Source organism: Fuscovulum blasticum DSM 2131, assembly GCF_003034965.1.
GTDB classification, from domain to species: domain Bacteria; phylum Pseudomonadota; class Alphaproteobacteria; order Rhodobacterales; family Rhodobacteraceae; genus Pseudogemmobacter; species Pseudogemmobacter blasticus.
In genome coordinates, this window is sequence record NZ_PZKE01000003.1 from 168,482 (window position 1) to 279,806 (window position 111,325).

Annotated in this window: 108 protein-coding genes, 1 tRNA gene and 2 riboswitches (2 of these 111 cut by a window edge); of the genes, 65 read left to right on the forward strand and 44 right to left on the reverse strand. The window is 66.6% G+C overall.

Annotated features, from left to right (window positions below):
• From C5F44_RS04560 to C5F44_RS04630, 15 genes are all read left to right on the forward strand, one after another.
• On the forward strand, positions 1-434 hold the 3' portion of the coding sequence (locus C5F44_RS04560; protein WP_107672322.1) for an acyl-CoA dehydrogenase C-terminal domain-containing protein. 1,342 nt of this gene lie to the left of the window's left edge; only the last 434 of its 1,776 coding nucleotides appear in the window; its start codon lies beyond the left edge, outside the window; its stop codon occupies positions 432-434.
• A 62-nt stretch (positions 435-496) separates the two neighbouring features.
• On the forward strand, positions 497-709 hold the full coding sequence (locus tag C5F44_RS04565; RefSeq protein ID WP_107672323.1) for a hypothetical protein: 213 nt from the start codon (positions 497-499) through the stop codon (positions 707-709).
• 269 nt (positions 710-978) lie between these two features.
• Positions 979-1,617 (forward strand): glutathione S-transferase family protein, encoded by a 639-nt coding sequence (locus tag C5F44_RS04570; protein ID WP_107672324.1) that lies wholly within the window; start codon positions 979-981, stop codon positions 1,615-1,617.
• A gap of 10 nt (positions 1,618-1,627) precedes the next feature.
• Positions 1,628-2,839, forward strand: a complete 1,212-nt coding sequence (locus tag C5F44_RS04575) for an acetyl-CoA C-acetyltransferase (protein ID WP_107672444.1) — start codon at positions 1,628-1,630, stop codon at positions 2,837-2,839.
• Positions 2,839-3,312 (forward strand): cupin domain-containing protein, encoded by a 474-nt coding sequence (locus C5F44_RS04580; protein WP_107672325.1) that lies wholly within the window; start codon positions 2,839-2,841, stop codon positions 3,310-3,312. The genes C5F44_RS04575 and C5F44_RS04580 overlap by 1 nt, the downstream gene beginning before the upstream one ends.
• Entirely contained in the window at positions 3,312-3,779 is a 468-nt protein-coding gene (locus C5F44_RS04585; RefSeq protein WP_219908661.1) for a cupin domain-containing protein, read from the forward strand. Before C5F44_RS04580 ends, C5F44_RS04585 begins: the two co-directional genes overlap by 1 nt.
• Entirely contained in the window at positions 3,776-5,965 is a 2,190-nt protein-coding gene (locus C5F44_RS04590; RefSeq protein ID WP_107672326.1) for a 3-hydroxyacyl-CoA dehydrogenase NAD-binding domain-containing protein, read from the forward strand. Before C5F44_RS04585 ends, C5F44_RS04590 begins: the two co-directional genes overlap by 4 nt.
• A 103-nt stretch (positions 5,966-6,068) precedes the next feature.
• Entirely contained in the window at positions 6,069-6,737 is a 669-nt protein-coding gene (locus tag C5F44_RS04595) for an HAD family hydrolase (RefSeq protein ID WP_107672327.1), read from the forward strand.
• Positions 6,734-7,699 carry a sugar-binding transcriptional regulator gene (locus tag C5F44_RS04600; RefSeq protein ID WP_107672328.1) on the forward strand — a complete coding sequence of 322 codons (966 nt, stop codon included), beginning with the start codon at positions 6,734-6,736 and terminating at the stop codon, positions 7,697-7,699. Before C5F44_RS04595 ends, C5F44_RS04600 begins: the two co-directional genes overlap by 4 nt.
• Positions 7,700-7,864: 165 nt before the next feature.
• On the forward strand, positions 7,865-9,178 hold the full coding sequence (locus C5F44_RS04605; RefSeq protein WP_107672329.1) for an ABC transporter substrate-binding protein: 1,314 nt from the start codon (positions 7,865-7,867) through the stop codon (positions 9,176-9,178).
• Between the two features lie 96 nt (positions 9,179-9,274).
• A complete protein-coding gene (locus tag C5F44_RS04610) occupies positions 9,275-10,147 on the forward strand; it encodes a carbohydrate ABC transporter permease (RefSeq protein WP_107672330.1) in 873 nt (290 codons plus the stop codon).
• Between the two features lie 15 nt (positions 10,148-10,162).
• The gene (locus C5F44_RS04615) at positions 10,163-10,993 is read left to right on the forward strand and encodes a carbohydrate ABC transporter permease (protein ID WP_107672331.1); all 831 of its coding nucleotides are present in this window, start codon (positions 10,163-10,165) and stop codon (positions 10,991-10,993) included.
• A gap of 7 nt (positions 10,994-11,000) precedes the next feature.
• On the forward strand, positions 11,001-11,996 hold the full coding sequence (locus C5F44_RS04620) for an ABC transporter ATP-binding protein (RefSeq protein ID WP_107672332.1): 996 nt from the start codon (positions 11,001-11,003) through the stop codon (positions 11,994-11,996).
• Positions 11,993-12,763 carry an L-iditol 2-dehydrogenase gene (locus tag C5F44_RS04625; protein WP_107672333.1) on the forward strand — a complete coding sequence of 257 codons (771 nt, stop codon included), beginning with the start codon at positions 11,993-11,995 and terminating at the stop codon, positions 12,761-12,763. The genes C5F44_RS04620 and C5F44_RS04625 overlap by 4 nt, the downstream gene beginning before the upstream one ends.
• A gap of 3 nt (positions 12,764-12,766) precedes the next feature.
• The gene (locus C5F44_RS04630; protein WP_107672334.1) at positions 12,767-14,194 is read left to right on the forward strand and encodes a mannitol dehydrogenase family protein; all 1,428 of its coding nucleotides are present in this window, start codon (positions 12,767-12,769) and stop codon (positions 14,192-14,194) included.
• Positions 14,195-14,197: 3 nt separating this feature from the next.
• Here the strand turns inward: C5F44_RS04630 and C5F44_RS04635 are convergent, their stop codons facing one another.
• The 6 genes from C5F44_RS04635 to trpS all read right to left on the reverse strand — a co-directional run bounded on the left by C5F44_RS04635 (position 14,198) and on the right by trpS (position 18,875).
• On the reverse strand, positions 14,198-14,848 hold the full coding sequence (locus tag C5F44_RS04635) for a sulfotransferase family 2 domain-containing protein (protein ID WP_107672335.1): 651 nt from the start codon (positions 14,846-14,848) through the stop codon (positions 14,198-14,200).
• Positions 14,845-15,798, reverse strand: a complete 954-nt coding sequence (locus C5F44_RS04640; RefSeq protein ID WP_107672336.1) for a 2-hydroxyacid dehydrogenase — start codon at positions 15,796-15,798, stop codon at positions 14,845-14,847. The genes C5F44_RS04635 and C5F44_RS04640 overlap by 4 nt, the downstream gene beginning before the upstream one ends.
• Positions 15,798-16,130 (reverse strand): tRNA-binding protein, encoded by a 333-nt coding sequence (locus C5F44_RS04645; protein ID WP_107672337.1) that lies wholly within the window; start codon positions 16,128-16,130, stop codon positions 15,798-15,800. The genes C5F44_RS04640 and C5F44_RS04645 overlap by 1 nt, the downstream gene beginning before the upstream one ends.
• Positions 16,127-16,939, reverse strand: a complete 813-nt coding sequence (gene proC, locus C5F44_RS04650) for a pyrroline-5-carboxylate reductase (RefSeq protein ID WP_107672338.1) — start codon at positions 16,937-16,939, stop codon at positions 16,127-16,129. Before proC ends, C5F44_RS04645 begins: the two co-directional genes overlap by 4 nt.
• A gap of 29 nt (positions 16,940-16,968) precedes the next feature.
• Complete coding sequence (locus C5F44_RS04655) at positions 16,969-17,472, reverse strand: type III secretion system chaperone family protein (RefSeq protein WP_107672339.1); 504 nt, start codon at positions 17,470-17,472, stop codon at positions 16,969-16,971.
• 368 nt (positions 17,473-17,840) lie between these two features.
• Positions 17,841-18,875, reverse strand: coding sequence for a tryptophan--tRNA ligase (gene trpS / locus C5F44_RS04660; protein WP_107672340.1), 1,035 nt, complete (start codon positions 18,873-18,875; stop codon positions 17,841-17,843).
• A 95-nt stretch (positions 18,876-18,970) separates the two neighbouring features.
• Between trpS and C5F44_RS04665 the strand changes: the two genes are divergently transcribed.
• The gene (locus C5F44_RS04665; RefSeq protein WP_107672341.1) at positions 18,971-19,663 is read left to right on the forward strand and encodes a rhomboid family intramembrane serine protease; all 693 of its coding nucleotides are present in this window, start codon (positions 18,971-18,973) and stop codon (positions 19,661-19,663) included.
• Positions 19,664-19,717: 54 nt separating this feature from the next.
• On the opposite strand, the gene murJ is transcribed toward C5F44_RS04665, so the two are convergent.
• Genes murJ through C5F44_RS04680 form a run of 3 tightly spaced genes read right to left on the reverse strand, consistent with a single transcriptional unit; the run spans position 19,718 to position 25,332 of the window.
• Entirely contained in the window at positions 19,718-21,310 is a 1,593-nt protein-coding gene (gene murJ, locus C5F44_RS04670; RefSeq protein WP_107672342.1) for a murein biosynthesis integral membrane protein MurJ, read from the reverse strand.
• Between the two features lie 58 nt (positions 21,311-21,368).
• Positions 21,369-24,200: a [protein-PII] uridylyltransferase gene (locus tag C5F44_RS04675; RefSeq protein ID WP_107672343.1), complete on the reverse strand. Its 2,832-nt coding sequence runs from the start codon at positions 24,198-24,200 to the stop codon at positions 21,369-21,371.
• Entirely contained in the window at positions 24,160-25,332 is a 1,173-nt protein-coding gene (locus C5F44_RS04680) for a penicillin-binding protein activator (RefSeq protein ID WP_107672344.1), read from the reverse strand. The genes C5F44_RS04675 and C5F44_RS04680 overlap by 41 nt, the downstream gene beginning before the upstream one ends.
• Positions 25,333-25,419: 87 nt before the next feature.
• Between C5F44_RS04680 and rsmI the strand changes: the two genes are divergently transcribed.
• The 4 genes from rsmI to C5F44_RS04700 all read left to right on the forward strand — a co-directional run bounded on the left by rsmI (position 25,420) and on the right by C5F44_RS04700 (position 28,677).
• Positions 25,420-26,295, forward strand: a complete 876-nt coding sequence (gene rsmI / locus C5F44_RS04685) for a 16S rRNA (cytidine(1402)-2'-O)-methyltransferase (RefSeq protein WP_107672345.1) — start codon at positions 25,420-25,422, stop codon at positions 26,293-26,295.
• A 125-nt stretch (positions 26,296-26,420) separates the two neighbouring features.
• Positions 26,421-26,762 carry a YraN family protein gene (locus tag C5F44_RS04690; RefSeq protein ID WP_235822506.1) on the forward strand — a complete coding sequence of 114 codons (342 nt, stop codon included), beginning with the start codon at positions 26,421-26,423 and terminating at the stop codon, positions 26,760-26,762.
• An 86-nt stretch (positions 26,763-26,848) separates the two neighbouring features.
• Positions 26,849-27,793, forward strand: coding sequence for a glutathione synthase (gene gshB, locus C5F44_RS04695; RefSeq protein WP_107672347.1), 945 nt, complete (start codon positions 26,849-26,851; stop codon positions 27,791-27,793).
• The gene (locus tag C5F44_RS04700) at positions 27,790-28,677 is read left to right on the forward strand and encodes an alpha/beta hydrolase fold domain-containing protein (protein WP_107672348.1); all 888 of its coding nucleotides are present in this window, start codon (positions 27,790-27,792) and stop codon (positions 28,675-28,677) included. The genes gshB and C5F44_RS04700 overlap by 4 nt, the downstream gene beginning before the upstream one ends.
• 6 nt (positions 28,678-28,683) lie before the next feature.
• Here the strand turns inward: C5F44_RS04700 and C5F44_RS04705 are convergent, their stop codons facing one another.
• From C5F44_RS04705 to cobU, 4 genes are all read right to left on the reverse strand, one after another.
• Positions 28,684-30,195 (reverse strand): YifB family Mg chelatase-like AAA ATPase, encoded by a 1,512-nt coding sequence (locus C5F44_RS04705; protein ID WP_107672349.1) that lies wholly within the window; start codon positions 30,193-30,195, stop codon positions 28,684-28,686.
• A gap of 85 nt (positions 30,196-30,280) precedes the next feature.
• Positions 30,281-31,165, reverse strand: a complete 885-nt coding sequence (locus C5F44_RS04710) for a glutathione S-transferase (protein ID WP_107672350.1) — start codon at positions 31,163-31,165, stop codon at positions 30,281-30,283.
• A gap of 79 nt (positions 31,166-31,244) precedes the next feature.
• Positions 31,245-31,802, reverse strand: a complete 558-nt coding sequence (locus C5F44_RS04715; RefSeq protein WP_107672351.1) for a histidine phosphatase family protein — start codon at positions 31,800-31,802, stop codon at positions 31,245-31,247.
• Positions 31,799-32,350 (reverse strand): bifunctional adenosylcobinamide kinase/adenosylcobinamide-phosphate guanylyltransferase, encoded by a 552-nt coding sequence (cobU, locus tag C5F44_RS04720; RefSeq protein WP_107672352.1) that lies wholly within the window; start codon positions 32,348-32,350, stop codon positions 31,799-31,801. Before cobU ends, C5F44_RS04715 begins: the two co-directional genes overlap by 4 nt.
• Positions 32,351-32,418: 68 nt before the next feature.
• Here cobU and C5F44_RS04725 point away from each other — a divergent pair, with 68 nt between their 5' ends.
• The 5 genes from C5F44_RS04725 to C5F44_RS04745 all read left to right on the forward strand — a co-directional run bounded on the left by C5F44_RS04725 (position 32,419) and on the right by C5F44_RS04745 (position 36,922).
• The gene (locus tag C5F44_RS04725) at positions 32,419-33,297 is read left to right on the forward strand and encodes an RNA polymerase factor sigma-32 (protein ID WP_107672353.1); all 879 of its coding nucleotides are present in this window, start codon (positions 32,419-32,421) and stop codon (positions 33,295-33,297) included.
• Positions 33,294-34,097, forward strand: coding sequence for a ChaN family lipoprotein (locus C5F44_RS04730; RefSeq protein WP_235822508.1), 804 nt, complete (start codon positions 33,294-33,296; stop codon positions 34,095-34,097). Before C5F44_RS04725 ends, C5F44_RS04730 begins: the two co-directional genes overlap by 4 nt.
• 50 nt (positions 34,098-34,147) lie before the next feature.
• A complete protein-coding gene (gene coaBC, locus C5F44_RS04735) occupies positions 34,148-35,341 on the forward strand; it encodes a bifunctional phosphopantothenoylcysteine decarboxylase/phosphopantothenate--cysteine ligase CoaBC (protein WP_107672354.1) in 1,194 nt (397 codons plus the stop codon).
• Between the two features lie 61 nt (positions 35,342-35,402).
• Entirely contained in the window at positions 35,403-35,885 is a 483-nt protein-coding gene (gene dut / locus C5F44_RS04740) for a dUTP diphosphatase (RefSeq protein WP_107672355.1), read from the forward strand.
• Complete coding sequence (locus C5F44_RS04745) at positions 35,882-36,922, forward strand: HesA/MoeB/ThiF family protein (protein WP_107672356.1); 1,041 nt, start codon at positions 35,882-35,884, stop codon at positions 36,920-36,922. Before dut ends, C5F44_RS04745 begins: the two co-directional genes overlap by 4 nt.
• 16 nt (positions 36,923-36,938) lie before the next feature.
• On the opposite strand, the gene C5F44_RS04750 is transcribed toward C5F44_RS04745, so the two are convergent.
• Positions 36,939-37,736: a DODA-type extradiol aromatic ring-opening family dioxygenase gene (locus tag C5F44_RS04750; RefSeq protein ID WP_235822509.1), complete on the reverse strand. Its 798-nt coding sequence runs from the start codon at positions 37,734-37,736 to the stop codon at positions 36,939-36,941.
• 168 nt (positions 37,737-37,904) lie between these two features.
• Between C5F44_RS04750 and C5F44_RS04755 the strand changes: the two genes are divergently transcribed.
• From C5F44_RS04755 to C5F44_RS04765, 3 genes are all read left to right on the forward strand, one after another.
• A complete protein-coding gene (locus C5F44_RS04755) occupies positions 37,905-38,693 on the forward strand; it encodes a transporter substrate-binding domain-containing protein (protein WP_107672358.1) in 789 nt (262 codons plus the stop codon).
• Between the two features lie 42 nt (positions 38,694-38,735).
• On the forward strand, positions 38,736-39,542 hold the full coding sequence (locus tag C5F44_RS04760; protein WP_107672359.1) for an amino acid ABC transporter permease: 807 nt from the start codon (positions 38,736-38,738) through the stop codon (positions 39,540-39,542).
• A 118-nt stretch (positions 39,543-39,660) separates the two neighbouring features.
• Positions 39,661-41,670, forward strand: coding sequence for a M3 family metallopeptidase (locus C5F44_RS04765; protein ID WP_412917526.1), 2,010 nt, complete (start codon positions 39,661-39,663; stop codon positions 41,668-41,670).
• Positions 41,671-41,821: 151 nt separating this feature from the next.
• Here C5F44_RS04765 and C5F44_RS04770 read toward each other — a convergent pair whose 3' ends face one another.
• A complete protein-coding gene (locus C5F44_RS04770) occupies positions 41,822-42,793 on the reverse strand; it encodes a GlxA family transcriptional regulator (protein ID WP_107672360.1) in 972 nt (323 codons plus the stop codon).
• 73 nt (positions 42,794-42,866) lie between these two features.
• On the opposite strand from C5F44_RS04770, the gene bcoG reads away from it, so the two are divergent.
• The 5 genes from bcoG to C5F44_RS04795 all read left to right on the forward strand — a co-directional run bounded on the left by bcoG (position 42,867) and on the right by C5F44_RS04795 (position 49,555).
• Complete coding sequence (gene bcoG / locus C5F44_RS04775; protein WP_107672361.1) at positions 42,867-43,781, forward strand: 3-dehydrocarnitine:acetyl-CoA trimethylamine transferase BcoG; 915 nt, start codon at positions 42,867-42,869, stop codon at positions 43,779-43,781.
• A gap of 83 nt (positions 43,782-43,864) precedes the next feature.
• A complete protein-coding gene (locus tag C5F44_RS04780) occupies positions 43,865-45,322 on the forward strand; it encodes a carnitine 3-dehydrogenase (protein ID WP_107672362.1) in 1,458 nt (485 codons plus the stop codon).
• A gap of 5 nt (positions 45,323-45,327) precedes the next feature.
• On the forward strand, positions 45,328-46,491 hold the full coding sequence (locus C5F44_RS04785; protein ID WP_107672363.1) for an acyl-CoA dehydrogenase family protein: 1,164 nt from the start codon (positions 45,328-45,330) through the stop codon (positions 46,489-46,491).
• Between the two features lie 266 nt (positions 46,492-46,757).
• Positions 46,758-48,749, forward strand: coding sequence for an acetate--CoA ligase family protein (locus tag C5F44_RS04790; protein WP_107672364.1), 1,992 nt, complete (start codon positions 46,758-46,760; stop codon positions 48,747-48,749).
• Positions 48,750-48,751: 2 nt separating this feature from the next.
• On the forward strand, positions 48,752-49,555 hold the full coding sequence (locus C5F44_RS04795; protein ID WP_235822511.1) for a carnitinyl-CoA dehydratase: 804 nt from the start codon (positions 48,752-48,754) through the stop codon (positions 49,553-49,555).
• Positions 49,556-49,561: 6 nt separating this feature from the next.
• Here the strand turns inward: C5F44_RS04795 and C5F44_RS04800 are convergent, their stop codons facing one another.
• On the reverse strand, positions 49,562-50,620 hold the full coding sequence (locus C5F44_RS04800; protein WP_235822512.1) for a sulfotransferase: 1,059 nt from the start codon (positions 50,618-50,620) through the stop codon (positions 49,562-49,564).
• A gap of 164 nt (positions 50,621-50,784) precedes the next feature.
• On the opposite strand from C5F44_RS04800, the gene C5F44_RS04805 reads away from it, so the two are divergent.
• Positions 50,785-52,404, forward strand: coding sequence for a GMC family oxidoreductase (locus C5F44_RS04805; RefSeq protein WP_107672366.1), 1,620 nt, complete (start codon positions 50,785-50,787; stop codon positions 52,402-52,404).
• Between the two features lie 20 nt (positions 52,405-52,424).
• On the opposite strand, the gene C5F44_RS04810 is transcribed toward C5F44_RS04805, so the two are convergent.
• Positions 52,425-52,919, reverse strand: a complete 495-nt coding sequence (locus tag C5F44_RS04810; protein ID WP_107672367.1) for a copper chaperone PCu(A)C — start codon at positions 52,917-52,919, stop codon at positions 52,425-52,427.
• Between the two features lie 365 nt (positions 52,920-53,284).
• Positions 53,285-53,626: a hypothetical protein gene (locus C5F44_RS04815; protein WP_107672368.1), complete on the reverse strand. Its 342-nt coding sequence runs from the start codon at positions 53,624-53,626 to the stop codon at positions 53,285-53,287.
• A 127-nt stretch (positions 53,627-53,753) separates the two neighbouring features.
• On the opposite strand from C5F44_RS04815, the gene trmB reads away from it, so the two are divergent.
• A complete protein-coding gene (gene trmB / locus C5F44_RS04820) occupies positions 53,754-54,455 on the forward strand; it encodes a tRNA (guanine(46)-N(7))-methyltransferase TrmB (RefSeq protein ID WP_107672369.1) in 702 nt (233 codons plus the stop codon).
• 64 nt (positions 54,456-54,519) lie between these two features.
• A complete protein-coding gene (gene aroA, locus C5F44_RS04825; protein ID WP_107672370.1) occupies positions 54,520-55,866 on the forward strand; it encodes a 3-phosphoshikimate 1-carboxyvinyltransferase in 1,347 nt (448 codons plus the stop codon).
• Positions 55,867-56,023: 157 nt separating this feature from the next.
• On the opposite strand, the gene C5F44_RS04830 is transcribed toward aroA, so the two are convergent.
• The 6 genes from C5F44_RS04830 to C5F44_RS04855 form a co-directional block, all read right to left on the reverse strand.
• On the reverse strand, positions 56,024-56,692 hold the full coding sequence (locus C5F44_RS04830; RefSeq protein ID WP_107672449.1) for a phosphoribosylanthranilate isomerase: 669 nt from the start codon (positions 56,690-56,692) through the stop codon (positions 56,024-56,026).
• On the reverse strand, positions 56,692-57,054 hold the full coding sequence (locus C5F44_RS04835) for a LapA family protein (RefSeq protein ID WP_107672371.1): 363 nt from the start codon (positions 57,052-57,054) through the stop codon (positions 56,692-56,694). The genes C5F44_RS04830 and C5F44_RS04835 overlap by 1 nt, the downstream gene beginning before the upstream one ends.
• Positions 57,055-57,149: 95 nt before the next feature.
• Positions 57,150-57,431: an integration host factor subunit beta gene (ihfB, locus tag C5F44_RS04840; protein ID WP_107672372.1), complete on the reverse strand. Its 282-nt coding sequence runs from the start codon at positions 57,429-57,431 to the stop codon at positions 57,150-57,152.
• A 331-nt stretch (positions 57,432-57,762) separates the two neighbouring features.
• The gene (rpsA, locus tag C5F44_RS04845) at positions 57,763-59,511 is read right to left on the reverse strand and encodes a 30S ribosomal protein S1 (RefSeq protein ID WP_228156848.1); all 1,749 of its coding nucleotides are present in this window, start codon (positions 59,509-59,511) and stop codon (positions 57,763-57,765) included.
• A gap of 148 nt (positions 59,512-59,659) precedes the next feature.
• Entirely contained in the window at positions 59,660-60,292 is a 633-nt protein-coding gene (locus C5F44_RS04850) for an NAD(P)H-dependent oxidoreductase (protein ID WP_107672374.1), read from the reverse strand.
• A gap of 135 nt (positions 60,293-60,427) precedes the next feature.
• The gene (locus C5F44_RS04855) at positions 60,428-61,027 is read right to left on the reverse strand and encodes a (d)CMP kinase (protein ID WP_107672375.1); all 600 of its coding nucleotides are present in this window, start codon (positions 61,025-61,027) and stop codon (positions 60,428-60,430) included.
• A gap of 235 nt (positions 61,028-61,262) precedes the next feature.
• Here C5F44_RS04855 and trpB point away from each other — a divergent pair, with 235 nt between their 5' ends.
• The 4 genes from trpB to C5F44_RS04875 all read left to right on the forward strand — a co-directional run bounded on the left by trpB (position 61,263) and on the right by C5F44_RS04875 (position 64,291).
• A complete protein-coding gene (gene trpB / locus C5F44_RS04860) occupies positions 61,263-62,495 on the forward strand; it encodes a tryptophan synthase subunit beta (RefSeq protein WP_107672376.1) in 1,233 nt (410 codons plus the stop codon).
• Between the two features lie 251 nt (positions 62,496-62,746).
• Positions 62,747-63,229: a PepSY domain-containing protein gene (locus tag C5F44_RS17940; RefSeq protein ID WP_181318183.1), complete on the forward strand. Its 483-nt coding sequence runs from the start codon at positions 62,747-62,749 to the stop codon at positions 63,227-63,229.
• A gap of 96 nt (positions 63,230-63,325) precedes the next feature.
• Positions 63,326-63,742, forward strand: a complete 417-nt coding sequence (locus C5F44_RS04870; protein ID WP_228156823.1) for a twin-arginine translocation signal domain-containing protein — start codon at positions 63,326-63,328, stop codon at positions 63,740-63,742.
• Between the two features lie 21 nt (positions 63,743-63,763).
• Complete coding sequence (locus C5F44_RS04875) at positions 63,764-64,291, forward strand: helix-turn-helix transcriptional regulator (RefSeq protein ID WP_228156822.1); 528 nt, start codon at positions 63,764-63,766, stop codon at positions 64,289-64,291.
• Here C5F44_RS04875 and C5F44_RS04880 read toward each other — a convergent pair.
• Genes C5F44_RS04880 through C5F44_RS04890 form a run of 3 tightly spaced genes read right to left on the reverse strand, consistent with a single transcriptional unit; the run spans position 64,280 to position 65,963 of the window.
• Complete coding sequence (locus tag C5F44_RS04880; protein WP_107672377.1) at positions 64,280-64,672, reverse strand: group III truncated hemoglobin; 393 nt, start codon at positions 64,670-64,672, stop codon at positions 64,280-64,282. The genes C5F44_RS04875 and C5F44_RS04880 overlap by 12 nt on opposite strands.
• Positions 64,673-64,683: 11 nt before the next feature.
• A complete protein-coding gene (locus tag C5F44_RS04885; RefSeq protein WP_107672452.1) occupies positions 64,684-65,052 on the reverse strand; it encodes a DUF2237 family protein in 369 nt (122 codons plus the stop codon).
• A 47-nt stretch (positions 65,053-65,099) separates the two neighbouring features.
• On the reverse strand, positions 65,100-65,963 hold the full coding sequence (locus C5F44_RS04890; RefSeq protein ID WP_107672378.1) for a hypothetical protein: 864 nt from the start codon (positions 65,961-65,963) through the stop codon (positions 65,100-65,102).
• Between the two features lie 230 nt (positions 65,964-66,193).
• Here C5F44_RS04890 and ileS point away from each other — a divergent pair, with 230 nt between their 5' ends.
• Positions 66,194-69,112 carry an isoleucine--tRNA ligase gene (gene ileS / locus C5F44_RS04895; RefSeq protein ID WP_107672379.1) on the forward strand — a complete coding sequence of 973 codons (2,919 nt, stop codon included), beginning with the start codon at positions 66,194-66,196 and terminating at the stop codon, positions 69,110-69,112.
• Positions 69,113-69,175: 63 nt separating this feature from the next.
• On the opposite strand, the gene C5F44_RS04900 is transcribed toward ileS, so the two are convergent.
• The gene (locus tag C5F44_RS04900; protein ID WP_107672380.1) at positions 69,176-69,379 is read right to left on the reverse strand and encodes a DUF1127 domain-containing protein; all 204 of its coding nucleotides are present in this window, start codon (positions 69,377-69,379) and stop codon (positions 69,176-69,178) included.
• 99 nt (positions 69,380-69,478) lie between these two features.
• Here C5F44_RS04900 and C5F44_RS04905 point away from each other — a divergent pair, with 99 nt between their 5' ends.
• From C5F44_RS04905 to C5F44_RS04925, 5 genes are all read left to right on the forward strand, one after another.
• Positions 69,479-70,384: a LysR family transcriptional regulator gene (locus tag C5F44_RS04905; protein WP_107672381.1), complete on the forward strand. Its 906-nt coding sequence runs from the start codon at positions 69,479-69,481 to the stop codon at positions 70,382-70,384.
• Positions 70,368-71,363, forward strand: coding sequence for a P1 family peptidase (locus C5F44_RS04910; protein ID WP_107672382.1), 996 nt, complete (start codon positions 70,368-70,370; stop codon positions 71,361-71,363). The genes C5F44_RS04905 and C5F44_RS04910 overlap by 17 nt, the downstream gene beginning before the upstream one ends.
• A gap of 67 nt (positions 71,364-71,430) precedes the next feature.
• Positions 71,431-72,015, forward strand: coding sequence for a DUF1176 domain-containing protein (locus C5F44_RS04915; RefSeq protein ID WP_181318184.1), 585 nt, complete (start codon positions 71,431-71,433; stop codon positions 72,013-72,015).
• Entirely contained in the window at positions 72,012-72,458 is a 447-nt protein-coding gene (locus tag C5F44_RS04920; protein ID WP_235822513.1) for a methylated-DNA--[protein]-cysteine S-methyltransferase, read from the forward strand. The genes C5F44_RS04915 and C5F44_RS04920 overlap by 4 nt, the downstream gene beginning before the upstream one ends.
• Positions 72,459-72,701: 243 nt before the next feature.
• The gene (locus C5F44_RS04925) at positions 72,702-73,538 is read left to right on the forward strand and encodes a DMT family transporter (RefSeq protein WP_107672384.1); all 837 of its coding nucleotides are present in this window, start codon (positions 72,702-72,704) and stop codon (positions 73,536-73,538) included.
• 3 nt (positions 73,539-73,541) lie between these two features.
• Here C5F44_RS04925 and C5F44_RS04930 read toward each other — a convergent pair whose 3' ends face one another.
• Genes C5F44_RS04930 through C5F44_RS04940 form a run of 3 tightly spaced genes read right to left on the reverse strand, consistent with a single transcriptional unit; the run spans position 73,542 to position 75,926 of the window.
• Positions 73,542-74,246, reverse strand: coding sequence for a CDP-alcohol phosphatidyltransferase family protein (locus C5F44_RS04930; RefSeq protein ID WP_107672385.1), 705 nt, complete (start codon positions 74,244-74,246; stop codon positions 73,542-73,544).
• A gap of 46 nt (positions 74,247-74,292) precedes the next feature.
• Positions 74,293-75,237, reverse strand: a complete 945-nt coding sequence (locus C5F44_RS04935; protein WP_107672386.1) for a tyrosine recombinase XerC — start codon at positions 75,235-75,237, stop codon at positions 74,293-74,295.
• A complete protein-coding gene (locus C5F44_RS04940) occupies positions 75,234-75,926 on the reverse strand; it encodes a DUF484 family protein (RefSeq protein WP_107672387.1) in 693 nt (230 codons plus the stop codon). Before C5F44_RS04940 ends, C5F44_RS04935 begins: the two co-directional genes overlap by 4 nt.
• A gap of 214 nt (positions 75,927-76,140) precedes the next feature.
• Between C5F44_RS04940 and C5F44_RS04945 the strand changes: the two genes are divergently transcribed.
• Positions 76,141-76,653, forward strand: coding sequence for a BrnA antitoxin family protein (locus tag C5F44_RS04945; protein WP_181318185.1), 513 nt, complete (start codon positions 76,141-76,143; stop codon positions 76,651-76,653).
• 6 nt (positions 76,654-76,659) lie between these two features.
• Here C5F44_RS04945 and C5F44_RS04950 read toward each other — a convergent pair whose 3' ends face one another.
• Together C5F44_RS04950 and fsa are read right to left on the reverse strand one after the other, a co-directional pair.
• Entirely contained in the window at positions 76,660-77,784 is a 1,125-nt protein-coding gene (locus C5F44_RS04950) for a type I restriction enzyme HsdR N-terminal domain-containing protein (RefSeq protein ID WP_235822514.1), read from the reverse strand.
• 648 nt (positions 77,785-78,432) lie between these two features.
• On the reverse strand, positions 78,433-79,086 hold the full coding sequence (gene fsa, locus C5F44_RS04955) for a fructose-6-phosphate aldolase (protein WP_107672389.1): 654 nt from the start codon (positions 79,084-79,086) through the stop codon (positions 78,433-78,435).
• Between the two features lie 101 nt (positions 79,087-79,187).
• Between fsa and C5F44_RS04960 the strand changes: the two genes are divergently transcribed.
• Positions 79,188-81,395, forward strand: coding sequence for a primosomal protein N' (locus tag C5F44_RS04960; RefSeq protein WP_107672390.1), 2,208 nt, complete (start codon positions 79,188-79,190; stop codon positions 81,393-81,395).
• 81 nt (positions 81,396-81,476) lie between these two features.
• Here the strand turns inward: C5F44_RS04960 and C5F44_RS04965 are convergent, their stop codons facing one another.
• On the reverse strand, positions 81,477-82,934 hold the full coding sequence (locus tag C5F44_RS04965) for an MORN repeat-containing protein (protein ID WP_107672391.1): 1,458 nt from the start codon (positions 82,932-82,934) through the stop codon (positions 81,477-81,479).
• Between the two features lie 152 nt (positions 82,935-83,086).
• On the opposite strand from C5F44_RS04965, the gene C5F44_RS04970 reads away from it, so the two are divergent.
• Positions 83,087-84,751, forward strand: a complete 1,665-nt coding sequence (locus tag C5F44_RS04970) for an NAD+ synthase (protein ID WP_107672392.1) — start codon at positions 83,087-83,089, stop codon at positions 84,749-84,751.
• A 248-nt stretch (positions 84,752-84,999) separates the two neighbouring features.
• Complete coding sequence (locus tag C5F44_RS04975; RefSeq protein WP_107672393.1) at positions 85,000-86,673, forward strand: Na/Pi cotransporter family protein; 1,674 nt, start codon at positions 85,000-85,002, stop codon at positions 86,671-86,673.
• A gap of 15 nt (positions 86,674-86,688) precedes the next feature.
• On the opposite strand, the gene C5F44_RS04980 is transcribed toward C5F44_RS04975, so the two are convergent.
• The gene (locus tag C5F44_RS04980) at positions 86,689-87,639 is read right to left on the reverse strand and encodes a 1-phosphofructokinase family hexose kinase (protein ID WP_107672394.1); all 951 of its coding nucleotides are present in this window, start codon (positions 87,637-87,639) and stop codon (positions 86,689-86,691) included.
• A 166-nt stretch (positions 87,640-87,805) separates the two neighbouring features.
• Between C5F44_RS04980 and wrbA the strand changes: the two genes are divergently transcribed.
• Complete coding sequence (gene wrbA / locus C5F44_RS04985) at positions 87,806-88,402, forward strand: NAD(P)H:quinone oxidoreductase (RefSeq protein ID WP_107672395.1); 597 nt, start codon at positions 87,806-87,808, stop codon at positions 88,400-88,402.
• 60 nt (positions 88,403-88,462) lie between these two features.
• Here wrbA and C5F44_RS04990 read toward each other — a convergent pair whose 3' ends face one another.
• Complete coding sequence (locus tag C5F44_RS04990) at positions 88,463-89,392, reverse strand: MBL fold metallo-hydrolase (RefSeq protein ID WP_107672396.1); 930 nt, start codon at positions 89,390-89,392, stop codon at positions 88,463-88,465.
• Positions 89,393-89,485: 93 nt separating this feature from the next.
• Positions 89,486-89,896, reverse strand: coding sequence for a metallopeptidase family protein (locus C5F44_RS04995; protein ID WP_107672397.1), 411 nt, complete (start codon positions 89,894-89,896; stop codon positions 89,486-89,488).
• Between the two features lie 126 nt (positions 89,897-90,022).
• Between C5F44_RS04995 and gltX the strand changes: the two genes are divergently transcribed.
• The 5 genes from gltX to gcvP all read left to right on the forward strand — a co-directional run bounded on the left by gltX (position 90,023) and on the right by gcvP (position 97,514).
• Positions 90,023-91,354 (forward strand): glutamate--tRNA ligase, encoded by a 1,332-nt coding sequence (gltX, locus tag C5F44_RS05000; RefSeq protein ID WP_107672398.1) that lies wholly within the window; start codon positions 90,023-90,025, stop codon positions 91,352-91,354.
• Between the two features lie 79 nt (positions 91,355-91,433).
• Positions 91,434-92,774: an MATE family efflux transporter gene (locus C5F44_RS05005; protein WP_235822515.1), complete on the forward strand. Its 1,341-nt coding sequence runs from the start codon at positions 91,434-91,436 to the stop codon at positions 92,772-92,774.
• A 74-nt stretch (positions 92,775-92,848) separates the two neighbouring features.
• Positions 92,849-92,942: riboswitch (glycine riboswitch) on the forward strand.
• 3 nt (positions 92,943-92,945) lie between these two features.
• Positions 92,946-93,019, forward strand: a riboswitch (glycine riboswitch).
• A 74-nt stretch (positions 93,020-93,093) separates the two neighbouring features.
• Positions 93,094-94,203 carry a glycine cleavage system aminomethyltransferase GcvT gene (gene gcvT / locus C5F44_RS05010; RefSeq protein ID WP_107672399.1) on the forward strand — a complete coding sequence of 370 codons (1,110 nt, stop codon included), beginning with the start codon at positions 93,094-93,096 and terminating at the stop codon, positions 94,201-94,203.
• A 9-nt stretch (positions 94,204-94,212) separates the two neighbouring features.
• The gene (gcvH, locus tag C5F44_RS05015) at positions 94,213-94,572 is read left to right on the forward strand and encodes a glycine cleavage system protein GcvH (protein WP_107672400.1); all 360 of its coding nucleotides are present in this window, start codon (positions 94,213-94,215) and stop codon (positions 94,570-94,572) included.
• A 101-nt stretch (positions 94,573-94,673) separates the two neighbouring features.
• Positions 94,674-97,514 (forward strand): aminomethyl-transferring glycine dehydrogenase, encoded by a 2,841-nt coding sequence (gcvP, locus tag C5F44_RS05020; RefSeq protein WP_107672401.1) that lies wholly within the window; start codon positions 94,674-94,676, stop codon positions 97,512-97,514.
• A gap of 62 nt (positions 97,515-97,576) precedes the next feature.
• Here gcvP and C5F44_RS05025 read toward each other — a convergent pair whose 3' ends face one another.
• Positions 97,577-98,236 carry a glutathione S-transferase family protein gene (locus C5F44_RS05025; RefSeq protein ID WP_107672402.1) on the reverse strand — a complete coding sequence of 220 codons (660 nt, stop codon included), beginning with the start codon at positions 98,234-98,236 and terminating at the stop codon, positions 97,577-97,579.
• A gap of 243 nt (positions 98,237-98,479) precedes the next feature.
• A tRNA-Thr gene (locus C5F44_RS05030) sits at positions 98,480-98,554 on the reverse strand.
• A gap of 103 nt (positions 98,555-98,657) precedes the next feature.
• Here C5F44_RS05030 and C5F44_RS05035 point away from each other — a divergent pair.
• The 3 genes from C5F44_RS05035 to C5F44_RS05045 are packed head-to-tail and all read left to right on the forward strand — an operon-like array spanning position 98,658 to position 100,598.
• A complete protein-coding gene (locus C5F44_RS05035; RefSeq protein ID WP_107672403.1) occupies positions 98,658-98,843 on the forward strand; it encodes a hypothetical protein in 186 nt (61 codons plus the stop codon).
• Positions 98,844-98,850: 7 nt separating this feature from the next.
• Positions 98,851-100,122 carry a UDP-N-acetylglucosamine 1-carboxyvinyltransferase gene (murA, locus tag C5F44_RS05040; protein ID WP_107672404.1) on the forward strand — a complete coding sequence of 424 codons (1,272 nt, stop codon included), beginning with the start codon at positions 98,851-98,853 and terminating at the stop codon, positions 100,120-100,122.
• Positions 100,122-100,598 (forward strand): DUF2948 family protein, encoded by a 477-nt coding sequence (locus C5F44_RS05045; RefSeq protein ID WP_107672405.1) that lies wholly within the window; start codon positions 100,122-100,124, stop codon positions 100,596-100,598. Before murA ends, C5F44_RS05045 begins: the two co-directional genes overlap by 1 nt.
• Positions 100,599-100,700: 102 nt before the next feature.
• On the opposite strand, the gene C5F44_RS05050 is transcribed toward C5F44_RS05045, so the two are convergent.
• Complete coding sequence (locus C5F44_RS05050; RefSeq protein ID WP_107672406.1) at positions 100,701-101,801, reverse strand: class II histone deacetylase; 1,101 nt, start codon at positions 101,799-101,801, stop codon at positions 100,701-100,703.
• Positions 101,802-101,866: 65 nt separating this feature from the next.
• Here C5F44_RS05050 and C5F44_RS05055 point away from each other — a divergent pair, with 65 nt between their 5' ends.
• Positions 101,867-102,118: a DUF167 domain-containing protein gene (locus tag C5F44_RS05055; protein ID WP_107672407.1), complete on the forward strand. Its 252-nt coding sequence runs from the start codon at positions 101,867-101,869 to the stop codon at positions 102,116-102,118.
• Positions 102,119-102,179: 61 nt separating this feature from the next.
• Positions 102,180-102,677 (forward strand): DUF4405 domain-containing protein, encoded by a 498-nt coding sequence (locus C5F44_RS05060; RefSeq protein WP_107672408.1) that lies wholly within the window; start codon positions 102,180-102,182, stop codon positions 102,675-102,677.
• Between the two features lie 95 nt (positions 102,678-102,772).
• Here C5F44_RS05060 and C5F44_RS05065 read toward each other — a convergent pair whose 3' ends face one another.
• On the reverse strand, positions 102,773-103,024 hold the full coding sequence (locus C5F44_RS05065; RefSeq protein WP_107672409.1) for a hypothetical protein: 252 nt from the start codon (positions 103,022-103,024) through the stop codon (positions 102,773-102,775).
• A gap of 97 nt (positions 103,025-103,121) precedes the next feature.
• Here C5F44_RS05065 and C5F44_RS05070 point away from each other — a divergent pair, with 97 nt between their 5' ends.
• Both C5F44_RS05070 and C5F44_RS05075 read left to right on the forward strand, forming a co-directional pair.
• Positions 103,122-103,862: a M48 family metallopeptidase gene (locus tag C5F44_RS05070; protein WP_412917527.1), complete on the forward strand. Its 741-nt coding sequence runs from the start codon at positions 103,122-103,124 to the stop codon at positions 103,860-103,862.
• Positions 103,863-103,959: 97 nt separating this feature from the next.
• Positions 103,960-104,214, forward strand: a complete 255-nt coding sequence (locus C5F44_RS05075) for a DUF6455 family protein (RefSeq protein WP_107672410.1) — start codon at positions 103,960-103,962, stop codon at positions 104,212-104,214.
• A 43-nt stretch (positions 104,215-104,257) separates the two neighbouring features.
• On the opposite strand, the gene C5F44_RS05080 is transcribed toward C5F44_RS05075, so the two are convergent.
• The 3 genes from C5F44_RS05080 to C5F44_RS05090 all read right to left on the reverse strand — a co-directional run bounded on the left by C5F44_RS05080 (position 104,258) and on the right by C5F44_RS05090 (position 108,410).
• Positions 104,258-105,154, reverse strand: a complete 897-nt coding sequence (locus C5F44_RS05080; protein ID WP_107672411.1) for a bestrophin family protein — start codon at positions 105,152-105,154, stop codon at positions 104,258-104,260.
• A gap of 191 nt (positions 105,155-105,345) precedes the next feature.
• A complete protein-coding gene (locus C5F44_RS05085; protein WP_107672412.1) occupies positions 105,346-105,942 on the reverse strand; it encodes a response regulator transcription factor in 597 nt (198 codons plus the stop codon).
• A gap of 107 nt (positions 105,943-106,049) precedes the next feature.
• Positions 106,050-108,410, reverse strand: a complete 2,361-nt coding sequence (locus C5F44_RS05090) for a cache domain-containing protein (RefSeq protein WP_235822516.1) — start codon at positions 108,408-108,410, stop codon at positions 106,050-106,052.
• Between the two features lie 654 nt (positions 108,411-109,064).
• Between C5F44_RS05090 and nifH the strand changes: the two genes are divergently transcribed.
• Both nifH and nifD read left to right on the forward strand, forming a co-directional pair.
• Entirely contained in the window at positions 109,065-109,946 is an 882-nt protein-coding gene (nifH, locus tag C5F44_RS05095) for a nitrogenase iron protein (RefSeq protein ID WP_107672413.1), read from the forward strand.
• 88 nt (positions 109,947-110,034) lie between these two features.
• Positions 110,035-111,325: the 5' portion of a nitrogenase molybdenum-iron protein alpha chain gene (gene nifD, locus C5F44_RS05100; protein ID WP_107672414.1), read on the forward strand. Its footprint extends 212 nt past the window's final position; only the first 1,291 of its 1,503 coding nucleotides appear in the window; its start codon is at positions 110,035-110,037; the stop codon falls past the right edge of the window.

The window sequence follows — 111,325 nt, forward strand, 5'->3', positions numbered from 1 at the left end:
GCAAGCTGGCCACCGATGGCGGCAAGCATGTCATGGCCTTCTTCGACCTGATCAAGGCCGAGGTGAAGGCGCATGACGGCGACGAGCGGATGAAGCCCTTCGCGGAAGCGCTGAAAACCGCCTCCAAGCAGATGCAGCAGGCGGCGATGTTCTTCATGCAGAACGGCATGAAGAACCCCGACGCGGCGCTGGCGGGTTCGACCGACTTCCTCCACCTTGCCGGCCATGTCTGCATGGGCCTGATGTGGACGCGGATGGCCAAGGCCGCCTTCACCGCGCTGGACGAAGGCCGCGGCGACGCCGACTTCCTGAACGCCAAGGTGACAACGGGCCGCTACTACATGGCCCGCCAGATGCCCGCCTGCGGGATGCACCTTGCCCGCATCGAAAGCGGCGCCGATCCGGTGATGGCCTTGCCGGCCGAGGCGTTCTAACCTGCGGGGGGCAAGGCCCTTGCCAAAGGGACTTTGCCCCCAGCCCGACCGGAGGTTCCCAGATGCCCAAGCGTTTCCGCCTGACCCGCCGCTTCCCCGTCGCCATGACCGAGGACGGCTATCGCCGGCTGAAACGCTTTGCCGCCGAGGCCGGGCTGGACGAGGGCGAGGCGCTGTCCTTCCTGTTCGAACATTTCGACAGCGTGACCGATCAGGACACCCTCGCCCACCGGCTGCGCCTGTTCAACTCGGAGCTGGAGGCGCGCAAGGGCTAGGGCAGGGCGGGCGGACCCGGCGGATGCCTCCGGCGGGGGTATTTGGACTAAGATGAAGATGGGTCCACCCCGTTCCGACTGTCCGTCCTGGCTATACGGGGCTTCGGAACGGGGCTTCACCTCGGGCGGTCATCGGCTCCCCAGCCTGTACCGCCGGTCAAGACTACGAGGCACTGGTTAACAAACCGTTGCTTCATCTTGGCCCAAATACCCCGCGGGGGTCCGGGGGCGCGAAGCCCCCGGTCCGCCGCCGCCACAGGGAGGATAGGATGACAGCGCAGCTCTGGTGCTTTGGTGAAAGCGGCAACGCGGCGAAGGTGGCGCAGATGCTGACGCTGACCGGCACCGCCTGGCAGCCGGTCTTTGTCAACTTCTTCGCCGGCGAGGCACGCAGCCCCGCCTTCCGCGCGATCAACCCGATGGGCGAGGTGCCGGTGCTGCGGCTGGACGGCCGCACGCTGACGCAATCGGCGGTGATGCTGCGCCACCTGGCCCGCAAGACCGGCCAGTTCGGCTGGGCCAGCGAAGAGGAAGAGGACGAGATCCTGCGCTGGCTGTTCTGGGACAATCACAAGTTCTCGGCCCAGATCGGCACCACCCGCTTCCTGATGAACTTTCTGCCGCCCGAAAAGCGCCCCGAACAGGCGATCGCCTTCCAGCAGGGCCGGCTCAAGGCCGCCTATGCCGTGCTGGAGGACCATCTTGCCAGCCGCGACTGGGTGGCGAACGGCCGCCCCAGCATCGCGGATCTGTCTCTGGCTTCCTATCTTTACTACCCCGAACCTTTCGGTTTCGTCCGGGCCGACTGGCCGCGGATCGACGCCTGGATGAGCCGCCTTTCCGCCCTGCCGGGCTGGAAACACCCCTATGACCTGATGCCGCGGGCCTTTCCGCCCGCCACCGCCTGAGGAGATGACCATGACCGAAGCTTTCATCTATGACGCCGTCCGCACCCCGCGCGGCAAGGGCCGCCCCGATGGCTCGTTGCACGAGGTCACCTCGGTGGCGCTGTCCGCGGGCCTGCTGAACGCGGTCAAGGACCGCAACGGCCTGACCGGCCATGCGGTGGAAGACGTGATCTGGGGCAATGTCACCCAGGTCGGCGAACAGGGCGGCTGCCTGGCCCGCAGCGCGGTGCTGCTGTCGGATCTGGACGAATCCATTCCCGGCCTTGCGATCAACCGCTTCTGCGCCAGCGGGATGGAGGCGGTGAACATCGCCGCCAACCAGGTGAAGGGCGGCGCCGGCCGGGCCTATATTGCCGGCGGGGTCGAGATGATGGGCCGGGTTGCCATGGGCAGCGACGGCGCGGCCATCGCCGTGGACCCGACGCTGGCGATGAAAACCTATTTCGTTCCGCAGGGTATTTCGGCCGACATCATCGCCACCGAATACGGCTTCACCCGCGAACAGGCCGATGCGCTGGCCGTGGAATCGCAGCGCCGCGCCGCGGCCGCCTGGAAGGACGGGCGCTTTTCCCGCTCGGTCGTGCCGGTCAAGGACCGCAACGGCCTGACCATCCTTGACCGCGACGAATACATGCGCCCCGACACCACGCTCGAGGCGCTGGGGGCCCTTAAGGCCAGCTTCAAGGACATGGGCGAGGTGATGCCCGGCTTCGACAAGCTGGCGATGATGAAATACCCGCATCTGGAGCGGATCGAGCATATCCACCATGCCGGCAATTCCAGCGGCATCGTGGACGGGGCCGCCGCCGTGCTGATCGGCAATGCCGAATTCGGCCGCGACCACGGCCTTAAGCCGCGCGCCCGCATCCGCGCCACGGCCAAGATCGGCACCGATCCGACGATCATGCTGACCGGCCCGGTTCCGGTGACCGAAAAGATCCTGCGCGACAGCGGCATGTCCATCAAGGACATCGACCTGTTCGAGGTGAACGAGGCGTTCGCCAGTGTCGTGCTGCGCTTCATGCAGGCCTTCGACGTGGACCCGGCGCTGGTCAACCCCAATGGCGGCTCCATCGCCATGGGCCACCCGCTGGGCGCGACCGGCGCCATCATCATCGGCACCCTGCTGGATGAGCTGGAGCGCACCGGCAAGGGCACCGGCCTTGCCACGCTCTGCATCGCCTCGGGCATGGGCGCGGCCACCATCATCGAGAGGGTGTGATGCCCAAGCTGAACCCCGAAGACGCCCCGCTGCGCACCGGCTCGATCTACCCCGAGCCCTATGCGGCGATGGTGCGAGGGCGGTCCTCGCGCCGGCTGGGCGATCTGGCCGGGCTGACGCAGTTCGGCGCCAATCTGGTTCGGCTGGACCCGGGGGCGGTGGCCTCGCTGCGCCACTGGCACCTGAACGAGGATGAATTCGCCGTGGTCCTGACCGGCATGCTGGTGCTGGTCGAGGACGAGGGCGACATCCCGATGGGACCGGGCGAATTTGCCGGCTGGAAGGCGGGGGTGGTCAATGGCCACCGTTTCGAGAACCGCTCGGACGCGCCGGCCACCTTCCTGATCGTCGGCACCAAGGCCCCGCGTGAGGTGGCGACCTATTCCGATGTCGATTTCCGCATCGAGATGGAGCCCGGCCAGCCGCCGCGCTTTACCTATCGCGACGGCAGCGATTGGGCGGGGCCGCGCTGATGCCAAAGGTGACGCTGCCCGCGTTTGAAACCGACGACAGCCCCCATGCCATTATGGGCAGCGGGCTTGGCCCCTATCGCTATCAGCTCATCTCCGATCCCGGCGGGCTGACCCAGTTCGGCGCCTTCATCGAGGAACTGGCCCCCGGTTCGGCCTCGGGTTTCCGCCACTGGCACGAGACCGAGGACGAAATGGTGCTGATCCTTTCGGGCGAGGCGGTGCTGGTCGAGGACAGCGAAACCACTCTGCGCCCCGGTGATGCCGCCTGCTGGCCCGCGGGAAACCCGGTCGGCCACCGGCTTGAAAACCGTTCGGACGCCCCTGTCCGCTATCTCGTCATCGGCACCCGCAATGTCTCGGATGTCATCCATTACAGCGATCACGACCTGATCACCCACAAAGAGGGCAAGGCCCGCCGCTACTTGCATCGCGACGGCACGCCCTACCCGCAAGGAGGAAAGAAATGACCGATTTCACCATGCAGACCGGCCCCGATGGCGTGGCCGTCATCACCTGGGACGTTCCGGCCAAGTCGATGAACGTCATGTCCACCGCGGGCTTTGCCCTGCTGTCGGATCTGGTCGATCAGGCGCTGGCGGACCCGTCGGTCAAGGGCATCGTCATCACCAGCGGCAAGAAGGATTTTGCCGGCGGGATGGACCTGAACGTCATCGCCCAGATGCGGGCCGGCGGCGCGCAGGCGATCTTTGACGGCGTGATGACCATGCACAAGGTTCTGCGCAAGATCGAACTGGCCGGCATGGACCCCAAGACCAAAAAGGGCGGCAAGCCGATTGCCGCCGCCCTGCCGGGCACCGCACTGGGCATCGGCTTGGAACTGCCGCTGTCCACCCACCGCATCTTTGCCGCCGAAAATCCCAAGGCCAAGATCGGCCTGCCCGAAATCATGGTCGGCATCTTCCCGGGCGCCGGCGGCACCACCCGCCTGGCCCGCAAGATGGGCGCCATGATGGCCGCGCCCTTCCTGCTGGAAGGCAAGCTGTCGGACCCCAAGGCCGCCAAATCCGCCGGCCTGATCGACGAGGTTGTTCCGGCCGACGAACTGCTTGCCCGCGCGAAGGACTGGGTGCTGAACGCCAAGGACGCCGATCTGGTCAAGCCCTGGGATGACAAGGGCTACAAGATGCCGGGCGGCGCGCCCTATCACCCCGCCGGCTTCATGACCTTTGTCGGCGCCAATGCCATGGTCATGGGCAAGACGATGGGCGTCTATCCCGCCGCCCGCGCCCTGCTGGCCGCCGTCTACGAAGGCGCGCTGGTGCCCTTCGACGCCGCCCTGCGGATCGAGGCGCGGCACTTCACCAGCGTTCTGATGAACCCCTCCTCCAGCGCGATGATCCGCTCGCTGTTCATCAACAAGGAGGCGCTTGAGAAAGGCGCGAACCGGCCCAGGGTCGCCGATCAGGCGGTGAAGAAGGTTGGCATCATCGGCGCCGGCATGATGGGCGCCGGCATCGCCTATGTCAGCGCCAATGCCGGGATCGAGGTGGTGCTGATCGACAACAGCCAAGAGGCCGCCGACCGCGGCCGCGCCCATTCCGAAGGCCTGCTCGACAAGGGCATGAAGCGCGGCAAGGTCACGCCCGAGAAGAAGGCCGAGGTTCTGGGCCGCATCACCGCCACCACCGATTACGCCGCCCTTGCCGGGGCTGACCTGATCGTGGAAGCGGTGTTCGAAGACGTGGGCGTCAAGGCCGAGGTCACGAAGAAGGTGCTGGCCGCCACCGGCCCCGACACCATCTTCGCCACCAACACCTCGACCCTGCCGATCACCCAACTGGCCAAGGCATCGGACAAGCCGGCGCAGTTCATCGGCATCCACTTCTTCAGCCCGGTGGACAAGATGAACCTTGTCGAAATCATCAAGGGCCGCGAAACCGGCGAGGTGGCCGTTGCCAAGGCGCTGGATTTCGTGCGCCAGATCCGCAAGACGCCCATTGTGGTGAACGACGCGCGCTTCTTCTACGCCAACCGCTGCATCATCCCCTATATCAACGAAGGCATCCGCATGGTCGCCGAAGGGGTCGAGCCGGTTCTGGTGGAAAACGCGGCCAAGCTGGTTGGTATGCCGCTGGGGCCGCTGCAACTGGTGGACGAAACCTCGATCGACCTTGGCGTCAAGATCGCCAAGGCGACCAAGGCCGCCATGGGCGCCGATTATCCCGATGGCGCGGTCGATGACGTGCTGTTCTGGATGGCCGATCAGGGCCGCCTTGGCCGCAAGTCGAACGCGGGCTTCTACGCCTATTCCGACAAGGGCGAACGCCTTGCCCTGTGGGAAGGGCTTGAGGCCAAGTATCCGCAGGACAAGATGCAGCCCAGCCTGACCGATGTGCAGCACCGCCTGCTGTTCGCGCAGGTGCTGGAAGCGGTCCGCGCGCTGGAGGAAGGCGTGCTGACCGACATCCGTGAAGGCGATGTCGGCGCCATCCTTGGCTGGGGCTTCGCGCCCTGGTCCGGCGGCCCGTTCTCGTGGCTGGACATCATCGGCGCCGCCCGCGCGGTGGAAATCTGCCGCGGCCTGACCGCCCAGTTCGGCCCGCGCTTCCACGCGCCGGCCCTGCTGCGCGAAATGGCCGAGAAGGGCGAAACCTTCTACGGCCGCTTCGGCGGCGAAAAGCGCGCGGCATGATCCCGCCTTCCGCAGGCGCACCCCGCCGCGCCTGCGGAAACCGCTACACCTTCGGCCCCGCCTCTGCTTTCCTGCACCACAGGAAACGGGGGCGGGGTCCGGCGTGGCGAAACTGATCATCTTCGATTGCGACGGCGTGCTGATCGACAGCGAGATCATCTCGGCGCGCATGTTGGTTCAGGCTTTGGCCGCGCTTGGCGTGCAGATCGACCTGCCCTATGTCGCCCGGCATTTTCTGGGCCGCAGCTACCCCACGGTGATGGCCACCATCCGGCGCGATTTCGGTCTCGACCTGCCGCCCGCCTTTGAAGACGATTACCGCGCCCGCCTGCTGGCCGCCTTTGAACGTGACCTTCGGATCATGCCGCATGTGCAGGACGTGCTGGCCCGGCTGGCCCTGCCGCATTGCGTGGCCACCTCGTCCAGCCCGGGCCGGGCCGAATTTTCGCTGCGTCTGGTGGGGCTTGGTAGCCTGACCGGACTGCGCCTCTTCACCGCCTCGATGGTCCCGCAGGGCAAGCCCGCGCCCGATCTGTTCCTGCACGCCGCCCGCAGTTGCGGCGCCGATCCCGCCGACTGTCTGGTGATCGAAGACAGCCTGACCGGCATCCGGGCCGGGCTTGCCGCCGGGATGCAGGTCTGGCGCTTTACCGGCGGCAGCCATCTGCGCGACAGCCTGCCCGATGAACCCGAAGATGCCCGCCCACACCGGCGGTTTGATTCCTTTGCAGATTTCTTCCAGATTGACCCCAGCATGACCGGACCCGCATGAGCACCCGCCCCGACCCCGAACCCAGCCTGCAGGACGAAGCCGCCCGGGCGGGCTGGCTGTATTATGTCGGCGGGCTGACGCAGGACCAGATCGCGCAGGATCTGGGGGTCAGCCGGCAGCGGGCGCAGCGCCTGGTCAGCCGCGCCATGGCGGAAGGGCTGATCCATGTCCGGCTGAATCACCGCATCGGCGCCTGCGTCGATCTGGAAAAGGCGCTGACCGCGCGCTTCGGCCTGACCCGCTGCCGCGTTGCCCCCGACCTTGGGCCCGGCAGCGATGGCGTGCGCGCCATTGCCCCCGCCGCCGCCGCCGAATTCGAACGCTTCCTGCGCATGTCCGATCCGTTGGTGCTGGCGCTCGGCACCGGGCGGGCGCTGCGCGGCATGGTGGATGCGGTGTCCGATGGCATCGCCGCCGAACATCACCGCCTAGTCTCGCTGATCGGCAACATCGCCCCCGATGGCTCGGCTTCGTTCTTCGATGTGGTGATGCGGCTGGCCGACAAGGTGCGCGCCCCGCATTACCCGATGCCCGTTCCGGTGATCTCGTCCACGCCGGAAGAGAACGCCGCCTTCCACGCCCTGCCGCCCATTCGCCGCGTGGTCGATCTGGCGCGGCAGGCCGATGTGATCTTTGTCGGCATCGGCCAGATGTCCGATGATGCGCCGCTGCTGAAAGACGGCTTCGTCACCCGTGAGGAACTGGACGCGATGCAGGCCGCCGGGGCCGTGGGCGAGGTGGCGGGCTGGGTGTTCCGCCGCGACGGCCGCTATCTTGAGGTTGGCACCAACCGCCGCACCGGCGGGGTTCGGGTCGAACCGGGGCTGGACCGCCCCGCCATCGGCATTGCCGCCGGGGCGACCAAGGTTCCCGCCATCGCCGGGGCGCTGACCGCGCGCATCGTCAACGGGCTGGTGACCGACGAACCCACCGCCCGCGCGGTTCTGGCGCTGGCGGGCTGACGGCGCGGCCCTGCGTTCGCGGACTGCCGGAAAAAAGATCAGCATTTGAAGGGCGCTGCCCGGATTCCTCACGAAGTGTGAAAAATCCGCTTGACGATTCGGTCCTATGGCGAGCAATTTCCCACTAAGCGATCAATTGCTCAATCGCTGCTGAGGGAGGAAACCATGACTGTTTCGCTGCGCGCGCTTCTGGGCGCGACGGCATTGCTTGCGCTGTCCGGCGCCGCGATGGCCGAAACCACCATCACCGTTGCCACCGTGAACAACGGCGACATGATCCGTATGCAGGGTCTGATGGACGACTTCTATGCCAAGAACCCCGACATCAAGGTTCAGTGGGTGACGCTGGAAGAAAACGCCCTGCGCCAGAACGTCACCACCGACATCGCCACCGGCGGCGGTCAGTATGACGTGATGACCATCGGCACCTATGAGGTTCCGATCTGGGGCAAGCAGGGCTGGCTGGTGTCGCTGAACGACCTTCCCGCCGAATATGACATTGATGACATCCTGCCCGCCATCCGTGGCGGCCTGACCGTGGACGGCAACCTTCTGGCCGCGCCCTTCTACGGCGAAAGCTCGATGGTCATGTACCGGACCGACCTGATGGAAGCCGCCGGCCTGACCATGCCGGAAGCCCCGACCTGGGCCGACATCGAAAAGGCCGCGGCCGCGATGACCGACAAGGCCAAGGAACAGTATGGCATCTGCCTGCGCGGCAAGCCCGGCTGGGGCGAGAACATGGCCTTCCTGACCGCCATGTCCAACAGCTTCGGCGCGCGCTGGTTCGATGAAAAATGGGTGCCCCAGTTCGATCAGCCGGAATGGAAGGCGACGCTCGACACCTACATGAACCTGATGACGAACTACGGCCCGCCCGGCGCCAGCGCCAACGGCTTCAACGAAAACCTGACGCTGTTCCAGCAAGGCAAATGCGGCATGTGGATCGACGCCACCGTCGCCGCGTCCTTCGTGACCGACCCCAAGACCTCGACCGTGGCCGACAAGGTGGGCTTCGCCCTTGCCCCCGACAACGGCCTGGGCAAGCGCGGCAACTGGCTCTGGGCCTGGTCGCTGGCGATCCCGTCCTCCAGCCAGAAGCAGGATGCCGCCAAGGCCTTCATCAACTGGGCCACGAACAAGGACTATCTGGCGCTGGTCGCGTCCAAGGAAGGCTGGGCCAACGTCCCCCCGGGCACCCGCAGCTCGCTTTATGCGAACCCGGAATACGCCAAGGTGCCCTTCGCCAAGATGACGATCGACTCGATCAACGCGGCTGACCCGACCGCGCCGACCGTCAAGCCGGTGCCCTATGTCGGCGTGCAGTTCGTCGCCATCCCCGAATTCCAGGGCCTTGGCACCAATGTCGGCCAGGAATTCTCGGCCGCGCTTGCCGGGCAGAAATCGGTGGATGATGCCCTTGCCGCCGCGCAGAAACTGGTCACCGACGAAATGACCGCTGCGGGTTACATCCAGTAACCCCTCCCCGGCGGGGCCGCTCACCACTCCCGTGCGCGGCCCCGCCACCCTTGCCCGATCTCCGCCGTCCTGTCCGTTGCTGCCGGAGTTTCCGTCATGTCCACAAAATCCTCACGCCTTGCCGCAAGGCTGATGCTGTCGCCCAGCGTCGTGCTGCTGCTGATCTGGATGATCGTGCCGCTGGTGCTGACGCTGTGGTTTTCATTCCGGCGCTACAACCTGATGTATCCCGACCGCCAGGGCTTCAACGATTTCGGCAATTACACCCGCTTCGTGATGTCCTCCGATTTCGGTCTGGCGGTCCTGAACACGCTGATCCTGGTCGGCGCGGTTCTGGTGATCACCGTCGTCCTTGGCATCCTGATCGCCCTTCTGATCGAGCGGCCGATGTGGGGGCAGGGCGTGGTGCGCATCCTTGTCATCTCGCCCTTCTTCATCATGCCGCCCGTCGCGGCGCTGATCTGGAAGAACATGTTCTTCAATCCCACCAACGGGCTTTTCGGCGAAGCGGCCAAGTATCTGGGGCTGCCCCCCTTTGACTTTCTGGGTCAGGCGCCGCTGGCCTCGATCATCCTGATCGTGTCCTGGCAATGGCTGCCCTTCGCCACGCTGATCCTGCTGACCGCCCTGCAATCCCTGTCGGGAGAAGAGCTTGAGGCGGCCGAGATGGATGGCGCCCCCCCGGTGTCGCGGTTCTTCTACATCATCCTGCCGCATCTGGCCCGGTCGATCACCGTGGTCGTGCTGATCCAGACCATCTTCCTGCTGGGGGTGTTCGGGGAAATCCTGGTCACCACGCAAGGCGGGCCCGGCAGCGCCTCGACCACGCTGCCCTATCTGATCTTCAAGGAAATCTCGCTCGACAAGGACGTGGGCACCGCCGCGGCCGGGGGCGTGGTCGCCGTCATCCTGGCCAATATCGTCGCCATCTTCCTGATGCGCGCGGTCGGCAAGAACCTCGACGCCTGACGGAAAGGATACCCCATGTCCCGTGCCATCACCCCGCAAGCCAAGGCGATCAACACCGGCCTGGCCTGGTCTGTCGCCCTGCTGATTGCCTTTCCCATCCTGTGGACCGTGCTCACCTCGTTCAAGCCCGAACCGCAGGCCGTCGCCTCGCCGCCCATCTTCCTGGGCTTCGACTGGACGATCCAGAACTACATCGACGTGCAGGACCAGCGCGCCTATTTCCGCTACTTCGTCAATTCGGTGGTGATCTCGATCGGCTCCACCCTGCTGGGGCTGATCATCGCCATTCCCGCCGCCTGGTCGATGGCCTTCGTCCCCGGCGCGCGGACCAAGGATCTGCTGATGTGGATGCTGTCCACCAAGATGATGCCCGCCGTGGGCGTTCTGGTGCCGATCTACCTGATCTTCATCCGGCTTGGCCTTCTGGATACCCGCATCGGCCTGACCGTGGTGCTGATGCTGATCAACCTGCCGATCATCATCTGGATGCTCTACACCTACTTCAAGGAAATTCCCGCCGACATTCTGGAAGCCGCCCGCATGGACGGTGCCGGCCTGCGCGAGGAAATCCTTTATGTGCTGACGCCGATGGCCGTGCCCGGCATCGCCTCGACCGTGCTGCTGAACATCATCCTCGCCTGGAACGAAAGTTTCTGGACGATCAACCTGACCACAGTAAACGCCGCCCCGCTGACAGCCTTCATCGCCGGCTTCTCCAGCCCGCAGGGCCTGTTCTACGCCAAGCTCTCGGCGGCATCGACCATGGCCATCGCACCGATCCTGATCATGGGGTGGTTCAGCCAGAAACAACTTGTGCGCGGCCTGACCTTTGGCGCGGTGAAGTGAGGGTAAAATGGGACAGATCACGCTGAAAGCCGTCCGCAAATCCTTTGGCGAGGTGCATGTCATCCCCGGGGTGGACCTTGAAATCGCCGATGGAGAGTTCGTCGTATTCGTGGGCCCCTCGGGCTGCGGCAAGTCCACGCTGTTGCGGCTGATCGCCGGGCTGGAAGACACCTCCGCCGGCCAGATCATGATCGACGGCAAGGACGCCACCGCCCTGCCGCCCGCCAGGCGCGGCCTGGCCATGGTGTTCCAAAGCTACGCGCTTTACCCGCATATGACGGTGCGCAAGAACATCGCCTTCCCGCTCAAGATGGCGGGTCTGAGCGAGGCTGAACAGGCCAAAAAGGTGGATGCCGCCGCCGCCGTCCTGAACCTGACGGCCTATCTTGACCGCCGCCCCGGCCAGTTGTCGGGCGGCCAGCGCCAGCGCGTTGCCATCGGCCGCGCCATCGTGCGCGAACCTTCGGCCTTCCTGTTCGACGAACCGCTGTCGAACCTTGATGCCGCGCTGCGCGTGACCATGCGGCAGGAAATCAGCGAACTGCACCAGACGCTGAAGACCACCATGATCTACGTCACCCACGACCAGGTGGAAGCCATGACCATGGCCGACAAGATCGTGGTGCTGAACGCCGGCCGCATCGAACAGGTCGGCAGCCCGCTGGACCTGTATCGCGCGCCCGACAACCTGTTCGTTGCGGGTTTCATCGGCAGCCCCAAGATGAACTTCATCGAAGGCGCCGAAGCGGCCCGGCACAAGGCCCATACCATCGGCATCCGCCCCGAACATATCGGCGTCGGGTCCGGCAACTGGGAAGGCACGGTGCTTCTGTCCGAACATCTGGGATCGGACAGTTTCATCAAGGTTGATGTCGATGGCATCGGCATCATCAACGTGCGCGCCGGGGGCGAGCTGGGCATCCACCACGGCAACCGCATCCGGCTGGCGCCGGACGCCGACAAGATCCATCGCTTCGATCAGGCCGGAAAGGCAATCAGATGAGATTGGCAGGAAAGGCGGCGCTGATCACCGGCGCCGCGCGGGGCATCGGTCTGGAATTCGCCCGCGCCTATCTGGCCGAAGGCGCAACGGTGACGCTGGCCGACATCAACATCGACGCCGCCCGGCAGGCCGCGCAGGCGCTGGGGCCGCAGGCCCATGCCGTGGCGCTGGACGTGACGCGGCAGGAGTCGATCGACACCGCCTTTGCCGAGGCGATCGCCCGCATGGGAAAGCTGGACATCCTGGTCAACAACGCCGCGCTGTTCTCTGCCGCCCCCATTGCGGAAATCACCCGCGCCGACCATGACCGGCTGTTCGCCGTCAACGTCTCGGGCACGCTGTTCTGTCTTCAGGCCGCCGTGCGCCACATGATCGACAGGGGGCAGGGCGGCACGATCATCAACATGGCGTCGCAGGCGGGCCGTCGCGGGGAATCGCTGGTGGCCGTCTATTGTGCCACCAAGGCCGCCGTCATCAGCCTGACCCAGTCTGCCGGGCTGAACCTGATCGCCCATGGCATCAACGTGAACGCCATCGCCCCCGGCGTGGTGGACGGCGAACACTGGGACGGGGTGGATGCCTTCTTTGCGAAATATGAAGGCAAGGCCCCCGGCCAGAAGAAGCGCGAGGTCGGCGCCGCCGTTCCCTTCGGCCGCATGGGCACCGCCGCGGACCTGACCGGAATGGCGATCTTCCTTGCCACCGATGAAGCGAAATACATCGTCGCCCAGTGCTTCGGCGTGGACGGCGGCAACTGGATGGCCTGACAGATGTATGCACGACTGCCACACTATGATCGTACGTCCCTGACACCCGGAATCGTCCATATCGGGCTGGGCAATTTCCACCGCGCGCATATGGCCGTCTATCTGGACGACCTCTTCGCCCTTGGGCTGGGGCATGACTGGGCCATCCTGGGGGCAGGGGTGCGCGCCCCCGATGCCGCCATGCGCAAGGCATTGAAAGATCAGGATTGTCTTTCGACGGTGATCGAGCTTGATCCCTCGGGCAAGACCGCTCGCCGCATCGGTGCGATGATCGACTTCCTGCCCGTGCAGAACGACAACGCCGCCCTGATCGCCGCGATGAGCCGCCCCGAAATCCGCATCGTCAGCCTGACCGTCACCGAAGGCGGCTATTTCATAAATCCCGCCACCGGCACCTTCGACCCCGCCGATCCCGCCATTGTGGCCGATGCGCCGAACCCCCACCGCACCGCTTTCGGCGCCATCGTGGCGGCGCTAAAGGCCCGTCGTGCAATGGAAATCCCGCCCTTCACCGTGATGTCCTGCGACAACCTCCCCGGCAACGGCCATGTTACCCGTGCCGCCGTCTGCGGCCTGGCCCGCCTGTCTGACCCGGCGCTGGCTGACTGGATCGAGGCCAACGTCGCCTTCCCGAACGGCATGGTGGACCGCATCACCCCCGCCACCGGCCCGCGCGAACGCGCGCTGGCGGCGCAGTTCGGGCTGGCCGATGACCCGGTGCCCGTCACCTGCGAACCGTTCCGGCAATGGGTCGTGGAAGACCACTTCCCGCAGGGCCGGCCGCCCTTGGAAAAGGTGGGTGTCACCTTCACCCCGCATGTCCACGCCTTCGAGATGATGAAGATCCGCATCCTGAACGGCGGCCATGCCACCATCGCCTATCCCGGCGGGCTGATGGACATTGAATATGTGCATGAAGCCATGGCGAATCCGCTGATCCGGGGTTTTCTTGACCGCGTCGAACGCGAAGAGATCATCCCCTATGTTCCGCCGGTGCCGGAGACCGACATTTCCGCCTATTACGGCCTGATCGTGCAGCGGTTTTCCAACCCCGAGGTGGCCGATACCGAACGCCGGCTCTGCCTTGACGGCTCGAACCGGCAGCCCAAGTTCATTGTTCCGTCGATCCGCGACGCGCTGGCCGCCGGCGGGTCTGTCGCCGGGCTGGCGCTGGTTTCGGCGCTGTGGTGCCGCTACTGTTACGGCGAAACCGACAGCGGCGCCCCGATCGCGCCGAACGATCCGAACTGGGATGCCTTGCAGGCGCTTGCCCGGCAGGCCAAGGCTGACCCGATGGTCTGGCTGTCACAGCGCACGATCTATGGCGATCTGGCCGACGATCCCCGCTTCGCCCATGCCTTCACCGATGCCCTGACCCGGCTTTGGCGCGACGGCACGGCACGGGTTCTGTCCGCCTACATCGCGGGCTGATCGTCAGGGGTCGAACCTGTACCCGAAGCGACCGATGTCCGCGGCACAGATGCCCGCGATCATGTCGGCGTCGGCCGCGCTGAAATAGGGGCGCCAGTCGCGGTTGCGCTGGCTTGTATTGACGCGTGTCAGTGGCAGGCGAAACCCCAGATGCGCCCACAGCGGCTCGGCATCGGTGTCAAACTGCTCCAACCGGATGAAAAGGCTTGGCTTCTCGGTCCCATCCTGCCGTTTCAGATAGGCCGCATAAGGCCAGAAGCGAAGCGTGCCCTGCGTCTGCGGGTGGTTCAGAAAGCTGCTGAAGTCCAGACGTTTCGCCAGCCCGACCGCTGGATGGGCAAAGTTCTGCACCCTGAGCCAGTGGTAGTAGGAAACCATCCGGTCCCAGGGGTTGCGGACCAGTGTAAAGGTCAGGAACTGTTCGATCTCGTCCGGGGAAACCAAACCGATCACATCGGACAGCGCGCTGTGTTTCCACACGCGGCCAGCCGTTTTCACCCCTTTCCACCGGCTTGCCCGCTGCCGGGCCTTGGGGGTGTCGCCGATCAGGATGTCATCTTTCGCCGCCCGCCCTTCCAGCGCCAAGGCCAAGGCGGTGCCGCCTGTCTTGGGGATATGCACGAAGATGAAGCGGCGCTGGCGCGAGATGATCATGGCGTCAACAGGTTGGGCGGGGGGCGGCCCTCGGCCATGGCGATGAGGTTGTCCAGTGCCATGAGTCCCATCGCCTCGCGCACCTCAAGGCAGGCGGTGCCCAGATGCGGCAGCAGCGTGACGTTTTCCAGCAGCTTCAGCGCCTCGGGTACCTGCGGTTCGAATTCATAGACATCCAGCCCGGCCCCGGCGATCCGCCCTGCCTTCAGCGTGGCGATCAGCGCGGTTTCGTTCACCACGTCACCGCGGCTGATGTTCACAAGGATACCGGACTTCTTCATGTATCCCAGGGCATTGGCGTCAATCAGGTGATGTGTCGCCGCCCCGCCCGGTACCGCCACCACCACAAAATCCGCGGCCATCGCGCTGGCGAAATCCACCTGCCGCGCCGGCAGGCCGGGGTCGGCGACGGCGGATCGGTTGTGGAACACCACCTCCATCCCGAAGCCGTAATGGCAGCGCCGCGCAATCGCCTTGCCGATGCGTCCGAAGCCGATGATCCCGACGGTCTTGCCGCTGACATGGGTGCCCAGCATCTGCACCGGCCCCCAGCCGTGCCACTTGCCGGCCCGCAGCATCCGCTCGCCTTCGCCCAGTCGTCGCGCCGTCATCAGGATCAGCGCCAGCGCAATGTCGGCGGTGGCATCCGTCACAGCGCCGGGCGTGTTGGACACCGCCACCCCCGCCGCATGGGCCGCCGCCACGTCGATGTGGTTGAACCCCACGCCGAAATTCGCCAGAAGCCGCGTTCGCGGCCGGCCCGCGCGGGCAAAGACCTCGGCCGAAAAACGGTCGCCCAGGGTTGGCAGGACCAGATCGAAATCGCGCAGCGCCTCGTGCAGTTCGTCGGCGGACAGCACATCGGTCCGGTCGCGCAGCACCAGATCGAAGCGGGCGGCGGCAGCCTCGATCACGCGGTCGGGCAGGCGGCGGGTGATCAGGAGGCGCATCAGAACATCCTTCCGCCCAGGGGCACCTCATGGCCGGGGGTCAGTAGCACGACCTCGCCCGCCTCATCCGGCAGGCCAAGCACCAGCACCTCGGATTTCACCGGCCCGATCTGGCGCGGTGGAAAGTTCACCACCGCCAGCACCTGACGGCCGACAAGCCCTTCCAGCGCATAGTGTTTCGTGATCTGGGCCGAGGATCGCTTCACCCCGATCTCTGGCCCGAAATCGACCCAAAGCTTGTAGGCGGGCTTGCGCGCCTCGGGGAAGGCTTCGGCCTGCACGATGCGGCCGACGCGGATGTCGACCTTGGCGAAATCGTCGTAGGTGATCATTTCCCCAGCTCCCGCCCGCGGTCGGCGGCGGCCTTGACCGCGCGGGTCAGCAGTGCCGGAAAGCCGCTGTCCGGGTTCATCAGCACCTTCAGCCCCTCGGCCGTGGTGCCGCCGGGCGAGGTGACGTTGATCCGCAACTGCGCGGCGCTTTCCGGTGACCGATAGGCCAGTTCTCCCGCGCCGCAGACGGTGGCCCGCGCCAGTTGCATGGCCACCTCTTCCGACAGACCCTGCGCCACGCCGGCCTGCGCCATGGCTTCGATCAGGTGGAACACATAGGCCGGCCCGCCCCCCGAAAGCGCCGTCACCGCGTCGATCTGGTGTTCGCCGTCCAGAGTGACCACCTGACCCACGGCCTCCATCAGTGCCTGCCCCAGTGCCAACCCGGCCGCGCCCGCTGAGGCATTGGCGCAGATGCCGCTGATGCCGCGCCCCACCATGGCGGGGGTGTTGGGCATGGCCCGGACCAGCGGTGTCCGGTTGCCGAGAACCTCTTCGAAAGCGGCGATGGTGGTGCCCGCCGCGATGGAGAGGAACAGCGTGCGGCCGTTGCCAAGCGCCTGCAGCGCCGGCAGGGCGGCCCCCATCATCTGCGGCTTCACCGCCAGAACCGCAACGCCGGGCGCCTGCGGCACCCCTTCATTCAGATGCACACCCGTGGACTGCAGCCAGTCGGACGGGTTGGGTTCGATCACCCAGAAGCTGCTTGCCGGCAGACCGGCCTTCAGCCAGCCCGCCAGAAGCGCGCTGCCCATCTTGCCGCATCCCAGCAGCACAAGCCCTTCGCGGGCCACGATTTCCAAGCTCATGAGAACACCCCCGGTTTCGGGGGCAAAGGTTAGGCGCGGCCGTAGGCTTCGGCAATGGCGACTTGCATCGCCTGCGCCGGGGTCTTGTCACCCCACAGTGCCAGTTGGAACGCCGGGTAGAACCGTTCCGACGCCATGACCGCGCTGGAGATCAGCCGGTCAATCTGTTCCGGCCCGGCGATCTGCCCGCCCGCCAGGCACAGGCCATAGCGCCAGACCATCAGCTTCTGTTCGGCCCACCAGGTGAAGGCGCCGGTCCAGACCATGTCGTTGCAGCGGTTCAGCACATCATAAAGCTGGGGCATCCGGGCTTCCGGCGGCTCCATCTCGAAGGTGCAGATCAGCCGCAGCGTTTCGTCCTGCGCGCTCCAGGCCAGTGTCAGCGAATAGGTGCGCCACTGGCCTTCGACCGCCATGGCGATCTGGTCATCCGTCACACGGTCGAATTCCCAGGCGTGGTGTTCGGCCAGCGTTTCCACGATGTCGATCGGGTGCAGGTCATCCGTCAGCAGGAAATCTTCGGCAAGCGACATGGACCTGGGCCTCATCATAAGGCTTCTCACAGGCCACGACCCACAAGAAGCTGGGTGTCAGGCAAGGATCAGCGTAAGTATTGCGCCATCCTTACTAGATATGGTGTGACCAAAGCGGAAGCCTGTAAAGCGAAATCTGGCGAAATCTTCTGTGGAAAAGCCGGTTTGGGGGGATTTGGCCCGGACAGGTGCGGTCTGTGGCGGGCGTGGCCGGAAAAAGGCCGCCCCCGTGCGAGGGGCACACGGGGGCGTATCGGGGCAGGGGCCTCGGCAGCCAGGGGAAGGCCATGAGACCGGGAAGGGGGACAGGCCCGCCCGCCCGGACAGCCTAAGCCGCCGTTGGATTCAGGCGTGTGACAACCGGCGCATCAGCCGCGACCGTGGCGCGAGCGGATCATGCCGGTGATCTCGAACGTCCGCTCCAGGATCGGGGCCGCGATGGCATCGGCGCGGTCGGCGCCTTCGCCAAGGATGCGGTCGATCTCGGACGGGTCGGTCATCAGGCGGTTCATCTCGGTCGAGATGGGCGACAGCACCGAAACCGCCAGATCGGCCAGCTTCGGCTTGAAGGTGCCGAACTGGGCGCCGGCGAATTCGGCCACCACCTGATCAACCGTCAGACCGGACAGGCCGGCGTAGATGTTCACCAGATTGCGCGCATCGGGCCGGTCTTTCAGGCCCTCGGCCGTTTCGGGCAGGGGCAGCGGGTCGGTCTTGGCACGGCGGATCTTGCGGGCGATGGCATCGGCATCATCGGTCAGGTTGATGCGGCTGTTGTCGGCCGGGTCGGATTTCGACATCTTCTTGGTGCCGTCGGTCAGGCTCATCACCCGCGTGGCCGCGCCTTCGATCACCGGCTCGGTGATCGGGAAGAAATCGACGCCGTAGTCGTGGTTGAACTTGGCGGCAATGTCGCGGGTCAGTTCAAGGTGCTGCTTCTGGTCTTCGCCCACCGGAACATGGGTGGCGTGATAGAGCAGGATGTCGGCCGCCATCAGCGACGGATAGGCCAGCAGGCCAAGCGACGAGTTTTCGGCGTTCTTGCCGGCCGTCTTGTCCTTGAACTGGGTCATCCGGTACATCCAGCCGATCCGGGCAACGCAGTTGAAGATCCAGGCCAGTTCGGCATGGCCCGAGACCTGGCTCTGGTTGAACAGGATCGACCGCTTCGGGTCGATCCCGGCGGCGATGAAGGCGGCGGCGGCCTCGCGCGTCTGGTGGCGCAGGCGGGCCGGGTCTTGCCAGACGGTGATCGCGTGCAGGTCCACAAGGCAGTAGATCGTCTCGATGCCCTCGTCCTGTTTCTCGACGAACCGCTTCAGCGCGCCGAGGTAATTGCCAAGGGTCAGCCCGCCCGAGGGCTGGATGCCCGAGAAGATGCGGGGCTTGAAGGTGGTTGCCATGGTGGGCTCCGTCTGGAAAATCCGGCGGGTCGGGCGTAGACGATGGGGCGAGGGGCGTCAACGGCGCAAGAGCGCGCCCCCGAAGGAGAGCACGGATGAGCCTGCAAGACCACAACGCCCCGCCGCTGAACCCGCTGCCGATGGTGGTCTGGGTGCTGGCGCTGCCGATGATCGCGATGGAGGTGGTGCTGCAACTGGCCGACCGTGGGCTGGTGGGCGGGGCCGCGGGCATTGGCTGGCGCGTGCAGGCAGTGGAACGCTTCGCCTATGTGCCCGATCTGATGCGCTACTTCTGGGCCAACGGGGTGTGGCCGCTGGACGGGATGCACCGGCTGGTCAGCTATGCCTTTGTCCACCCCGATTTCACCGGGGCGCTGTTCGGCGTGGTGCTGCTCTTGGCCCTGGGCAAGATGGTGGGCGAGGTGTTCCGCTGGTGGGCGGTGCTGGTGGTGTTCCTGGGCGCCTGTGTGGTGGGGGCCCTGGCCTATACGGTGCTGTTGCCGGGCGAACGGGGCGCGCTGATCGGGGCGTTTCCGGGCAATTACGGGCTGATCGGGGCCTTCACCTTTCTGATCTGGGTGCGGCTGGCGGGAACCGGGACCAGCCAGTTCCGGGCCTTTACGCTGATCGGCACGCTGCTGGCGCTGCAACTTCTGTTCGGGCTGCTGTTCGGCGGCGGGCTTGGCTGGGTGGCCGAACTGGCGGGGTTCGTCTTCGGTTTCTTCATCAGTTTCGTGGTCAGCCCGGGCGGCTGGCGCCGGGTGATGCACCGGCTGCGCAACAGATAAGGCAGCCTGCCCGCCCTTCGGCGGTCATGCGGGCGGGCGCGTTTGCGCGACCGATCAGCTCTTGTCGCTGCCCTGATCCCCGCCCTGATCGCTGGCCTTGTCGCGGTTGCGGCGGCGCAGGAAGGACTTCAGTTCCGCCAGCCCCATGCCGCCGGTCGCCAGAACGGTGCCGAAATAGACCGCGGCCCCGCCCAGAACCAGCACCGCCAGCGCCGGGGTCCGCGTGCCGCGCGCCAGAACGGCATCGCCCATGGCCCACCACATCAGCCACAGCGCAACGCCCATCACCCCGGCGGCCAGCAGGATAAGCGGCACCCGGCGACGGAACCGATCGTCCAGCCGGGTTGCGGTGCCCATGCTGCGCGCGCCGTGCCAGAGTTGCGCCACCATCACCCAGCTTGACAGCGTGGTGCCCACGGCGGCGGCCAGATAGCCGAAAACCGGCATCAGGCCGAAGGCGGCCACCGCGTTCACCACCATCGAGATGACGGCAAAGTTGAACGGGCGGCGGGTATCTTCCCGCGCGTAATACAGCGGTTGCAGAACCTTGTGCAGCACGAAGGCTGGCAGGCCAAGCGCATAGATCGCCAGCGCCATCGCCGTGGCCCGGGAATCGGCGGCGGTGTATTCGCCGCGTTCGAACAGGACCGAGATGATCGGCAGGGCGATCACCATCAGCGCCACCGCCGCCGGCACGGTCAGGAACAGCGCGAATTCGGCGCCGCGGTTGAAACTTTCGCGGCCGCCGGTTTCATCCTCGGCCCGCAGCCGGCGCGACAGGTCCGGCAGAAGGACGACACCGATCGCGATGCCGACCACCCCAAGCGGAAGCTGGTAAAGGCGATCCGCGTTGTAAAGCCAGGCGACGGCGCCTTCGGTGAAGCTGGCAACCTGGCGGCCGACCAGCAGGTTGATCTGCACCACCCCGCCGGCCAGCACCGCCGGGGCGGCGATGATGGCCAGCCGCTTCAGTTCGGGCGTCAGTCGCGGCCAGCGGAAGGCGACCGAGAATTTCTGTGTCCGCAGCACCGCCCAGACAAAGACAAGCTGAAGCACCCCGGACAGCGTGACGGTCCAGGCCAGTGTGCGGCCCAGATCCCAGCCGAACCAGTCTGCCCCGAACATCGAGACCACCAGAAAGACGTTCATCAGCACCGGCGCCACGGCGGTGGCAAAGAACCGCCCCATGGCGTTCAGCACCCCCGACAGCAGCGCGGTCAGCGAGATGAACAGGATGTAGGGAAAACAGATCTGGCCCAGCGTCACCGCCAGATCGAAGCGTTCGTCGCCGTGAAAGCCCTTGGCCATCAGCAGCACCAAGAGCGGCATGGAGAAATGGCCAAGGATCGAGAACACGGTCAGCAGCGCCGCCATGCCCCAATAGGCATCGCGGGCAAAGCCTTCGGCATCTTCGCCGGCTTCCAGCTTCTTCGCGAACATCGGCACGAAGGCCATGTTGAAGGCGCCTTCGGCAAAGAAGCGGCGGAACATGTTGGGCAGCGATTGCGCCACGATATAGGCCTCGGCCACCGGGCCCGAGCCCAGCCAGGCCGCGACCATGGCGTCGCGGATGAAGCCGACGATGCGACTGAGCAGCGTCCAGACGCCCACGGTCAGGAAGCCATGGACAAGGCGGATCGGTTTCATGGCTGTTCGGGGCTCCGGGCCTGTGCCGGGGCGGGCAGGGCCGATAGGGGAAAACGGATCATGTGCCCTGCGCCCTTTCGGCGCCTTCGGCAATGGCCTGACGCAGGCGCTTTTCCAGCGCTTCCTGCTTGTGCTTCTGGTGCAGCTTCAGGCCGAACATGTCTTTCACATAGAAGGTGTCGACCACCTGCGCGCCATAGGTGGCAATCACCGCTGACACGATCGAGATGTTGGAACTGGCCAACGTGCGGGTCAGGTCATACAGCAGCCCGGGGCGGTCGCGCGTGTCGACTTCGATGATCGTGTAGATGTCCGAACCTTCGTTGTCGAACATCACATGGGTGGGGAAACGGAATTCCCGCTCCCGCTTCTTGACCTTGTCGCGATCCTTCAGCGCCTCGCGCGGGATGATCTCGCCGCGCAGGGTCTTGTCGATCATCTGTTGCAGGCGCGGCAGGCGGGCGGCCTCATAGGGCTTGCCCTCGGCATCCTGCACCCAGAACACCGGCGTCGCGTAACCGTCCTTCGAGGTGTAGGTGCGGGCGTCGCGCACATTGGCGCCCACCAGTGCCAGTGCGCCGGCCAGACGGGAAAAGATGCCCGGGTGATCGGCCAGCGCGAAACAGGCGCGGGTGGCATCGCGGTCATCGTCGGGGTGCAGGTCGATGCGGATCTCGTCGGTGCCGATGCCTTTCAGCAGCCGGGCAAAGACGGCGTGGGTGTCGGTGGACAGACCCTGCCAGTAGGGCGCGTAATGGCGCGCGGTTTCGTGGCGCAGATCCTTGGCTTCCCAGCCGGCCAGCCGGTCGCGCAGGGCGCGCTTGGCCTCGTCCTCGCGGTTTTCGCGGTTGACGGATTCAAGGCCGCCTTCCAGCGCATCGGCCGTCTGCTTGTGCAACTGGCGCAGCAGCATGGCCTTCCAGTTGTTCCAGGTGCCGGGGCCGACACCGCGGATGTCACAGACCGTCAGCACCGTCAGCAGGTCCAGCCGCTTGCGCGTCTTCACCGCCTTGGCGAAATCGCGCACGGTGCGCGGATCGCCGATGTCGCGTTTCTGCGCCATGTCGGACATCAGCAGGTGATGGCGCACCAGCCATTCGACGGTTTCACATTCCTCATCGCTGAGACCCAGGCGGGGGGCAACGCGGCGCGCGATCTGGGCGCCCAGGATCGAGTGATCCTCGGGCCTGCCCTTGCCGATGTCATGCAGCAGCAGCGCCACATACAGCACCTTGCGGTTCACCCCGGCCTTCAGGATGGAGGACGACAGCGGCAGATCCTCGATCAGCTCGCCACGTTCGATCTGGGCCAGGATGCTGATGGTCTGGATGATGTGTTCGTCCACCGTGTAGTGGTGATAGACGTTGAACTGCATCATCGCGACGATGGGTTCGAATTCGGGAATGAAGGTGGACAGGACGCCCATCTCGTTCATCCGCCGCAGCGGCCGTTCCGGGTTGCCGTGTTTCAGCAGCAGGTCCAGAAAGATGCGCGCGGCCTCGGGGTTTTCGCGCATGTCGTCGTCGATCAGATGCAGATTGGCCGACAACAGGCGCAGCACGTTGGGGTGCAGCAGATAGCCGGTGCGCAGGCCCTCTTCGAAGATGCGCAGCAGGTTCAGCTTGTCTTTCAGGAAATCCTGCGGATCGCGCAGGTCGATCCGGCCTTGCACCAGCGTATAGCCGGATTTTACCCGCTTGGTGCGCTTGAAGATGCCGAAGAGGCTGGCTTCGCGCTTGGCGTGGCGGGCTTCCAGTTCGGCCAGGAAGATGCGGGTCAGTTCGCCCACGCGGGTGGCATGGCGGAAGTAGTCCTGCATGAAGATTTCCACGGCACGGCGGCCGCCCTGATCGGCATAGCCCATGCGGGCGGCGACCTCGGGCTGGACATCGAAGGTCAGCGTGTCGGTGGCGCGGCCGGTGATCAGGTGCAGGTGGCAGCGGACGGCCCAGAGGAAATCTTCCGCGCGGGTGAAGGTGGCGAATTCATCGGCACTGAACAGGCCCGCCCCGACAAGCCCGGCCGCGGTGGGGGTGCGGTGCAGGTATTTGCCGATCCAGTACAGGGTCTGCAGGTCGCGCAGGCCGCCCTTGCCTTCCTTGACGTTGGGTTCCAGCACATAGCGCTGACCGCCCTGCCGGCGGTGGCGTTCGGCGCGTTCGGCCAGTTTCGCCTCGATGAACTGCGGGCCGGTGCCGTTGAACAACTCTCCCCACAGCCGGTCGGCCAGTTCGGTGGCCAGCGGTTCGTATCCGGCGATGAAACGGTGTTCCAGCAGGGCCGTGCGGATGGTGATGTCATCGCGCCCCAGCCGGATGCAATCGGCCACGGTGCGGCTGGCATGGCCGACCTTCAGCTTCAGATCCCACAGCATGTAAAGCATCGATTCGATGACGCTTTCGGCCCAGGGGGTGATTTTCCAGGGCGTCAGGAACAGCAGATCCACATCGGATTGCGGCGCCATCTCGGCCCGGCCGTAGCCGCCGACGGCCAGGATGGCGATGCGCTCGGCCTCGGTCGGGTTGTGCAGCGGGTGCAGGGTCTGCGCGACGGCGAAAGCGGCGGTGACAAGGCCATCTGTCAGCCAGGCCTGTGCGGTGACCAGTGCGCGGGATTCGCGGGGCCGGGCGGCAAAGGCGGCGGCCAGACGGGTGTTGGCGGCGGCGCGCGCCTCGGCCAGATGGCGCACGGCGATGCCGCGGGCGGCGCGCGGTTCCACCGGATCGGGGCTTGCGGCCAGTTCGGCCAGGATGGCCGACACAAGGCTGTCGCCGTCAAGAATCTCGGCGGCGGGCAGCAGCAGGGACCGCCCGTCGGGCGGTCCCTTTTGTGCGGTGGTTCGGCTGGCCTCAGAGGCCGGCGCCGGCGAAGCTGCGGGGAGCGGGGTCAATCACGACGACCTGGTTGTTGCGGATTTCAGCCACGGCAAGGCCGCGTTCGTTGGTGCCGTCCGAGCGGAAGCGGAAGATCCCCGAAACCCCGGCGAAGCCTGCCCCTTGCGTCAGCGTGCCGGCCGAGATGTCACGGCCCTGGCGGGCCAGCGCACCGATGGCGGCGATGCCATCATAGGCCAGCCCGGCAATCGGATGCGGCGCCGCGCCATAAGCCGACTGGTAGCGGCTTTGGAACTGCGCATAAAGGCCCGGATCGGGCAGCGCGAACCAGCCGCCCTGCAGGCTGGGCAGGCCCAGGGTCTGGGCCGGGATGTCCCAGCGGGTCAGGCCGACGAACTTGGAGGCGCCGGTGTCAAGCCCGTTGTCCACCAGAAGCTGGCTGAGCAGCGGCAGGGCACCGGCGGTATCGGCCGTCAGGAAGACCGCGTTTGCGCCCTTTTCCCTGGCGGTCTGCACGATGCCGGGGGCCGCGCCGGACACGCCGTTCTGCGAGAATTCGTAAGAGGCGATGGCCACCACGTTGCCGCCGGCCGCGGTCACGCCGCGCTGGATGGCGTCGCGGCCAAGGGTGCCGGCGGTGTTGCGGTCATGCACGATCATGACCTGACGCTTGCCGCTGCGCACGGCGTAAGACGCCAGACGCCGCGCCGTGTTGTCGAAGGTGGGGCCAAGCACGAAGACATTGCCGCCCGCGATGGCGGGATTGTTCGAGAAGGCCAGAACCGAGATGCCGCGAGGCGCCATGGCCACGCCCACGGCATTGGCTTCTTCGGCGAAGACCGGGCCAAGGATGACCTGCGCGCCTTCGTCGGCGGCCTTTTGCGCCATGGCCACAGCCTGCGCGGGCTGGCCGGCGGTGTTGTAGACCCGCAGGTCGATACTGACGCCCGACAGGTCTGCCACGGCCAGACGCGCGGCATTTTCAAGCGCCTTCGCCAATGCGGCATCGGTGGATTGCGACGATCCGCCCGGCACCAGCAATGCCACCTGCACCTTCTTGCCCGAACCGCCCGAACCGGACGCGGACATCGGTTCGCCGCCGGGCACGCAGGCGGCCAGGAAGAGACCGAAGAAGACAACGAGAAGGTGGCCCAAGGACTTGCGGGCCCGAAGCATTGCGGACAACATGGAAACTTCCTCTGGCAGAGAAGGCGCGGAGACCGTGGTCACGTTAGATGTTTCCCGCAGCGAAGTAAACTTGCCCGGGGGCCTGCGATGAGCGGTTCCTGGGTGCCCGGAGGCCCCCCCGGCGGGATTGCGCCGGGTCTGCATCTGGTGGCGACGCCCATCGGCACGGCGCGCGACATCACCTTGCGCGGGCTGGACGTTCTGGCCGGGGCCGAGGTGCTGATGGCCGAAGACACCCGCACGCTGCGCCATCTGATGGAGATTCACGGCATTGCGCTGGACCGCCGCCCGCTGATCGCCTGCCATGACCATAACGAGACCGAGGTGGCGGCGCGGATGGTGGCGGCGCTGGAAGCGGGAAAGTCGGTCGCCTATGCGTCAGAGGCGGGAACGCCGCTGGTGTCGGACCCGGGATTCGCCCTGGTGCGGGCGGCGGTTGCTGCCGGGCAAAGGGTACATGCGGTGCCGGGGCCTTCGGCGGTGCTGGCGGCGCTGACGCTGGCGGGGCTGCCGACGGACCGCTTCCTGTTCGCCGGTTTCGTGCCCACGGCGGCGGGTGACCGGGCGCGGGTGTTGGCCGAACTGGCGGCGGTTCCGGCGACGCTTGTGGTCTACGAATCGCCGCGACGGGTGGCGCGGACGCTGGCGGAAATGGCGCAGGCTTTCGGGCCGGACCGGCCGGCGGCGATGTGCCGGGAACTGACCAAGCGGCATGAAGAGGTGCGTCGCGGCACGCTGGGCGAACTGGCTGATGCTTTGCAAGGGCAGGAACCGAAAGGCGAAATCGTTCTGGTCGTCGACCGGGCGGCGGCCCGCGTCACCAGCGCCGAAGATTTGCGGACGGCGCTGGAAAATGCACTGCAGACGATGAGCGTTAAGGATGCAGTAGCTTTCGTGTCGCAAGATCTGGGGGTGCCACGGAAAGAGGCCTATCGACTGGCGCTGGAACTGGCGGAGCAATAGGGGCCCTTGCGGGCCGATCATGCGGAGGCGGTGCGATGCCACTGGATTTCGGGTTCGACACGGGCGCTGCCGGCCTGCCTGTTGCCCTTGCCCCCGAACGCCGGCGTCGGGCAGATCGCGGGAGGATGGCCTATCTCTCTGGCCTTGCGGCAGAAGATGCGGTGGCGCGCCGGTATGAGGCAGCCGGGCTGCCGGTGATTGCCCGGCGCTGGCGGGGCCGTTCGGGCGAGGTTGATCTGGTGGCCCGCGATGGCGAGACGGTTGTGTTCATCGAGGTGAAGTCGGCCGCGACCCACGCGATCGCCGCGGAATACCTGACGCGGGCACAGTATGACCGCATTGCCCGCACGGTGGCGGATTTCGTTGACGGGGAACCCGCCGGACAGATGACCGAGGTGCGGATCGACCTGGCGCTGGTGGATCAGACCGGCCGGGTCGAGGTGACCGAAAACATCTGGTTCGACTGACCGGCGGCACTGGCGGGGGGCAGTCGGTTTGCATCCGGCAGCGGCTTGCGCCAAGAAAGGGGCGAAGCCCTGAGCCGGAGGATGCGATGGCCCTGAACGTTGCCCTGCAGATGGACCCGATCGGGTCGGTCAACATCAATGCGGATTCCACTTTCCGCATCGGGATCGAGGCACAGGAGCGGGGGCACCGGCTGTTCTACTACACCCCCGACCGGCTGGCCTTTGTCGAAGGCCGGGTGGTCGCGCGGGGCTGGGACATCGAGCTGCGGCGCGAGGTCGGGAACCATGTCAGCTATGGCCCTGAACGCGAAGTCGACCTGTCCGAGATGGATGTGGTCTGGCTGCGGCAGGACCCGCCCTTCGACATGGGTTACATCACCACGACGCATCTGCTGGAGATGATCCACCCGAAGACGCTTGTGGTGAATGATCCGTTCTGGGTGCGAAACTACCCCGAGAAACTGCTGGTGCTGCGGTTTGCAGACCTGACCCCGCCGACGACGATTGCGCGTGATCTGGCCACGATCCGGGCCTTCAAGGCGCGGCATGGCGATGTGATCCTGAAGCCGCTTTATGGCAATGGCGGTGCGGGGGTGTTCCGGCTGGACGAGAACGACCGCAACCTGACCTCGCTGCACGAGCTGTTCAGTTCGATCAACCGCGAACCCCTGGTGGTGCAGAAGTTCCTGCCGGCGGTGTCGAAGGGGGACAAGCGGGTGATTCTGGTGGATGGCGAACCCGTGGGCGCGATCAACCGGGTGCCACAGCCGGGCGAGACGCGGTCGAACATGCACGCGGGTGGCCGGCCCGAGCCGGTGGGGCTGACCGCGCGGGATCTGGAGATCTGCGCGACCATCGGGCCGGTCCTGCGGGAAAAGGGCCAGGTCTTCGTGGGCATCGACGTGATCGGGGACTGGCTGACCGAGATCAATGTGACCTCGCCCACCGGGATTCAGGAGTTGGAGCGGTTCGACGGCACCAATGCCGCGGCGCGGATCTGGGAAGCGATCGAGGCGAAACGGCGCGGATGAGCCTGCGCCTGCGTCTGTTCCGTGGTGTGATGCGCCACGGGATGAAGCCGCTGTTGCGCCGGGCGCGAGGGGTGGGCGGGGCGCGGGCGGGACTGGTTGCCGTTTCTCTGCTGTTCCCGCCGCCCTTTGGTCCGCGTTCGCGACGCGAGGTGATTGGCGGGGTGCCTTGCCTGCGGCTGACGGGCGGGGATGGGGCCGCCGGGCCGGTCTTGCTGTGGATGCACGGCGGGTCGCATGTCGCGGGCAGCGCCTTCACCCATCGGGCCATGGTGGGCCGGATCATCCGCGTCGCGGGCGGGCAGGCCGTGCTGCCCGACTATCGCCGCGCGCCCGAACATCCGGCGCCGGCTGGGTATGACGACGGGGTGCGGGTGCTGGAGGCGCTGTGGGCGGCGGGTGTCGCGCCGGGCCGGATCGTGCTGGGCGGTGACAGTGCCGGGGGCGGGCTGGCGGCAGGGCTGCTGGCCGAAGCCGAGGCGCGAGGCAAGCCCCCGGGTGGCGTGGTGCTGCTGTCACCCTGGGCCGACCTGACGCTGGCAGGCGCGTCGATCCGCAGCAATGCCGCGCGCGAGGCGCTGTTGCCGGCCGAACGGATGCCCGAGATGGTTGATTTGATCCGGGGCGTGCTTGACCCGGCCGATCCGCGTCTTTCGCCCCTGTTTGCCCGCTGGGCAGGGTCGTGTCCGGCGCTGATCTGCGTTGGCACCACCGAAATCCTGCTGGATGATTCGCTGCGGTTGGCCGAGGCGATGCGGCAGGCTGGCGCGCAGGTGGACCTGGTGCGTCAGCCGGGGGCGCCGCATGTGCTGGCCTATCTGGCGCCCTGGGTGCCCGAGGCGCGGGCCGAAATCCGGCGGATCGCGGCGTTTTTGCGCAGCCTGTAGCGGTGGTCAGGCCTTGGGGCCGACGGTCAGGCGGAAGCTGACCGCCTCGGCCACATGCGGCTGGCGCACGGCGTCCGAACCGTCCAGGTCGGCGATGGTGCGGGCGACGCGCAGGATGCGGTGATAGCCACGGGCCGAAAGCCCCATGCGTTCGGCAACGCGGGTGATCAGGGCGCGGCCTTCGGTATCGGGGGCGGCAAAGTGATCCAGCGCCTCGCCTTCGAGATCGGCGTTGACGCGGGCGCCGGTGCCGTCCAGCCGGTCGGATTGCGCGGCGCGGGCGGCGGCGACGCGGGCGGCGATGGTGCCCGAGGGTTCGCCGGTGGCGGGAAGGTCAAGGTCGGCATAGGCGACGGGGGGCACTTCGACGCGCAGATCGAAGCGGTCCATCAGCGGCCCCGAGATGCGGCCAAGGTAATCTTCGCCGCAGATCGGCGCGCGGCCGCAGGCGCGGTTCGGGTCGGACAGGTAGCCGCATTTGCAGGGGTTGGCGGCCGCCACCAGCAGGAAACGGCAGGGATAGCGGATATGGGCATTGGCGCGGGCGACCATGATCTCGCCGGTTTCGATGGGCTGGCGCAGGGTTTCCAGCACGGCGCGGGGAAATTCGGGAAACTCGTCCAGAAACAGCACGCCGTTATGGGCCAGGCTGATTTCGCCCGGCTTCGCGCCCTTGCCGCCGCCGACAATGGCCGCCATCGAGGCGGTGTGATGCGGTTCGCGGAACGGGCGCTGGCGCGAGATGCCGCCTTCGGTCAGAAGGCCAGCGAGCGAATGGATCATCGAGGTTTCCAGCGCCTCGGCGGGCGACAGCGGCGGCAGGATGCCGGGCAGGCGGGCGGCCAGCATGGACTTGCCCGAGCCGGGGGTGCCGACCATGAACAGGTGGTGGCGCCCGGCGGCGGCAATTTCCAGCGCGCGCTTGGCGCGTTCCTGCCCCTTCACATCGCGCAGGTCGCGGCCCTGTGGTGCGGCGCGCACCTCGCCGGCCTCGGCGGCGGGCAGTGGGGTCTGGCCGGTGTAATGGCGCACCACCTCGGCCAGCGATCCGGCGGCGATCACCTCGGTCGTGCCGACCCAGGCCGCCTCGGCCCCGCAGGCGCGGGGGCACAGAAGGGCGCGGCCCTCTTCAGCCGCGGCCATGGCGGCGGGCAGGGCGCCAAGCACCGGCATCAGCCGGCCATCCAGCGACAGTTCCCCCAGGGCGACGGTGTGCTCCACCTCATCCTTGGGAAGGATGTCCAGCGCGGCCAGCAGGGCCAGCGCGATGGGCAGGTCGAAATGGCTGCCCTCTTTCGGCAGATCGGCAGGGGCCAGGTTCACCGTGATACGCCGGTTCGGCAGGGCGATGGACAGCGCCTGAAGCGCGGCGCGGATACGTTCCTTGGCCTCGCTGACCGCCTTGTCGGGCAGGCCGACAAGGTTGAAGGCGGCCGTGCCGGCGGCAAGGGCGCATTGTACCTCAACCATCCGGGCCTCGACCCCTTCGAAGGCCACCGTATAGGCCTTGGCCACCATTCCCGCGCCCCGCTTAACTTTGGTTAATCCTTAGCGGGCAAATGGTTAGCGAATGGTAAACGCCTGTGGCCGGATCAGCCCCGGATCAGGGGGCCGTCTCGCCCCGGTAAAGCGCCATGAACCTGGGCCAGGCCTCGGGGTCGGCGGCGGTCTTGTCGCGGCAGAAGGCGTTGCAGAAGCCGAAGCGACGACCGGCCAGTTCCAGCACATGGGTGACGGGGCCACCGGAATAGGGGCAGGCGGCGTTTTCCGCCTCGGTTCCCGCAACGGGGTGCGCCGGCAGCGGCACCGGGCCGGGCCAGTCGCGCCGGGGCCAGTCGCGGCGGTAGAAATCCTGATCGGCGCCGTCAACCAGCCCCATCGCCCGCCAGCGGCGGAAGGAGGGGTGGCAGAGGTGGGCATTCACATAGGCGGTGGCCATGGGGCCAACCGGCAGGTTGTAGCCCGCGATCCGCGCCGCGACCGGGGCGAAGAACACATCGGCCGCCGAGTAGCCGCCGCACAGCCAGGGCGTGCGCGATCCGGTCGCCTCGCGCGCCCAGGTCCAGATGGTTTCCAGCCGGGCCAGATCGGCCAGCACCGGGGGCGGCGGATCGCAGTCGGTATAGCTGACGCGCAGGTTCATCGGGCAATGGGTGCGCAGCGCGGAAAACCCGGCGTGCATTTCCGCCGCCAGCACCCGCGCCACGGCACGGTGTTCGGGATCGGCGGGCCAAAGGCTGGCCTCGGGGTGGCGCGAGGCAAGTTCTTCGGCAATCGCCAGCGATTCCGGGACGACGGTTCCGGCGGGGGTGCGCAGGGTGGGCGCGGTGCGGGCGGGGGGAAAATCGCGCAGAAGGGTGGGCAGTTCGTCGGTGTAAAGCCGCGCCTGCAGGGTTTTCACCGGAATGTCGAAGGCATCAAACAGCAGCCAGCCGCGCAAGGACCAACTGGAATAGCCGCGGTCACCGATCACGAGGGTATAGGTCAAAGTCCCGTCTCCTTGAATTCGGCGCCGACGCTAGCCGCAGCCGGTCATCGTGCAAAGCGATGAATTCTGACTGGGGCCATCACGCGATGTGATTGATCGCCCGGACGGCACAGGTGGGGCCGAAGTCGATGCAGGTTACCGAGAGCGGGTCGATCCGATGCGCGAAGGCGGCCAAGGGGGATAGGCCTTCGGCCAGTTGCAGCGCGGCGACGATGGGGCCGAAATGGGCCACCACAATCACCTCGGGCCGGTCGGACAGCCGGCCGATGGCTGCATGGACGCGGGCCGTCAGCCGGTTCCAGCTTTCGCCGCCCGGGGGGCAGGTGTCGCCGGGATCATCCCAGAAGGCGCGGGCGGCGGCCTGATCCTCGATCTCGTCCCAGGGCCGCAGTTCCCAGGCGCCGAAGTTCAGTTCGCGCCAGTCCGGGTCATGCGGCAGGCGGGGGCGGGGGGCCAGGGCATCGGCGGTGGCGACGGCGCGCGACAGGTCGGACGACAGCACCGGCGCATCGGCCGGCAGGTGGGCGTTCAGCCGGGCAATGGCCGCATGGTCCGACAGGTCGGCCGGCAGGTCGGACCAACCGACCATGGTTTTCGCATGGGTCGGGCCGTGGCGCACCAGCCAGAGCCGCGTCATGGCAGCCGGCCTTTCAGGGCCAGTGGCAGCCCCGCAATCACCACGACCACCAGCCCGGCCAGCGCGGCAAGCCGCTGGTTCAGACGGCCCTGTTCATCGCGGAAGGCGCGGGCAAGGGCATTTTCGGGAACGATGCCCCAGCCCACTTCGTTGGTGACGACGATCACCGGGCCGGGGCAGGCGGCCAGGGCGGCCAGCAGCCGGTCCGCTTCGGCGGCAAGATCGTGTTCGGCCAGCAGGTGATTGGTCAGCCAGAGGGTGGCGCAGTCGATCAGGGTCACGCTGCCCGCGGGGGCTGCGGCCAGCGCGGGGCCAAGGTCAAGCGGGGCTTCGATGGTTTCCCAGCCGTCGCCCCGGTCTTCGATATGGCGGGCAATGCGGGCGGCCATCTCGTCATCCCAGACGGTGGCGGTGGCGATGTAGCGCCGGGCAAGGCCGGTGCCGCGCGCCAGCCGTTCCGCCTGATGCGATTTGCCTGACCGCGCGCCGCCGGTGACCAGCGTCAGGGCGGGCAGGGAAAAAATGGGGGTATCGGGTGATCCGGTCACGGGGGGCCTGCGTAGAAGAGGTCGAACGTCGGCAGGTCTGCCGCGCAGGCTACCGGGTGGGGGTTGTCATGGCGCTTGACGGATATAGCGAAGTCGGACTGTCTCGCCAAGCGATGCGGGCCGAGCTTCTGGATGCGGAAACCGAGCTTGCCCTGGCGCGGGCCTGGCGCGACCAGCGCGACGAACGGGCCCTGCACCGGCTGATCACGGCCTATATGCGGCTGGCAATCAGCATGGCGGGGCGGTTCCGGCGCTATGGCGCCCCGATGAACGATCTGATTCAGGAGGCAAGCCTTGGCCTGATGAAGGCAGCGGAAAAGTTCGACCCGGATCGCGGGGTGCGGTTCTCGACCTATGCGGTGTGGTGGATCAAGGCCAGCATCCAGGACTATGTGATGCGGAACTGGTCGCTGGTCCGGACAGGATCGACCAGCAGCCAGAAATCGCTGTTCTTCAACCTGCGCCGCGTGCAGGCCAAGCTGGAACGCGAAGCCATCGCGCGCGGCGAGGCGCTGGACCAGTTGCGCCTGCGTAAAATGGTGGCCGAAGAGATCGGCGTGCCGGTGGGCGATGTCGAGATGATGGAAGGACGTCTGTCGGGATCGGACTATTCGCTGAACGCGATGCAATCGGCCGACGAGGACGGCCGCGAATGGATTGACGCGCTGGAAGATGACGGCCCGCAGGCGCAGGATCATGTCGAGGCATCGCATGACGGGGCGCAGTTGCGGCAGTGGCTGGACCGCGCGATGGACGGGCTGAACCCGCGCGAGCGGTTCATCGTGGCCGAGCGCCAGTTGCGCGATGACCCCCGCACGCTGGAATCGCTGGGCGAAGAGCTGGGGTTGTCGAAAGAGCGGGTGCGTCAGCTTGAAGCGGCGGCGTTCACGAAACTGCGCCGCAGTCTTGAAGCCCAGTCCCGAGAGGTGCATCACTTCCTCGCATGAGGAAATATGCCCTGATTGCCGCGCTGGCGGCCCCGCTTCCCGCCCTTGCCCAGATTGATCCGCCGCCCGGGATGGATGTCTATGTTCTGGGCGAAATCCATGACAATCCGGCACATCATGCCGAACAGGCCCGGCTTGTGGGCGTAATCGCGCCGCAGGCCGTGGTGTGGGAAATGCTGTTGCCTGCGCAGGTGACGTCCGCCGAAGGCGTGGATCGCACCGATGCCGTGGCGTTGGAGGCTGCGCTGCAATGGAAAGGGTCCGGCTGGCCGGATTTTGCCATGTATGCGCCGATCTTTGCCGCCGCAGGGCCGGCCCTGCATCTGGGCGGGGCGGTGCCGAAGGACGCCTTGTCAAAGGCCGTGAAGAACGGTGCGGCGGCGGTCGTCGGCCCCGAGGTGGCTGCGCTGTGGGGGCTAGGGCCGCTGACCCCCGACGACCAGGCGGCGCGCGAGGCCGACCAGCAGGAGGCGCATTGCAACGCCCTGCCCGAAGCCATGCTGCCGGGCATGGTCGAGGCGCAACGGCTGCGCGATCAGACGATGGCGGCGGCGGCTGTTGTGGCGGTGGCCGAGGGCCGGCGCCCGGTCGTCATCATCACCGGCAGCGGCCATGCCCGCAAGGATCAGGCGATTCCGGCGATGATCGCGCAGGCGGCTCCGGGGCTGAAGGTCTGGTCGCTGGGGCAGGCCGAGGCCGATCCGGGGCCGGATGCGCCCTATGACGCGGTGAATGTCACCGCCCCCGCGCCGCGCGAAGACCCCTGTCTGGCCTTCACCGGCCAATCCTCAGGCGGTTGAGTTTGCCGCCGCCCGGCCCTAACGTTCGGGGGCAGGACAAGGGGCGGGTGATGCTGGCAGGCAAGCGCATATTGTTGATCGTTGGTGGCGGGATTGCCGCCTACAAGGCGCTGGAACTGGTGCGTCTGCTGAAGAAGGCCGGGGCTACCGTATCGCCGGTGCTGACGCGGGCGGGGGCCGAGTTTGTCACGCCCCTGTCGCTGTCGGCACTGGCGGGTGAAAAGCTGCATCAGGATCTGTTCGATCTGGGGGATGAGGCCGAGATGGGCCATATCCAGCTTAGCCGGGCGGCGGATCTGCTGGTCGTGGCCCCGGCAACGGCGGATCTGATGGCCAAGATGGCCACCGGCCGGGCCGATGACTTGGCCTCGACCCTGCTGCTGGCGACCGACAAGCGGGTGCTGGTTGCCCCCGCGATGAACGTGCGGATGTGGACGCATCCGGCAACGCAGCGCAACCTGGCCACCCTGCGCGGCGACGGGGTGCTGATGGTCGGGCCGGACGAGGGCGAGATGGCCTGTGGCGAATACGGGCCGGGCCGGATGGCCGAGCCGGTGGCGATTCTGGCCGCCATTGACGCGGCACTGGGGGGCGGGCCGCTGGCGGGGCGGCATGTTCTGGTGACCTCTGGCCCGACGCATGAACCCATTGATCCGGTGCGCTATATCGCGAACCGCTCTTCGGGCGCGCAGGGCACGGCGATTGCGGCGGCGCTGCGCGATCTGGGGGCCAGGGTCACGTTCGTCACCGGAACGGCTGAAGTGCCCCCGCCGCAGGGCGTGACAGTGGTCCGGGTGGAAACGGCCGCGCAGATGCTGGCGGCTGTGCAGGCCGCACTGCCCGCCGAGGCGGCGGTGATGGCGGCGGCGGTGGCCGACTGGCGTGTCGCCAATGCGGCGGGGCAGAAGATGAAGAAGGACGGCACTGGCCAGCCGCCCGCGCTGGAATTTGCCGAGAACCCCGACATTCTGGCGACCGTCTCGCAAGGGGCGCAAAGGCCGCGTCTGGTGGTGGGCTTCGCCGCCGAAACGACGGATGTGCTGGCCCATGCCACGGCGAAACGCGCCCGCAAGGGCTGTGACTGGATCGTGGCGAATGATGTGTCGCCGGCAACGGGCATCATGGGGGGCAGCGAAAACGCGGTCACGCTGATCAGCGCCGAGGGGGCCGAAAGCTGGCCGCGCATGGCCAAGGATGCGGTGGCACGCCGGCTGGCCGCCCGGATTGCCGAGGCGCTGGCATGAGTGGGGCCGATGTCCGGGCAGAAATTGGACCGGAGGCTCTGAAAACCCCGGGGCGCGCGCGATGACGGCGGTGGTGCGTATCCTGCGGGAGGACTGGGCCGATCCGTCGCTTCCCTTGCCCGCCTATCAGACAGCAGGCGCGGCGGGTGCGGACATCTGTGCCAATTTCCCCGAGGCTGACCGCGCGGCGGGCCTGACGCTGGCGCCGATGCAGCGGGCAATCTGCCCCACCGGCCTGCGGGTGGCGATACCCGAGGGGTATGAGATGCAGATCCGCCCGCGCTCGGGCCTTGCCACGAAGCACGGGATTACCCTGCCGAACACGCCCGGCACCATCGACAGCGATTATCGCGGCCCCTTGGGCGTGGCGCTGGTGAACCTTGGGGCCGCGCCTTACACCATTCACCACGGCGACCGCATCGCGCAGGCGGTGGTGGCGCCGGTGGTGCAGGCGCGCTTTCATCTGGTGCAGGCGCTGGACAGCACGGCGCGCGGCGAGGGCGGTTTCGGATCGACCGGGTTCGATACCCCCGGCAAGCGATGACCGGCCTGATCGGCTTTGCCGTGATCTGGGGCGCGGGGCGGGGCCTTGGCTGGCCGCGCGCGCTGTCGCTGGGGCTGGCGCTGCTGTGGTGGTTGCTGCTGGTGGCCGTTCATGCGCCGGGGATTGGCGTGCCGCAGGTGGCCGCCATGCTGGGCGGTGATTTCCGGCTGTGGCTGATCTTTGGTGGCGTGGCTGCGGCGGTGCTGGCCTATGGCGCGGGCCTTGGCGCATTGCGGGCGCGCGTGAAGGCGCGGCCGGTCGCGCCGCTCTCGTCGCAAGGCCCGTTCAGCGAGGTGGAGCTGGACCGCTATGCCCGCCATATCCTGCTGCGCGAAATTGGCGGGCCGGGGCAGCGGCGGCTGAAAGAGGCGAAGGTTCTGGTGGTGGGGGCGGGCGGTCTGGGCTCACCCGCGCTGCTGTATCTGGCGGCGGCGGGGGTGGGCACCATCGGGGTGATCGACGCCGACGCGGTGGAAGGGTCGAACCTGCAACGGCAGGTGATTCATACCGATGCGCGGATCGGCCTGCCCAAGGTGTTTTCCGCCGAGGCTGCGATGAAGGCGCTGAACCCGTTTGTCGCGGTGCGGCCCTATCACCGGCGGCTTGAGCCGGACATCGCTGCCGGCCTGATCGCGGATTACGATCTGGTGCTGGACGGAACCGACAATTTCGACACCCGCTATCTGGTGAACCGCGTCTGTGCCGGTCTGGGCAAGCCGCTGATCGCGGGCGCCCTTACCCAATGGGAGGGGCAGCTTTCCGTCTGGGATCCGGCACGGGGGGCACCGTGTTATGAATGTATCTTCCCGACCCGGCCCGCGCCCGGCATGGTGCCCACCTGTGCCGAGGCGGGGGTGGCCGCGCCGCTGCCCGGCATCATCGGGGCGATGATGGCGATGGAGGCGGTGAAGCTGATCACTGGCGCGGGCGAGCCGTTGCGCGGACGCCTGCTGCTGCACGATGCGCTGCACGCCGAAAGCCGGGTGATTGCCGTCGGAAAGCGGGCGGACTGCCCGGTCTGCGGCGGGCAGTCCTGACGTTGCGGTCTGGCCGTCAGCCGATCCGGTAGCTTGAGGCGGTGACGCCGCCGAACAGCCCCGTGTCATGATAGACCATGGTCGCCTTTTCGCCTTCGGCCGCGCCAAGAGCGGCGAAGAGAGGAACGAAATGGTCTTCCTCCTTGTGGCAGATCCGGGCGTAGGGGGCCTGTTCCCAATGGATCAGCCGGTCGGTGCGTTCGGCGGGCGGGGCGGCCATGGTTTCGGCCAGCCAGGCGTCAAACGCCTCGGACGGCTCTTTCGCACCGGGGCCGAAGAGGCGGAGGTTGTGGTAGGACAGGCCCGAGCCGACGATCAGCACGCCTTCATCGCGCAGCGGTGCCAGGGCACGGCCAAGGGCGAAGTGTTCCGCGGGGGAATAACCCTTGCGCAGCGACACCTGGAACAGCGGCATGTCGGCATCGGGATACATGACATAGGCGGGCACGAAGGTGCCGTGGTCATAGCCCTGTTTCGCGTCAAGCCGGACCGGCAGGCCGGCGGCGGCGATCAGGTCCGCCGCCTTCTGCGCCAGATCCGGGGCGCCGGGGGCCTTGTACTGGATCTGGAAGGTGTGGGGCGGGAAGCCGTGATAATCATAGACCATGGGCGGATGGGCCGAGGACATGACCGCGAAGCTGTCCTCCTCCCAATGGCCCGAGATCATCAGGATGGCCTTGGGCCGTTCGGGCAGATCCTTCACCATCTGCACGAAGCTGGCTTCGAGATTGCGGAACATGGCGCGCCAGTCGGGCATCCAGGGCCAGGGGCCGCCGCCATGGCTGATGAAATAGGTGGGCATACGGGAAGACATGTTCGATCTCCGGGAGGTCAGGTTCCTGCCAAGATGCCCCTCGGGAAGGTTTCGCTCAATTCCGCAGCGTCAAAGGGAAAGAGTGCGCTGCCGCACAGAGGACAGACAGTCTTGCAAGCCCCGGAACGCTTGACCATAGTCCGCCAGGACCAACCGGGAGCCTGACCCATGAAACTGACCACCGTGCTTGGCGCTGCCGCGCTGTCGTTCCTGCCGCTTGCCGCGCTGGCCGAGGGCCTGCCAGATCTGGGCGGCAAAGAGGTGGTGGTGGTGACCGAGAACGCCTATCCGCCGCTGCAGTTTCTGGACAAGGACGGCACGCCGATCGGCTGGGAATATGACGCGATGGCGGAAATCGCCAAGCGGCTGAACATCACGGTCAAATATGAGAACACCAGTTGGGACGCGATGATTCCGGCGGTTGCGGAAGGCCAGTATGACCTGGGCATGACCGGCATCACCATCAAGGACGACCGCAAGGAGAAGGTGGATTTCTCCGACCCCTACATGCGGTCGGAAATGCTGATGATCGTTCGCAGCGACGAGGCGCGGTTCACCGATGCTGCCTCCTTCGCCGCGGACCCGAAGCTGCTGGTTTCGGCGCAACCGGGCACCTCGCCCTTCTATGCCGCCGTCTATGAGATTCTTGACGGGAACGAGGAAAACCCGCGCATCATCAAGTTCGAGACCTTCGGGGCCGGCCTTGAGGCCCTGAAGACCGGCGACGTGGATCTGACGCTTTCCGATTCAACGGCGGCGAACGGTTATGTTGCCGCCTCGGACGGGGCGTTGAAGATCATCGGTGCGCCGCTGGCAAGCGAGGATTTCGGTTTCATCTTCCCCAAGGGCAGCGAACTGGTTGCGCCGTTCAACGCGGCGATTGCCGAGCTGAAGGCCGACGGCACGCTGGATGCGCTGAACCAGAAGTGGTTCGTCGATTACAAGATGGGTGAGTAACGGGCAGGGCCCCGGGGTGACCTGAACCCCCGGGGCAACCGGATGACGCCACAAAACACCCCCGACAAGGACTTCCCCTGGTGGCTGGTGATCGTCGTGATCACCGGCATTTACCTGTTTTACGAAATGATCTCGGACGAGGTCTATCGCGCGGCGCTGCGGGCGTTGTCCAAGGGCATCTGGATCACCGTCGGCGTGTCGGTGGTGGCCTATCTGGGCGCCTGCCTGATCGGCCTGGGACTGGCGGTCATGGGGCTGTCGCGCCACATCGTGCTGCGCCAGGCGGCGCGGCTTTATATCGAGATCATGCGCGGCGTGCCGATCCTGGTGCTGCTTCTTTATGTGGCCTTCGTGCTGGTTCCCGCCTGCATTGCGGCGGTCAACTGGCTGGCCGGGGCCGAGCCGGGCGCCGAGATCATCCGCACCCGCGATGTGCCGCTGCTGTGGCGGGCGGTGCTGGCGCTGATGCTGGCCTATTCGGCCTTTCTGGCCGAGATCTTCCGGGCGGGCCTGCAGGCGGTGGACAAGGGCCAGATCGAGGCCGCGCAGGCCTTGGGGCTAAGCGGCTGGCTGCGGTTCCGGCTGGTCAGCTTTCCGCAGGCGTTCCGTATGATCCTGCCGCCTTTGGGCAATGATTTCGTGGCTATGGTCAAGGATAGCTCGCTGGTGGCGGTGCTGGGCATTTCCGATGTGGCGCAACTGGCCAAGGTCACCTCCTCGGGCAACTTCCGCTATTTCGAGACCTACAACGTGGCGGCGCTGATCTATCTGACCATCACCATCGGGCTAAGCCTGCTGCTGCGCCGGTTCGAGACCCGGATGCGGACGCGCGGCTTGGGGGACCGTTAGGCCTGCGGCGGCAAGGCCGGGGGCCAGCCCCCGGACCCCGGGGTATTTGTCCCGACTGGACGCAGGGGTGGACCTTCGGGTTTGGCGCCCCTAGCTTGACCGCAAAGGAGTGCTGCCGATGAATGTCTTGCTGGACCTCTGGGATACGCCCTTTGCCCTGCCGCCCTTTGCCGCCATCCGCGACGAGGATTTCGCGCCGGCCTTTGAGGAGGCCCTGGCACGGGCCCGGACGGCGATCATGGCCATCGCCGAAGGACCGGCGACCGATTTCGCCGGGGTGATCGAGGCGCTGGAACTGGCTGAGGCGGATCTCGACCGGGTGGCAGGGGTTTTCTACAACCTTGCCGGTGCGGATTCGAACGAGGCCCGCGAAGCCTTGCAGCGCGACCTGGCGCCGAAGATGAGCGCCTTTTCCAGCGAAATCACCAACAACAAGGCGCTGTTCGGCAAGATCGAGGCGCTGTGGCAGGCGCGCGCCGATCTTGCGCTGACGGCCGAACAGGCCCGGGTGCTGGAGCTGTACCGGCGCATGTTCGTGCGGTCCGGCGCGGCGCTGGACGGGGCGGCGGCGGAACGGTTGACGGCGGTCAAGGCGCGGCTGGCGGTGCTGGGCACCCAGTTCAGCCAGAACCTGCTGGCGGATGAACGGTCGTGGTTCATGGAGCTTTCCGAAGCCGATCTGGAGGGGCTGCCGGACTTCGTGGTGGAAACGGCGCGGGCGGCGGGGGCCGAGCGGGGGCTGGGGCCGGTGGTCACCCTGAACCGCAGCCTGATCGTGCCGTTCCTGCAATTCTCGCCCCGGCGCGCGTTGCGGCAGCGGGCCTATGAGGCCTGGGTGGCCCGTGGCGCCAATGGGGGCGCAACCGACAACCGCGGCATTGCGGTGGAAATCCTGGCGCTGCGGCACGAGCGGGCGCAGCTTCTGGGCTATGCCGATTTCGCGGCCTACAAGCTGGAACCGGAAATGGCCAAGACGCCGGCGGCGGTGCGTGACCTGCTGATGCGGGTCTGGGCGCCGGCACGGGCCAAGGCGCTGGCCGATGCGGCGGTGCTTGAGGCGATGCTGGTGGCGGATGGCGGCACCGGGCCGCTGGAGGCCTGGGACTGGCGCTATTACAGCGAAAAGCGGCGGCGTGCCGAGCATGATCTGGATGAGGCGGCGCTGAAGCCCTACCTGTCGCTTGAGGCCATGCTGGGCGCGATGTTCGATTGCGCGACCCGGCTGTTCGGGCTGGAATTCCGGGAAATCGAAGGGCCGTTCTACCACCCTGATGTGCGGGGGTGGGAGGTCACCCGCAAGGAGGCGCATGTGGCGGTGTTCCTGGGCGATTACTTCGCCCGCGGGTCCAAGCGCAGCGGCGCCTGGTGTTCGGCGATGCAGTCGCAGCGCAAGCTGGGCGCCGATGTGCGGCCCATCGTGGTGAACGTGTGCAACTTCGCCAAGGGCGATCCCTGCCTGCTGTCCTATGACGATGCGCGCACGCTGTTCCACGAATTTGGCCATGCGCTGCATCAGATGCTGTCCGACGTGACCTATGGCTTCATCAGCGGCACCTCGGTCGCGCGCGATTTCGTGGAACTGCCCAGCCAGCTTTACGAACACTGGCTGGAAGTGCCGGCGGTGCTGGAGGCCCATGCAAGGCACTGGCAGACCGGCGCCCCGATGCCGGCCGACATGCTGAAGCGGCTGCTGGATGCGGGCACCTATGACCAGGGCTTTGCCACGGTGGAATTTGTCGCCAGCGCGCTGGTCGATCTTGAATTCCACACCGGCACGCCACCCGCCGATCCGATGCAGAAACAGGCCGAGGTGCTGGAGGCCTTGGGGATGCCGAGGGCGATCCGGATGCGCCACGCCACGCCGCATTTCGCGCATGTGTTCAGCGGTGACGGCTATTCCAGCGGATACTACAGCTACATGTGGTCCGAAGTGATGGATGCCGATGCCTTCGCGGCCTTCGAAGAGGCGGGCGATCCCTTCGACCCGGAAACCGCGGCCCGGCTGGAGAAGTTCATCCTGTCGGCGGGCGGCAGCGAAGAGGCCGAAGCGCTGTATCTGAAATTCCGCGGCAAGATGCCGGGGGTTGAGGCACTGCTCAAGGGGCGGGGCCTGCTGGACGCGGCGTAGGGGGCGCTGCCCCCGTCCTGCGGACTCCCCCGGGATATTTTCTTTCTGAAAGAAGCCCCTCTTTCAGGATCAAAATATCCCCGCCGGAGGCATCCCGAACCAAGCCGCGAAGGCGGCGCTGGCGAGACAGGCGACTTGCGGCGCAAGCCGCTCAGGTTGACAGCCGGCGCAACTGACCCGGAGGGTGGCCGTAGGTGCGGCGGAAAGCGCGGCTCAGCGTGGCGGGGCTGGTGAAGCCGGTGCGCAAGGCCACCTCGGCCAGCGGATGGCGGGTGTCGGTCAGCATCCGGCGGGCGGCCTGCAGGCGCAGCGACAGCGCATAGGCGCCGGGCGGGGTGCCAAAGGCGGCGCGGAACAGGGTTTCCAGACGGCGCGGCGACAGGCCCACGGCGGCGGCGGTTTCAGCCACCGGCTCGGGCGTGTCGATCCGCGCCTCCATCCGCTTGGCGGCGGCGGCGACGCGCGGGTCAAGGCCGGGGTCGGGCTGGCGGGCGGCAACCTGCGGCTCTGACCCCGGGCGCGCGATTGTCAGAAAGCTGTTCGCCACCTGCCGGGCCAGTGGGGCGCCATGACGGGCGCGGATCAGTTGCAACATGAAATCCGCCGCCGGCGCGGCGCCGCCGATCGTCACCCGGTTGCGGTCGATCACGAAACGGTCGGGGACCACGTCGATGTCGGGATGGGCGGCGGCAAGGTCTTCCAGGTCTTCCCAATGCACGGTTGCGCGATAGCCTGACAGCAGGCCCGCCCGCGCCAGCACCCAGGGCGCGGCGTCGATGCCGCCAACCAGCGCGAAGCGGGGCGCCAGGCGGCGCAGGTCGCGGATCAGCGGGCGGGTGGCAACCTGATCCAGCCGGTAGCCGGCGACAACAATCAGCATCTCGGCCCCTTCGGCGGCCGCCAGCGGCCCGGTCGAGGGCAGCGACAGTCCGCAGGTCAGCGGGGCCGGCGCCCCGTCGGGGGTGACGACCCGCCAGCGGAAGGCTTCGGTTCCCAATTGCCGGTTGGCGTTGCGCAGCGGGTCCAGCGCCGAGGCCACTTCAAGGATCGAGGATTGTGGCAGCACCAGAAGCGCCAGCGACAGCGGCGCGCGGGCCGGAGAGAAGATTGCGTTTTCCGTCATCAGGATTTCGTAATTCGCAAATCATCGCCTGCCAAGCCCGATAAGGTGGCAGACCAGACCCGGAGGAACCCCGATGCCGCTGACCATGAACCGCGAAGTCTTCATCACCTGTGCCGTGACCGGATCGGGCGGCACGCAGGACCGCAGCCCCCACGTTCCGCGCAGCCCGCAACAGATTGCCGAAAGCGCCATCGCGGCGGCCAGGGCCGGCGCGGCGGTGGTGCATTGCCATGTGCGCGATCCCGAAACCGGCAAGCCGGCGCGCGATCCGGCGCTGTATCGCGAAGTGACCGAGCGTATCCGCGACAGCGACACCGATGTTGTCCTGAACCTGACCGCGGGCATGGGGGGCGACCTGCTGTTCGACGGCACCGAGGCGATGAACCGGATGGGCGCCAGGTCCGACATGGCGGGCGCGACCGAGAGGGTGGCGCATGTGGTGGACTGCCGGCCCGAGATCTGCACGCTGGACTGCGGCACGATGAATTTCAACGAGGCCGACTATGTGATGGTCAACACGCCCGGCATGTTGCGCGACATGGCCAAGCGCATGGTCGAATCCGGTGTGCGGATCGAGATCGAAGCCTTCGACACCGGCCACCTGTGGTTTGCCAGGCAACTGGCCGACGAAGGCATCATCCCGGACCCGGTGCTGGTGCAACTGTGCATGGGCGTGCCGTGGGGCGCGCCGGATGACCTGAACACCTTCATGGCCATGGTGAACAACGTGCCGAAGCATTGGCACTGGTCGGCCTTTGCCCTTGGGCGCCACCAGATGCCCTATGTCGCGGCGGCGGTGCTTGGCGGCGGCAACGTGCGGGTGGGGCTGGAAGACAACCTCTGGCTCGACAAGGGCGTTCTGGCGACGAACGCGCAGCTTGTGGAGCGCGCCGCGACCATCATCGAGAACCTTGGCGCCAGGGTCATCACCCCGGCCGAGGTGCGGGCGCGGCTGAAGCTGGAGAAACGGGCGCCGGTGGCGAGGTAGTCGTCCGCTCCGGCGGGAGTACTGCGAGATAGATGAAATGGCCTTCCCAATGTGGAGGCCGCAGGGGATGGGAGAGGCGGGCAATGGCGCGCAAGGCAGCAATCATCGGCGGCGGCGTGATCGGGGGCGGTTGGGCGGCGCGCTTCCTGCTGAACGGCTGGGATGTGGGGGTCTTCGACCCCGACCCCGAGGCCGAACGCAAGATCGCGGCCGTGCTGGCCAATGCCCGGCTGGCGCTGCCCGCCCTTTCGGACGTGCCGATGCCGGCCGAAGGCAAGCTGACCTTTCACGGCACCATCGGCGAGGCCGTCGATGGGGCGGAATATGTGCAGGAAAGCGTGTCCGAACGGATCGAATTGAAGCACAAGGTCTATGCCCAGTTGCAGCAGGCCAATCCGGGCGTACTGATCGGGTCTTCGACCAGCGGCTTCAAGGCAAGCGACCTGCAAAAGGGCAGCCCGGCGCCGGAAAACATCATCGTCGCGCATCCGTTCAACCCGGTCTACCTGCTGCCGCTTTCCGAAGTCTCGGGCAGCCCGAAGAACACGCCTGCGACGGTGGAAAAGACCGTGCAGATCATGAAGGACATCGGGATGTTCCCGCTTGTCATTCGCCACGAGATCGACGCCTTCATCGGCAACCGCTTCCTTGAGGCCGTCTGGCGCGAGGCGCTTTGGATGCTGAAGGACGGCATCGCCACGACTGAAGAGATCGACGACGCCATCCGCATGGGCTTTGGCCTGCGTTGGGGCCAGATGGGCCTGTTCGAGACCTACCGCATCGCCGGGGGCGAAGCGGGCATGCGGCACTTCATGGCCCAGTTCGGCCCGGCGCTGAAATGGCCCTGGACCAAGCTGATGGACGTGCCCGAGTTCAACGACGAACTGGTGGATCTGGTGGCCAGCCAGTCCGACGCGCAATCCGGCATGTATGGCATCCGCGAGCTGGAACGCATCCGCGACCAGAACCTGGTGGGCTTTCTGCGGTCGCTCAAGGAACGCAACTGGGGTGCGGGCAAGGTGCTGCGCGAACATGACGAACGCCGCCGCGCGGCCTTCCATGCCGGCACGCTGGACGGCACGCCGCTGAAGATGGCCGAGATGCAGGTTCTGCCCGGCTGGATCGACTACAACGGCCACATGACCGAAAGCCGCTACCTGTTCTGCGCCTCAGAGGTCTGCGATGCCTTCCTGCGGCTGATCGGGGCCGACATGGATTATGTGGCCGGCGGCCACAGCTATTACACGGCCGAAACCCACATCCGCCATCTGGACGAGGCCAAGCTGGGCGAGCGCATCACCGGCACGTTGCAGGTGGTGAAGGCGGATGAAAAGCGTATCCATACCTTCATTACCCTTGCCGTGGGCGACCGGCCCGTCGCGACGGTCGAGCAGATGATGCTGCATGTCGACATGAAGGCTGGCAAGGCCTGCCCCGCCGCGCCCGAGGTTCTGGTGCTGCTGAACCCCATCGCCACCGCCCATGCCGGGCTGCCCGTGCCCGAAGGCACAGGCCGCGCGGTTGGCCAGAAGAAAGGGTGACCGCCATGGATTTCGGCCTGACCGAAGAACAGACGATGATCGTCGAGACGACGCGTGCTTTCGTCGAGACCGAGCTTTATCCGCATGAACTGGCGGTCGAACGCAGCGGCCACCTGCCGCTGGAGCTGATCCGCGAGCTGCAGCAGAAGGCCATGGCGGCGGGGCTTTACGCGGCCAACATGCCGGTCGAGGTGGGGGGCGCGGGTCTCGATACGCTGTCATGGCTCTTGTACGAAAAGGAACTGGGGCGGGCGAATTATGCCCTGCACTGGACCTGCGTCGCGCGACCATCGAACATCCTGCTGGCGGGGAACGAAGAACAGCGCGAACGCTATCTGATGCCCTGCATCCGGGGCGAGACCTGGGATTGCCTGGCGATGACCGAACCTGGCGCCGGATCGGACCTGCGTGGCATGAAGGCCAGCGCCCGGCCCGATGGCGACGACTGGATCCTGAACGGCACCAAGCATTTCATCAGCCATGCCGATCTGGCCGGCTTTGCCATTGTCTTCGTGGCGACCGGCGAGGAAGACACGCCGCGCGGCCCGAAGAAGAAGATCACCGCCTTCTTCGTGGACAAGGGCACCCCGGGCTTCACCGTGCGCGACGGCTATCGTAACGTCAGCCACCGCGGCTATACCAATGCCGTGCTGGAATTCGACGAATGCCGGGTGAACAAGCGCCAGATCCTGGGCGAAGTTCACAAGGGCTTTGAGGTGGCGAATTCCTGGCTGGGGGCGACGCGCCTGCAGGTCGCCAGCACCTGCCTTGGCCGGGCCGAACGCGCCTTGGGCCACGCCCTGAGCTACGCCGCCGAGCGCCGCCAGTTCGGCCAGCAGATCGGCAAGTTCCAGGGGATTTCTTTCAAGCTGGCCGACATGGCGATGGAACTGAAAGCCGCCGAACTGCTGACGCGCGAGGCGGCGTGGAAATACGATCAGGGCACCGTGACCGAGGCCGACATGTCCATGGCCAAGCTGAAGGCCACCGAAGTGCTGGCGATGATCGCCGACGAGGCGATTCAGATCCACGGCGGCATGGGCCTGATGGACGAGTTGCCGCTGGAACGTATCTGGCGCGATGCGCGGGTCGAGCGGATCTGGGAAGGCACCTCGGAAATCCAGCGGCATATCATCAGCCGCGAATTGCTACGGCCGCTCGGGGCGTGAGGCGTCGCAAGCCGGGGGTTTCACACCCCCGGGCCCCCGTGGGATATTTTCAGACAGAAAATGGGTGGAAAGATCGCGATGATTAATCGTTTGTTTACCAGGGCTCGGCAAAGTGAGGGCACGGTACAGGCGGGGACGCCGATGACCGTGACAGGAAATGGCACCTCGCTTCGGATTCCGGGGCGGGGTGTTTTCATTTTCTGTCTGAAAATATCCCGGGGTCCGGGGCAGCGCCCCGGGACTGACCACCGGGCCGGAGGCCGCAGATGACGCGCCTCGACCGCCTGCTCCGCCCGCGCCACATCGCCGTTCTGGGGGCCGGCTGGGCGCTGAACGTCATTGAGCAATGCCGCAAGATGGGCTTTGCCGGCCCGGTCTGGCCGGTGCATCCGACCAAGGCCGAGATCGGCGGTCTCAAGGCCTACGCCAGCCTGGCTGACCTGCCAGAGCCGCCCGACGCCACCTTCATCGGCGTGAACCGCTTTGCCACGCTGGATCTGGTTGCCGAACTGGCCGCCATGGGGGCGGGCGGCGCGATCTGCTTCGCCAGCGGTTGGGAAGAGGCCGGCGAGGCGGGGCTGCAGGAAAAGCTGGTGGCCGCCGCCGGCGACATGCCGATCCTTGGCCCCAACTGCTATGGCGTGATCAACTACCTGGACGGCGCGCTTCTGTGGCCGGACCAGCATGGCGGCATCCGGCTGGACAAGGGCGTGGCGCTGGTCAGCCAGTCGTCGAACATCGTCATCAATCTGGGAATGCAGGCGCGGGGGCTGCCGGTGGCCTATGTCGCCTGTCTGGGCAATGCCGCCGTGGTGGGCCTGGCCGAACTGACCGGCGCGCTGCTGGACGATCCGCGCGTCACCGCCGTGGGGCTTTACATCGAGGGGATTGACGACGCCCCCGCCTTTGCCGCGCTGGCCGAGAAGGCGCGGGCCATGGGCAAGGGCGTGGTCGCCATCAAGTCGGGCAAGACCGAACTTTCGCGCACCGCCGCCGCCAGCCACACCGCCTCGCTGGCCGGTGGGGGCGCGGCCTCCAGCGCCTTCCTGCGCCAGATCGGCGTGGCCGAGGTGAATTCGCCCAGCGAGTTGATCGAGACGCTGAAGATCTTTCATGTCCACGGGCCGCAGATCGGCACGCGGCTGTGTTCGCTGTCGTGTTCGGGCGGTGAGGCCGGGCTGGTGGCCGATCTGGCGGCGCCCTTCGGCATCGACTTCCCACCGGTGCCCGAGGCGACCCGCGCGCGGCTGTTCGAGACGCTGGGGCCGATCGTCGCCATCGCCAACCCCTTGGATTACCACACCTTCATCTGGGGTGACGGGCCGAAGACCACCGAGGTCTTCACCGCCATGCTGGAAGCCTATGACGCCGGGATCTACATCATCGACACGCCGCGCGCCGACCGATGTGATCCGTCCGGTTACCAGCCGGCGCTGGATGCCATCGTTGCGGCGCAGAAGGCGACCGGCAAGATCGCCCTGCCCGTGGCCTCGATGGCCGAGAACTTTGGCGAGGCGCGGGTCAAGGCGATGATGGAGCAGGGGGTTTGCACCCTTCTTGGGCTGGAAACCGCGCTGGCGGCGGTGCGGGCGGCACAGGTGCCGGCCGGGGTGGCGGGCTGGCGCCCGGCCGCGGCGCTGCCGCCGCGCGAGACGCGGATGCTGTCCGAGGCCGAGGGCAAGGCGCTGCTGGCTACTGCCGGGGTGCCGGTGCCGCGCGCGGTGACCGGGGCGACGCTGGCCGAGGTGGTCGCTGCGGCCAAGGGCCTGACGGCGCCTTTTGCGCTGAAGGGGCTTGGCTTTGCCCACAAGACCGAGGCCGGGGCGGTGCGTCTGGGGCTGACCTCGCTTGAGGGGCAGGCCGAGATGCCCGGCGCCAGCGGCTATCTGGTTGAGGAAATGGTCACCGGCACGGTGGCGGAAATTCTGCTGGGGCTGCGGCGCGATCCGGTTTACGGCGTGACGCTGACGCTGGGCATGGGCGGCGTGACGGCCGAGGTGCTGGCCGATACGGTCACGCTGATCCTGCCCGCGACCGAGGCCGAGATTCTGGCCGCGCTGCGCCGCCTGCGGCTTTGGCCGCTGCTGGACGGCTACCGTGGCCGGCCCAAGGCCGACATGGCGGCGGTCGCTTCCATCGCGGTGCGGCTTGGCAGCAGGATGCTGGCGGATGACAGCCTTGAGGAAATCGAAATCAACCCCGTCCTTGTGCGCGAAAGCGGTGCGGTGGCGGTGGATGCCCTGATCAGAAAGGTGTGACCATGCCCGAGATGCAAATGCGGACCGAAGGCCCGATCAAGACCCGCCGCGAAGGCGCGATCCTTGAGGTGACGCTGGACAGCCCCAAGGCCAATGCCATCAGCCTGAAGACCAGCCGCGTCATGGGGCTGGTGTTCCGCGATTTCCGCGATGATGACAGCTTGCGGGTCTGCATCGTGCGGGCGGCCGGCGAAAAGTTCTTCTGCCCCGGCTGGGATCTGAAGGCCGCCGCCGAGGGCGATGCGGTGGATGGCGATTATGGCGTTGGCGGGTTCGGGGGGCTGCAGGAACTGCCGAACCTGAACAAGCCGGTGATCGCGGCGGTGCAGGGCATCTGCTGCGGCGGCGGGCTGGAGCTGGCACTGTCGGCCGACCTGATCCTGTGCTCCACCACGGCCACCTTCGCGCTGCCGGAAATCCGGTCCGGCACGGTGGCGGATGCCGCCAGCATCAAGCTGCCGAAGCGGATACCCTATCATGTCGCCATGGACCTGCTGCTGACGGGGCGCTGGTTCGATGCCGAAGAGGCTTTCCGCTGGGGCCTGATCAAGGAGGTTTGCGCGCCGGAAGATCTGCTGGCCAAGACGTGGGATCTGGCGCGTCTTCTGGAAAGCGGCCCGCCGCTGGTTTACGCCGCCATCAAGGAAGTGGTGCGCGAGGCGGAGAACATGCGCTTCCAGGATGCGCTGAACCGCATCACCAAGCGGCAGATGCCCACGGTGGACCGGCTGTATTCCAGCGAGGACCAGTTGGAAGGCGCCCGCGCCTTTGCCGAAAAGCGCGATCCGGTCTGGAAGGGGCGCTGATCGGCGTCAGCCGCCGGTCAGGCTGCGCAGCGCTGCCGCGCCGGGGGCGCAGGCGGCTTCAAGCCGCTCACGCTCGGCCCGGGGCAGGGCATCCGCCCGCGACGGGCGGGCCTGCGGCAGGCGGGCGGCGGCGCTGACCCAGCTTTCCGGGGCATTGCCGCAGAGAAAAGTTCCAAGGCGGTGGATTTCCTGCTCGGGCCTGGCAACAAGGTCTTCGTAGGCGAGGTGCATCCGGCGTTCCGGCGGTATCGCGGCATATGCCGCGATACCGCGCACCACCATTGTTGACCAGAAGGCCCCGACGCGCGCCAGATCGGGCGGCGTGTCCAGAAGATACGACACCGGCAACATCCAGCCCAGCTTTTGCAACTGGGGCCAGACCCGGCCACGGCCATAGTGGCTGTCGGGGTCCAGCAGGTCGATCCCGAAGGGGCGGAAGGCATCGGCCATCCTGATGGCCAGCCGGCTGGCTGGATAATCCTTCATCGACAAGGCGGTATCGGGTCCGTTGCGCGTCAGCAGGACGAAGCGGCCTTCAGGGAACAACTGGTACAGCGTCCGGGCCGCAGCGAGCGACCCGCCCGAGCGTTCCACCCAGACCTTGCGGCCGCGCTCCCGCGCCAGTGTGGTGAAGACGGCGCGATAGTGATCCTGAACCGGCTGGGGCGGCTGTGCTGTGGCGCGTTCGGTCAGCCAGTCGAACAGATCGTCCGGCCTGTCGGACAGATGCGGCAGGGCAATCGACAGGATGGGCGGGCAATGCCAGGGGTCATCTCGCGGGTTGGCGACCCTGCCATACAGAAACTCATTTGGCGCGCGCCGGGGGTTGGCCACGGCCGAGACGATCCTGTCTGGACGGGATTGATCGCGCCAGAACTGCGCCCCGGTCAGCGGTCCGTGCGGAAAGGCCCGGGCCCCGGCGGCGCTGAAAACTTCGGACAGGCTGAGAAGGTCGGGATGCAGGTTGATGATGTCCGACACCAGCGTCGATCCGCAACGTGCCGACCCCAGAATGAACGCCGCCTGCATCGCAACCTCACAGCAACCCAAGTCGATAGCTTGCATCGGGCGGGTAGGGCTGTCACGCGCCGATCCTGTCAAGGGCCGGTTCTCCGCAGGTGCGGAAGGCGACAGGGGTTGTCGCAAATCTTGCAGGCTGACGGCGGCCTGCCGTCTAGGTTGCTGCGGGGAATTCCGGCCCGGAGAACCGGGCGAAACAGGGGCGCAAGGTGGACGGCGAGACCGACTATATCATCGTTGGCGCGGGCAGCGCGGGCTGCGTGCTGGCCGAACGCTTGACGAAATCCGGCAAACACCGCGTTACCGTTCTGGAAGCCGGTGGCAGTGACCAGCGCTTTTTTGTCCAGATGCCATTGGGTTATGGCAAGCTGTTCTACAACCCCGCCGTAAACTGGCTTTACAAAGCCGAGCCTGACCCCGGTCTGGCCGGACAGGTTGACCATATTCCGCGCGGCAAGGTTCTGGGCGGATCTTCGTCAATCAACGCCATGGTCTGGATCCGTGGCCACCGGCAGGATTACGAAGACTGGAAGGCCGCCGGCAACCCCGGATGGGGTTGGGACGAGGTGCTGGCCGCCTACAAGGCCATCGAGGACAACGAGGCCGGTGCCGATGCCTTCCGTGGCAAGGGCGGGCCGTTGTTCATCTCGCAGAACCGGCGCGGGCTGCACTGGCTGGTGGAGGATTACATCGCCGCCTGTGGCGAGGCCGGGCTGCCCTACAACGCCGATTTCAACGGCGAGACACAGGAGGGCGCCGGAACCTACCAGATGACGATCAAGGGCCGCCGCCGCAATTCCACCGCGCGGGCGTTCCTGCGCCCGGCCATGCGTCGCCGCAACCTGACCGTTCTGACCGGCGCGCAGGTGACGCGAGTCGTTATCGAGGATGGCCGCGCGACCGGCGTTGAATACCTGAAGGACGGCCGCCGCCAGACCTTGCGCGCCCGTGCCGAGGTCATCCTGTCGGGAGGGGCCATCAACTCGCCACAGCTTCTGCAACTGTCGGGCATCGGGCCGGGCGCGCTGTTGCAGCAGATGGGGCTGACTGTGCTGCGCGACAACGCCAATGTCGGCGCGCATATGAACGATCACCACGGTCTTAACTACACTTGGCGGATGAAGGTGCCCACCTACAACAACATCCTTCGCCCGGCCTGGGGCAAGGCGCTGATGGGGCTGTGGTATCTGGCCTTGGGTGGGGGGCCGCTGGCCAAGTCGATCAACCACGGCGGCGGGTTCTTCCGCACCCGTCCCGAACTCGACCGGCCGAACATGCAGCTTTACATGCAGGCCTTTTCCACCCTGATCCCCAAGGCGGGCGAACGGCCGCTTCTGACGCCGGACCCGTTCCCCGGCCTCAGCCTGGGGTTGTCGAACTGCCGGCCCACCAGCCGCGGCCATGTGCGGATTGCCAGCCCCGACCCGCTGGCCGCGCCGCGCATCGTGGCCAATGCCTATTCCACCCCGGAAGACGTGGAGGAAATGCTTCTGGCGGTGAAGTTCCTGCGCAAGATCGTGGCGCAACCCAGTTTCGCCCGCTGGGTTGACGAAGAACTGCGCCCCGGCCCGCAGGTGCAAAGCGATGCCGACCTGATCGAGGATTTCCGCCAGCGGTCGGGCACCGTCTATCACCCGTCCTGCACCTGCCGCATGGGGCCGGAGGCGCGGACTTCGGTGATTGACGCCAGATTGCGGGTGCATGGGGTGGCGGGGCTGCGGGTGGCTGATGCCTCAAGTTTTCCCAATCTGATCGCGGGCAACACGAATGCGCCCGCGATCATGGTTGGCTGGAAGGCGGCCGAGATCATCCTGGCCGACGCGCGCTGAAGACGCCCCACCCCGGGCCGTCAGTCGCCGACCGAATGGCCCATGGCGGAATGGTCCATCGTCGAGTGATCCATGCCGCCGGGCGGATCGACCATGAATTCCATCTCGATCCGGCCGGCATGTTCGAAGATCAGCGTCGCCGGCACCATCTCGCCCTCGGTCAGCGGCTTTGTCAGCCCCATCAGCATGATGTGATAGCCGCCCGGTTCCAGAACGACCGTCTCACCGGCGGGCAGGTCGATCCCTTCGACATGGCTCATCTTGGCCACGCCATCGGCCCCGACTGAGGATTCGTGCAGCATCGCGCTTTTCGCCGCAGGGGTTTCCACCCCGATCAGCCGGTCGGCGTGGGGACCATTGTTCGACATGCCCATGTAACCGCCCGCCGCCTGCGCGGTTGCCGCCGGTTGCGGAATGTTGGGGTGGATGATCTCGATTTCACCCTGGGTCACGCCATGGGCGTGGACGGGCGCGGCAATCATCAGGGCGGCCAGCAGGCCGAGAACGCGGTTCATGATAGATCCTTTCGTCGGAACAGAGGAGGAGACGTGTCGCGCTGGAGACAGGGCCCCGGCGCGGGCAATTCGGGAAAAAGGCCCCGTCCGGCAGACGGCCGGACAGGGCCAGTCATGGCCTCGCCCCACGGGAAGAGGGGCGAAACCTTGTGACCTTGCGGGATAACGGGACGCCTCCCCCCGCAGGGCCACGGGAAACCCGGTTTCCGCCAGAGCCGTGCCTTGAGGATGCGCCCCCCCTTGGGTCCGCAGCGCGTGGGGCCGGGCGGAGCGTGTGATGTTTGAAGGCATGTGGGAACCTCAGGCTTGGACGTGCCAGAAAGGCGGCACGCCCGGATCGACGGATCGGAACGGAAGGGTTGCGATCAGGCCAGAGGGGGCGCCCGCAGACCGCGGGCAGGGTCCAGAACCGCCCGAACGGCCCGGCTTTCGCGGGGGGCCTCGATGCGGGCGATCAGGATCAGCCCGGCGTCCTGCACGACAACGGCACCGCCCGCGGGCGGGGCGGTGGCGGTCAGGTGGCAGACCGGGCAATCGGAATGGTCGGGCAGCCCGTCCCCGTCGGCATCGCCGCACAGGTCTGCAAGGCTGCCCCCGGCCAGAACATAGGCCTCAAGCGCGGCATCCTGGGCAGTGGGCATACGATGGGCAAAGGCCGTTGCCACCAGGGAAACGGTCAGGGCCACAATCACAAGCAGCCGGCGCATAAGGAAGGGTCTGTCGCGCATCTTTGTCAGTCTTGCCGGAAAAGCCGGTGCCAATCAACGCAGTTCTGCCACGGCGACGGGGGGCAAGGCTTGACCCTTGTCAAGCCCGGGGCTAGAGGCCGCCGTCATGTCAGACTCTGCCCTCCCCCCGCCCGAACGGCGCAACTTCTATGGCCGCACCCATGGCAAGACGCTGCGGGCCAGCCACAAGGACTATCTGGCCAACGATCTTGAGCCGCTGCGGCTGAAGGGCGTGACCGGTGCCGAAAACCCGGCCCGCACTCCGCTGGACCTGTCGCTGACGGGTGGGCGGCCGCTCTGGCTTGAGGTTGGCTTTGGCGGGGGCGAACATCTGGTGCATATGGCGGCCGGCAACCCGCAGGTGCATCTGATCGGGGCCGAGCCTTTCGTGAACGGCATCGCCATGCTGTTGGGCAAGATCCGCGCTGCTGCGGTGACGAACCTGTCGCTGCACCCCGGCGATGTGCGTGACCTGTTCGATGTGCTGCCCGATGCCAGCGTTTCGCGGGTGTTCCTGAACTACCCCGACCCCTGGCCCAAGGCCCGCCACCACCGCCGCCGTTTCGTGACGCCGGGCTATCTGCTGCCGCTGGCCCGCGTCACGGCATCCGGGGCCGAATTCCGTGTGGCGACCGATATTCCCGATTACGTCCGTCAGGCGCTGGAGGAAATCCCGCCCGCGGGCTTTGCGCTGGAGCGGCAGGCCGGGCAGGGGGCGGCCTGGGAAGACTGGCCTTCGACCCGCTACGAACAAAAGGCGCTGCGCGAAGGCCGCAGCCCGCATTACCTGACCTTCAGCCGCCTCTGACCACCCTTCCTTGCCGGGCCCGCTTGCGCTATCAGGCAGGCGCGATTGGGCGAGGGAGAGCAGCATGTCCGGCCATGGCGAGGCGCAACCGATGATCTCCGGCCGTTCGGCGCCGCTTTCGGGCGTGGCCGAGGTGCCGGGCGACAAGTCGATTTCCCACCGTGCGCTGATCTTCGGTGCCATGGCGGTTGGCGAAACCCGGATCACCGGGCTGCTGGAAGGGCAGGATGTGCTGGATACTGCCAAGGCGATGCAGGCCTTCGGCGCGACCGTCACCCGCCACGGCCTTGGCGCCTGGAGCGTGCAGGGCGTTGGCGTCGGCGGGTTCCGCGAACCGGCGGATGTGATCGACTGCGGCAATTCGGGCACCGGGGTGCGGCTGATCATGGGCACCATGGCCACCACCCCGATCACCGCCACCTTCACCGGCGACGCCAGCCTGCGCAAACGCCCGATGGGCCGCGTGACCGACCCGCTGGCGCTGTTCGGCACCCGCGCCTACGGGCGGCAGGGGGGCCGGCTGCCGATGACGGTGGTGGGCGCCGCCGATCCGATGCCGGTGCGCTATGCCCTGCCGGTGGCCAGCGCGCAGGTGAAATCGGCGGTTCTGCTGGCCGGGTTGAACGCGCCGGGGCAGACGGTGGTGATCGAGAAGGAACCCACCCGCGACCATTCCGAACGGATGCTGATCGGCTTCGGGGCCGAGCTGACGGTCGAAAAGGGCGCCGAGGGGCATGTCATCACCCTGACCGGCCGGCCGGAACTGCGACCGCAGACCGTGGCCGTGCCGCGCGACCCGTCCAGCGCCGCCTTCCCGGTCTGCGCGGCATTGATCGTCGAAGGGTCCGACATCCGTGTTCCGGGCGTGAGCCAGAACCTGACCCGCAACGGCCTGTATCTGACCCTGGTCGAGATGGGCGCCCGGATCGACTTTGAAAACCCCCGCGAAGAGGGCGGCGAGTCGGTGGCCGACCTGCGCGTCCGCTTCTCGCCGGGCCTGAAGGGCATCGAAGTGCCGCCCGATCGCGCGCCCAGCATGATCGACGAATACCCGATCCTGTCGGTTGTTGCCGCCTTTGCCGAAGGCCGCACCGTGATGCGCGGGGTCAAGGAACTGCGGGTCAAGGAAAGCGACCGGATCGACGCCATGGCGCGCGGGCTTGAAGCCTGCGGTGCGCGCATCGAAGAGGATGAGGATACCCTGATCGTTCACGGCATGGGGCCCGGCGGGCTGCCCGGCGGAGGCACGGCGCAGACGCATCTGGACCACCGGATCGCGATGAGCTTCCTGGTGGCGGGAATGGCCGCCAAGGCGGAAATCGCGGTGGATGACGGCAGCCCGATCGTGACCTCATTCCCGATCTTCGAGGGGTTGATGAACGGTCTCGGCGCGGCAATCCGCCGGGGATAGCCGCAGGGCCGGCGCAATCGCGCCCCTTTCATCTGTCTGCAAGTACCCCCGCCGGAGGCAAACGGATGAGCCCGTTGGGTCGCGCCTGCGCGGCCCAGAGGCGAGATGCAGGCGTGCAGCCGCGTTTGCTCGGCTGCTCTGCCGAAAACCGGGCAGGTCAGCGAAGAATAGGGATCTCGGCCTTCATGCGGGTCGCGGCGGCGACGAAATCGGCGATCTTGGTCGCGTCCTTGACCCCCGGCGCGCTTTCCACCCCCGACGACACGTCCACCTGCCGCGCGCCGGTCAGGCGGATCGCTTCGGCCACGTTCCCCGATGTCAGCCCACCGGCCAACATCCATGGCCGCAGCCAGCGCCGCTGCGCCACCAGCCGCCAGTCGAAGGTCAGCCCATTGCCGCCGGGCAGGGCGGCGCCTTTCGGCGGTTTGGCATCGACCAGAATCTGGTCGGCCACCAGCGAATGTTCGAACAGCGTTTCAAGGTCACCCTCGTCGGCCACGCCCACGGCTTTCATCACCGGCAGACCGAACCGCGCGCGCACTTCGGCCACACGTTCAGGGCTTTCCGATCCGTGCAGTTGCAACATGTCCAGCGGCACGGCCGCCAGAATGGCCTCCAGCGTGGCGTCGTCGGCGTTTACCGTCAGCGCCACCTTGCACAGCCCCTCGGGCGCGGACAGGGCGGCGATACGGGCCTCTTCCAGGCTGACGTTGCGGGGGGATTTGGCAAAGAACACGAAGCCCGCATAGGCCGCACCGCTGTCCACGACAGCCGCCACATCGGCCGGCGTCCTCAGTCCGCAGATCTTGACGCGAACCGGCGCAATCACCGCCGGCCGCCGCTGTCGAGCAGGGCCAGAACCTCGTCTTGCGGCGGGGTGCTGGTCGAATCCTTCAGCACCGCCAGTTCCCGCTCCAGCCGGGCCACCTGCTTGGTCTTGCCCTTGGCCTCGGCGCGGATGCGGGCTTCGCGCAACCATTCCCAGACAAAGCCGATCAGCACGCCAAGCGCCACCGCGGCCAGGATCACCAGGAACAGCGGCAACTGGAAGACATAATCCAGGTGCAGCAGCTTGGCCGGTTCTTCCGGCAGCAGGCGCACCGGCACCTCGGTGCGGTTGGCAAGCGCCAGCACCAGCAGCACCGCGCCAGTCGAAAGGATGAAGAGCAGTCTGAGCAATCGCAGCATCGCAAGTCACCGGGAAGCTGTTTGGTGCCCGGACTATCGGCTGCTTCGCGTCCACGCGCAACCCGCGCTTGCGGGTCGTGCGCCTGTGCCGCAGGTCATTTGCCGTTCAGGCGGTCCCGCAGCAGCTTGCCGGTCTTGAAGAAGGGAACCTTCTTGTCCTCGACCTGCACGGATTCGCCGGTGCGCGGGTTGCGGCCCAGCCGGGCATCGCGCGCCTTGACGGAAAAGGCCCCGAAGCCGCGCAGTTCCACCCGGTCCCCGCGCGCCAGGGCCTCGATGATTTCATCGAACACCGTGTTGACGATCCGCTCGACATGGCGCTGCGTCAGATGAGGATTCTCATCCGCGATCTTCTGAATCAGTTCAGACCGGATCATCCGTTCGTCCCCCCAGGTGGTTCAGCCCCGTCTGCGGCGGCCGCCACGATGTTCTTGTCAGGGACTATAGAAGCAAGAATTGTCGACTGACAAATGAAAACGGGGGCTTGCGGGCAGGGCGCAGGGAACTCATGGCGGTGCGGGGGGCGGTTTGGGGGGCAATCGCCAGCCGGGCAGGGCCCGCAGCCCGGCCGCATGGCCCCGCGCTGGCCGCTGTGCCCCCGCCGCCCCGGGGCGATTCGCCTGCGGAAAAAGGAAAAGGCCGGGGCATTGCCCGGCCTTCCCTGCTGTCAGATTGTGCCCGGCAACGCCGGACGGCGATCGTCTCCGATCACTTCTCGCCCTTGAGCGCGGCACCCAGGATGTCGCCCAGCGAGGCGCCCGAATCGGACGACCCGTACTGTTCGACGGCTTCCTTCTCTTCCGCGATCTCGCGCGCCTTGATCGACAGACCCAGCTTGCGGGTCTTGGGGTCGATGTTGGTCACGCGGACGTCGATCTTGTCGCCCACCTGGAACCGCTCGGGGCGCTGGTCGCCACGGTCACGGCTCAGATCGGAACGGCGGATGAACGACTTGGCGCCGTTGTATTCCACCTCGATGCCGCCATCCTCGATCGCGGTGACCGCGACGGTGATGATCGAGCCGCGCTTCACGCCGTCAACCGCGTCGGTGAACGAATCATCCGACAGCGCCTTGATGGACAGCGAGATGCGTTCCTTCTCGATGTCGACTTCCGAGACGACCGCCTGCACCACATCGCCCTTGCGGTAGGACTGGATGGCTTCCTCGCCACGCTTGTCCCACGACAGGTCCGAAAGGTGGACCATGCCGTCGATGTCGTTGTCGAGGCCGACGAACAGACCGAATTCGGTGATGTTCTTCACTTCGCCTTCGATGGTCGAGTTCACCGGATGGTTCTCGGCGAACACTTCCCACGGGTTGCGTTGGGTCTGCTTCAGGCCCAGCGACACGCGGCGCTTGGCGCTGTCGATTTCCAGAACCATGACGTCCACCTCTTGCGAGGTCGAGACGATCTTGCCGGGGTGCACGTTCTTCTTGGTCCAGGACATTTCCGAAACGTGGACCAGACCTTCGACGCCCGCTTCCAGTTCGACGAATGCGCCGTAGTCGGTGATGTTGGTCACGCGGCCCTTGTGGACCGAGTTGATCGGATAGGCCTTTTCGACCGCATCCCACGGGTCCGACTGCAACTGCTTCATGCCGAGGCTGATGCGGTGGGTTTCCTTGTTGATCTTGATGACCTGAACCTTGATGGTCTCGCCGATCGCCAGGATTTCCGACGGATGGTTCACACGGCGCCAGGCCATGTCGGTCACATGCAGCAGGCCGTCAACGCCGCCCAGGTCAACGAAGGCACCGTATTCGGTGATGTTCTTGACCACGCCGTCCACAACTTGACCTTCGGTCAGGTTGCCGATGACTTCGGCGCGCTGTTCGGCGCGGCTTTCTTCCAGGATCGCACGGCGCGACACCACGATATTGCCGCGGCGACGGTCCATCTTCAGAATCTGGAACGGCTGCTTCATGCCCATCAGCGGGCCGGCATCGCGCACGGGGCGCACGTCGACCTGGCTGCCCGGCAGGAAGGCAACGGCACCGCCCAGATCGACGGTGAAGCCACCCTTGACCCGGCCAAAGATCGCGCCTTCGACGCGCTGTTCGCTGGCATAGGCCTTTTCCAGACGATCCCAGGCTTCCTCACGACGCGCCTTTTCGCGCGAGATGACGGCTTCGCCACGGGCGTTCTCGACGCGGTCGAGATAAACCTCGACGGTGTCGCCCACGTTGATGTTGGGCTGCTCACCGGGGTTCGCGAATTCCTTGAGGTCGACGCGGCCTTCCATCTTGTAGCCAACGTCGATGATGGCCTGGCCCGCCTCGACGGCGATGACCTTGCCTTTGACAACCGTGCCCTCTTCGGGGGTGTCAATCTCGAAGCTCTCTTTCAGAAGGGCTTCGAATTCGTCCATAGCGTTTTTAGCGCACATATGCAGTTGATCCTTTTCATGGTTTTCCGGCCGTGCGGTTGGCTCCGCAGGTCTTTGATGGCCCCGAATTGCGAAATCGCGCGGCCGTCCGGTTTTCCGGCGCTGCGCGACTTTCGTCTCGGGATGGCGGGCCTATAGCGCCAAGCGCCCCCGCAGGCAAGCAAAAGCGCGGCCCCTTTGCCCGGGCCGCGCCTTGTTTTGTGGGTAAAAGCCGCCTTCAGGCGACGTTGTGCACCAGTTCGTTCAGCGGCTTGCGCACCTTCTTCTGGCCCTGAAGCCAGTCGCCCTCGGCGGCACGATAGCCCAGGGGCAGCAGCGTGACCGACCGAAGACCGCGCGCCCGCAGGCCAAGGATCTCGTCCACCTGCGCCGGATCGAAGCCTTCCATCGGGGTGGCGTCCACCTCTTCAAAGGCGGCGGCCGTAACCGCGATGCCAAAGGCGATATAGGCCTGACGGGCGGCGTGCTGGTAGTTTTCTTCGGCGCTGCGCGGCAGATACATGCCCTTCAGCCGGTCGTAGTATCCGGTCAGGGCTTCGGTCACGCCGCCGCGCTGGCGGCCGGTCTCGGCGACCACGGCGTCGATCCGCTCGGCGGTGTAGTTGTCCCAGGCGGCAAACACCAGAACATGGCTGCCATCGGTGATCTGCGCCTGATCCCAGGCCGCGGCGCGCAGCTTCGCCTTCACCTCGGGGTTGGTCACCACGATCACCTCGAAGGGCTGCAACCCGCTGGAAGTGGGTGCCAGTTGCACCGCCTCAAGGATGCGGTCCACCTTCGCTTGCGGCACGGCACGCGAGGGGTCCATCTTCTTGGTGGCATAGCGCCAGTTCAGTTTTTCGTTCAGCATCTGCAATCCCTTTCATGTGCCGCAGTGCGGCATCATCCGTTACATGGGGGAAATGCACCCGCAGGGAAGGGGTTGGACAGAGCCATGAGTGCACAGCGGATGTGCAGAAATGGGGCTGTGCCTGGCTGGCGGGCCTTAGCCCGCCGCTGCGCGGTCCAGCCGGGCCGCCACCGCCGCAATCGCCTGCGCAACGGCGGCGTCGATGCTCAGGGCGCTGGTGTCGATCACCAGCGCATCGGCAGCGGGTTTTAGCGGGGCCTCGGCACGGCCCATGTCACGGGCGTCGCGTTCACGCACCTGGGCCAGAACCTCGGCCTCGTCGCCGCCCAGTTCCAGCCAGCGCCGGTGCGCCCGCACCTCGGGGCTGGCGGTGACATACAGCTTCACCTCGGCCTCGGGGCAGATCACCGTGCCGATGTCGCGCCCGTCCAGCACCGCGCCGCCCTCGGCCCGCGCAAAACGACGTTGAAACTCCAGCAGCGCGGCCCGCACCTCGGGGATCACCGCCACCCGGCTGGCGGCCTGGCCCGCGGCAAGGCTGCGCAGATCGTCGCGCGCCAGATCGGCCGCGGTCAGCGACCGCGCGGCGGCCACCGGATCGCCGCCCTTGGCGCCGACCGCACGATAAAGCGCCCCGGTGTCGAGATGGGCAAAGCCGAAGCGTGCCGCCACAGCCCGGCTGAGCGTGCCCTTGCCTGCTGCCGCCGGCCCGTCAATCGCCACCGTGAAGATCATCGCCTGTCGTCCCAGCCCCGTGTCGCGGCCCGGAAACCGACCCCGCCGCCGCTCCTTACGCCCGGCGGCCCTGTTCCGTCAAATCCGCCAGGCCGTGCGCAGAGAACCATGCCCTTTCATCTGTCCTCAAATATCCCGGGGGAGGCTTCGCGCCAGCGAAGACGGGGGCAGCGCCCCCTTTCCCCGCGCCGGGAAGGGCGCTACACCGCTTGGGTCTGCACGCAAGGAGAGCGCCATGGCCGAAGACGGTGTGAACAGCTTCATGACGGGGCCGGATGAGGCCGGGCGCTTTGGCCTGTTTGGTGGCCGGTTCGTCAGCGAGACGCTGATGCCGCTGATCCTTGAGCTAGAGGCCCGCTATGAACATGCCAAGACCGACCCAACCTTCTGGGCCGAGATGGACGACCTGTGGAAGCACTATGTCGGCCGGCCGTCGCCGCTGTATTACGCGCCGCGGCTGACCGAGCATCTGGGCGGGGCGAAGATCTATCTCAAGCGCGACGAGCTGAACCACACCGGCGCGCACAAGATCAACAACGTGCTGGGCCAGATCATCCTGGCCCGCCGGATGGGCAAGACCCGGATCATCGCGGAAACCGGGGCCGGCCAGCACGGGGTCGCAACGGCGACGGTCTGCGCCAAGTTCGGGCTGAAATGCGTGGTCTACATGGGCGCGCATGATGTGGAACGCCAGGCGCCCAACGTGTTCCGTATGCGGCTTCTGGGGGCAGAGGTGATTCCGGTCACCTCGGGTCGCGGCACGCTGAAGGACGCGATGAACGATGCGCTGCGCGATTGGGTGACCAATGTGCGCGATACCTTCTACTGCATCGGCACGGTGGCCGGGCCGCATCCCTATCCGGCGATGGTGCGCGACTTCCAGTCGATCATCGGCAAGGAAGTGCGCTGGCAACTGGCCGAGCAGGAAGGCGAGGGGCGGCTGCCCGACACGGTGGTCGCGGCCATTGGCGGCGGGTCGAACGCGATGGGTCTGTTCTACCCGTTCCTTGACGATCCGTCGGTGAACATCATCGGGGTCGAGGCCGGCGGCAAGGGCGTGGACGACCGGATGCAGCATTGCGCCAGCCTGACCGGCGGGCGCCCCGGCGTGCTGCACGGCAACCGCACCTATCTGTTGCAGGATGGGGACGGGCAGATCCTGGAAGGCTTCTCGATCAGCGCGGGGCTGGATTATCCGGGCATCGGCCCCGAACACGCCTGGCTGCATGACATCGGCCGGGCTCAATATGTCAGCATCACCGATGCAGAGGCGCTGGAGGCGTTCCAATTGTGCTGCAAGCTGGAAGGGATCATTCCCGCGCTGGAGCCGAGCCATGCGCTGGCCCATGTGATGAAGATCGCGCCGACGCTGCCCAAGGACCATATCATCGTGATGAACATGTGCGGCCGGGGCGACAAGGACATCTTCACCGTGGCCCGTCACCTGGGCTTTGACATGAAGATCTGATCCCGCGTCCGCAGCCGGATCCGGGCAAAGGCCCCGCAGCGCAGGCTGCGGGGCCTTTTCTATGGCCTGCTGTCAGCGCCGCATAAACCCGGGTTTATGCGTGCAAACCAAAGGCCGATTGCGCCAGAATAATCCGCAGACGAATGTTCGGGCCGTTCGTCATGCCCTTTGCTGGCCGTGTCGCCGGTTGGTGCGGCACCCTTGGCGCAGCGTCCCTGTCGGGCGGCGCCCCATCACAGGAGGCATGAGGGATGAAGATGCGGACAAAGCTGAAGATGGTGACGGCGGTTCTGGTGCTGTCAGGTTCGGCGGCCCTTGCGGCGGTGACGACCGACCAGGTGGTCAGCCAGTTCCAGGCCGATGGTTACAGTTGGATCGAGGTGAAGAAGGGGCCGACCCAGATCAAGGTCGAGGCGGTCAAGGGAACCGAGAAGGTTGAAGTGGTGATCGACACCGAAACCGGCGCGGTGATCGACCGCGAGGTCGAGGTGGCTTCGGCCCGCGAACAGGCGCGGACAGGTGTCGAGGTGAGCGAACGGTCGCGCGATTTCGAATCGCGGGACGAAGGGGATGATGAGGGTGATGATGGTGCCAGTGACGATGATGGCAGCGACCACGACAGTGGCGATGACCACGGGGATGATCACGATGATGATGGCGGGGACGACGATCACGGCGGTGGCGGCAGCGGCAATGGTGCCGGCGGCGACGACCACGGCGGCGATGACGACTGACGCCACGCTGTTCTTCAGCGGCATCCCGGCCTTGCCGGGGTGCCCCCCTTGGGCGAAGATCGCCGTCAGCGGGCAAGTCGGCCCCGGAGATCACGGATGAACCGCAGAGGTTTCCTTGCCCTGTCCGCCGCGACACTGGCCCTGTTGCCGGTTGGGCCGGCCTTGGCCCAGGACGTGGTGACGGGCATCGTTCGCCAGCTTGAACGACGGGGCTATCGTGACATCACCGTCTCCCGCACCTGGCTGGGCCGGGCGCGGATTCAGGCGCATGGGCCGCGCGGGCTGCGCGAGATCATCATCAATCCCGCCACAGGCGAGATCCTGCGCGACCTGACCACCCGCGATGGCCGGAGCGGCGCAGCAGGCGGCGATCTTCTGGGGGGTGATGACGACAGCAAAGACGATGACGGCAATGATGATGACGGAGGCGATGACGACAGCGGTGATGACGATCACTCGGGTCACGGCGGCGGGGGCAGCGGTGGCGGTGAAGGAGAGGGTGATGACGACTGAGACCGCCGCCGGGGGGCGCAGGTGAGGCGAAGCTGGCCGCTTCTGCTGCTGTTCATCGCGCAGTTTCTGTGCGCGCTGTTCTTCGTGTTCGACATCCTGACCTCTGTTCTGGGTATCCCGGTCCGGCCGATGCCATGGGAATGGCGCGAACTGCTGGAGGTGGCGGCGGCCTTGGGTCTGATTGCCGGGTTGGGTCTTGGCGGTCTTGCGCTGCTTCGGGCGCGGCGGGACCAGCGCCGGGCAGAGGAAAAGCTGCGCCGGGCCTCGGGTGCGTTCATGGAGCTGCTGGCGGAACGCTTTGACGAATGGGGGCTGACCGCGGCCGAACGGGATGTGGCGCTGTTTGCGATCAAAGGGATGAGCACGGCCGAGATTGCCGGACTGCGCAGCACCAGCGAGGGCACGGTCAAGGCGCAGACGGCGGCGATCTACCGCAAGGCCGGCGTAAGCGGGCGGTCACAGCTTCTGAGCCTTTTCATCGAAGACCTGATGCGGGACGATGGCGCGATCCGGCCGATGACGGGGGCGGGCGGGCTTTCAGCGAAGTGAGGGCGGCGCCCCTTCGGCCTGACCCAGGCCGAACACAAGGCCGCGGCCGATCCGATGCACCAGCGCCGACCAGGCAGCAGCAGTCTCGGACGGCAGTTCGCGGCGCAGCACGCTGTCGAACAGGCCAAGCCAGACATCGAACATCGGGATGCGCACATCGCCCGCGGCGCGGTGTACCGCCAGCGGGTTGCCGTCATAGCCGCGGTCGAACAGGATGGCGTTCTTCCAGAACCGGGTGATCTTTGCCTCATGCGCGGGCCAGTCCTGCACATGGGCGGCAAACACCGGGCCAAGGCCGGGGTGTTGGCGCACACAGGTGTAAAACTCGGCAACCACGGCGGCGATCTGGTCTTCGGTCACGGCAAAGCGCGGCGGAATCATCCGGGGGGCCGTCAGTCGGCAGCGTAAAGCTGCAACACCTCAAGCGGAACGATGTGCAGCGTGTTCTGATGGGTGGCGGCAAGGCGCACCTGGGGCGCGGCGCCTTCTTCATGGGCCTGAAGGAAGCGGCTGGCGCACAGGCACCACTGATCGCCGGGCTTCAGACCGGCGAATCCATATTCCGGGCGGGGCGTCGACAGGTCATTGCCAAGGTATTTCGACAGCGCCAGGAATTCGGCCGTCATCTTGACACAGACGGTATGCAGGCCCCGGTCCATCGGGCCGGTGTTGCAGCAGCCATCACGGAAAAACCCGGTCAGGGGCCGGGTCGAGCAGGGCTCCAGCGGGCCGCCGTGGACATTGAGCGAGGGTTCCTTCATGCCCCCATCATGCCGCGCGCACAGCGGTCTGTCCATGCAGGCCGGGATCAGGGCGTGGTGCAGGTCACGCTGGACCCCGCAACGATGGGCAGGCTGCCGTCTTCGCCCATCTCGCCCATCGTTGTGACGCTGAGCTGCCCGGCCGGGCCGGTGTAGCTGTAGGCACAAAAGCCGAAGCCGGTGCCCGAGCAATCCTCGACTTCGGGGAAGCCGGCGGCGGCAAGATCCTGCGCCTGGCCCGGTGATCGCTGGGCCCCGGCGGCGGGGGCTGCTTGCCAGCCCGCCTGAACCAGAAGCGCGCGCGCAAGGTCGATCGGCAGGCCGTCGATCAGGGGCACGGTTGCCGCATCCTGGCAGAGGTGTTCTTCCAGCGCGGGCGGCGTTACCAGGATGCCCTGGCCAGCAGCGCCCAGGTCAAGCGCGCGAAGGTCGGCCTCGGTAGAGGGCACAACGTCGCCCGACAAGAGCCGGGCCCCGCCCTGGCTGCCGAAGGGCTGCACATAGGCAAGCGTACTGGTGCCGGATTCGGTGGCGTAGATCAGTGCGACCAGCCGGTCGCCGGCAAAGAGGCCGACATTGCCGTCCGACAATTCGCAGGTTCCGCTGGTGGCGGCAGCATAGGTGCCCACGAAGCTGACCGCCGTCAGGCCGGCGGTCAGCGCAACCTCTCCGGTCACGCCCCAGCCCTTGTCCTGCACGGCCCGACCTGCCGGGGTGGTCAGGGTCTCGACCAGAAGATGTGTGCAATAGGTCCGGTCCTCGCCTGCGGCGGGGGCCGCGGGCAGGCGGTCCAACGCAACGATGGTCAGGCCGGAGACCTGGCTGGCAACGCGCGGGGCACCGGGGCCTGCGACCGCGCCCGTGGCTGCAAGGGCCGCCGCCCCCAGTCCGATCCAGATTCGCTGCCGCATTCAGGCCCCCTGTCCACCGTTTCTGCGGACGATTGATCGGCGCGCACGGCGGTTCTGTCCAGTCGGGAAAAGCCGATCCATCGCGCGCACTGGACCCGCCCGGTGCCAGCCCCTATAAGGCAGCCCATGCAATGCGGGACGGGCCTTCTGCGAATTAGCGGCCCGGCGGGCTGAACGGTTCAGCCGCCGGGTTATCCCTGTTTGTCCGCGAGATTCCCGAGAGAGATCCGATGTCCTCCGACACGACCCAGACGCCCGATTACCGCGATACCGTCTTCCTGCCCGAAACCGAGTTTCCCATGCGCGCCGGTCTGCCGCAGCGCGAACCCGACTGGCTGGCCCGGTGGGAAAAGATCGGCGTCTATGACCGCCTGCGCGAGAAGAAGGCGCCCGATGGCGGCAAGCGGCCGCCCTTCGTGCTGCATGACGGCCCCCCCTATGCCAACGGTCACCTGCACATCGGCCATGCGCTGAACAAGGTGCTGAAGGATATGGTGGTCCGTTCGCAGCAGATGATGGGGCATGACAGCCGCTATGTGCCGGGCTGGGATTGCCACGGTCTGCCGATCGAATGGAAGATCGAGGAACAGTATCGCGCCAAGGGCCTGAACAAGGACGAGGTGGATACCGTCGCCTTCCGTCAGGAATGTCGCGCCTTTGCCGCCGGCTGGATCGACGTGCAGCGAGAGGAGTTCAAGCGCCTTGGTGTGACCGGCAAATGGGACGCCCCCTATCTGACCATGGACTATCACGCCGAAGCGGTGATCGCGGGCGAGTTCATGAAGTTCCTGATGAACGGCACGCTCTATCAGGGGTCGAAGCCGGTGATGTGGTCGCCCGTGGAAAAGACCGCGCTGGCCGAAGCCGAGGTCGAATACCACGACCATACCAGCCACACGATCTGGGTGCCGTTCAAGGTGATCGACGGCGGTCTGCCGGGCGCGCAGGCGATGATCTGGACCACCACACCCTGGACCATTCCGCAGAACCGGGCGGTCGCCTTCAACCCGACCATCGAATACGGGCTGTATGAGGTGACGGGCCGACCGGATGAGTCGAACGTCGTGGTCGGCGCGACCTATCTGCTGGCGGACAAGCTGGCCGGCGGCGTCTTTGCGGCGGCAAAGCTGGCCGAGGGGATGTATCGCAGGCTTCGCGCCGTTTCGGCCGAGGAGTTGGGCGCACTGACCCTTGCCCACCCGTTCCGTGGCATCGAGGGGGCCAACGGCGAGTGGGATTATGACGTGCCGATGCTGCCCGGCGATCATGTCACCGACGATGCCGGCACGGGCTTTGTGCATACCGCGCCCAGCCATGGCGATGACGACTATCAGATGGGTGTGAAATTCGGCCTGCCGATGACCTGGAACGTCGAGGCCGACGGCAGCTATCGCGCCGATCTGCCGATCTTTGGCGGGCAGGCGATCCTGACGCCTGAGGGCAAGGAAGGCCCGGCGAATGTGTCGGTCATCAAGCAGCTTGCCTATGCGGGCGCGCTGTTTGCCAAGGGCAAGCTGAAACACTCCTACCCCCATTCCTGGCGGTCGAAGGCGCCGCTGATCTATCGCAACACGCCGCAATGGTTCGTGGCCATCGACCGCACGCTGGACGATGGCATGACGACCTATGGCGACACCATCCGCAAGCGGGCGCTGACCTCGATCAACCAGCTTGTGCAATGGACCCCGGCCACCGGGCGCAACCGCCTGCACTCGATGATCGAGGCGCGGCCCGACTGGGTGCTGTCGCGGCAACGCGCCTGGGGCGTGCCGCTGACCTGCTTCGTGAAAAAGGGCGCGCGGCCGGATGCGCCGGACTTTCTGCTGCGCAACCCCGAGGTCAACGCCCGGATCGTGGCGGCCTTCGAGGCGGAAGGCGCGGATGTCTGGTATGTGCAAGGATTCAAGGAGCGGGTGCTGGAAGGCATCGTGAATCCGTCCGATTATGAACAGGTCATGGATGTGCTGGATGTCTGGTTCGACAGCGGCAGCACCCATGCCTTCGTTCTGCGCGACCGCCCGGATGGTGCAGAAGACGGCATCGCCGACCTGTATCTGGAAGGCACCGACCAGCACCGCGGCTGGTTCCATTCCAGCATGTTGCAGGCCTGCGGCACCAAGGGCCGGGCGCCCTATCGCGGGGTGCTGACCCACGGCTTCACGCTGGACGAGAAGGGCATGAAAATGTCCAAGTCGCTGGGCAACACGGTGGCGCCGCAGGCGGTGATCGACGAATACGGCGCCGATATCCTGCGGCTTTGGGTTGCGCAAAGCGACTACACCGTTGACCTGCGGATCGGGAAGGAAATCCTGAAAGGGGTGGCCGACAGCTATCGCCGGCTGCGCAATACGCTGCGCTTCATCCTTGGGGCGCTGAAGGACTTTGATCCCGCCGAACGGCTGCCGGTGGATGAGATGCCCGAGCTGGAACGCTGGGTACTGCACCGGCTGGCGGGGCTGGATACGGTGGTGCGCGAGGGCTACGCCAAATATGACTTCCAGGGCGTGTTCACCGAGCTGTTCACCTTTGCCACCAGCGACCTGTCGGCCTTCTACTTCGATATCCGCAAGGATGCGCTGTATTGCGACCGACCGGACAGTCTGCGTCGGCGGGCCAGCCGGACGGTGCTGGATCTGCTGTTCCAGCGCCTGACCACCTGGCTGGCGCCGATCCTGGTGTTCACCATGGAAGAGGTCTGGCTGTGCCGGAGCCCCGGAGAGGGCAGTTCGGTGCATCTGGTCGACTTCCCCGAAACCCCGGCCACCTGGCGGGATGAGGCGCTTGCGGCGAAATGGGATGGCGTGCGTGCGGCGCGGCGTGTTGTCACGGGCGCGCTGGAAGTGCAGCGCACGGCCAAGGTGATTGGGGCCAGCCTTGAGGCGGCGCCGGTGGTGCATGTGGCGGATACGGCGATTCTGGCGGCGCTGAAATCGCTGGATTTCGCCGAAACCTGCATCACCAGCGGCCTGCAACTGACGGGCGATGATGCACCGCAGGAAGCCTTCCGCCTGCCCGATGTGCCGGGGGTTGGCGTTGTGTTCGAACGCGCGCCGGGTGAGAAATGCCTGCGCTGCTGGCAGATCCTGCCGGATGTCGGAACGCACAAGCATCCCGGCACCTGCAAACGGTGCAACGAGGCGCTTGGTTAACGCTTTGATATAAAAGGAACCGCGGGGCGCAGGCTGACTGGCCTGGGCCCCGCGAAGGCGCGATCAGCCCGCGACAGGGTGTGCGTAGCCAATCGGTTGAACCGGCCGGGCGGCAAGGCCCGGGGTCACGCCATCCAGCCCCATGTGCATGGCGCTGAGGTGGCTGCGGGTAAGCCCGATATCGTCAAGCAGCCGGTCATCCGCGCGCGCCAGCAAGAACGCGGTCGAACGGCGCATCTGCATGTGGGCGAAAAGACGGCGGAACATGATGATCTCCTTTGGTTGAGATTGTTCTTCTCACAAGGTTTGACATTTCACAAACGAATAGGTTTCATGGGTCGCATTGGTGAAACTCATGGGTCTGCAATGACGGCTCCGCTCGACAGCGATCTGATGCGCAGCTTTCTGGCGGTGGCCGACACCGGGTCGGTGACTGCGGCGGCGGCGCGGCTGTTGCGCACGCAATCTGCGGTCAGTCTGCAGATCAAGCGGCTGGAAGACAGCCTTGGCCAGCCGCTGTTCGACCGGCAGGCGCGGGGGGTTCGCCTGACCCCGCGGGGCGAGCAACTGGTGCCTTACGCGCGCCGCGTGGTGTCGTTGCTGGATGAGGCGGCGATCGCGCTGCGGGAAAAGCCGCTGGTCGGGCCGGTGCGCGTGGGCATCCCGGACGAATATTCCGGCAGTGTGCTGCCGCGCGCCCTGGCTGCCTTCGACGAGCGGCACGAGGGGGTGCAGGTTTCCATCCGATGCGACCATTCCGAAGGCCAGATGGACGCGCTGGAGCGCGACGAGATCGACCTCGCCGTGATCTATGACTGGTCCTATGTCGAGGAGGGCGAGCATCTTTGCATCGACCCGACGGTCTGGGTGACCTCGGTCGCGCATCAGCAGCATCTGCGGCGCCCTGTGCCGGTCGGGGGATACTTCCGGTCGGACTGGTGCCGGGATTTCGCGGAGGAATCGTTGAACCGGCAGGGGATCGTCTGGCGGCAAGCCTGGAGTTGCGATCTGGCGGGGGGCTTGCGGGTGGCCGTGACCAGCGGAATCGCCATCGCGCCGCTGTCGCGCAGCACCATCCCCCCGGGTTGCCGCGAGCTGACTTCAGCGGACGGCTATCCCATCGTGGATTCCGCGCGTGTCATCCTGCGGCGCAATCCGCGCGGCACGTCTCAGGCAATCGAAGGAATGGCGGCAATGCTGCGCGAGGCCTTTGCGCCCTTGTCCAGCCTTCACCCCAGAGCAGAGGGAGCAGGCAATGCCGCGGGCGCGTGACAAGGGAATTGTGATCGGCCGGTTTGCCGCCGGGCCGCTGAACGCCATCACCGATGTGGCGGGTGTGGCGGTGGGGCATGTGACGCTGGTTGAAGGCGACCGTATCCGCACCGGGGCCACGGCCGTTTTGCCGCATGGCGGCAACCTGTTCCGTGATCGGGTGCCGGCGGGTGTCAGCATCCTGAACGGCTTTGGCAAGTTTGCGGGTCTGAGCCAGGTGCAGGAACTGGGCGAGCTGGAAACCCCGATCCTGCTGACCAATACGCTGGCGGTGGGGCGCGCGGTTCAGGCGCTGGTGTCCCATACCCTGGCACAGCCGGGCAATGACCGGGTGACCAGCGTCAATGCGGTGGTGGGCGAGACCAACGATTCCCGGCTGAACGACATTCGCGCCGGCCGCCCGACCGTGGACGAACACCGCGCCGCGCTGGCCGCCGCCCGCCCCGGCCCGGTGGCCGAGGGCTGCGTGGGCGCAGGTACCGGGACGGTGGCCTTCGGCGTCAAGGGCGGCATCGGCACGGCGTCGCGGATCGTGGGGCCGCATGTTCTGGGCGTGCTGGTGCAGGCGAATTACGGCGGCACCCTGCGGATTGACGGTGCCCCGCTGCCGCAGCGGCCGGAGCATGATGTGGACGGTTCCATCGTGATGGTGCTGGCAACCGATGCGCCGCTATGCGCCCGGAACCTGACGCGGCTGGCAACGCGGGCCTTTGGCGGGCTGGCCCGCACGGGGGCGGCCTTGTCCAACGGCTCGGGCGATTATGCGCTGGCGTTTTCCACCGCCGAAAGCCAGCGGCGGGGGCCGGGACGGCCGCCGTCCGGCACGGTTATGGGCAATGACGAGATGTCGCCCCTGTTCGAGGCGGCGATCGAGGCGTCGGAAGAGGCAATTCTGAACGCGCTGTTCATGGCCACCGGGATGCAGGGCTGGAACGCGGGGCAGGGTGATGCCGAAATCGTGGCCGCGATTGGAGACTGACGGGATTGGCCTGCCGGGCCGGCCATGGCAGCATGACCGGAATTTCCAATGCCGACCGGAGGTTGCGATGATGCGTTTCGCCCTTTCCCTGCTGCTGCTTGTGCCGGTTACCCCCGCCTGGGCCGATGCTGATGATGATGCGGCGGTTGAGGTGTTTCGCGGGGCGTTCGGTCAAAGCTGCACGTCCTTTGCCGAAGACGGCAGCCCGATCCGCCCCGCCCGACGGCATGATGTGAAGATGCCGGTGACATGGGGAGAGCCGGAGCAGGTGATCCTGTGGCAGTTCCGCTGCGATCAGGGCGCCTACAACAGCGTCGATGTGTTCCTGCTGAAAACCGAATATGACGGCATCCGGCCGGTCGCGCTGGCCCGGCCCGAAATCAAGGCCGAATATGTGGACCCCGAAGATTCCGAAAGTGCGGTAAAGGCGATCACCGTCATCGGCTGGGGTGCCGATGCCACGGCGATCAACGCGGGTTTTGATCCGGCAACGGGGATGCTGACCACACATGCGCTGTGGCGCGGCCTGGGGGATGCCTATTCGGACGGCACCTGGGTGCTGAAGAACGGCGGGTTCGTGCTGGTTCGCTATGAGGTGGACGCAAGCTATGATGGCGAAATCGCACCGCAGTTGAAACTGGCCTTCCCGTGACCGGCACGCTGCACACGCCCCTTGGCCCGGTGTCGTTGCGGGAAGCGGCCGGGCGCATTGCAGAACTGATGTGGCGGCCAGGCGAGGGCGAGCCGACGGCGCTGGAGGCCGAGGGGCTGCGCCAACTGGCCGAATACTTCGCGGGAAAGCGGCAGGCGTTTGACCTGCCGCTGGACTGGGGCGCCGGCCTGCATGAACGGGTGCGCCGCGCGATGGCGGCGATTCCCTTTGGCGAGACGCGGACCTATGGCGCGCTTTCGCGGCAGGTTGAGGCCCCGGCGCAGGCGGTGGGGCAGGCCTGCGGGGCCAATCCGCTGCCGATCCTTATTCCCTGCCATCGGGTGCTGGGGGCGAACACGCTGGGCGGCTTCTCGGCACCGGGGGGCGTGGAATCGAAGGTCTGGCTGTTGCGGCACGAAGGGGCGGCGGGGCTGCTGATCTGACACCCGATCCGGGGTGCGCTGGCCTGACCTGCGGGCCCGATCTGGCGCCATGGCCCGGGCTTGCGCGGGCGCGGCCAGAGGGATAGCGCTATCTGTAACGGTTCTGTAACAGGCGCGCCCTTCCTTGCCCGCAATCGTTCTGCCTGCCGTGCTGGCCACGGCCTTTCTGCCTGCGGTCTGCAGCCGTCGGGTCTGCATGGGCGGGCATGTCGCGGCCTTGAGGGCGGTTATGCGAGGGGCGGCATGAGCTTCTGGATTTTTGTGGCGGTGCTGGCGGCGGCCTTCCTGCACGCCTTGTGGAACGCGCTGATCAAGGTTGGCACGTCCAAGGTGGGCGGAATGGTGATCCTGTCCATCGTCGAGGTGCCGATCGGGCTGGCGGTGGTAGCGGTTTCCCCGCCCATCGACCCGGCGGCGATTCCCTGGGTGATTGCGGCCGGTTGCACGCATTTCTTCTACAAGTTCTTCCTGACCTATGCCTATGACCGCGGCGATCTGAGCCGGGTCTATCCCATCGCCCGCGGCGCGGCGCCGATGATCGTGACGCTGGTCGGGCTGTTTCTTCTGTCCGATACGGTCAGTGACTGGGAATATGCCGGGATCGCGGTGCTGGCGGTGGGCATCCTGCTGATGGCGCGCGGTGTGTTTTCCAGCGGCGAAAACCGGCGGCTGCTGCCCTTTGCCCTGGGCAGCGCAGCAGCGACGGCGACCTATACGCTGATCGACGGGCTGGGGGCCCGCGTTTCCGGCAGCCCCTGGGGCTATGTCGCCTGGGTTTTCGTGGCGGACGGCACATTCTTTGCCACCGGCATGGTGCTGTTGCGCGGGCTGGATGTCATTCCGCGCAATCTGGCGGCCTGGCGGATGGGGGCGCTGGCCAGTGCGGCCAGCTATGGTGCCTATTCCGTCAGCATCTGGGCCATGACCTTTTCGTCGATTGCGGTCGTCTCAGCCTTGCGTGAAACCTCGATCCTGTTCGCCGTGCTGATCGGCTGGCTGGCCTTTGGCGAGAAGATGACGGCGGAAAAGGCGCTGGCGGCGCTGGTGATCGTGGCGGGCGTCATGCTGACGCGGCTTTAGGTCTTAGCGGACGCGCTTGATGCGTTCGGGGAAGATCTGCTGCGCGATGCCGGCCAGAACCAGATAAAGCGAAGTCAGGATCAGGCCCCAATGCGCCAGGCTGCCTTCGGCAAAGTTGACCATGGCGGCCCAGGCGGCAAAGCAGATCCAGGCGATGCAGACGCCCAGCGACAGGCTGCGCCAGCGCTTGGTGCGCGTCGGGTGGATGAATTTCAGGTTGGTGAACATGGTGATGGTCAGCAGGATCACCACGATCAGGATTGTGCCCTGCGACGGCGCCACAGCAAACAGCACCAGAACAACCATGTTCCAGCAGGCCGGAAAGCCCGCAAAGGATTTGTCCGTGGTCTTCATCCGCGTGTCGGCAAAATAGACGACAGAGCCATAGACGATCACGATGATCGCCAGCCAACCCGTCCAGCCCGACAGCAGTCCCGACTTGAACAGCGCATAGGCCGGGATGAAGACATAGGTCATATAGTCGATGATCAGGTCCATCAGCACACCGTCATAGGTGGGCCAGTTCTTGTGAACCTCGTACTTGCGGGCCAGCGGGCCGTCGATGCCATCGACGATCAGCGCCACCACCAGCCAGAGGAACATCAGGCTCCACTTCTCTTCGACGGCGGCCAGCATGGCGAACATCGACAGCACGGCGCCGGTGGCTGTGAGAAGGTGAACGGACAGGGCCTTGAGACGATCGTGCATGGGCAAGTCTTGAACCAAAGAGCGACGGGGTGCAACAGGGGCGGGGTCAGGATTTCCCCATTGCGGCGCGGGGATGGGCGGCCTCGTACACCTCCATCAGACGGGCGGCATCGACGGCGGTATAGGCTTGGGTCGTGGACAGAGAGGCGTGGCCCAGCAGTTCCTGAATGGCGCGCAGGTCACCGCCCGCCGTCAGCAGGTGGGTGGCAAAGCTGTGGCGCAGCGCGTGCGGCGTGGCCGTGGCGGGCAGGCCAAGCTGAAGCCGCGCCTTCTCCATCGCCAACTGGATCAGGCGCGGGTTCAGCGGGCCGCCGCGTGCGCCGCGGAACAGCGGTTCGCTGGCGGGCAGATCCCAGGGGCACAGGCGTGCATAGGTCGCCACCGCCTCACGCGCGGCGGGCAGCACGGGAACAAGGCGGGTCTTGCCGCCCTTGCCGATGATGCGCAGCACATCGGGCAGGGGGATGGCGTCGCCGGTCAGGCCAAGGGCCTCGGAGATCCGCAGCCCGCAGCCGTAAAGCAGCGTCACCACCGCAATGTCGCGGGCCTGTTGCCAGTCGTCGCGCGCCTGCAGGCCGACGGTTTCGATCACCTCGGCGGCGCCGTCTTCCGACAGCGGGCGCGGCAGCTTGCGGCGGAACTTCGGGCCACGGGCCGATAGAACGGGCGTGGCCTCGGCCCCCGTGCGATCGGCGGCCCAGGCGGTGAAGGACTTGACAGCCGACAGCGCGCGGGCCAGCGACCGCGCCTCAAGCCCGCGGCGGCGCTCATGCGCCATCCAGGCCCGCAGGTCGGATTGCGTGGTGGCCAGCACCGCCGGCAAGCCTTCGGTGCCGCCCTTGTGCTGCGCCAGAAAGCCCAGATAACCGCGCACATCGGCGGCATAGGCCGTCAGCGTGTTTTGCGAGGCCCCTTTCAGCGCCGACAGATGGGCCAGCCAATCCGACAGGGCCGCGCGAAGCTGCGGCGCGATGGCAAGCGTGTCGGTCACGACAGCCAGCGGCGCATGGTGCGTTCGAAGATGCCGGCAAAAAAGGCCAGCAAATCAGTGCCCTGCGTCGGCTTGAACTGGTTGGGGTCTTCGGCGGCGAAGACCAGCATCCCGGGCAGCCGGCCCGCGCCGAAATCCAGCCGCAACAGCGCCTCGGAGCGGATCTTGCCGGCCCGGTCGCCATAAAGCGCATCGCCCTGTGGCGAGACGGGGCGCAGGGTAACGGGGCGCAGCGGCACGTTGCGGCCACCGGCCAGATAGTCGGCCACAAAGCCCGGCTCGGCCACATAAAGCACTTCGCCCAGCTTGCGCAGCACCGGATCATTGGCTTCCTGGCGGCTTTCCAGGACGAGGCGGACGCAGTCTATGCGGAGGGTGGCGGCGACGTCGGTGGAGAGGGTGCGCAGGAAATCCTCGAACCCCAGCGGGTCCAGCATCTGCAGGATGGCGCGGTGCACCTGATTGGTGCCGGCCAGGTTTTCATAGGCCGCCGCAATGACGCTGCGGTGGGTGTCTTCCAGCCGCTCCAGCCGGGTTTCCAGCCGCTGCATGGCGATGCCGCGCAGGTCTATGATGTTGTTTCCCATCGCTCTTTCGTTGGCGGCGACAAGGGCATTCATCACGTCGGTATCGTCAAGAATGCTTTCCGGTTCGGCGATCAGGCGATCGCGCAGGTCTGGTTCGATCATGGAAGGGCTGCCCGGAGTTTTGTGTGATTTGCCCCACACTATAGCGGAAAAGCGGCCTCGGGCGGTAGGGCCTGAGGGCAACAGGAACAGGAATTCTGCCGTCTTGCTGCGGTCTTGCCCGCGTCTTGCTTCCGTCTTGCCGTGCGCCGGGCTGAGACAGCGTTAACCCTTGCGCCCCATGCTGGCCCCGCAACGCAGACCGCGCGGAGACGCCATGCCCGACCTGAAGAAACAGCCGCCCCGCCAGCGCGCCCACATGACCTATATGATGGATGTGATGCGGCGCCTGGAATGGGACTTGCACAACACCATTGAACTGACCGGCCGCATCCCGGCCGAATGGCATGAGATCGCCCAGGCCACGCCGCGATCCGCCCGGGTGAAGGTGAACCTGAGCCTTGAGGCCGATGTGGTGAAGTTCTTCAAGTCGATGGGCGCGGGCTACGGGCCGCGCATCAACGATGTGCTGCGCAGCTACATGCACGCGCGTCTGGCGGGGGTGATCCGCGGCGCCGAGACGATTGCGCATTACCGCGCCCGGGCGGACAGCCACGACGGGCCGAAACCGGAGTTCGGCGACCTGGCCCGGGACCTGGGCGAAGCCTGGCAGGACGAGGGGCCGGAGGTGGAACAGGCGGCCCGGGCGAAGATGCAGGAGACGATGCAGCGCCGGTTCGGGGAAAGCGGCGTGCCGGAGGGGGAGGAGGGGGTGCCTTGGGTGCGGTGAGGCTGGTTAGGCGTATTGCTTCGCGGTTGCCTCTAGGTTTGCAGACAATTGGTAAATGTCCGAAAGGTCGGAAATGTTGTGGCGTGTTTCGTTCTTTTCTGCATCGAAGACGCCTACCGATTTCACGCTCTTGGCATTGAAGTAGAAACGGCAGAGCGGCCGTCTGTTGTTGTCGTCGATAAGGACGCTGCAATAGGATTTGGCGTCGCGTAGAACGATGCGTTTAACGTCGATGACTTTGGCCACGATTGCGCGAGAAATCATGAAGGCCATCTGCTCGTCTTCCGTCGTCACGACATCACTCGAAGAGGCGGGCTCTTCGGCGGCTTTGCGATCTGTTGGCTCGACACTCGGTTGCTCCTTGCCGAAGGTGACGTTGAGCCTTTCCTGAATTCTGTTGCGAACGACTTCATCCAAGGCTGCCTGGATGGCTGGACGAAGCATTTCCACGACGGCCTTGGTGAGCGATCCATCATATATCTGCTTGCCCACATACCGCACGAAATCATCGTCAGGCGCGGCCAACTGCGATGAGATCATCGCGGATGCGGCTTTGACATAGCGCATGTTGGACGCGGCATCGAGGATCGCATCAACGTCGAAGATCGACTTCTGGAACCGCGCCAGTTCCTCAATCTGTCTTTCATCGTGGTTCTGAAAGTCGAAGACGAAGAACGGCTTCTTGTCCATCTTGTTCTTCTCGTCGATGTCCGAGAAGAACCAGACCTCTCGGCCGTTAATCAATATCGCAAGCTTTGCATCAGTCGTGCCGAAGTAACGGAACAATTGACTGTATTGCGCCGATCCGAGTGCAGTCGAGATCGGTTTAACTTCAACGAGAATCTGAATTTTTCCGCCGATCTTGATGGCGAAGTCGATCTTCTCACCCTTCTTTATGCCTACATCTGCGATGAATTCTGGGATGACCTCTTCGATATTAAAGACGTCAAAACCCAAGGCTTGAATGAAAGGCAAAACAACAGCAGTCTTGGTCGCTTCTTCGGTTATCGCGTGCTGCGTCGCATGTTTAGAGCGTTTCACAAGCTCGGCGACTTTTCCAGCAAAGTCCACTTCAACCTCCGCAGCAAAGGGTGTTCTGAGGATACTCCACAGTAACTGAAGGGTCGGCAAGTGCTATTTGCATTGGAAGCTTTGACGCCGCAAATGGGGGTGGGGAGGCGCAACGGTCGGGTGCTGGTGCGTGATGTGCAATGGTTGCACACAGATTGGCGGGGCGAACCCCGTGCTAAGAATTTGTGCAGGTGCACACACTCCCTACGCCGGGTTGCCCGCCCGTCCTCATAAACTGTCTGCCCCCTCCTCGCCCGTCGTCGTGCAAGTCTGACAAGGGAGGAAGGTAGGGTCACGTCATCCCCGCGAAGGCGGGGGGTCATTTGGGGCGCCGAAGATGGCCCCCGCTTTCGCGGGGGTGACAGGGTGGGCGGTGGTCTGCATAAATGCGCACCCTGCGGGTGATGAGCGGCGCCCCCACCCCCATCCCCTCCCCACAAGGGGGAGGGGAGGTGCGGAGGTTGGGGGCGGGATGGGGGACCGACCTTGATCCCCGAGGGGGCGGTCATGACGTCGGCGCCCCGATCAGGGCGTGTTGCTGGTGCGGCCCTGTGTTCGGGCAGGTCGCTTGAGGTGGGGCGGTGTGTGGCCCCACCCCCATCCCCTCCCCACGGAGGGGGAGGGGAGGTGCGGAGGTTGGGGGTCGGGAGTGGTGGGGACAGGGGCGCCGCGCCGCGCTGCCCGGGGGCCGGGCGGGCTTGGGGGGGATCAGAGGATCTTCTGCCCGGTCTTCGCCCAGTCCTTCATGAACTGTTCCAGCCCCTTGTCGGTCAGCACATGGTTGGCCATGGCCTTGATCACCGAGGGCGGGGCGGTCATCACGTCGGCGCCGATCAGGGCGCATTGCGAGGCGTGGTTCAGCGTGCGGACCGAGGCGGCGAGGATCTGGGTCTCGAAGCCGTAATTGTCATAGACCTGACGGATGTCGGAGATCAGTTCCAGCCCGTCAAGGTTGATGTCATCCAGCCGGCCGATGAAGGGCGAGATGAAGGTGGCGCCGGCCTTGGCGGCCAGCAGCGCCTGGTTGGTGCTGAAGCACAGCGTCACGTTGACCATGCGGCCTTCGCCGGTCAGCACCTTGCAGGCCTTCAGCCCATCCCAGGTCAGCGGCACCTTGACGGCGATGTTTTCGGCGATTTCGGCCAGCTTGCGGCCTTCCGCGATCATCTCGTCGGCCTTCAGCGCCACCACTTCGGCCGAGACCGGGCCCGAGATGAAGGAACAGATTTCCTTCGTCACCTCAAGGATGTCGCGCCCCGATTTCAGGATCAGCGAGGGGTTGGTGGTCACGCCATCGACCATGCCAAGGTCGTTCAGCTCGCGGATTGCATCCACATCGGCGGTATCGACGAAGAATCTCATGGGGCCTGTCCTTCTGGCGCGTCAGGGTGGTTCGGGGCTGGAGAAGCCGGGATGCGGCGGGTATTACCGCAAGACAGCCCCGGGCGAAAGATGCAGGGGCGATGAAGGATAGCGCAAGCGTGGCCGAGCGGGTGTTCGACGAAGGCGAGGTGGTGGGCGTCCTGACGACGGAACCGCTGGGGCGCCTGTTGGACTACAAGGCGCCGGAAGGCGGCTGCGGCACCGGCGATTTCGTCGAGGTGCCGCTGGGGCCGCGCCGGGTGCTGGGCGTGGTCTGGGGCAAGGGCGAGGGGCGGTGGGACCCGGCCAAGGTGCGCCCGATTGCCCGCGTGCTGGACGCGCGCCCGATGCGGGCGGAACTGCGCAGTTTCCTGACGCGGGCCGCCGATTACACGCTGACGCCCTGGCCCGCGATGCTGCGGCTGGCGACGCGGGCGCCGGGGCTGTTCGACCCGCCGTCGATGCGCAAGGTCTATCGCCTGGCGGGGCCGGTGCCGAACCGGCTGACCGAGGCGCGGGCGCGGGTGGTCGAGGCGCTGCGCGGCTGGGGCGGGGCCGCCGTCACCCTGCGCGAACTGGCCGAGGCGGCGGGTTGTGGCACCGGGGTGGTGAAGGGGCTGGTCAAGCTGGGCGTGCTGGCCGAGGAGGAGGCGCCGAAGGACACGCCCTATCCGCCGCTGAACCCGGCCGGCCTGCGGGCGCTGGCGGGGCAGCAGGTGGCGGCGGCCGATGCGCTGGTGCAGGCGACGACGGCGGGCGAGTACCAGACCTTCCTGCTGAAAGGCGTGACCGGCAGCGGCAAGACAGAGGTCTATCTGGAAGCGGTGGCCGAATGCCTGCGGCGGGGCCGGCAGGCGCTGGTGCTGTTGCCGGAAATCGCGCTGACGGCCGATTTCCTGGCCCGTGTCGAGGCGCGCTTCGGGGCAAGGCCCGGCGAATGGCATTCCGGCGTGACCCAGACCGAACGCCGCCGGCTGTGGAAGATGTGCGGCGAAGGGGGCGTGGAACTGGTCGTCGGCGCGCGGTCGGCGCTGTTCCTGCCGTTCCGCGACCTGGGCCTGATCGTCGTCGATGAGGAACACGACACCTCCTACAAGCAGGAGGAGGGCGTGCTCTACAATGCCCGCGACATGGCGGTGCTGCGTGCCTCGATCTGCGGCTGCCCGGTGGTGCTGTCTTCGGCCACGCCCAGCCTTGAAAGCTGGGCCAATGCCGAGGCGGGGAAGTACTTGCGCCTTGATCTGGGGGCGCGTTTCGGGGTGGCGGAACTGCCGGCGATGAAGGCCATCGACATGCGGGCGGAAAGCCTGGCTGCGAACCGCTGGATTTCCCCCACGCTGGCGCGCGGGGTCGAGGCGCGGCTGGAGCGCGGCGAACAGGCGCTTTTGTTCATCAATCGCCGCGGCTATGCGCCGGTGACGCTGTGCCGGGCCTGCGGGGCGCAGGTGGGCTGCGATCATTGCGATGCGCGGATGGTGGAACACCGTTTCCTGAAACGGCTGGTCTGCCACCAGTGCGGCGCCACCAAGCCGGTGCCGCAGGCCTGCCCGTCCTGCGGGGTTGAGGGGAAGATGGCGGCGGTGGGGCCGGGGGTGGAACGGCTGGCCGAAGAGGTGGCCGAACGCTTCCCCAAGGCGCGGCTGGCGGTGCTGTCGTCCGACCTGTTCGGATCGGCCCGCGCGCTGAAAGAGCAGATCGAGACGATCGCCGCCGGTGCGGCCGACATCATCATCGGCACGCAGATCGTGGCCAAGGGGCACAACTTTCCGCTGCTGACGCTGGTCGGCGTGATCGACGCCGATCTGGGGCTGCAAGGGTCTGACCTTCGGGCAGCAGAACGGACGTTCCAGTTGATGCGGCAAGTCGCGGGCCGGGCCGGGCGGGCCGACCGCCCGGGCGAGGCCTGGCTGCAAACCCACCAGCCCGAGCATCCTGTGATCCGCGCCATTCTGGGTGGCGATGAAGAGGCGTTCTGGCGGGCCGAAGCGTCCGAGCGTCGCGCCGCGGGCGTGCCGCCCTATGGCCGCATGGCGGGCATCATCCTGTCCGGCCCCGATGTGGCGCAGATCTTCGATCTGGGGGGCGAGCTTGCCCGCCGGGCCGAGCCGCTGCTGCGGGCGGGGGCACAGGTGTTTGGCCCCGCCCCGGCGCCGATTGCCCGCGTGCGCGGGCGTCATCGGGTGCGCCTGCTGGTCAAGGCGCCAAAGGCGGTGCCGCTGCAACCGGCGCTGGCCGAATGGGTGGCGCAGGTCAAGATCCCGGCCAATGTCCGCCTGGCCATCGACATCGACCCGCAAAGTTTTCTGTAACGCCGGCCCATCGGACCCGGCGGCCCTTTCATCTGTCCGCAAATATCCCGGGGGTGCGGGGGCAGCGCCCCCGCCGCAACGTCAGGGATTGGCGGGCGCTTCCGCCGGGGCGGCGCCGTCCGCCGGGGCCGCGGGGGTGCCTTCGGGGGGCGCGGTCAGGATGCCGTTCTGCCAGATGCCTTCGGCCACCTGCCCGGTGGCATAGGTCATCTTGCCCTGACCTTCGCGCTTGCCCGCCTTGAAGGTGCCTTCATAGACATCGCCCGAAGGATAGGTGGCCTTGCCCTGTCCGTTGATCTCGCCGGCGGTCCAGTCGCCGATGTAGCGGAAGCCGTCAGGCATGGTCAGTTCGCCCTTGCCATCGCGCAGGCCGGCCTTGAAGTCGCCCTTGTAGACCGTGCCATCGGCATAGGTCGCGTTGCCGGTGCCTTCGCGCACGCCGGCCTTCCAGTCGCCTTCATAGCGATAGCCATCGGGATAGGTCATGGTGCCGGTGCCATCCGGCTTGGCGGCGGCAAAGCTGCCTTCATAGACCTGCCCGTTGGCATAGGTCGCCTTGCCCGCGCCCTGGATCACGCCGTTTTGCCAGGCCCCCTGATAGGTGGAGCCATCTGGATAGGTGATCGCGCCCTGGCCATCGGCCTGATCGGCCTTCATCGCGCCCACATAGACCGAGCCATCGGGATAGGTCACCGAGCCGGTGCCCTCCATCCGGCCCTCGACCCAGGCACCTTCGTATTTGAAACCGTCCTTGGCGGTGAAATTGCCCTGGCCGTGCCGGCGGTCGGCCTTGTAGTCGCCTTCGTAGACATCGCCCGAAGCATGGACCGTGCGGCCCTTGCCATCGCGCTGGCCATTGACGAAAGCGCCGTCATAGACATCGCCATTGGGCTGGGTCAGCTTGCCGGTGCCGTTGATCTGCCCTTCGGACCAGTCGCCGACATAGGTCAGCCCGTTCGGCATGATCAGCGTGCCCTTGCCGGACCGTTCGCCCTTGGCAAGGCCGCCTTCATAGGTGGTGCCATCGGCATAGGTGATCTTGCCGGTGCCTTCCTTGGCCCCGGCCACCCAGTCGCCTTCATAGCGATAGCCGCCGGGGTTCTCGATCACGCCCTTGCCGTTCTGCTGGCCGTTCAGGAAGGTGCCGGTATAGACCGCGCCATTGGGATAGGTCGCCTTGCCTTCGCCCGTCATCTTGCCTTCGGTCCAGTCTCCTTCATAGGTGCCGCCATCGGCGAAGGTGATCTTGCCCTTGCCGTTCGGCTGGCCCTTGCTGAAGGTGCCTTCGTAGACCGACCCGTTGGGATAGCGCGCGGTGCCCTGGCCGCTGATTTCGCCATCGACCCAGGTGCCGGTATATTCAAAGCCGTTCGGCAGCTTGTAGGTGCCCTGGCCATGCTGGCGGCCGTTGCGGAACGTGCCTTCATAGACCGAGCCGTCATCATACTGCTTTGTGATGACCTCATCTTCCGACTGGGCAAGGACAGGCGCGGCCAGCGCCAGCGTGACGGCAACAACTGAGGCCGGAAGAAGACGCATCGCACAAGGCTCCTGGGTTCTCGAATCCCGGTGGCAGGGTAGGGGCGGGCGGCGGGGCTGGCAAGCCGGGCACCGCGTTGCCCGCGCATCGGCAAGGGTTTTCCCGCGCATCGGTTCTGCTAGAAGCGGGGAATGTGAAAAGGAGTCCCGTGATGACCGACATTTTCCGGCTGCTGCTGGTGCAGGCCAATCCCACCGTCGGCGACATCGCGGGCAATGCCGCGAAGGCGCGCGGCCACTGGCAGGCGGGCCGGGCGGCGGGGGCCGACATGGTGGCGCTGACCGAGATGTTCGTGACCGGCTACCAGACCCAGGACCTGATCCTGAAGCGCGCCTTTCAGGACGAGGCGATTGCCGCCATCGAGGCGCTGGCGAAGGACTGCGCCGATGGGCCGGCGCTGGGCATCGGCGGGCCGGCGCGGATGGGCGGGCGGCTTTACAACGCCTGGTGGGTGCTGCAGGGGGGCCGCGCCACGGCGACGGTGCTGAAGCACCATCTGCCGAATGACGCGGTGTTCGACGAAAAGCGGATCTTTTCGTCGGCCGAGGTGGCGGGGCCCTATGTGGTGAACGGCGTTCGCATCGGCACGCCGATCTGCGAGGATGCCTGGCACCCCGACGTGACCGAGACCCTGCAGGAAACCGGGGCCGAGATCCTGCTGATCCCGAACGGCAGCCCCTATCACCGCGGCAAGCCGAACCTTCGGCTGAACCTGATGATCAGCCGCGTGATCGAGACGGGGCTGCCGCTGTGCTATCTGAACATGGTGGGCGGGCAGGATGACCAGGTGTTCGACGGGTCCAGCATGGTGCTGAACCCGGGCGGGCATCTGGCGGTGCAGATGCCGCAGTTCGACGAGGCGGCGGAGCTGGTGACCTTCCGGCGCACGGCCGAGGGCTGGCGGGCGGATACGGGCGGGATCGCCGATCTGCCGCCCATCGGCGAGGCGGATTACCGGGCCTGTGTCATGGGTCTGGGCGATTACATGCGCAAGACGGGCTTCTCGAAGGCGCTGCTGGGGCTGTCGGGCGGGATCGACAGTGCCATCGTGGCCGCCATCGCGGCCGATGCGCTGGGGCCGGAAAACGTGCGCTGTGTCATGCTGCCGTCGGAATTCACCAGCGCCCATTCGCTGGAAGATGCCACGGCCTGCGCGCAGCGGCTGGGCGTGCGGCTGGACACCGTGCCGATCAGCGGGGCGCAGGCGGCGGTGGGGCAGGCGCTGGCGCCGCTGTTTGCCGGCACCGAGCCGGGGGTGACGGAAGAGAACATCCAGTCGCGCCTGCGGGGGCTTTTGCTGATGGCGCTGTCGAACAAGTTCGGCGAGATGCTGCTGACCACCGGCAACAAGAGCGAGATGGCGGTGGGCTATTGCACGATCTACGGCGACATGAACGGCGGCTACAATCCGGTCAAGGACATGTACAAGACCCGCATGTTCCTGACCGCGAAATGGCGCAACGAGAACCACCGCCCCTGGATGAAGGGCCCCGGCGGCGAGGTGATCCCGCAGCGCATCATCCAGAAGCCGCCCTCGGCGGAGCTGCGGGCGAACCAGACCGACCAGGATTCGCTGCCGCCCTATGAGGTGTTGGATGCCATTCTGGAAGGGCTGGTCGAACGCGAGGAATCGGTCGCCGATCTGGTGGCGCGGGGCTTTGACCGGGCCACGGTGAAGAAGGTGGAGCATCTGCTCTACATCGCGGAATACAAGCGGTTCCAGTCCGCCCCCGGTGTGCGGCTGACGCAAAAGGCGTTCTGGCTGGACCGCCGCTATCCCATCGCCATGCGCTGGCGCGACGGATCTGGCGGCTGAGGGAAAAGGCGCGGCCGCAGGCCTGTTGTCTCGCCTCTGGCGCGCGCAAGGCGCGCGCCAACCGGCTTGGGCGCTGCCTGCCGCGCGGGGATATTTGGGGACAGATGAAAGCGGGGCGGGGAACGGCTGCGGGGCGGCAAACCTGTCTGGCATATGTGGAGATTTGACCTGAGCCCGGCTTGGGGTCTAGAACTTCAGGTCCGGCACCGGACGTTCCCGCGTGGCGGGTTGAGCCGAGGGCAGGTGCGATGACCGGAACCTTTGTGATCCTTGATCTTCTTGGCGGCGTTGCCCTGCTGTTGTGGGGCGTGCGGATGGTGCGCACCGGGATGGAACGGGGCTGGGGCGACCGACTGCGGGGCTGGCTGGAACGGCGGCTGTCGAACCGGATCGCGGCCTTTGGCGGCGGGCTGGCCGTCACCTCGGTTCTGGGCAGCGCCACGGCGACGACGCTGATCGTGGCCAGTCTGGCCGGATCGGGGGTGCTGGCGCCGGCGACCGGGCTGGCGGTGCTGCTGGGGGCGGATGTCGGATCGGCGGCGACGGCGGCGATCCTGGCCTCCGGTTCGTCGGCGGCGGCGATGCTGGCGCCGGCGCTGATCTTTGCCGGCTATGTGCTGTTCGGCCGGTCAGCCGAGTTTCGCCCGCGCAACATGGGGCGGATGCTGATCGGTCTGGGGCTGATGCTGTTCGCGCTGAAGCTGGTGGTGGGCGCGACCGCGCCGCTGCGGGAGGCGTCGCTGTTTCACGAGGTTCTGGGCGCGCTGGCGGCCGAACCATTCCTGGCCTTTCTGGCCGGGGCCATCCTGACCTGGATCTGCCATTCCTCGCTGGTGGTGGTGCTGCTGCTGACCACCTTCGTGATGAACGGCAGCCTGTCCCCCGCCGAGGTGGCGCCCTTCGTGCTGGGCCTGAACTTCGGGGGCGGCCTGCCGGCGCTGTCGGCCACCTTTGGCCAGCCGGCGGCGGCGCGGCGCCTGCCGGTGGCCAACCTGCTGTGCCGGGGCGGGCTGGCGCTGGCGGGGCTGATCGGCATCAGTTTCCTGTTGCAGGGGCTGGAGTATCTGCATCTGACGCCGGCAACGGCGGTGGCGCAGATGCACCTTGGGTTCAACCTGGTGGCGGCGCTGCTGTTCCTGCCGCTGTCGGGGCAGATCACCCGGCTGGTGGCGCGGTTGATGCCGACTGACGAACAGGCCGCCGACCCGACGATGACCCCGCGCTATCTGACCACGCACGCCTCGGTCACGCCGCAGATGGCACTGACCAATGCGGCGCTGGAAACCACCCGGATGGCCGAGATGGTGGCACGGATGACCGAACAGGCGCTGGACGTGCTGGAGAGCGGCAAGCTGGAGACGCTGCGCGAGCTGGCCCGGATGGACGGGCTGTTGTCGGCGCATCGCAAGGCGCTGGGCGGCTATCTGGCGGGCCTGTCGGCCGAGGGCCAGACCAGCGACGAGGCGCGGCGGGCGCGCATGATCCTGCATTATGCGGGCAGCCTGGAACATGCCGGCGACATCCTTCGCCGCAGCCTGGGGGACAGGTCACGGCAGAAGGTGCGGCGCAACATGGTGCTGAGCGACGCGCAGCGCGAGGGGCTGTCCGAGGCGCGCGGCATCGTGCTGGATTCGCTGCGGGTTCTGCCCGCCGCGCTGTGTTCGGATGATCTTGAGGTGGCCAAGGATCTGGCCGGCCAGAAGGATGCCTTCCGCAATGTGGAGGACCGGATCATCGCGGCGGAACTGGCAGACGGATTTGCCGACCCCGAGACCGCCAAGCTGTTCGCCGATATCCTGCGCGACCTGCATCGGGTGAATTCGGCCCTTGCCGCCGCCGCCTATCCCAAACTTGCGGCGGCAGGCGTGTTGCGCAGCACCCGGCTGCGGGCCATCGACGTGCCGGCCCTGGTGGAGAGCTGAGCCCGGCGCGGGCCGTCAGATCGGGCTGGCTTCGGCTTCGTGCAGCAGGCGCATCACGTCTTCGGGGCGGCAAAGCTGGGTTGCGTCGGTCATCACCGCGGCGGCGGCGGCGGCGGAGCCCAGCGAAAGCGCCTCGTCATCGGGCTGGCCGCGGGCCATGGCCAGCACCAGCGCGGCGACGAAACTGTCGCCCGCGCCGACGGTTGAACGCACGCGCACCCTGGGCGCGGGCGAGAACAGCCGCTGGTCGGCGGTGGCCAGCACGTTGCCATCAGCCCCGCGCGCCACCACCACCTTGCGCGCCACGCCCTTGCGCACCAGACCTTGCGCGAAATCGGCGGTGTCCTTGCGGTCGGTCAGCGCGTGGCCGGTCAGGCTTTCGGCTTCTTCCCCATCCATCCGCAGCACTTCCAGCCCGGGGATGGGGTTCCTGACCGCCTCAAGCAGCGGTTTGCCCGAAGTATCGAGCACGACCTTGCTGTCGGGCATCGATTCGGCCAGTTGCGAGGCGAAGTCGATCGGGGTGCCGGGCGGCTGGCTGCCCGAGATCACCGAATAGCCGCCGGGGCGCGAGGTGGCGCGCAAGAGGGTGAAGACATGCGCCCGTTCGGCGGCCCCCCAGACCGGGCCGGGCAGCATGAAGCGGTATTGCTTGCCGGTTGATTCCTCGTTCACGGTCAGCGATTGGCGGGTTTCGCCGGGGCCAAGGATCGACAGGAAGGTAACGCCTGCGTGGCGGATCAGCCCGGCCAGCCGGTCGCCGGTCAGGCCGCCCAGCGCCACCAGCGCCAGGCTTTCGCCGCCAAGCGCCCGGATGGCGCGGCTGACGTTCAGCCCGCCGCCGCCCGGGTCCAGCAGCGGATCGGCGCAGCGCAGTTTCTGGCCCGGCACCACTTCGGGCACCTCGGTTGCCATGTCGAGCGCGGGGTTCAGCGTCAGCGTAAGGATCGGGGCGGTTTCGGCCATTCATGCACCTGTCTGTCGGTGCAACCTTAGACTGCGCGTCTGGCAAGGTGAACCCCTGCGCAAGGATGCACGATGTCTGCGCGGGCATCGCCAATGGCCGGCGGGGCTGCGGGGCCATAGGTTGGGGGCATAGACACCGCACCGTCCCGAAGAAAGGGTCACCGCAATGAGCGCCGTCAAACTTGCCGTCATCTACTATTCCACCTATGGCACCAACCACGCCATGGCCGAAATCGCCGCCGAGGCCGCCCGTGCCGCCGGGGCCGAGGTGCGCCTGCTGCGTGTGGCCGAAACCGCGCCCGAGGCGGTGGTGAACAGCCAGGATGCCTGGAAGGCCGCGCTTGAGAAGCAAAGCGTCGTGCCGGTTGCCACGCCGGAAGACATGGAATGGGCCAATGCCTATCTGTTCAGCGGCCCGACCCGCTTTGGTCAGGCCAGCAGCCAGATCCGGGCGTTCATCGACACGCTGGGCGGGGTCTGGTTCAAGGGCGGGCTGGCCAACAAGGCGATCAGCGCCATGACCAGCGCGCAGAACACCCATGGCGGGCAGGAAGCCACGCTTCTGGGGCTGTACACCAGCTTCCTGCACTGGGGGTCGATCATCGTGGCGCCGGGCTTCACCGATGCCGCCATTCCCGCCGCCGGCGGCAACCCCTATGGCTACAGCCACACCCAGGGCAAGGAACTGGACGAAAAGGCGCGGGCGGCCATCGGCCATCAGGCCAAGCGCCTGGTCGAGATTGCGGCCAAGCTGGCCGCCTGATCGGGCATCCGGGCCTGACGGGAATTGCGGGGCGGCTTCGGCCGCCCCTTTTTCGTTGCCTCAGCCGTTCAGCAGCAGTTGATAACTGGCGGGCACGAAGCGGAAGCCGGCATCCCTGGCCTCGACATAGCCGAGGGCAGGGAAGGGCATGTGATAGCCGATGAAGGGGATGCGGTCGGCGGCGATCATGCCGAAGACCTGTTTGCGGGTCGCGGCGGCGGCGGGTTTGTCGGCGTCGAAGCGCACCTCCCAATCGGGGTATTGCAGCGACCAGACGTAATGGTTCGCCGTGTCGGCGGTGATCGCCAGTTGCTGGCCGCCGGATTCCAGCATCCAGGCCATGTGGCCGGGGCTGTGGCCGAAGGCCTCCAGCGCGGTGATGCCGGGCGCGGCGGTGCCGCCGCCTTCGACGAAGGTGGTCTTTTCGGCCAGCGGACGGACGTTCTTGTCAAAGCCTTCGTTGCCGGCCTGCGCCCAGTGGTTATGCTCGACGCTGCCGGTCACATAGCGGGCGTTCGGGTAGGCGGGGGTCGTGCCGTCAGCCGCCATCAGCCCGCCGATATGGTCGCCGTGCATATGGGTCAGCACCACCACGTCAATCTGGTCGGGGGTGATGCCCGCCGCGGAGAGCGCGGCCCCCAACCCTTCGGCTGACAGGCCGGTGTCGAACAGCACCAGTTCCGCCCCGGTGTTGACCAGCGTGGGGGTGAAATAGTTGTGCGTCCTGTCCGCCGGCAGGAAGGCGGCGGCCGAGGCGGCGGCGAACTCCTCGGGCGGGACGTTCAGGCCAAAGGTTTCCTGCGGCTTGTCGCCGGTGCGGGTGCCGGCCAGAAGGGTGGTCACCTCGAACCCGCCCAGCCGGAAGCGGTGGAACAGCGGCAGCGCCGACCCTTGCAGATCGGCCCGCGCGGCGGCGGGGTGGGGCAGGGCGGCGCCAAGCGGAAGGGCAGCGGCGGCCATAAGCGCCTGACGGCGGGACAGGGTCGTCATTCGGTCCTCCTTCGGTGATGTCTTGACGAAGGATAGGGCCCGAGGGCCGGTCGGCACATCAAACCGGCGTCATCACGTCCTTTGCGCCGGTGGTCATTCCCACCAGCGGTCGACGGTGGCGATCTCTTCGTCGCTCCAGCCGAAGTGATGGGCAAGTTCGTGGATGGTCACATGGCTGACAAGCTCGGCGATGGAAACATCGCCGCGTTCGGCCCATTCATCCAGGATCGGGCGGCGGAACAGCCAGATCAGATCGGGGTGGGTGGGCTGGTCCGACACCGACTTCTCGGTCAGCGGGATGCCTTCATAAAGCCCTGTCAGTTCAAAGGGATCTTCCAGATCCATCGCGTGCAACAGATCTTCTGACGGAAAGTCCTCGACCCGCAGCACGACATGGGTCGCGGGTTCCCGCCACGGTTCGGGCAGGGTGGCGATGGTTTCGCGGGCGATCTGTTCGATCAGCTCAAGCGAGGGGGCGATGGAATCGTAGGACGGATTGCTCATGCCCAGGAGATAGGCGGTGGTCTTGCCCCGGGGAAGGGGGCATCTCCGCGAAAGGCGGCAACCGGGGCGGAAACTGGACAAGACGCGGGCCTTGTGACAGGAGAGGCGGGTTCAAGGAGCCCACCCATGACCCGCCCTGTTGTCACCCGCTTCGCCCCCTCGCCCACCGGATACATCCATGTGGGCAACCTGCGCACCGCGCTGATGAACTGCCTGATCGCCCGCAAGTCGGGCGGGCAGTTCATCCTGCGTCTGGATGACACCGATCAGGAACGGTCAAAGCAGGAATATGCCGACGGGATCATGGCCGATCTTGAGTGGCTGGGCCTGCACTGGGACCGCATCGAAAAGCAGTCGCTGCGCTATGACCGCTATCACGCGGCGGCGGACAAGCTGCGCGCCGATGGCCGGTTCTACGAATGTTTCGAGACGCCGACCGAACTGGACCTCAAGCGCAAGAAGCTGCTGGGGATGGGCAAGCCGCCGGTCTATGACCGGGCGTCGCTGGGCCTGTCAGACGACCAGAAGGCCGCCTTTCGGGCCGAGGGCCGGGCGGGATACTGGCGGTTCCTGCTGAACCAGACCCGGATCGAATGGCCGGATGGCATCATCGGGCCGGTGTCGATTGACGCCGCCAGCGTGTCGGACCCGGTGCTGATCCGCGCCGACGGGCAGGTGCTGTATACCTTCGCCTCGTCGGTGGACGATATCGAGATGGGCGTGACCCATATCGTGCGCGGGGCCGACCATGTGACCAATACCGCGACGCAGATCCAGATCATGGAAGCCATGGGCGGCACGCCACCGGCCTTTGCGCACCATTCGCTGCTGACCGGCGCGCAAGGGGAAGAGCTGTCGAAACGGCTGGGCACGCTGTCGCTGCGCGACCTGCGCGCGCGGGGTGTGGAGCCGATGGCGCTGCTGTCGCTGATGGCGCGGCTGGGGTCTTCGAAGCCGGTGGAGCTGGCGTCCAGCATAGACGAGCTGGCCGAGGGCTTTGACGTGGAAAGTTTCGGCGCGGCGCCCACAAAGTTCGATGCTGAAGATCTTTTCCCGCTGACCCGGGGGGTCGTGCAGGGGTTTTCGTTCGATAAGGTCAAGGACCGGATTGCCGCGCTGGGCGTTCCCGATGATGAGGCTGAAGGGTTCTGGGCCATCGCCAAGGGCAATATCACCGTGCTGGACGATCTGGCCGGCTGGTGGAAGCTGTTCAGCGAAGGCGCCGCCCCGGTGGTGGACGAGGCCGACCGCGACTTCGTGGTTCAGGCGCTGGCCCTGCTGCCCGCGCAACCCTGGACCACGGCGACCTGGGGCGAATGGACCGGCGCGGTCAAGGCCGCCACGGGCCGCAAGGGCAAGGATCTGTTCATGCCGCTGCGCAAGGCCCTGACCGGGCAGGCGCATGGCCCCGACATGTCAGAACTGATGCCGCATCTGCGCAAGCGCCCGGTGATGTGACCGGCGGCGGACCGGGCCGTTTCCGGCCCGGCCCCCGGCAAGCTGTTTTCCGTTGAACTGGGACCGGGGGTTTTCGGTCGTGAGCGAACCGCAGGCAAAATTCGTCGGAGGAAGCCTCTTCCGGCATATCGTGGTGATGTCGCTGACGGCTTCGGTCGGGTTGATGGCGATCTTCATCGTCGACCTGATCAACATGGTCTATATCGGCTGGCTGAAAGACCCGGTGCTGACCGCCGCCGTGGGCTATGCCGGCGCGGTGATGTTCTTCGTGACCGCCTTCGGGATTGGCCTGTCCATCGGGGTTTCGGCGCTGGTGGCGCAGGCGGTGGGCGCGCGCGATGCGGGGCTGGCGAAGGAACGGGCAACCGCCGGTCTGGTGCTGAGCCTGATCTTCGGCACCGCGTTTTCGCTGCTGATCCTGATCCTGCTGCCGCAGATCGTGGCGGCGCTGGGGGCCACGGGTGCCACGGCGGACGAGACCGTGCATTTCCTGCGCCTTTATACCCTGAGCCAGCCGATCCTGATTCTGGGCATCGTCGGCTCGGCCATCCTGCGCGCCTTTGGCGAGGCGCGGCGGGCGATGATGGTCACGGTCTGGGGCGCGGTGGTGCTGGCGGTGCTGGACCCGATCCTGATCCTGTGGGCGGGGCTGGACCTGACCGGCGCGGCGCTGGCGGGGGCCGGATCGCGGCTGGCGATGGCGGCCATGGCGCTGTGGCCGGTGTGGCGGCGGATCGGCGGCTTTGCGCCCCTGGGCGGCACCATGCTGCGCAGCATGCTGGCACCGCTGTTCGGGATTTCGGGGCCGGCGATCCTGACGCAACTGGCCACACCCGTGGGGCAGGCGCTGGTGACGCGGCTGGTGGCCGGGTTCGGCGAGGCCGCCGTTGCCGGCATGGCCATCGCCGGACGGCTGACGCCGGTGGCCTTTGCGATGATCTTTGCCCTGTCCGGCGCGCTGGGGCCGATCATCGGCCAGAACCTTGGCGCCGGCCGGATGGACCGGGTGCGGCAGAGCTTCGGCCAGGCGATCCTGTTCACCGGCATGGTGATCCTGACGGCCTCGGCGCTGCTGTTCCTGCTGCGCGCGCCGCTGGCCGACCTGTTCCATGCCGAGGGGCTGACGCGCGACCTGATCTTCCTGTTCTGTGGTCCGCTCAGCCTGCTGTTCTTCTTCAACGGGCTGATCTTCGTGGCCAATGCGGTCTGCAACAATCTGGGCGCGGCCTTCCAGTCCACGCTGATCAACTGGGCGCGGCACACGCTGGGCACCTTGCCCTTTGCCCTGTTGGGCGCCCAGTGGTGGGGCGCGCAGGGCGTGCTGATCGGGCAGGCCTTCGGCGGTGTCCTGTTCGGCCTGCTGGCCACCTGGCTGGCCTGGCGGGTGATCCTGCGGCGCACCACCCCGGCGGCCGCGTGATGTCGCATCCGATCGGCATACGGTCGTATTCCGTTTTTCGCTTGCCGCCCCGTGGGGCGATGGGCTAACCATCCTTCATCAGATCGGGAGAATCCGGTGCCCTGGCGCCGGTGCCGAAGGAGCAACCGCCCCGGTAAACTCTCAGGCGCAAGGGACCGTTCTGACAACAGACTCTGGAGAGTGGCGTGAAAGCGCCCGCCGAAGGGATAACGATCTCAGGCGCCCGAAACCGGGCAAGGACAGAGGGGGCACCGGGCGGCAGGGGTACTGCTGCGAACGGTGCCGGGTGCGTATCCGGCGTAGGGTAGGGAGAGGCGGTTTGACCGACCTTTTGCGACTTGGGCTGCACGATCTGCACGTCGGCCTTCAGGGGAAGATGGTGCCTTTCGCGGGCTATGACATGCCGGTGCAATACGCCGCCGGGGTGATGAAGGAACATCTGCACACCCGCACGGCGGCCGGGCTGTTCGATGTCAGCCATATGGGGCAGGTGATCCTGCGGCCCAGGGCGGGCATGGCGGCGCTGGCGGCGGCCTTCGAGGCGATGATGCCGGTCGATGTGGCCGGTCTGGCCGAGGGGCGGCAACGCTATGGCCTTTTCACCAGCGAGTCCGGCGGCATCCTGGATGACCTGATGTTCGCCAACCGGGGCGATCACCTGTTCGTCGTGGTGAACGCGGCCCGCAAGGGCCATGACATTCCGCATATGGCGGCGCATCTGGGCGCGGTGGCCGAGGTGGTTCCGGTTACCGACCGCGCGCTGCTGGCGTTGCAGGGGCCGCAGGCCGAAGCCGTGCTGGCCCGGCTGGTGCCCGAAACGGCAGCGATGCGCTTCATGGATGTGGGCATCTTCGGCGACATCTGGGTCAGCCGGTCCGGCTATACCGGCGAGGACGGGTTCGAGATTTCGCTGCCGCAGGCGCGGGCCGAGGCGTTTGCCCGCGAACTGCTGGCGATGCCCGAGGTGCTGCCCATCGGCCTTGGCGCGCGTGACAGCCTGCGGCTGGAAGCGGGCTTGTGCCTGTATGGCCATGACATCGACGAAACCACCAGCCCGGTCGAGGCGGGGCTGACCTGGGCGATCCAGAAGGTGCGCCGCGCCGGTGGCGCCCGCGAAGGCGGCTTTCCCGGGACGACCCGCATCCTGCGCGAACTGGCCGAAGGGCCGGAACGCTGCCGCGTGGGCCTGCGCCCCGATGGCCGCGCCCCCATGCGCGAAGGCACGGACCTGTTCGCCCCCGACGACACGCCGCTTGGCACTGTCACCTCGGGCGGCTTCGGCCCCTCGGTCGAGGCGCCGGTGGCCATGGGCTATGTGCCCCGCGCCTTTTCCGCCCCCGGCACCGCCCTTCTGGGCGAGGTCCGGGGCAAGAAGCTGCCGGTCACGGTGGCCGCCCTTCCTTTCCATCCCACAACCTACAAGCGCTGAGGCAAGACGATGAAATACACCAAGGAACATGAATGGCTGCGGGTTGAAGGCGATCTGGTCGTCGTCGGCATTACCGAACATGCCGCAACGCAACTGGGCGACGTGGTCTTTGTAGAGCTGCCTGACACCGACAGCATGGTTTCGGCGGGCGACGAGGTCTGCGTCATCGAAAGCGTCAAGGCCGCGTCCGACATTCTGGCCCCGGTCGATGGCGAGATTGTCGAGGTGAACGAAAAGCTGACCGACAACCCCGGTCTGGTGAACGAAGACCCGACCGGCGCCGCCTGGTTCTTCAAGATCAAGGTGGTCGATCTTTCGGTTCTGGACGAGTTCATGGACGAAGACGAATACGCCGAGCTGATCGGCTGACCCGTCCCGCCCGGGGCCGCCGGTCCCGGGCCTTTTTCTTCGAAGAAAACTGCAAATTCCTTTGAAGGAGTTTGCCGCCCCCCGCGCCCGAGGATTTCGTCATGGCTTTCACGCCGACCGACTATAACCCCTATGATTTCGCCAACCGCCGCCACATCGGCCCCTCGCCGGCCGAGATGGAAGACATGCTGGCCGCCGTCGGCGTGCGCAGCCTGGACGAGCTGATTGACCAGACGGTCCCGGCCTCGATCCGGCAGGCGCGGCCGCTGGGCTGGGCGCCGCTGTCCGAACATGAGCTGACCGCGAAGATGACCGAGGTCGCGGCGAAGAACCGGGTGATGACCAGCCTGATCGGGCAGGGCTATTACGGCACCGTCACGCCGCCCGCGATCCAGCGCAACATCCTGGAAAACCCGGCGTGGTACACGGCCTATACCCCGTACCAGCCCGAAATCGCGCAGGGCCGGCTTGAGGCGCTGCTGAACTTTCAGACCATGGTCTGCGATCTGACCGGGCTGGACGTGGCCAATGCCAGCCTGCTGGACGAGGCGACGGCCGCGGCCGAGGCCATGGCCATGGCCGAACGGGTGGCGAAATCCAAGGCCAAGGCGTTCTTCGTGGACCGCTTCTGCCATCCGCAGACCATTGCGGTGATCCGCACCCGCGCGCTGCCGCTGGGGATCGAGGTCATCGAGGACATGGTGGAAAACCTGGACCCGGAAAAGGTGTTCGGCGCGATCTTCCAGTATCCGGGCAGCTATGGCCATGTCCGCGACTATACCGCCGAAATCGCCGCGCTGCATGGCGCCGGGGCGGTGGCCGTCGTGGCGACCGACCTGCTGGCGCTGTGCCTGCTGAAGGAACCCGGCGCGATGGGGGCCGATATTGCGATCGGCTCGTCGCAGCGGTTCGGCGTGCAGATGGGCTATGGCGGCCCGCATGCCGCCTTCATGGCGGTGAAGGATGCCCACAAGCGGCAGATGCCGGGGCGCATCGTCGGCGTCTCGATCGACGCCAACGGCAACCCGGCCTATCGTCTGTCGCTGCAGACCCGCGAACAGCACATCCGGCGCGAGAAGGCCACGTCGAACGTCTGCACCGCGCAGGCGCTGCTGGCGGTGATGGCCAGCATGTATGCGGTGTTCCACGGGCCGAAGGGCCTGCGCGCCATTGCCGAACGGGTGCATCTGCGCACGCAGCGGCTGGCGCGGGCGCTGAAGGCGGCGGGGGCCAAGGTTTCGCCCAAGGCGTTCTTCGATACGATCACGGTCGAGGTGGGCGTGGGGCAGGCCGGTATTCTGGCCGCGGCGCGGGCCGAGGGGCTGAACTTCCGCAAGATCGGCAACAACCGCGTGGGCATCAGCCTGGACGAGACCACCGATGAACGGGTGCTGGTCAAGGTGCTGCGCGCCTTCGGGATTCTGGGCCTGCCGCCGCACCGTGCCGCGCTTGGCTTTCCCGAAGAGATGCTGCGCGAAACGCCCTATCTGACCCATCCGGTGTTCCACATGAACCGCGCGGAATCCGAGATGATGCGCTACATGCGCCGGCTGTCGGACCGCGATCTGGCGCTGGACCGCGCGATGATTCCGCTGGGTAGTTGCACGATGAAGCTGAACGCGGCAGCCGAGATGATGCCGATCACCTGGCCCGAATTCGCCACGCTGCACCCCTTCGTGCCCGCCGATCAGGCCGCCGGCTATACCGAGGCGATCAACGACCTGACCGTGAAGCTGTGCGAGATCACCGGCTATGACGCCTTTTCCATGCAGCCGAACAGCGGCGCGCAGGGCGAATATGCCGGGCTGATGACGATCCTGGCCTATCACCGGGCGCGGGGCGACCATGACCGCAAGATCTGCCTGATCCCGATTTCGGCCCATGGCACCAACCCCGCCTCGGCCCAGATGGCCGGGATGGAGGTGGTGGTGGTCAAGTCCTCGCCCAACGGGGATGTGGATGTCGAGGATTTCCGCGCCAAGGCCGAGGCGGCGGGCAACCGGCTGGCCGCCTGCATGATCACCTATCCCTCGACCCATGGGGTGTTCGAGGAGACCGTGCGCGAGGTCTGCCAGATCACCCATGAATTCGGCGGGCAGGTCTATATCGACGGCGCCAACATGAACGCCATGGTGGGGCTGGTGAAACCGGGCGAGATCGGCGGCGATGTCAGCCACCTGAACCTGCACAAGACCTTTGCCATCCCGCATGGCGGTGGCGGTCCCGGCATGGGCCCGATCGGCGTGAGGGCGCATCTGGCGCCGCATCTGCCGGGCCACCCGGAAACCGGCGGGGCCGAAGGGCCGGTCAGCGCGGCACCCTACGGGTCGGCCAGTATCCTGCTGATCAGTTGGGCCTATTGCCTGATGATGGGCGGGGCGGGGCTGACGCAGGCGACGCGGGTGGCGATCCTGAACGCCAATTACATCGCGGCGCGGCTGAAGGGGGCCTACGGGGTGCTTTACATGGGCAACAAGGGCCGGGTCGCGCATGAGTGCATCCTGGACACCCGGCCCTTCGCCGAGGCGGGCGTCACCGTGGACGACATCGCCAAGCGGCTGATCGACAACGGCTTCCACGCGCCCACCATGAGCTGGCCGGTGGCCGGCACGCTGATGGTGGAACCCACGGAATCCGAGACCAAGGCCGAGATCGACCGCTTCATCACCGCGCTTCTGGCCATCCGCGAGGAGATCGCGGCGGTGGAGAAGGGCGAGATCAGCGCCGAGGACAGCCCGCTGCGCCACGCCCCGCATACGGTTGAGGATCTGGTGGCCGACTGGACGCGGAAATACCCGCGCGAACAGGGCTGTTTCCCGCCCGGATCGTTCCGGGAAGACAAGTACTGGCCGCCGGTCGGGCGGGTGGACAACGTCTATGGCGACCGCAACCTGGTCTGCACTTGCCCGCCGGTCGAATCCTATGCGCAGGCGGCGGAATAGCCCGACCGGGGCGCTGCGTCGGCGGATCTGAAATCAGGGGCGGCCGCACAGGCCGCCCTTTCTCAATCCCGGTCCGGGGCGCCAAGCGGGAAGAACGGGCGGAAATCGCGCGCCTCGTCCACGGCGAGTGCAAAGGACGGGCGGGCCAGCAGCCGCGCGCGATAGGCCCGCAGGCCGGGGCAACTGTCGGGGATCGGATGCACCCAGTCGGCGTAGAACAGCGCCGGTGCGGCGGCACAATCGGCCATCGAGAAGGTCTCGCCCGCGGCCCAGGTCCGGCCGGCCAGATGCCCTTCGGCCCAGGTATAGGCGCGCGGCAGCTTTTCCGCCGAAAGCGCAAGGCCATCGGCCCGCTTGACCGGATCGCCGGTCAGCGCCCCGTCCACCGCATGTTGGGCCGCGTTCATCACATGCAGGTCGAAGAAACGGTCCAGGAACCGCACCTCAAGCGCCTGCATCGGATCGTTGGGCAACAGCGGCACCGGGCCGGGATTAGCAAGATGCAGGTATTCAATGATGATGCTGGTTTCCACCACCTGCCGGTCGCCATCGACCAGCAGCGGGAACCGCCGCAGCGGCCAGCGGCGCAGCCATTCGGTGGTGTTCTCGGGCGTGTCGGGGCCAAGCGACCGCAGCTCGAACGGCAGGGCGTTTTCATAAAGCGCGACCAGCACCTTCTGCGTGTAGGACGAGAAGCGGTGGCCATAAAGGGCGAGGGGCATCTGGAACCTGCAAAGCTGAAAGGAGCCGGGTCGAAGCAGGCTGGCACGCTGGCGCCTGCCGGGCAACCGGAACATCGCTTGCCGACAATGCGCCGGAACCCGTGACCCAGGCCGGGCGCCCCTCGGCCCTTGACCCCGCGGCATCGGAGCGAGGCGTCGCTGCCCCATGCCCAGAAACAAGTCAATCGAAACCCCGCCACGCGCGCGGCCGGGAATTATCGGTTTGTTTCAAGGGGAGAAAAATGGTGCTGCAAGAGAGGATTGAACTCTCGACCTCTCCCTTACCAAGGGAGTGCTCTACCACTGAGCTACTGCAGCGCCGTTGGTGGCGGCGGAGATAGACCAAGGATTGCCTGTCCGCAACCCCCTTTTCGCGCGATGTCTGGACCCGTGGCGCGGGCTGCGGTATGTGGGGTTCCCGATGCGCAAGACCCCCACGCCCGAGACGCCCGCAAAGACGGGTCAGCCGACCGCGACCCTGTCGCGGGAGGAGCGGCTGAAGGCGGCGCTGAAGGCGAACATGGGCCGCCGCAAGGCCCAGGCCAGGGCGCGGTCAAGCGGGACGCCTGACGACGGGCAACCGGACAACAAGAACACGGGCGAGTGAGGCAGGCATGGATTCGATTCTGGTCAAGGGCAACGGACCGCTGAAGGGCGAGATCCCGATCGCGGGGGCGAAGAACGCCTGTCTGACGCTGATGCCGGCCACGCTGCTGAGCGAGGAGCCGCTGACGCTGACCAATGCGCCGCGCCTGTCAGACATCGCCACCATGACGCAACTGCTGCAATCGCTGGGGGCCGAGGTCGCCGCCTTGCAGGACGGGCTGGTGCTGGCGCTGTCGAGCCATGCGATCGACAATCACCGGGCCGATTATGACATCGTGCGGAAGATGCGGGCCTCGATCCTGGTGCTGGGGCCGATGCTGGCGCGCGACGGCCATGCGGTCGTGTCGCTGCCGGGGGGCTGTGCCATCGGGGCGCGGCCGGTGGACCTGCACCTGAAGGCGCTGGAGGCGATGGGGGCCGACCTGGACCTGCGCGACGGCTATGTTCATGCCAAGGCGCCCGGCGGGCGGCTGAAGGGGGCGGTGTTCGAGTTTCCGCTGGTCTCGGTCGGGGCGACCGAGAACGCGCTTCTGGCGGCGACGCTGGCCAAGGGCACCACGGTGCTGAAGAACGCCGCGCGCGAGCCCGAGATCGTGGATCTTGCCCGCTGCCTGCGCCGGATGGGCGCGCAGATCGAGGGCGAGGGCAGCGGCACGATCACCATTCAGGGCGTGGACCGGCTGCATGGCGCCACGCATCCGGTGGTGACGGACCGGATCGAGCTGGGCACCTACATGCTGGTGCCGGCGATTGCGGGCGGCGAGGTGGAATGTCTGGGCGGCCGGCTGGAGCTGGTGGGCGCCTTTGCCGAAAAGCTGGACGCGGCGGGGGTGTCGGTGACCGAAACCGCGCGCGGCCTGAAGGTTTCGCGCAAGAATGGCCGGGTGCGGGCGGTGGATGTGACGACCGAACCCTTCCCCGGGTTCCCGACCGACCTGCAGGCGCAGATGATGGCGCTGCTTTGCACCGCCGAGGGCACCAGCGTTCTGGAAGAAAAGATCTTCGAGAACCGCTTCATGCACGCGCCCGAACTGATGCGGATGGGCGCGCGGATCGACGTGCGCGGGGGCACGGCCACGGTGACGGGGGTCGAGAAGCTGCGCGGTGCGCCGGTGATGGCGACCGACCTGCGCGCCAGCGTCAGCCTGATTCTGGCGGGTCTGGCGGCCGAGGGGGAAACGGTGGTGAGCCGGGTCTACCACCTGGACCGCGGCTATGAGCGGGTTGAGGAAAAGCTGTCGGCCTGCGGCGCCAGGATCGAACGGATCCGGGGCAACTGATGGCAGACGCGCGTTACGAGGACGGCGACGAAGGCCCGCTGCGGCTGCTGGCGCAGGGGGCCGAGGATCTGCCGGTGGTTTCGGCTCTGGTGCAGGATGCGGTGCTGCCGGCGGTCGAGATGCGCTATGACGCGCGCCGCCGCCGCTTTGTGGCGCTGGTCAACCGCTTTCGCTGGGAAGACCGTGAGGCCGCCGTGCGCGAGGGGCGGCCGTTCGAACGGGTGCGCAGCCTGCTGACCGTGGAAGATGTGACGGCGGTCAGGACGCAGGGCATTGACCGGCGCGACGCCGATCTGGTGCTGTCGATCCTGTCGCTGGACTGGCAGCCGGGCGAGGATGGCACGGGCCGGCTGACGCTGGTGCTGGCGGGCGACGGCGCGGTGGCGCTGGAGGTGGAAACGCTGGAGCTGCGGCTGGACGATGTGACCAAGCCCTATATCGCCCCGTCGCGCCACGCCCCCGACCACGGCGCCTGATCGGGCAGGCGGACGCGCAGGGCGGGGGCATGGCGGGGGCGCTGCCCCCGCACCCCCGGGATATTTCTGGACAGATGAAAGGGCGGGACGCGGCTTTGGCGGTCAGAGGCCCAGGGTGACGGCGGCTTCGTCGATCCAGGCCTTTGCGAAGGCGTCGAAGCGGGCGTCGGGCTGGCGTTTTTCCAGCGTGGCGGCCAGCGGGTCCGGCGCGCGGATCGCGCTGCCGGACAGCTCTTCCAGCACGGCATGGCCGCAGAACGGGACATGCACCTCGGAATAGCCGCCTTCATGCACCAGCAGCAGACGGCCGTCACACAGGTCTGCCGCCGCCTGCTTCACCCGGCGGGTCATCAGGCGGAAGGTTTCTGCGGTCAGCAGCATACGCCCCAGCGGATCAACGGCCGAGGCATCGTAGCCGCAGGCGACGATGATCGCATCGGGGCGGAAGCGGTGCAGGGCCGGAAGGACCACGCGGTCGAAGGCATGAAGATAGGCGGCATGGCCGCAGCCGGGCGGCAGCGGCAGGTTCAGGTTGCTGCCGGGGGCGCGGTCGCCGCCGCGTGCCTCGACCCCGCCGGTGTCGAGCGGGTAGTTGCGGTCCTGATGCAGGCTGAGCGTCAGGGTTTCGGGATCGTCCCAGAACACCGCCTCGGTGCCGTTGCCGTGGTGCACGTCCCAATCGACCACGGCGACACGGCCCAGCCGGCCTTCGGCGCGGGCGGCGCGGATGGCGATGCCGATGTTGTTCAGCAGGCAAAAGCCGTTCGGGAAATCCGGCAGGCAGTGGTGGCCGGGCGGGCGCGACAGGGCATAGGCATTGGCGGCCTCGCCCGTCAGCACGGCGCGCAGGGCGGCGGTGGCAAGGCCGGCCGACAGCGCCGCGATTTCGAACCCGCCGCGGCCGAAGGGGGTGCGCAGGCCCAGTTCGCCGCCACCCGCATCGGAGGCCGCCTTGAACGCCTGCAGATAGGTTTCGGGGTGGACGCGCGCCATTTCGGCCCAGGTCGCCTCGGGCGCGGTGCGGGCGTCCATCTCGCGCAGAAGGCCGGTCACCTCGAGCAGGTTCTTCAGGCGGCGCTTGGTTTCCGGGCTTTCGGGCAGGCCGCCGCCGGGCTGGACAAGGCCGCCCGTGGGCAGGGTGAAGGCATAATTGCCGCCCCCGTGCCAGAAGCAGCGTTCGTCGGAATAGAAGGCAGTGGTCATGTCGGTCCTCCGGGGCTTGCGGCCAGCCTAGGCGCGGGGCAGGGTGGAAGGCCAGAGGAAAGCCGATGGACCTGCCCGACCTTTCGCACCTTGCCCGACCCGGCGCCGAGATCGCGGTGCGGGTTACGCCGAACGCGCGGCGGGCGGGGCTGGACGCGGGGCCGCCGATCCGCATTGCGGTGACGGTGGTGCCCGAGGACGGCAAGGCCACGGCGGCGGCGCAGGTGCTGCTGGCGCAGGCGCTGGGGGTGGCCAAGTCGCGGCTGGTGCTGCTGCGCGGGGCCAAGGCGCGCGACAAGGTTTTCCGCCTGGATTAGCGACGGAAGTGCTGCGCCGCGGCGTTCAAGGGGCAGGTTCAACCCCAGAAGGCCAAATCCCATGTCTCCCGTCCTGTCACGCTATGCCACCCCGTTCATTACCGGGCTGTTTCTTGTTTCGCTGATCTCGGGTCTTGCGTTGTTCTTCCACATTGGCCCTTCGGGCTTTCACGGGATGCATGAATGGCTGAGCCTTGTGCTGATCGTGCCCTTCGTCCTGCACATCTGGAAGAACTGGCGGCCGATGACCAGCTATCTGCGCGGCACGCCGATGGCCGTGGCGGTGGCGGTGTCGCTGCTGGCGGGGGCGGTGTTCCTGCTGCCGTCGGGATCGGGTCAGGCGGGCGGGCCGCCGCAGATGCGGCTGGCGGCGCAGGTGCTGAAATCCACCCCGGAAGCGGTGGCCCCGGCGCTGGGACAATCGCCCGAGGCGGTGACGAAGGCGCTGGTCGCCGCGGGCTTCACCCCGATGCCCGGGCAAAGCCTGGCCGACATGGCAACGGCCGCCGGCAAGTCGAACGCCGATCTGATGGCGGCGCTGCTGGCAACGGGCGGCTGAAACCCCTTCCGGCGGGCGGCGTAAAGGGTCCTCGCGCCGCCTGACCGGCAACGCCCGCCGTTTCCCCTGACGGCGGGCGTTCCTTTTGCCGCGACTCAGCCCTTGGGGGCGGGGGTGCGGTCGATCCGGTAGCTGCCTTCGGGCAGGTTCAGCGCGGCGGCCAGATCGGCAAGCTGCGTCATCGACAGGGTGATGCGGACGGTTTCCTCGGTGTCCGGGTCGGTCTGTTCGACCGCGACGCAATCTTCGAAGGCAGTGATGACCACATCGCCCATGAGGGGCAGCCCGTCCCCTTCGTCGATCAGGGTGACGACCGTGGCGTCGAATTCGTGCTCGATGGTGAACATGGGACAAGGCTAGCCCGTGCCCGCCCCCTGCGCAACCTTTCGCGAGCCGGCGACCGGGGGTCTTTTCGGGCGCCCCGGATTTGCTAGGTAACCGGGCATGACTGGCCTGATGATCCCCCGGCGCCCGCTGCGCCTTGCCCTTGCCCTGTGGTCCGCGCTGGCGCTTGCCGGATGCGTGGCCGTGTCCCCCTATCCGCAGGAGGCGGCGCCGGACGCGCCGCGGATGGCGCCCGCTCCGTCCGTGGCGGGCGGGCTGTCTGGGTTTGCCGCGGTGGCGGCGCGGGTCGAGCCGGTGGCCGAAGCCGCCTGCCGGGCGCGGGCGGCTGGGCGCAACTGCGATTTCGTGATCGCGGTGGATGACCGGCCGGGGTTGCAGCCCAATGCCTTCCAGACGCTGGATTCCAGCGGGCGGCCCTATCTGGTGTTCACCATTTCCTTGCTGCAAATGGCGCGGAACGCCGATGAACTGGCCTTCGTGCTGGGGCATGAGGCGGCGCATCATGTGGCCGGCCATATTCCCCGCCAGCAGGAACAGGCCATGGGCGGGGCGATTCTGGCCGGTGTGCTGGCGCAGGCCACGGGATTGCCGGCCGACCAGGTGAAGGCGGCGCAGAATGTGGGCGCCAGCCTTGCCGCAAGGCAGTATTCCAAGGATTTCGAGCTGGAGGCCGATGCGCTGGGCGCACGGATCGCCTGGCAGGCGGGCTATGATCCGGTGCGCGGTTCCGCCTTCTTCGACCGGCTGCCCGATCCCGGCGACAAGTTCCTGGGCAGCCACCCGCCGAATGCGCAGCGAAAGGCGGTTGTGGTCGCGGCGGTGCAGGGTCTGGGCGGCTGACCGGGCACCGGCGCCGCTGATTGATTTGCGTCAATGCAGCGCCGGGCCGGGTTTGTCACCTTGGGGCCAGAACCCCCCAGCAGCGCGAGGCAAGGCCATGATCGGATATACGGATGCCCCCCGGGCCTGGTGGATGACCCGCGGCATGGCCCGTGTTGCCGGCGTGAACCTGCCGCAAGCCGTGATTGATGGCTGGCTGACGCGGGAAGAGCTGGCGACCATCGTCGCGCGCTGCGAAGGCTGCACCTGCCTGTCGCGCTGCGACAGTTGGCTGGCGGGGTCGGGCGCGTCGAAGCGGATGCCCGAATTCTGCCCGAACAAATCGTCGATCGAGGCGCTTTGCCCGAACTGAACGGCGGCCCGGCGGTGCCGGGCGCGGCGGAGATCGCCGCGCGTCAGATCAGGTAATAATTGACCGGGCGCAGCGGGGGCGGCGGTTCGGTGCCCAGATGCGGCGCGAAGCTGATTTCGACCGCGCGGCAGATCGCATCCAGCGCCAACCCGTTCGGTTGCAGCCCGAAGGGATGCGCCAGTTCCTCGGTCACTTCGGCAAGGCCAAGAAACATGTAGGCGACGACGCCCACGAAGATCGGCGTCATCCAGCCTGTCGCCGAATTCAGCGCGAAGGGCAGCATCATGCAGTAGAGGAAGGTCGTCCGGTAGATCAGCAGCGAATAGACGAAGGGCAGGGGGGTGTTGAAGATCCGCTCGCAGCCCGCCTGTTGCAGCGCGATCGACGACATCCGGGTCGTCAGCGCGCGGGCGCCGAAGCCGTCGATGCGGCCTTCGCGATGGGCGCGGGCGATCACGCTGTTCATGCGGTCCAGCGCGGTGCAGGGCGGGTGCGGCGTGCCGGCCAGCGCGCGGGCGGTTTCGGGCACATCGGACTCGGCCGTCAGCTTCTGGCCGCGCAGGTGCAGCCGGTGGGCGTGGACGAAGGCAATGGCCAGATGCAGGATTGTCCGGCGTTCGGCGGCATCGGGAACGAAGACATCGGTTTCGCGCGCAAGGCTGCGCATGTCGGCCAACATGCCGCCCCAAAGTTTGCGCGCCTCCCACCAGCGGTCATAGGCGGCGTTGTTGCGAAACCCCAGGAACAGCGACAGGCCGATCCCGAAGGTTGCATAGGCCGAGGTTTCCAGCTTTGGCACATAGGGAGTGAAATGGTCCAGCCAGACCACCACCAGCGCGAAGCCGGTCAGGAACAGCAGCGGCCTGACGATATGCGGCACGACCGAGCCGCGCATGGCTGTCAGCAGATCCCAGAGACGGGGTTTTTCGCGCACGATCATCGGGCGAGCCTTTCCTTGGGGCGGTGCGGCCATGTCCGGCGCAACGTCAGGGCGATGTGTTTGCGCCGGCATATCCCCCCGGCTGCGCCAAGAACAGCCCGCGGGGGCGCGGCGCGGTCACATCGCCTTGAGTTTGGCCAAGATGCGGCGGGGTGCCGCAATTTCGGGCAGGGTGTCAGCCGCCCCCGCGGTCAGCTTTTGGCCAGCGCAATCAGTTCGGCCACCGAGCGGACGTTCAGCTTTTCCAGAATCCGCGCGCGATGATGGTCCACCGTTCTGGGGCTGATGCCCAGATAGGCGGCGATTTCCTTGCTGGAGGTTTCGGCCGGGCGTTGCAGCATCCGGGCCACGATTTCCGCCTCTCGTGCGGTCAGCCGGGCAAACAGCGCCTCATGCTGGCGCGACTGCACCTGCGACGACAGGCGTTCGCGGGCGATGGCGAAGGCCGTTTCGATGCGTTCGATCAGATCGCTCTGGCGGAACGGCTTTTCCAGAAAGTCGATGGCGCCGCCCTTGATGGCCTGCACCGATTCCGGCACGCCGCCGTGGCCGGTGATGAAGATCACCGGGATCGCGCGGCCCTCGTCGTTCAGCCGGCGCTGCAGGTCCAGCCCGTTCATTCCCGGCATCCCGTAATCCAGCAGCAGGCAGCCGGGGCGGCTGTCATCATAGGCATCCAGAAAGGACTGAGCCGAGTCGTGAGGTTCGACGACATAGCCCCGTTTGCCAAGCGCCCGGGACAGCGAGAGGCGAATATCCTCATCGTCGTCGACCAGAAAGACGGTCATGGCTGCATTGTTCGGGTCGGTCAGGTGCGTGCTCCGTTCTGGGGGCCGATGGTGCCAGTGTTATGGGATTCGCACCCGACCGCAACCAAGCGGCGGCGATTCTGATGTCAGGCGGTGCGGTGCAGCGGCAGGGTGAAGCGGAATTCCGCTCCTCCCTCGCCGCCTTCGCTGCGCTCTTCCAGCCAGAGGGCGCCGCCATTGGCCTCGATGATGCTTCGGCAGATCGACAGGCCAAGCCCCATGCCATCGGGCTTGCTGGTTTCGAACTGGGCGAAGAGATTGATCGTGGGCGAGATGCCCGGCCCGGTGTCCTTGACGCTGACGGTCATCAGGGCGGCGTCCGGCCAGGCCCTGACGGTGACCCGGCGTTCGTTCGACCCGGCATAGGCAATCGCCTCGATCGCGTTGCGCAGGAGGTTCACGATGACCTGCGCGATCTGAACGCGGTTGCCTTCCACATCGGGCACATCCGGCGCGATCTCGCTTTCGATGGTCACGTTGGCTTCGGTCGCCTCGGCGCGCACCAGGCGCAGCGACTGGTCAAGCAGTTCCCCGAAGCCGAACACGCTGCGGTCGCCCGCATCCTTGCGGATGAAGGCCCGCAGCGCGCGGATGATTTCGCCCGCCCGCAGCGACTGCTTTTCGATTTCCAGCAGGATTTCGTGCAGCTCGTCATCGGGCTGGGCGTGCTGGTTCAGGATCAGAAGCGCGGTATCGGCGTTCTGCGCGATGGCCGTCAGCGGCTGGTTCAGTTCATGCGCAAGGCCGGTGGCCATCTGGCCCATCGTGTTGCCGCGGGCCAGATGCGACAGGTCGCGGTTCAACTGCACGATCTGGCCTTCGGCTTCCTTGCTGGAGGTGATGTCGTCCAGCGTCACAACGGCGTGCATCGGGTTGCCGTCGGCATCGTTCACGATGATCGAGTTCACCGCGACCCAGAACAGCGAACCATCCTTGCGGCGGCAGCGCATTTCGCGGTTGCCGACGAAATCCTTGAACGGAGCATCAATCTGCGGGGGGCTGTCGGACGAGGCCGACAGCAGCATGTCGGTGATCGGCTTGCCGATCAGTTCGTCCGGCTCGAAGCCGGTCATCCGGCACAGGCTGGCGTTGACGCGGGTGAAGGCGCCGCAGGACGAGGAGATCTGCGCCATGCCACGGGGGGACTGGTCAAAGGTCTGTCCATATTCACGCTCGGCCTCTCGCCGGGCGACGATTTCGCGGACAAGGGTCGTGTTGGCGCGTTCAAGCTCCATATAGGTGCGCGGCTGCGGATCGGACGGGTCGATCACGCCCTGGGCGATCAGGGTCGAGCGGACCGCGAAGGCATGAACCGGCTTGTAGATCAGATGGGCCAGCCCAAGGCCCGCCACGCCGGAAATCGCGGCCACCAGCGCCGCGATCCAGATGTTCATCGAACGGTTCTGCTTGATGACGCCGGTAAAGTCGTCTTCGGGCGCATAGACGGCAATCGTCCAGGGCAGGGTGTCGCTGATCTTGGGCATGACCGTGGCCACGAACTTCTGCCCCTCGTAGGTGAACTCGGTCGGGGTTTCCTCGGTCACGGTCAGAAGGCCGTCATTGGCCATGGGGGCAAAGGCCGCGCGGGCGATCGGGTCTTCGAATTCGCGGATATTGGCAAAGCGCAGGGTGCCGTCTTCGTTCTTGGCCTTGATCAGGTTCAGATCGGGGTGCGCGATCACATCGCCGTCGCTGTGGATGATCAGCGCCTTGCCGTGCTGCCCGATGTTCAACCGCGACAGGAAGTGCGAGATCATGCTGATCTCGATGTCGACGCCCACCACGCCGCGGATGAAGCCCTGTTCGTGGTTGCTGATCACCGGGGCGGCCAGGGTGATGCCCGGCTGCTGCGAGGTGAAGAAGATGTAGGGATCGGTCCAGATCGTGGTCAACTGGGCCTTGGCCTTCTTGTACCAGGGCCGCTGCCGGGGATCGTAGGGATCTTCTGGGTCAACCCGGGCCTCGACAATGCCGAAGCTGTCGTCGCGCCAGATCAGTTGCACCAGACGCTTGCCATCCCTTTGGGTGATGATCTTCGAGCGGAACTCGCCCGGGCCTTCGGGGGTGCGCATCACCATGACGAAGTTGCCGTCTTCGCTGCCGAAGTAGATGCCGGCAAATTGCGGGGCGATCTGCAACTGCTGGAACAGCAGCCGTTCCAGCACCTGCGGATCGTCGCTGGCGATCACCCGGTTCTGCGCCAGCCGCGCGGCCAGCTCGGCCGCCCCTTCCGCCGGGCTGAGGAAGCCCTTGGAATGTTCGATCGTGTTGATGCCGACATCGCGCAGCAGATCGCGCGCATGAAGAAGCAGCGCCCGTTCCGAGGTCAGGTAAGACGTGTAGACCACCAGGAAGACGGCCAGGAACTGCAACCCGGCCAGACAGATTGCCAGCAGCGCGCCCAGGGATTTCGTGATCGTCGGTTTCTTTCGCGGCGTGGGGCGCATGACATCATCTGTTCGTTACTGGCTGCGGGACCGGCCGGCGCGGCTTGCGGGGGGCGCGCGCCCGTCATCCGGCCCGTGATAGCAGCCCGGACCGCGAATTGCACTGTGTTCCGGCCGATCTGACGAAGCGTCGAAGCGGCGGTCCGGGGCAGGTGTGGGGCGTGTAGGCAATATTGCCTAGGCAACGACACGAATTTTCTTTGAATTAGAGAAATGCAAAACAGGCTGGGTATTGAGTTGGATGAGTGTGTGGTTCCCCAAGCGGGTGGTTGGGGTGTTGCATTGCAAGTGTCGTAACGAGTCGTAACGAGTGCTGCGGTTTCTGCCGCTTTAAAGAGTTGGTCCGGCGCAACGATCACACGATCGTTCGCCGGACCTTTTCCTTTTGGGCGCCCGGAATTGCTGTGACAATGGCCGCCGCCGGCGCTGGCCGTCGCAGATCGCCCCATGTCCGGCCTGACCAGCGATTGTTGCATCCGGCAGCGATTGTCGGAAACCGCACAAAGCGGGCGGGCGCGTCGAACCCCATGTAGCACTTTGAATTCAATAGATTTCCTCAAGGGAAGCCCCCTTGGCACGTTTCCTGCTGCTCTGGTCCCGAGAGCGGCTGCTCCGCCGTCTCGTGAGCATCGTTGAACCGAAAGGGACCCGGACATGAGCAAGCTTCGTCAGATCGCCTTCTACGGCAAGGGCGGCATCGGCAAATCCACCACCTCGCAGAACACCCTCGCCGCGCTGGTCGAGATGGGCCAGAAGATCCTGATCGTCGGCTGTGACCCCAAGGCCGACAGCACCCGTCTGATTCTCAACACCAAGCTGCAGGACACCGTGCTGCATCTGGCCGCCGAGGCCGGGTCGGTCGAGGACCTGGAACTCGAAGATGTGATGAAGATCGGCTACAAGGGCATCAAATGCACCGAGGCCGGCGGGCCGGAGCCGGGTGTGGGCTGCGCGGGGCGCGGCGTGATCACCGCGATCAATTTCCTGGAAGAGAACGGCGCCTATGAGGACGTGGACTATGTGTCCTATGACGTTCTGGGCGACGTGGTTTGCGGCGGCTTCGCCATGCCGATCCGCGAGAACAAGGCGCAGGAAATCTACATCGTCATGTCGGGCGAGATGATGGCGCTGTACGCCGCCAACAACATTGCAAAGGGCATCCTGAAATACGCCAATTCGGGCGGCGTGCGCCTGGGCGGGCTGATCTGCAACGAACGCCAGACCGACCGCGAACTGGAACTGGCCGAGGCGCTGGCCGCGCGGCTGGGCTGCAAGATGATTCACTTCGTCCCGCGCGACAACATCGTGCAGCACGCCGAACTGCGCCGCGAAACGGTGATCCAGTACGCCCCCGAGAGCAAGCAGGCCGAGGAATACCGCGAACTGGCGCGGAAGATCCATGCGAACTCGGGTCAGGGCGTGATCCCGACGCCGATCACCATGGAAGAGCTGGAACAGATGCTGATGGATTTCGGCATCATGCAGACCGAGGAAGACCGGCTTGCCGCCATCGCCGCGGCTGCGGCCGGCGCCTGACAGGCCCCGCCGGGACCGGGCCGCTGGTCCGGTTCCGCAACGGGCGCTTGCGCCCGCCCCCCCGACCGCAGGAACAGGAGCCAAAAGAATGGCAAAGGACAACGTCAGCGGGACGCCGGACTATGAAGCCCTCATCGAAGAGGTGCTGTCGGCCTATCCCGAGAAGTCGAAGAAGAAGCGGGCCAAGCATCTGGGCGTGGCCCAGGCAGACCCCGAAGGCGCCCCCGATGCGGTGACCGGCATCGCGTCGAAATGCGACACGGTGAAATCGAACATCAAGTCGATTCCCGGCGTGATGACGATCCGTGGCTGCGCCTATGCCGGGTCGAAGGGGGTGGTCTGGGGCCCGATCAAGGACATGGTTCACATCAGCCACGGCCCTGTCGGCTGCGGCCAGTATTCCTGGAGCCAGCGCCGCAACTACTATACCGGCACCACCGGGATCGACAGCTTTGTCACCATGCAGTTCACCACCGATTTCCAGGAAAAGGACATCGTGTTCGGCGGCGACAAGAAGCTGGAAAAGACCATCGACGAGATCAACACCCTGTTCCCGCTGGCCAATGGCGTCTCGATCCAGTCGGAATGTCCGATCGGCCTGATCGGGGACGACATCGGCGCCGTCGCCAAGAAGAAGAACAAGGACATCGGCAAGACCATCGTGCCGGTCCGCTGCGAAGGCTTCCGCGGCGTGTCGCAATCGCTGGGGCACCACATCGCCAATGACGCGGTGCGCGACTGGGTGTTTGACAAGAAGGAAACCGATTATGTCGCCGGCCCCTATGACGTGAACGTCATCGGCGATTACAACATCGGCGGCGATGCCTGGGCCAGCCGGCGGCTGCTGGAGGAGATGGGGCTGAACGTCGTCGGCAACTGGTCGGGCGATGCGACGCTGGCGGAAATCGAACGCGCCCCCAAGGCGAAGATCAACCTGATCCACTGCTACCGCTCGATGAGCTATATCTGCCGGCACATGGAAGAAACCTACGGCGTGCCGTGGATGGAATACAATTTCTTCGGGCCCAGCCAGATTGCCGCAAGCCTGCGCGCCATCGCCGCCCGGTTCGACGAAACCATCCAGGCCAGGGCCGAGGAGGTGATCGCCAAGTATCAGCCGCTGGTCGATGCGGTGCTGGCGAAATACAAGCCGCGGCTCGAAGGCAAGACGGTGATGCTGTATGTCGGCGGCCTGCGTCCGCGCCATGTTGTCACCGCCTATGACGACCTTGGCATGGTGATCGCCGGCACGGGCTATGAATTCGCCCATAACGACGATTACAAGCGCACCGGCCATTATGTGAAGGAAGGCACGCTGATCTATGACGACGTGACCGGCTATGAGCTGGAGCGTTTCATCGAGAAGGTGCGGCCCGATC

What these genes read in the sequence shown, in the direction of transcription:
- C5F44_RS04565 (WP_107672323.1), top strand. Translation starts at nt 497, where the DNA reads ATGCCCAAGCGTTTCCGCCTGACCCGCCGCTTCCCCGTCGCCATGACC.
- C5F44_RS04570 (WP_107672324.1), top strand. Translation starts at nt 979, where the DNA reads ATGACAGCGCAGCTCTGGTGCTTTGGTGAAAGCGGCAACGCGGCGAAG.
- C5F44_RS04575 (WP_107672444.1), top strand. Translation starts at nt 1,628, where the DNA reads ATGACCGAAGCTTTCATCTATGACGCCGTCCGCACCCCGCGCGGCAAG.
- C5F44_RS04580 (WP_107672325.1), top strand. Translation starts at nt 2,839, where the DNA reads ATGCCCAAGCTGAACCCCGAAGACGCCCCGCTGCGCACCGGCTCGATC.
- C5F44_RS04585 (WP_219908661.1), top strand. Translation starts at nt 3,312, where the DNA reads ATGCCAAAGGTGACGCTGCCCGCGTTTGAAACCGACGACAGCCCCCAT.
- C5F44_RS04590 (WP_107672326.1), top strand. Translation starts at nt 3,776, where the DNA reads ATGACCGATTTCACCATGCAGACCGGCCCCGATGGCGTGGCCGTCATC.
- C5F44_RS04600 (WP_107672328.1), top strand. Translation starts at nt 6,734, where the DNA reads ATGAGCACCCGCCCCGACCCCGAACCCAGCCTGCAGGACGAAGCCGCC.
- C5F44_RS04605 (WP_107672329.1), top strand. Translation starts at nt 7,865, where the DNA reads ATGACTGTTTCGCTGCGCGCGCTTCTGGGCGCGACGGCATTGCTTGCG.
- C5F44_RS04610 (WP_107672330.1), top strand. Translation starts at nt 9,275, where the DNA reads ATGTCCACAAAATCCTCACGCCTTGCCGCAAGGCTGATGCTGTCGCCC.
- C5F44_RS04615 (WP_107672331.1), top strand. Translation starts at nt 10,163, where the DNA reads ATGTCCCGTGCCATCACCCCGCAAGCCAAGGCGATCAACACCGGCCTG.
- C5F44_RS04620 (WP_107672332.1), top strand. Translation starts at nt 11,001, where the DNA reads ATGGGACAGATCACGCTGAAAGCCGTCCGCAAATCCTTTGGCGAGGTG.
- C5F44_RS04625 (WP_107672333.1), top strand. Translation starts at nt 11,993, where the DNA reads ATGAGATTGGCAGGAAAGGCGGCGCTGATCACCGGCGCCGCGCGGGGC.
- C5F44_RS04630 (WP_107672334.1), top strand. Translation starts at nt 12,767, where the DNA reads ATGTATGCACGACTGCCACACTATGATCGTACGTCCCTGACACCCGGA.
- C5F44_RS04635 (WP_107672335.1), bottom strand. Translation starts at nt 14,848, where the DNA reads ATGATCATCTCGCGCCAGCGCCGCTTCATCTTCGTGCATATCCCCAAG.
- C5F44_RS04640 (WP_107672336.1), bottom strand. Translation starts at nt 15,798, where the DNA reads ATGCGCCTCCTGATCACCCGCCGCCTGCCCGACCGCGTGATCGAGGCT.
- C5F44_RS04645 (WP_107672337.1), bottom strand. Translation starts at nt 16,130, where the DNA reads ATGATCACCTACGACGATTTCGCCAAGGTCGACATCCGCGTCGGCCGC.
- proC (WP_107672338.1), bottom strand. Translation starts at nt 16,939, where the DNA reads ATGAGCTTGGAAATCGTGGCCCGCGAAGGGCTTGTGCTGCTGGGATGC.
- C5F44_RS04655 (WP_107672339.1), bottom strand. Translation starts at nt 17,472, where the DNA reads ATGTCGCTTGCCGAAGATTTCCTGCTGACGGATGACCTGCACCCGATC.
- trpS (WP_107672340.1), bottom strand. Translation starts at nt 18,875, where the DNA reads ATGGCAACCACCTTCAAGCCCCGCATCTTCTCGGGCATCCAGCCCTCG.
- C5F44_RS04665 (WP_107672341.1), top strand. Translation starts at nt 18,971, where the DNA reads ATGAGCCTGCAAGACCACAACGCCCCGCCGCTGAACCCGCTGCCGATG.
- murJ (WP_107672342.1), bottom strand. Translation starts at nt 21,310, where the DNA reads ATGAAACCGATCCGCCTTGTCCATGGCTTCCTGACCGTGGGCGTCTGG.
- C5F44_RS04680 (WP_107672344.1), bottom strand. Translation starts at nt 25,332, where the DNA reads ATGTTGTCCGCAATGCTTCGGGCCCGCAAGTCCTTGGGCCACCTTCTC.
- rsmI (WP_107672345.1), top strand. Translation starts at nt 25,420, where the DNA reads ATGAGCGGTTCCTGGGTGCCCGGAGGCCCCCCCGGCGGGATTGCGCCG.
- C5F44_RS04690 (WP_235822506.1), top strand. Translation starts at nt 26,421, where the DNA reads ATGGCCTATCTCTCTGGCCTTGCGGCAGAAGATGCGGTGGCGCGCCGG.
- gshB (WP_107672347.1), top strand. Translation starts at nt 26,849, where the DNA reads ATGGCCCTGAACGTTGCCCTGCAGATGGACCCGATCGGGTCGGTCAAC.
- C5F44_RS04700 (WP_107672348.1), top strand. Translation starts at nt 27,790, where the DNA reads ATGAGCCTGCGCCTGCGTCTGTTCCGTGGTGTGATGCGCCACGGGATG.
- C5F44_RS04705 (WP_107672349.1), bottom strand. Translation starts at nt 30,195, where the DNA reads ATGGTGGCCAAGGCCTATACGGTGGCCTTCGAAGGGGTCGAGGCCCGG.
- C5F44_RS04715 (WP_107672351.1), bottom strand. Translation starts at nt 31,802, where the DNA reads ATGACGCGGCTCTGGCTGGTGCGCCACGGCCCGACCCATGCGAAAACC.
- C5F44_RS04725 (WP_107672353.1), top strand. Translation starts at nt 32,419, where the DNA reads ATGGCGCTTGACGGATATAGCGAAGTCGGACTGTCTCGCCAAGCGATG.
- C5F44_RS04730 (WP_235822508.1), top strand. Translation starts at nt 33,294, where the DNA reads ATGAGGAAATATGCCCTGATTGCCGCGCTGGCGGCCCCGCTTCCCGCC.
- coaBC (WP_107672354.1), top strand. Translation starts at nt 34,148, where the DNA reads ATGCTGGCAGGCAAGCGCATATTGTTGATCGTTGGTGGCGGGATTGCC.
- dut (WP_107672355.1), top strand. Translation starts at nt 35,403, where the DNA reads ATGACGGCGGTGGTGCGTATCCTGCGGGAGGACTGGGCCGATCCGTCG.
- C5F44_RS04745 (WP_107672356.1), top strand. Translation starts at nt 35,882, where the DNA reads ATGACCGGCCTGATCGGCTTTGCCGTGATCTGGGGCGCGGGGCGGGGC.
- C5F44_RS04750 (WP_235822509.1), bottom strand. Translation starts at nt 37,736, where the DNA reads ATGTCTTCCCGTATGCCCACCTATTTCATCAGCCATGGCGGCGGCCCC.
- C5F44_RS04755 (WP_107672358.1), top strand. Translation starts at nt 37,905, where the DNA reads ATGAAACTGACCACCGTGCTTGGCGCTGCCGCGCTGTCGTTCCTGCCG.
- C5F44_RS04760 (WP_107672359.1), top strand. Translation starts at nt 38,736, where the DNA reads ATGACGCCACAAAACACCCCCGACAAGGACTTCCCCTGGTGGCTGGTG.
- C5F44_RS04765 (WP_412917526.1), top strand. Translation starts at nt 39,661, where the DNA reads ATGAATGTCTTGCTGGACCTCTGGGATACGCCCTTTGCCCTGCCGCCC.
- C5F44_RS04770 (WP_107672360.1), bottom strand. Translation starts at nt 42,793, where the DNA reads ATGACGGAAAACGCAATCTTCTCTCCGGCCCGCGCGCCGCTGTCGCTG.
- bcoG (WP_107672361.1), top strand. Translation starts at nt 42,867, where the DNA reads ATGCCGCTGACCATGAACCGCGAAGTCTTCATCACCTGTGCCGTGACC.
- C5F44_RS04780 (WP_107672362.1), top strand. Translation starts at nt 43,865, where the DNA reads ATGGCGCGCAAGGCAGCAATCATCGGCGGCGGCGTGATCGGGGGCGGT.
- C5F44_RS04785 (WP_107672363.1), top strand. Translation starts at nt 45,328, where the DNA reads ATGGATTTCGGCCTGACCGAAGAACAGACGATGATCGTCGAGACGACG.
- C5F44_RS04790 (WP_107672364.1), top strand. Translation starts at nt 46,758, where the DNA reads ATGACGCGCCTCGACCGCCTGCTCCGCCCGCGCCACATCGCCGTTCTG.
- C5F44_RS04795 (WP_235822511.1), top strand. Translation starts at nt 48,752, where the DNA reads ATGCCCGAGATGCAAATGCGGACCGAAGGCCCGATCAAGACCCGCCGC.
- C5F44_RS04800 (WP_235822512.1), bottom strand. Translation starts at nt 50,620, where the DNA reads ATGCAAGCTATCGACTTGGGTTGCTGTGAGGTTGCGATGCAGGCGGCG.
- C5F44_RS04810 (WP_107672367.1), bottom strand. Translation starts at nt 52,919, where the DNA reads ATGAACCGCGTTCTCGGCCTGCTGGCCGCCCTGATGATTGCCGCGCCC.
- C5F44_RS04815 (WP_107672368.1), bottom strand. Translation starts at nt 53,626, where the DNA reads ATGCGCCGGCTGCTTGTGATTGTGGCCCTGACCGTTTCCCTGGTGGCA.
- trmB (WP_107672369.1), top strand. Translation starts at nt 53,754, where the DNA reads ATGTCAGACTCTGCCCTCCCCCCGCCCGAACGGCGCAACTTCTATGGC.
- aroA (WP_107672370.1), top strand. Translation starts at nt 54,520, where the DNA reads ATGTCCGGCCATGGCGAGGCGCAACCGATGATCTCCGGCCGTTCGGCG.
- C5F44_RS04835 (WP_107672371.1), bottom strand. Translation starts at nt 57,054, where the DNA reads ATGCTGCGATTGCTCAGACTGCTCTTCATCCTTTCGACTGGCGCGGTG.
- ihfB (WP_107672372.1), bottom strand. Translation starts at nt 57,431, where the DNA reads ATGATCCGGTCTGAACTGATTCAGAAGATCGCGGATGAGAATCCTCAT.
- C5F44_RS04850 (WP_107672374.1), bottom strand. Translation starts at nt 60,292, where the DNA reads ATGCTGAACGAAAAACTGAACTGGCGCTATGCCACCAAGAAGATGGAC.
- C5F44_RS04855 (WP_107672375.1), bottom strand. Translation starts at nt 61,027, where the DNA reads ATGATCTTCACGGTGGCGATTGACGGGCCGGCGGCAGCAGGCAAGGGC.
- trpB (WP_107672376.1), top strand. Translation starts at nt 61,263, where the DNA reads ATGGCCGAAGACGGTGTGAACAGCTTCATGACGGGGCCGGATGAGGCC.
- C5F44_RS17940 (WP_181318183.1), top strand. Translation starts at nt 62,747, where the DNA reads ATGAAGATGCGGACAAAGCTGAAGATGGTGACGGCGGTTCTGGTGCTG.
- C5F44_RS04870 (WP_228156823.1), top strand. Translation starts at nt 63,326, where the DNA reads ATGAACCGCAGAGGTTTCCTTGCCCTGTCCGCCGCGACACTGGCCCTG.
- C5F44_RS04880 (WP_107672377.1), bottom strand. Translation starts at nt 64,672, where the DNA reads ATGATTCCGCCGCGCTTTGCCGTGACCGAAGACCAGATCGCCGCCGTG.
- C5F44_RS04885 (WP_107672452.1), bottom strand. Translation starts at nt 65,052, where the DNA reads ATGAAGGAACCCTCGCTCAATGTCCACGGCGGCCCGCTGGAGCCCTGC.
- C5F44_RS04890 (WP_107672378.1), bottom strand. Translation starts at nt 65,963, where the DNA reads ATGCGGCAGCGAATCTGGATCGGACTGGGGGCGGCGGCCCTTGCAGCC.
- ileS (WP_107672379.1), top strand. Translation starts at nt 66,194, where the DNA reads ATGTCCTCCGACACGACCCAGACGCCCGATTACCGCGATACCGTCTTC.
- C5F44_RS04900 (WP_107672380.1), bottom strand. Translation starts at nt 69,379, where the DNA reads ATGTTCCGCCGTCTTTTCGCCCACATGCAGATGCGCCGTTCGACCGCG.
- C5F44_RS04905 (WP_107672381.1), top strand. Translation starts at nt 69,479, where the DNA reads ATGACGGCTCCGCTCGACAGCGATCTGATGCGCAGCTTTCTGGCGGTG.
- C5F44_RS04910 (WP_107672382.1), top strand. Translation starts at nt 70,368, where the DNA reads ATGCCGCGGGCGCGTGACAAGGGAATTGTGATCGGCCGGTTTGCCGCC.
- C5F44_RS04915 (WP_181318184.1), top strand. Translation starts at nt 71,431, where the DNA reads ATGATGCGTTTCGCCCTTTCCCTGCTGCTGCTTGTGCCGGTTACCCCC.
- C5F44_RS04925 (WP_107672384.1), top strand. Translation starts at nt 72,702, where the DNA reads ATGAGCTTCTGGATTTTTGTGGCGGTGCTGGCGGCGGCCTTCCTGCAC.
- C5F44_RS04930 (WP_107672385.1), bottom strand. Translation starts at nt 74,246, where the DNA reads ATGCACGATCGTCTCAAGGCCCTGTCCGTTCACCTTCTCACAGCCACC.
- C5F44_RS04940 (WP_107672387.1), bottom strand. Translation starts at nt 75,926, where the DNA reads ATGATCGAACCAGACCTGCGCGATCGCCTGATCGCCGAACCGGAAAGC.
- C5F44_RS04945 (WP_181318185.1), top strand. Translation starts at nt 76,141, where the DNA reads ATGCCCGACCTGAAGAAACAGCCGCCCCGCCAGCGCGCCCACATGACC.
- fsa (WP_107672389.1), bottom strand. Translation starts at nt 79,086, where the DNA reads ATGAGATTCTTCGTCGATACCGCCGATGTGGATGCAATCCGCGAGCTG.
- C5F44_RS04960 (WP_107672390.1), top strand. Translation starts at nt 79,188, where the DNA reads ATGAAGGATAGCGCAAGCGTGGCCGAGCGGGTGTTCGACGAAGGCGAG.
- C5F44_RS04965 (WP_107672391.1), bottom strand. Translation starts at nt 82,934, where the DNA reads ATGCGTCTTCTTCCGGCCTCAGTTGTTGCCGTCACGCTGGCGCTGGCC.
- C5F44_RS04970 (WP_107672392.1), top strand. Translation starts at nt 83,087, where the DNA reads ATGACCGACATTTTCCGGCTGCTGCTGGTGCAGGCCAATCCCACCGTC.
- C5F44_RS04975 (WP_107672393.1), top strand. Translation starts at nt 85,000, where the DNA reads ATGACCGGAACCTTTGTGATCCTTGATCTTCTTGGCGGCGTTGCCCTG.
- C5F44_RS04980 (WP_107672394.1), bottom strand. Translation starts at nt 87,639, where the DNA reads ATGGCCGAAACCGCCCCGATCCTTACGCTGACGCTGAACCCCGCGCTC.
- wrbA (WP_107672395.1), top strand. Translation starts at nt 87,806, where the DNA reads ATGAGCGCCGTCAAACTTGCCGTCATCTACTATTCCACCTATGGCACC.
- C5F44_RS04990 (WP_107672396.1), bottom strand. Translation starts at nt 89,392, where the DNA reads ATGACGACCCTGTCCCGCCGTCAGGCGCTTATGGCCGCCGCTGCCCTT.
- C5F44_RS04995 (WP_107672397.1), bottom strand. Translation starts at nt 89,896, where the DNA reads ATGAGCAATCCGTCCTACGATTCCATCGCCCCCTCGCTTGAGCTGATC.
- gltX (WP_107672398.1), top strand. Translation starts at nt 90,023, where the DNA reads ATGACCCGCCCTGTTGTCACCCGCTTCGCCCCCTCGCCCACCGGATAC.
- gcvH (WP_107672400.1), top strand. Translation starts at nt 94,213, where the DNA reads ATGAAATACACCAAGGAACATGAATGGCTGCGGGTTGAAGGCGATCTG.
- gcvP (WP_107672401.1), top strand. Translation starts at nt 94,674, where the DNA reads ATGGCTTTCACGCCGACCGACTATAACCCCTATGATTTCGCCAACCGC.
- C5F44_RS05025 (WP_107672402.1), bottom strand. Translation starts at nt 98,236, where the DNA reads ATGCCCCTCGCCCTTTATGGCCACCGCTTCTCGTCCTACACGCAGAAG.
- C5F44_RS05035 (WP_107672403.1), top strand. Translation starts at nt 98,658, where the DNA reads ATGCGCAAGACCCCCACGCCCGAGACGCCCGCAAAGACGGGTCAGCCG.
- murA (WP_107672404.1), top strand. Translation starts at nt 98,851, where the DNA reads ATGGATTCGATTCTGGTCAAGGGCAACGGACCGCTGAAGGGCGAGATC.
- C5F44_RS05045 (WP_107672405.1), top strand. Translation starts at nt 100,122, where the DNA reads ATGGCAGACGCGCGTTACGAGGACGGCGACGAAGGCCCGCTGCGGCTG.
- C5F44_RS05050 (WP_107672406.1), bottom strand. Translation starts at nt 101,801, where the DNA reads ATGACCACTGCCTTCTATTCCGACGAACGCTGCTTCTGGCACGGGGGC.
- C5F44_RS05055 (WP_107672407.1), top strand. Translation starts at nt 101,867, where the DNA reads ATGGACCTGCCCGACCTTTCGCACCTTGCCCGACCCGGCGCCGAGATC.
- C5F44_RS05060 (WP_107672408.1), top strand. Translation starts at nt 102,180, where the DNA reads ATGTCTCCCGTCCTGTCACGCTATGCCACCCCGTTCATTACCGGGCTG.
- C5F44_RS05065 (WP_107672409.1), bottom strand. Translation starts at nt 103,024, where the DNA reads ATGTTCACCATCGAGCACGAATTCGACGCCACGGTCGTCACCCTGATC.
- C5F44_RS05070 (WP_412917527.1), top strand. Translation starts at nt 103,122, where the DNA reads ATGACTGGCCTGATGATCCCCCGGCGCCCGCTGCGCCTTGCCCTTGCC.
- C5F44_RS05075 (WP_107672410.1), top strand. Translation starts at nt 103,960, where the DNA reads ATGATCGGATATACGGATGCCCCCCGGGCCTGGTGGATGACCCGCGGC.
- C5F44_RS05080 (WP_107672411.1), bottom strand. Translation starts at nt 105,154, where the DNA reads ATGATCGTGCGCGAAAAACCCCGTCTCTGGGATCTGCTGACAGCCATG.
- C5F44_RS05085 (WP_107672412.1), bottom strand. Translation starts at nt 105,942, where the DNA reads ATGACCGTCTTTCTGGTCGACGACGATGAGGATATTCGCCTCTCGCTG.
- C5F44_RS05090 (WP_235822516.1), bottom strand. Translation starts at nt 108,410, where the DNA reads ATGCGCCCCACGCCGCGAAAGAAACCGACGATCACGAAATCCCTGGGC.
- nifH (WP_107672413.1), top strand. Translation starts at nt 109,065, where the DNA reads ATGAGCAAGCTTCGTCAGATCGCCTTCTACGGCAAGGGCGGCATCGGC.